This is a genomic window from Streptacidiphilus fuscans (genome assembly GCF_015690355.1).
GTDB classification, from domain to species: Bacteria; Actinomycetota; Actinomycetes; order Streptomycetales; family Streptomycetaceae; genus Streptacidiphilus; species Streptacidiphilus fuscans.
On the sequence record NZ_JADPRT010000003.1, the window covers coordinates 514,192 to 629,534 of the forward strand.

General features: G+C 70.7%; 101 protein-coding genes and 4 tRNA genes (2 of these 105 only partly in view). 68 read left to right on the top strand and 37 right to left on the bottom strand.

The features are described 5' to 3' along the window. On the top strand, positions 1-940 hold the 3' end of the coding sequence (locus tag I2501_RS09515) for a (Fe-S)-binding protein (RefSeq protein ID WP_196193418.1). It extends 1,259 nt beyond the left edge of the window; the window shows 940 of its 2,199 coding nt (coding positions 1,260-2,199); its start codon lies beyond the left edge, outside the window; its stop codon occupies positions 938-940. Between the two features lie 136 nt (positions 941-1,076). Here the strand turns inward: I2501_RS09515 and manB are convergent, their stop codons facing one another. Further along, complete coding sequence (manB, locus tag I2501_RS09520; protein ID WP_196193419.1) at positions 1,077-2,099, bottom strand: mannose-1-phosphate guanylyltransferase; 1,023 nt, start codon at positions 2,097-2,099, stop codon at positions 1,077-1,079. A gap of 356 nt (positions 2,100-2,455) precedes the next feature. On the opposite strand from manB, the gene I2501_RS09525 reads away from it, so the two are divergent. The 3 genes from I2501_RS09525 to I2501_RS09535 all read left to right on the top strand — a co-directional run bounded on the left by I2501_RS09525 (position 2,456) and on the right by I2501_RS09535 (position 5,465). Next, positions 2,456-3,631 (top strand): LamG domain-containing protein, encoded by a 1,176-nt coding sequence (locus tag I2501_RS09525; RefSeq protein WP_196193420.1) that lies wholly within the window; start codon positions 2,456-2,458, stop codon positions 3,629-3,631. Positions 3,632-3,776: 145 nt separating this feature from the next. Continuing rightward, on the top strand, positions 3,777-4,454 hold the full coding sequence (locus I2501_RS09530) for a Yip1 family protein (RefSeq protein ID WP_196193421.1): 678 nt from the start codon (positions 3,777-3,779) through the stop codon (positions 4,452-4,454). A 153-nt stretch (positions 4,455-4,607) separates the two neighbouring features. Continuing rightward, positions 4,608-5,465 carry an alanyl-tRNA editing protein gene (locus tag I2501_RS09535; RefSeq protein WP_196193422.1) on the top strand — a complete coding sequence of 286 codons (858 nt, stop codon included), beginning with the start codon at positions 4,608-4,610 and terminating at the stop codon, positions 5,463-5,465. Positions 5,466-5,509: 44 nt separating this feature from the next. On the opposite strand, the gene I2501_RS09540 is transcribed toward I2501_RS09535, so the two are convergent. After that, a complete protein-coding gene (locus I2501_RS09540; RefSeq protein ID WP_196193423.1) occupies positions 5,510-6,736 on the bottom strand; it encodes a VIT1/CCC1 transporter family protein in 1,227 nt (408 codons plus the stop codon). A gap of 415 nt (positions 6,737-7,151) precedes the next feature. On the opposite strand from I2501_RS09540, the gene I2501_RS09545 reads away from it, so the two are divergent. Genes I2501_RS09545 through I2501_RS09580 form a run of 8 tightly spaced genes read left to right on the top strand, consistent with a single transcriptional unit; the run spans position 7,152 to position 16,728 of the window. After that, positions 7,152-7,889, top strand: coding sequence for a glycosyltransferase family 2 protein (locus I2501_RS09545; protein WP_215909402.1), 738 nt, complete (start codon positions 7,152-7,154; stop codon positions 7,887-7,889). Beyond that, positions 7,886-8,446 (top strand): hypothetical protein, encoded by a 561-nt coding sequence (locus tag I2501_RS09550; protein ID WP_196193425.1) that lies wholly within the window; start codon positions 7,886-7,888, stop codon positions 8,444-8,446. The genes I2501_RS09545 and I2501_RS09550 overlap by 4 nt, the downstream gene beginning before the upstream one ends. Further along, the gene (locus tag I2501_RS09555) at positions 8,443-9,558 is read left to right on the top strand and encodes a glycosyltransferase family 4 protein (protein ID WP_196193426.1); all 1,116 of its coding nucleotides are present in this window, start codon (positions 8,443-8,445) and stop codon (positions 9,556-9,558) included. Before I2501_RS09550 ends, I2501_RS09555 begins: the two co-directional genes overlap by 4 nt. Next, positions 9,555-11,870 carry a DUF2206 domain-containing protein gene (locus tag I2501_RS40550; RefSeq protein ID WP_196193427.1) on the top strand — a complete coding sequence of 772 codons (2,316 nt, stop codon included), beginning with the start codon at positions 9,555-9,557 and terminating at the stop codon, positions 11,868-11,870. The genes I2501_RS09555 and I2501_RS40550 overlap by 4 nt, the downstream gene beginning before the upstream one ends. Beyond that, entirely contained in the window at positions 11,867-13,063 is a 1,197-nt protein-coding gene (locus I2501_RS09565; protein ID WP_196193428.1) for a glycosyltransferase family 4 protein, read from the top strand. The genes I2501_RS40550 and I2501_RS09565 overlap by 4 nt, the downstream gene beginning before the upstream one ends. Continuing rightward, the gene (locus tag I2501_RS09570; protein ID WP_196193429.1) at positions 13,060-14,385 is read left to right on the top strand and encodes a lipopolysaccharide biosynthesis protein; all 1,326 of its coding nucleotides are present in this window, start codon (positions 13,060-13,062) and stop codon (positions 14,383-14,385) included. Before I2501_RS09565 ends, I2501_RS09570 begins: the two co-directional genes overlap by 4 nt. Beyond that, positions 14,382-15,554 carry a glycosyltransferase family 4 protein gene (locus I2501_RS09575; protein ID WP_196193430.1) on the top strand — a complete coding sequence of 391 codons (1,173 nt, stop codon included), beginning with the start codon at positions 14,382-14,384 and terminating at the stop codon, positions 15,552-15,554. Before I2501_RS09570 ends, I2501_RS09575 begins: the two co-directional genes overlap by 4 nt. Positions 15,555-15,564: 10 nt before the next feature. Then, a complete protein-coding gene (locus I2501_RS09580) occupies positions 15,565-16,728 on the top strand; it encodes a glycosyltransferase family 4 protein (protein ID WP_196193431.1) in 1,164 nt (387 codons plus the stop codon). Positions 16,729-16,765: 37 nt separating this feature from the next. On the opposite strand, the gene I2501_RS09585 is transcribed toward I2501_RS09580, so the two are convergent. The 4 genes from I2501_RS09585 to I2501_RS09600 all read right to left on the bottom strand — a co-directional run bounded on the left by I2501_RS09585 (position 16,766) and on the right by I2501_RS09600 (position 20,222). Further along, complete coding sequence (locus tag I2501_RS09585) at positions 16,766-17,977, bottom strand: cellulase family glycosylhydrolase (RefSeq protein ID WP_196193432.1); 1,212 nt, start codon at positions 17,975-17,977, stop codon at positions 16,766-16,768. A 102-nt stretch (positions 17,978-18,079) separates the two neighbouring features. After that, positions 18,080-19,297: a cellulase family glycosylhydrolase gene (locus I2501_RS09590; RefSeq protein WP_196193433.1), complete on the bottom strand. Its 1,218-nt coding sequence runs from the start codon at positions 19,295-19,297 to the stop codon at positions 18,080-18,082. 39 nt (positions 19,298-19,336) lie between these two features. After that, a complete protein-coding gene (gene dcd, locus I2501_RS09595) occupies positions 19,337-19,912 on the bottom strand; it encodes a dCTP deaminase (protein ID WP_196193434.1) in 576 nt (191 codons plus the stop codon). Positions 19,913-20,003: 91 nt separating this feature from the next. Then, positions 20,004-20,222 (bottom strand): hypothetical protein, encoded by a 219-nt coding sequence (locus I2501_RS09600; RefSeq protein ID WP_196193435.1) that lies wholly within the window; start codon positions 20,220-20,222, stop codon positions 20,004-20,006. 203 nt (positions 20,223-20,425) lie between these two features. Between I2501_RS09600 and I2501_RS09605 the strand changes: the two genes are divergently transcribed. Then, a tRNA-Gly gene (locus I2501_RS09605) sits at positions 20,426-20,496 on the top strand. Between the two features lie 57 nt (positions 20,497-20,553). Here the strand turns inward: I2501_RS09605 and I2501_RS09610 are convergent. Then, positions 20,554-21,348 (bottom strand): DUF4232 domain-containing protein, encoded by a 795-nt coding sequence (locus tag I2501_RS09610; protein WP_196193436.1) that lies wholly within the window; start codon positions 21,346-21,348, stop codon positions 20,554-20,556. Positions 21,349-21,528: 180 nt separating this feature from the next. Here I2501_RS09610 and I2501_RS09615 point away from each other — a divergent pair, with 180 nt between their 5' ends. Further along, positions 21,529-22,887 carry a helix-turn-helix domain-containing protein gene (locus I2501_RS09615; protein WP_196193437.1) on the top strand — a complete coding sequence of 453 codons (1,359 nt, stop codon included), beginning with the start codon at positions 21,529-21,531 and terminating at the stop codon, positions 22,885-22,887. Between the two features lie 33 nt (positions 22,888-22,920). Here the strand turns inward: I2501_RS09615 and I2501_RS09620 are convergent, their stop codons facing one another. Next, positions 22,921-23,565 carry an AAA family ATPase gene (locus tag I2501_RS09620; protein WP_196193438.1) on the bottom strand — a complete coding sequence of 215 codons (645 nt, stop codon included), beginning with the start codon at positions 23,563-23,565 and terminating at the stop codon, positions 22,921-22,923. A 160-nt stretch (positions 23,566-23,725) separates the two neighbouring features. On the opposite strand from I2501_RS09620, the gene I2501_RS09625 reads away from it, so the two are divergent. The 4 genes from I2501_RS09625 (at position 23,726) to I2501_RS09640 (ending at position 29,506) form a co-directional block, all read left to right on the top strand. Next, entirely contained in the window at positions 23,726-26,119 is a 2,394-nt protein-coding gene (locus I2501_RS09625; RefSeq protein ID WP_196193439.1) for a GH92 family glycosyl hydrolase, read from the top strand. Between the two features lie 33 nt (positions 26,120-26,152). After that, a complete protein-coding gene (locus tag I2501_RS09630; protein WP_196193440.1) occupies positions 26,153-27,016 on the top strand; it encodes an ABC transporter ATP-binding protein in 864 nt (287 codons plus the stop codon). Then, on the top strand, positions 27,013-27,681 hold the full coding sequence (locus I2501_RS09635) for an ABC transporter (protein WP_196193441.1): 669 nt from the start codon (positions 27,013-27,015) through the stop codon (positions 27,679-27,681). Before I2501_RS09630 ends, I2501_RS09635 begins: the two co-directional genes overlap by 4 nt. A gap of 460 nt (positions 27,682-28,141) precedes the next feature. Beyond that, a complete protein-coding gene (locus I2501_RS09640) occupies positions 28,142-29,506 on the top strand; it encodes a S53 family peptidase (protein WP_196193442.1) in 1,365 nt (454 codons plus the stop codon). Between the two features lie 190 nt (positions 29,507-29,696). Here I2501_RS09640 and I2501_RS09645 read toward each other — a convergent pair whose 3' ends face one another. After that, a complete protein-coding gene (locus I2501_RS09645) occupies positions 29,697-30,584 on the bottom strand; it encodes an NAD-dependent epimerase/dehydratase family protein (RefSeq protein ID WP_196193443.1) in 888 nt (295 codons plus the stop codon). Positions 30,585-30,734: 150 nt separating this feature from the next. On the opposite strand from I2501_RS09645, the gene I2501_RS09650 reads away from it, so the two are divergent. The 5 genes from I2501_RS09650 to I2501_RS09670 all read left to right on the top strand — a co-directional run bounded on the left by I2501_RS09650 (position 30,735) and on the right by I2501_RS09670 (position 36,849). Beyond that, a complete protein-coding gene (locus tag I2501_RS09650) occupies positions 30,735-31,496 on the top strand; it encodes a DedA family protein (protein ID WP_196193444.1) in 762 nt (253 codons plus the stop codon). 55 nt (positions 31,497-31,551) lie between these two features. Further along, entirely contained in the window at positions 31,552-31,857 is a 306-nt protein-coding gene (locus I2501_RS09655) for a hypothetical protein (protein ID WP_196193445.1), read from the top strand. A gap of 163 nt (positions 31,858-32,020) precedes the next feature. Continuing rightward, positions 32,021-33,592 carry a hypothetical protein gene (locus I2501_RS09660; protein WP_196193446.1) on the top strand — a complete coding sequence of 524 codons (1,572 nt, stop codon included), beginning with the start codon at positions 32,021-32,023 and terminating at the stop codon, positions 33,590-33,592. A gap of 121 nt (positions 33,593-33,713) precedes the next feature. Beyond that, entirely contained in the window at positions 33,714-35,468 is a 1,755-nt protein-coding gene (locus I2501_RS09665) for an ABC transporter permease (RefSeq protein ID WP_196193447.1), read from the top strand. A gap of 55 nt (positions 35,469-35,523) precedes the next feature. Continuing rightward, a complete protein-coding gene (locus I2501_RS09670) occupies positions 35,524-36,849 on the top strand; it encodes an ABC transporter ATP-binding protein (protein ID WP_196193448.1) in 1,326 nt (441 codons plus the stop codon). A gap of 12 nt (positions 36,850-36,861) precedes the next feature. On the opposite strand, the gene I2501_RS09675 is transcribed toward I2501_RS09670, so the two are convergent. Next, complete coding sequence (locus I2501_RS09675) at positions 36,862-37,317, bottom strand: hypothetical protein (protein WP_196193449.1); 456 nt, start codon at positions 37,315-37,317, stop codon at positions 36,862-36,864. A gap of 395 nt (positions 37,318-37,712) precedes the next feature. Between I2501_RS09675 and kdpF the strand changes: the two genes are divergently transcribed. From kdpF to I2501_RS09705, 6 genes are all read left to right on the top strand, one after another. Next, the gene (kdpF, locus tag I2501_RS09680; RefSeq protein ID WP_196193450.1) at positions 37,713-37,802 is read left to right on the top strand and encodes a K(+)-transporting ATPase subunit F; all 90 of its coding nucleotides are present in this window, start codon (positions 37,713-37,715) and stop codon (positions 37,800-37,802) included. A gap of 3 nt (positions 37,803-37,805) precedes the next feature. Further along, a complete protein-coding gene (kdpA, locus tag I2501_RS09685) occupies positions 37,806-39,470 on the top strand; it encodes a potassium-transporting ATPase subunit KdpA (protein ID WP_196193451.1) in 1,665 nt (554 codons plus the stop codon). After that, a complete protein-coding gene (kdpB, locus tag I2501_RS09690; protein WP_196193452.1) occupies positions 39,470-41,623 on the top strand; it encodes a potassium-transporting ATPase subunit KdpB in 2,154 nt (717 codons plus the stop codon). Before kdpA ends, kdpB begins: the two co-directional genes overlap by 1 nt. A gap of 21 nt (positions 41,624-41,644) precedes the next feature. Continuing rightward, complete coding sequence (kdpC, locus tag I2501_RS09695; RefSeq protein ID WP_196193453.1) at positions 41,645-42,241, top strand: potassium-transporting ATPase subunit KdpC; 597 nt, start codon at positions 41,645-41,647, stop codon at positions 42,239-42,241. A 79-nt stretch (positions 42,242-42,320) separates the two neighbouring features. After that, the gene (locus tag I2501_RS09700) at positions 42,321-44,963 is read left to right on the top strand and encodes an ATP-binding protein (RefSeq protein ID WP_196193454.1); all 2,643 of its coding nucleotides are present in this window, start codon (positions 42,321-42,323) and stop codon (positions 44,961-44,963) included. Further along, positions 44,960-45,646, top strand: coding sequence for a response regulator (locus tag I2501_RS09705; protein ID WP_196193455.1), 687 nt, complete (start codon positions 44,960-44,962; stop codon positions 45,644-45,646). Before I2501_RS09700 ends, I2501_RS09705 begins: the two co-directional genes overlap by 4 nt. 7 nt (positions 45,647-45,653) lie before the next feature. Here the strand turns inward: I2501_RS09705 and I2501_RS09710 are convergent, their stop codons facing one another. From I2501_RS09710 to I2501_RS09725, 4 genes are all read right to left on the bottom strand, one after another. Continuing rightward, positions 45,654-46,403 carry a class I SAM-dependent methyltransferase gene (locus I2501_RS09710; RefSeq protein ID WP_196193456.1) on the bottom strand — a complete coding sequence of 250 codons (750 nt, stop codon included), beginning with the start codon at positions 46,401-46,403 and terminating at the stop codon, positions 45,654-45,656. A 101-nt stretch (positions 46,404-46,504) separates the two neighbouring features. Next, positions 46,505-46,960, bottom strand: coding sequence for a hypothetical protein (locus tag I2501_RS09715; protein ID WP_196193457.1), 456 nt, complete (start codon positions 46,958-46,960; stop codon positions 46,505-46,507). A gap of 7 nt (positions 46,961-46,967) precedes the next feature. Beyond that, positions 46,968-47,573 (bottom strand): universal stress protein, encoded by a 606-nt coding sequence (locus I2501_RS09720; RefSeq protein WP_196193458.1) that lies wholly within the window; start codon positions 47,571-47,573, stop codon positions 46,968-46,970. Between the two features lie 163 nt (positions 47,574-47,736). Next, a complete protein-coding gene (locus tag I2501_RS09725; protein ID WP_196193459.1) occupies positions 47,737-49,626 on the bottom strand; it encodes an APC family permease in 1,890 nt (629 codons plus the stop codon). Between the two features lie 238 nt (positions 49,627-49,864). On the opposite strand from I2501_RS09725, the gene I2501_RS09730 reads away from it, so the two are divergent. Continuing rightward, positions 49,865-51,871: an APC family permease gene (locus tag I2501_RS09730; RefSeq protein ID WP_196193460.1), complete on the top strand. Its 2,007-nt coding sequence runs from the start codon at positions 49,865-49,867 to the stop codon at positions 51,869-51,871. On the opposite strand, the gene I2501_RS09735 is transcribed toward I2501_RS09730, so the two are convergent. Both I2501_RS09735 and I2501_RS09740 read right to left on the bottom strand, forming a co-directional pair. Next, entirely contained in the window at positions 51,846-52,265 is a 420-nt protein-coding gene (locus I2501_RS09735) for an ArsR/SmtB family transcription factor (RefSeq protein WP_196193461.1), read from the bottom strand. The two genes, I2501_RS09730 and I2501_RS09735, sit on opposite strands and share 26 nt — an antisense overlap. 114 nt (positions 52,266-52,379) lie before the next feature. Beyond that, the gene (locus I2501_RS09740; protein WP_196193462.1) at positions 52,380-52,772 is read right to left on the bottom strand and encodes a VOC family protein; all 393 of its coding nucleotides are present in this window, start codon (positions 52,770-52,772) and stop codon (positions 52,380-52,382) included. 57 nt (positions 52,773-52,829) lie between these two features. On the opposite strand from I2501_RS09740, the gene I2501_RS09745 reads away from it, so the two are divergent. Together I2501_RS09745 and I2501_RS09750 are read left to right on the top strand one after the other, a co-directional pair. Then, on the top strand, positions 52,830-53,855 hold the full coding sequence (locus I2501_RS09745) for a P1 family peptidase (protein ID WP_196193463.1): 1,026 nt from the start codon (positions 52,830-52,832) through the stop codon (positions 53,853-53,855). 58 nt (positions 53,856-53,913) lie between these two features. Beyond that, entirely contained in the window at positions 53,914-54,735 is an 822-nt protein-coding gene (locus I2501_RS09750; RefSeq protein WP_196193464.1) for a protein phosphatase 2C domain-containing protein, read from the top strand. A 19-nt stretch (positions 54,736-54,754) separates the two neighbouring features. On the opposite strand, the gene I2501_RS09755 is transcribed toward I2501_RS09750, so the two are convergent. The 3 genes from I2501_RS09755 to I2501_RS09765 all read right to left on the bottom strand — a co-directional run bounded on the left by I2501_RS09755 (position 54,755) and on the right by I2501_RS09765 (position 57,260). Next, complete coding sequence (locus tag I2501_RS09755) at positions 54,755-55,459, bottom strand: hypothetical protein (RefSeq protein WP_196193465.1); 705 nt, start codon at positions 55,457-55,459, stop codon at positions 54,755-54,757. 226 nt (positions 55,460-55,685) lie between these two features. Then, a complete protein-coding gene (locus I2501_RS09760) occupies positions 55,686-56,645 on the bottom strand; it encodes a pirin family protein (RefSeq protein WP_196193466.1) in 960 nt (319 codons plus the stop codon). Positions 56,646-56,834: 189 nt separating this feature from the next. Continuing rightward, positions 56,835-57,260, bottom strand: coding sequence for an SseB family protein (locus tag I2501_RS09765; RefSeq protein ID WP_196193467.1), 426 nt, complete (start codon positions 57,258-57,260; stop codon positions 56,835-56,837). 232 nt (positions 57,261-57,492) lie between these two features. Here I2501_RS09765 and I2501_RS09770 point away from each other — a divergent pair, with 232 nt between their 5' ends. Both I2501_RS09770 and I2501_RS09775 read left to right on the top strand, forming a co-directional pair. Beyond that, complete coding sequence (locus I2501_RS09770) at positions 57,493-59,322, top strand: acyl-CoA dehydrogenase (RefSeq protein ID WP_196193468.1); 1,830 nt, start codon at positions 57,493-57,495, stop codon at positions 59,320-59,322. Positions 59,323-59,576: 254 nt separating this feature from the next. Next, the gene (locus I2501_RS09775) at positions 59,577-60,884 is read left to right on the top strand and encodes a M18 family aminopeptidase (RefSeq protein WP_236046035.1); all 1,308 of its coding nucleotides are present in this window, start codon (positions 59,577-59,579) and stop codon (positions 60,882-60,884) included. Between the two features lie 105 nt (positions 60,885-60,989). Here the strand turns inward: I2501_RS09775 and I2501_RS09780 are convergent, their stop codons facing one another. Further along, on the bottom strand, positions 60,990-62,822 hold the full coding sequence (locus tag I2501_RS09780; protein ID WP_196193470.1) for an NHL domain-containing thioredoxin family protein: 1,833 nt from the start codon (positions 62,820-62,822) through the stop codon (positions 60,990-60,992). 102 nt (positions 62,823-62,924) lie between these two features. Beyond that, positions 62,925-63,404, bottom strand: coding sequence for an SMI1/KNR4 family protein (locus I2501_RS09785; protein WP_196193471.1), 480 nt, complete (start codon positions 63,402-63,404; stop codon positions 62,925-62,927). 529 nt (positions 63,405-63,933) lie between these two features. Between I2501_RS09785 and I2501_RS09790 the strand changes: the two genes are divergently transcribed. Together I2501_RS09790 and I2501_RS09795 are read left to right on the top strand one after the other, a co-directional pair. Next, entirely contained in the window at positions 63,934-64,992 is a 1,059-nt protein-coding gene (locus I2501_RS09790; RefSeq protein WP_196193472.1) for an acyltransferase family protein, read from the top strand. A 333-nt stretch (positions 64,993-65,325) separates the two neighbouring features. Then, on the top strand, positions 65,326-65,859 hold the full coding sequence (locus tag I2501_RS09795; protein WP_196193473.1) for an NUDIX hydrolase: 534 nt from the start codon (positions 65,326-65,328) through the stop codon (positions 65,857-65,859). Here the strand turns inward: I2501_RS09795 and I2501_RS09800 are convergent, their stop codons facing one another. Continuing rightward, complete coding sequence (locus I2501_RS09800; RefSeq protein WP_196193474.1) at positions 65,860-67,182, bottom strand: hypothetical protein; 1,323 nt, start codon at positions 67,180-67,182, stop codon at positions 65,860-65,862. It abuts the gene before it with no gap. Positions 67,183-67,363: 181 nt separating this feature from the next. On the opposite strand from I2501_RS09800, the gene I2501_RS09805 reads away from it, so the two are divergent. The 3 genes from I2501_RS09805 (at position 67,364) to I2501_RS09815 (ending at position 69,555) form a co-directional block, all read left to right on the top strand. Next, the gene (locus I2501_RS09805) at positions 67,364-67,627 is read left to right on the top strand and encodes a hypothetical protein (RefSeq protein ID WP_196193475.1); all 264 of its coding nucleotides are present in this window, start codon (positions 67,364-67,366) and stop codon (positions 67,625-67,627) included. After that, on the top strand, positions 67,627-67,899 hold the full coding sequence (locus I2501_RS09810; protein ID WP_196193476.1) for a DUF7848 domain-containing protein: 273 nt from the start codon (positions 67,627-67,629) through the stop codon (positions 67,897-67,899). Before I2501_RS09805 ends, I2501_RS09810 begins: the two co-directional genes overlap by 1 nt. A 471-nt stretch (positions 67,900-68,370) precedes the next feature. Then, on the top strand, positions 68,371-69,555 hold the full coding sequence (locus I2501_RS09815; protein ID WP_328806293.1) for a methyltransferase domain-containing protein: 1,185 nt from the start codon (positions 68,371-68,373) through the stop codon (positions 69,553-69,555). Between the two features lie 96 nt (positions 69,556-69,651). On the opposite strand, the gene I2501_RS09820 is transcribed toward I2501_RS09815, so the two are convergent. Continuing rightward, positions 69,652-70,119, bottom strand: a complete 468-nt coding sequence (locus tag I2501_RS09820; protein WP_196193477.1) for an excisionase family DNA-binding protein — start codon at positions 70,117-70,119, stop codon at positions 69,652-69,654. Positions 70,120-70,314: 195 nt separating this feature from the next. Continuing rightward, a complete protein-coding gene (locus tag I2501_RS09825) occupies positions 70,315-70,563 on the bottom strand; it encodes a Smr/MutS family protein (RefSeq protein ID WP_196193478.1) in 249 nt (82 codons plus the stop codon). 279 nt (positions 70,564-70,842) lie between these two features. Here I2501_RS09825 and I2501_RS09830 point away from each other — a divergent pair, with 279 nt between their 5' ends. Further along, the gene (locus tag I2501_RS09830; protein ID WP_196193479.1) at positions 70,843-71,544 is read left to right on the top strand and encodes a hypothetical protein; all 702 of its coding nucleotides are present in this window, start codon (positions 70,843-70,845) and stop codon (positions 71,542-71,544) included. 37 nt (positions 71,545-71,581) lie between these two features. On the opposite strand, the gene I2501_RS09835 is transcribed toward I2501_RS09830, so the two are convergent. After that, positions 71,582-72,319, bottom strand: coding sequence for a TetR/AcrR family transcriptional regulator (locus I2501_RS09835; protein ID WP_196193480.1), 738 nt, complete (start codon positions 72,317-72,319; stop codon positions 71,582-71,584). Between the two features lie 264 nt (positions 72,320-72,583). Here I2501_RS09835 and I2501_RS09840 point away from each other — a divergent pair, with 264 nt between their 5' ends. Then, the gene (locus I2501_RS09840; protein ID WP_196193481.1) at positions 72,584-73,084 is read left to right on the top strand and encodes an LURP-one-related/scramblase family protein; all 501 of its coding nucleotides are present in this window, start codon (positions 72,584-72,586) and stop codon (positions 73,082-73,084) included. A gap of 139 nt (positions 73,085-73,223) precedes the next feature. After that, entirely contained in the window at positions 73,224-75,821 is a 2,598-nt protein-coding gene (gene clpB, locus I2501_RS09845) for an ATP-dependent chaperone ClpB (RefSeq protein ID WP_196193482.1), read from the top strand. 104 nt (positions 75,822-75,925) lie between these two features. On the opposite strand, the gene I2501_RS09850 is transcribed toward clpB, so the two are convergent. Beyond that, the gene (locus tag I2501_RS09850; RefSeq protein ID WP_196193483.1) at positions 75,926-78,703 is read right to left on the bottom strand and encodes an FG-GAP repeat domain-containing protein; all 2,778 of its coding nucleotides are present in this window, start codon (positions 78,701-78,703) and stop codon (positions 75,926-75,928) included. A 209-nt stretch (positions 78,704-78,912) separates the two neighbouring features. On the opposite strand from I2501_RS09850, the gene I2501_RS09855 reads away from it, so the two are divergent. Beyond that, complete coding sequence (locus tag I2501_RS09855; RefSeq protein ID WP_196193484.1) at positions 78,913-79,473, top strand: type III secretion system chaperone family protein; 561 nt, start codon at positions 78,913-78,915, stop codon at positions 79,471-79,473. 116 nt (positions 79,474-79,589) lie between these two features. Then, a complete protein-coding gene (locus tag I2501_RS09860) occupies positions 79,590-80,597 on the top strand; it encodes a L,D-transpeptidase (RefSeq protein ID WP_328806304.1) in 1,008 nt (335 codons plus the stop codon). A gap of 144 nt (positions 80,598-80,741) precedes the next feature. Here the strand turns inward: I2501_RS09860 and I2501_RS09865 are convergent, their stop codons facing one another. Next, positions 80,742-81,719: a zinc-binding dehydrogenase gene (locus tag I2501_RS09865; protein WP_196193485.1), complete on the bottom strand. Its 978-nt coding sequence runs from the start codon at positions 81,717-81,719 to the stop codon at positions 80,742-80,744. A 146-nt stretch (positions 81,720-81,865) separates the two neighbouring features. Between I2501_RS09865 and I2501_RS09870 the strand changes: the two genes are divergently transcribed. Next, complete coding sequence (locus I2501_RS09870; RefSeq protein WP_196193486.1) at positions 81,866-83,035, top strand: pyridoxal phosphate-dependent aminotransferase; 1,170 nt, start codon at positions 81,866-81,868, stop codon at positions 83,033-83,035. 62 nt (positions 83,036-83,097) lie between these two features. On the opposite strand, the gene I2501_RS09875 is transcribed toward I2501_RS09870, so the two are convergent. Beyond that, the gene (locus I2501_RS09875; protein ID WP_196193487.1) at positions 83,098-84,171 is read right to left on the bottom strand and encodes an MFS transporter; all 1,074 of its coding nucleotides are present in this window, start codon (positions 84,169-84,171) and stop codon (positions 83,098-83,100) included. Positions 84,172-84,329: 158 nt separating this feature from the next. Between I2501_RS09875 and I2501_RS09880 the strand changes: the two genes are divergently transcribed. From I2501_RS09880 to pyrE, 6 genes are all read left to right on the top strand, one after another. Further along, on the top strand, positions 84,330-85,439 hold the full coding sequence (locus I2501_RS09880) for an Lrp/AsnC family transcriptional regulator (RefSeq protein ID WP_196193488.1): 1,110 nt from the start codon (positions 84,330-84,332) through the stop codon (positions 85,437-85,439). Between the two features lie 408 nt (positions 85,440-85,847). Next, positions 85,848-86,354 carry a DUF2617 family protein gene (locus I2501_RS09885; RefSeq protein ID WP_196193489.1) on the top strand — a complete coding sequence of 169 codons (507 nt, stop codon included), beginning with the start codon at positions 85,848-85,850 and terminating at the stop codon, positions 86,352-86,354. Positions 86,355-86,527: 173 nt separating this feature from the next. Then, entirely contained in the window at positions 86,528-88,174 is a 1,647-nt protein-coding gene (locus I2501_RS09890) for a spermine/spermidine synthase domain-containing protein (protein ID WP_196193490.1), read from the top strand. 41 nt (positions 88,175-88,215) lie between these two features. Then, positions 88,216-89,220 carry an SRPBCC family protein gene (locus I2501_RS09895; protein ID WP_196193491.1) on the top strand — a complete coding sequence of 335 codons (1,005 nt, stop codon included), beginning with the start codon at positions 88,216-88,218 and terminating at the stop codon, positions 89,218-89,220. A 74-nt stretch (positions 89,221-89,294) separates the two neighbouring features. Continuing rightward, positions 89,295-90,218, top strand: coding sequence for an aldose epimerase family protein (locus tag I2501_RS09900; protein ID WP_196193492.1), 924 nt, complete (start codon positions 89,295-89,297; stop codon positions 90,216-90,218). 38 nt (positions 90,219-90,256) lie between these two features. Beyond that, complete coding sequence (gene pyrE, locus I2501_RS09905) at positions 90,257-90,793, top strand: orotate phosphoribosyltransferase (protein WP_196193493.1); 537 nt, start codon at positions 90,257-90,259, stop codon at positions 90,791-90,793. 103 nt (positions 90,794-90,896) lie between these two features. Here the strand turns inward: pyrE and I2501_RS09910 are convergent, their stop codons facing one another. Beyond that, positions 90,897-91,634 carry a DedA family protein gene (locus I2501_RS09910; RefSeq protein WP_196193494.1) on the bottom strand — a complete coding sequence of 246 codons (738 nt, stop codon included), beginning with the start codon at positions 91,632-91,634 and terminating at the stop codon, positions 90,897-90,899. Between the two features lie 201 nt (positions 91,635-91,835). Between I2501_RS09910 and fbaA the strand changes: the two genes are divergently transcribed. Continuing rightward, positions 91,836-92,864 carry a class II fructose-bisphosphate aldolase gene (gene fbaA / locus I2501_RS09915; RefSeq protein WP_328806305.1) on the top strand — a complete coding sequence of 343 codons (1,029 nt, stop codon included), beginning with the start codon at positions 91,836-91,838 and terminating at the stop codon, positions 92,862-92,864. A gap of 79 nt (positions 92,865-92,943) precedes the next feature. Here fbaA and I2501_RS09920 read toward each other — a convergent pair whose 3' ends face one another. Both I2501_RS09920 and I2501_RS09925 read right to left on the bottom strand, forming a co-directional pair. Then, on the bottom strand, positions 92,944-93,363 hold the full coding sequence (locus I2501_RS09920; RefSeq protein ID WP_196193496.1) for a DUF3151 domain-containing protein: 420 nt from the start codon (positions 93,361-93,363) through the stop codon (positions 92,944-92,946). A gap of 142 nt (positions 93,364-93,505) precedes the next feature. Then, on the bottom strand, positions 93,506-94,333 hold the full coding sequence (locus tag I2501_RS09925; protein WP_196193497.1) for a diacylglycerol kinase: 828 nt from the start codon (positions 94,331-94,333) through the stop codon (positions 93,506-93,508). Between the two features lie 132 nt (positions 94,334-94,465). Between I2501_RS09925 and I2501_RS09930 the strand changes: the two genes are divergently transcribed. The 6 genes from I2501_RS09930 (at position 94,466) to I2501_RS09955 (ending at position 100,212) form a co-directional block, all read left to right on the top strand. Beyond that, positions 94,466-95,749 (top strand): adenylosuccinate synthase, encoded by a 1,284-nt coding sequence (locus I2501_RS09930; protein WP_196193498.1) that lies wholly within the window; start codon positions 94,466-94,468, stop codon positions 95,747-95,749. A gap of 146 nt (positions 95,750-95,895) precedes the next feature. Next, the gene (locus tag I2501_RS09935; protein WP_196193499.1) at positions 95,896-96,492 is read left to right on the top strand and encodes a GNAT family N-acetyltransferase; all 597 of its coding nucleotides are present in this window, start codon (positions 95,896-95,898) and stop codon (positions 96,490-96,492) included. 11 nt (positions 96,493-96,503) lie between these two features. After that, complete coding sequence (locus I2501_RS09940) at positions 96,504-96,968, top strand: GNAT family N-acetyltransferase (RefSeq protein ID WP_196193500.1); 465 nt, start codon at positions 96,504-96,506, stop codon at positions 96,966-96,968. A gap of 146 nt (positions 96,969-97,114) precedes the next feature. After that, positions 97,115-98,488, top strand: a complete 1,374-nt coding sequence (locus tag I2501_RS09945; RefSeq protein WP_196193501.1) for an aspartate aminotransferase family protein — start codon at positions 97,115-97,117, stop codon at positions 98,486-98,488. 228 nt (positions 98,489-98,716) lie between these two features. Next, positions 98,717-99,463 carry a GntR family transcriptional regulator gene (locus tag I2501_RS09950; RefSeq protein WP_196193502.1) on the top strand — a complete coding sequence of 249 codons (747 nt, stop codon included), beginning with the start codon at positions 98,717-98,719 and terminating at the stop codon, positions 99,461-99,463. A gap of 101 nt (positions 99,464-99,564) precedes the next feature. Continuing rightward, a complete protein-coding gene (locus I2501_RS09955; protein ID WP_196193503.1) occupies positions 99,565-100,212 on the top strand; it encodes a hypothetical protein in 648 nt (215 codons plus the stop codon). Between the two features lie 170 nt (positions 100,213-100,382). Here the strand turns inward: I2501_RS09955 and I2501_RS09960 are convergent, their stop codons facing one another. Next, complete coding sequence (locus tag I2501_RS09960) at positions 100,383-101,174, bottom strand: SLATT domain-containing protein (RefSeq protein ID WP_328806294.1); 792 nt, start codon at positions 101,172-101,174, stop codon at positions 100,383-100,385. A 323-nt stretch (positions 101,175-101,497) separates the two neighbouring features. Between I2501_RS09960 and purD the strand changes: the two genes are divergently transcribed. The 4 genes from purD (at position 101,498) to I2501_RS09980 (ending at position 107,523) form a co-directional block, all read left to right on the top strand. Next, positions 101,498-102,754, top strand: coding sequence for a phosphoribosylamine--glycine ligase (purD, locus tag I2501_RS09965; RefSeq protein WP_196193504.1), 1,257 nt, complete (start codon positions 101,498-101,500; stop codon positions 102,752-102,754). Between the two features lie 516 nt (positions 102,755-103,270). Further along, positions 103,271-104,755 carry a M48 family metalloprotease gene (locus tag I2501_RS09970; RefSeq protein ID WP_196193505.1) on the top strand — a complete coding sequence of 495 codons (1,485 nt, stop codon included), beginning with the start codon at positions 103,271-103,273 and terminating at the stop codon, positions 104,753-104,755. Between the two features lie 272 nt (positions 104,756-105,027). Then, positions 105,028-106,524: a N,N-dimethylformamidase beta subunit family domain-containing protein gene (locus I2501_RS09975; protein WP_196193506.1), complete on the top strand. Its 1,497-nt coding sequence runs from the start codon at positions 105,028-105,030 to the stop codon at positions 106,522-106,524. A gap of 93 nt (positions 106,525-106,617) precedes the next feature. Next, complete coding sequence (locus tag I2501_RS09980) at positions 106,618-107,523, top strand: phosphoribosylaminoimidazolesuccinocarboxamide synthase (RefSeq protein WP_196193507.1); 906 nt, start codon at positions 106,618-106,620, stop codon at positions 107,521-107,523. Between the two features lie 131 nt (positions 107,524-107,654). Here I2501_RS09980 and I2501_RS09985 read toward each other — a convergent pair. The 4 genes from I2501_RS09985 to I2501_RS10000 form a co-directional block, all read right to left on the bottom strand. Continuing rightward, positions 107,655-107,730: transfer RNA gene (locus I2501_RS09985), tRNA-Gly, on the bottom strand. A gap of 24 nt (positions 107,731-107,754) precedes the next feature. After that, positions 107,755-107,827: transfer RNA gene (locus I2501_RS09990), tRNA-Gly, on the bottom strand. A 95-nt stretch (positions 107,828-107,922) separates the two neighbouring features. Further along, positions 107,923-107,994, bottom strand: a tRNA-Gly gene (locus I2501_RS09995). Positions 107,995-108,136: 142 nt separating this feature from the next. Continuing rightward, a complete protein-coding gene (locus tag I2501_RS10000; RefSeq protein WP_196193508.1) occupies positions 108,137-108,460 on the bottom strand; it encodes a histone-like nucleoid-structuring protein Lsr2 in 324 nt (107 codons plus the stop codon). 365 nt (positions 108,461-108,825) lie between these two features. Between I2501_RS10000 and purS the strand changes: the two genes are divergently transcribed. From purS to I2501_RS10025, 5 genes are all read left to right on the top strand, one after another. After that, on the top strand, positions 108,826-109,077 hold the full coding sequence (gene purS, locus I2501_RS10005; protein WP_037601097.1) for a phosphoribosylformylglycinamidine synthase subunit PurS: 252 nt from the start codon (positions 108,826-108,828) through the stop codon (positions 109,075-109,077). Next, complete coding sequence (purQ, locus tag I2501_RS10010; RefSeq protein WP_196193509.1) at positions 109,074-109,754, top strand: phosphoribosylformylglycinamidine synthase subunit PurQ; 681 nt, start codon at positions 109,074-109,076, stop codon at positions 109,752-109,754. The genes purS and purQ overlap by 4 nt, the downstream gene beginning before the upstream one ends. Beyond that, positions 109,751-112,006: a phosphoribosylformylglycinamidine synthase subunit PurL gene (purL, locus tag I2501_RS10015; RefSeq protein ID WP_196193510.1), complete on the top strand. Its 2,256-nt coding sequence runs from the start codon at positions 109,751-109,753 to the stop codon at positions 112,004-112,006. The genes purQ and purL overlap by 4 nt, the downstream gene beginning before the upstream one ends. Before the next feature lie 124 nt (positions 112,007-112,130). Beyond that, positions 112,131-112,697, top strand: a complete 567-nt coding sequence (locus I2501_RS10020; RefSeq protein WP_196193511.1) for a carboxymuconolactone decarboxylase family protein — start codon at positions 112,131-112,133, stop codon at positions 112,695-112,697. Beyond that, positions 112,694-113,605, top strand: a complete 912-nt coding sequence (locus I2501_RS10025; protein WP_196193512.1) for an RNA polymerase sigma-70 factor — start codon at positions 112,694-112,696, stop codon at positions 113,603-113,605. Before I2501_RS10020 ends, I2501_RS10025 begins: the two co-directional genes overlap by 4 nt. A 31-nt stretch (positions 113,606-113,636) precedes the next feature. On the opposite strand, the gene I2501_RS40555 is transcribed toward I2501_RS10025, so the two are convergent. Next, the gene (locus I2501_RS40555; protein ID WP_196193513.1) at positions 113,637-114,572 is read right to left on the bottom strand and encodes a DMT family transporter; all 936 of its coding nucleotides are present in this window, start codon (positions 114,570-114,572) and stop codon (positions 113,637-113,639) included. 358 nt (positions 114,573-114,930) lie between these two features. On the opposite strand from I2501_RS40555, the gene I2501_RS10035 reads away from it, so the two are divergent. Then, a protein-coding gene (locus I2501_RS10035; protein ID WP_196193514.1) for a maleylpyruvate isomerase family mycothiol-dependent enzyme crosses the window boundary here: on the top strand, positions 114,931-115,343 show its 5' portion. It continues 397 nt past the right edge of the window; the window shows 413 of its 810 coding nt (coding positions 1-413); it begins with the start codon at positions 114,931-114,933; the stop codon falls past the right edge of the window.

Below are 115,343 nucleotides of genomic sequence, written 5' to 3' on the forward strand. Positions count from 1 at the left end.
GATGCTCAAGAACCTGGAGAACAAGGGCAACCCGTGGGGTCTGGCCACCAAGGCCAGGCTGGACTGGGTCAAGGAGCTCAAGAAGGAGACCGGCATCGAGGTGCCGGTGATCGGTCAGGACATCGAGCCCACCGAGGTCGAGTACCTGTACTGGGTCGGCTGCGCCGGGGCCCTGGAGGACCGGGCCAAGAAGACCACCAAGGCCTTCGCCGAGCTGCTGCACACCGCGGGCGTCAAGTTCGCGATCCTCGGCAAGGAGGAGACCTGCACCGGTGACTCCCCGCGCCGCCTCGGCAACGAGTTCCTCTTCCAGATGCTCGGCGCGCAGAACGTCGAGACGCTGAACGCGGCCCTGGAGGACGCTCCCACCAAGCGGATCGTCGCCACCTGCCCGCACTGCTTCAACACCCTGGCGAACGAGTACCCGCAGCTGGGCGGCCACTTCGAGGTCATCCACCACACCCAGCTGCTGCAGCACCTGATCGACGAGGGCAAGCTGCTGCCGGTCAACCCGGTCGAGGGGCTCATCACCTACCACGACCCGTGCTACCTGGGCCGTCACAACAAGGTCTACACCCCGCCGCGCGAGATCATCGAGAAGGTCCCCGGTCTGCGCAACGAGGAGATGCACCGTCACAAGGAGCGCGGCTTCTGCTGTGGCGCCGGTGGCGCGCGGATGTGGATGGAGGAGCGGATCGGCAAGCGCATCAACACCGAGCGCGTGGACGAGGCGCTGTCGCTCAACCCCGACATCGTCTCCACCGCCTGCCCGTTCTGCCTGGTGATGCTCTCCGACTCGGTCAACGGCAAGAAGAACGACGGCGCGGCCAAGGAGAGCCTGCGCGTCGTGGACGTGGCCCAGCTGCTGCTGGAGTCGGTCAAGGCCGACCCGGCCGAGCCGCAGGCCCCGGCCGAGGAGCCGGAGCCGGTCTCGTCCTGAGCCGCCGCGCGGTGCGAGCCGCGTGATGAACGACTGACGGCCCGTCGGATCGCTGCCTGCGTGGTGCAGGCGACGATCCGGCGGGCCGTCAGCGTTGACGAGGGTCAGCGTTGACGAGGGTCAGCGTTGACGAGGGTCAGCGTGCGAGTTCGGCCGGGACCGCGGAGACGTGGTCGCCGTCCGCGATGACCGCGTCGCGCAGGACCACGCCGTCGGCGACCGTGGCGTTCTCGCCCAGCACGCAGGACTCGATGTCCGCGCCCGCGCCGATCACCACGCCGTCCATGACCACGCTGCCGTGCACGCGCGTGTCCTCGCGGACAACCGCCTTGCGGCCGATGGTCGTTCCGCCGGACAGCGTCGCGCTGTCGGCCACCTCGGCGTCGTCGAGGACCAGGGCCTCGCCCCGGGGGCCCGGCAGGGCGGGGCTGGGGACCAGGCCGCGGACCAGGTCCGTGGAGCCCTTGACGAAGGCCTGCGGCGTGCCGAGGTCGAGCCAGTAGGAGGTGTCGACCACGCCCAGCACCCGGCCGCCGTCGGCCAGCAGCCCGGGGAAGACCTCGCGCTCCACGGAGACCTCGCGCCCGGCCGGGATGCGGTCGATGACCGAGCGGGTGAAGACGTAACACCCCGCGTTGATCTGGTCGGTGACGATCTCCTCCGGCGTGGTCGGCTTCTCGCGGAAGTCGAGCACCCAGTTGTCCTCGTCGGTCGGCACCAGGCCGAACGCGCGCGGGTCGGCGACGCGGGTGAGGTGCAGCGTCACGTCCGCCTTCGCGTCGCGGTGACGCCGCACCAGGTCGGCGATGTCCAGGCCGGAGAGGATGTCGCCGTTGAAGACCAGGACGGGCTCGTCCGGGCCGCTGGTCAGCATCTCGGCGGCGTTGCGGATGGCGCCGCCGGTGCCCAGCGGCGTCTCCTCGGTGATGTAGCAGAGCTCGATCCCGTAGGCCGAGCCGTCGCCGAAGTGCGCGCGGAAGGCGTCCGGCAGGTAGGAGGTGGCCAGCACCAGCCGCGTGACGCCGGCCTCGGCGGCGCGGCGGACCAGGTGCTCCATGATGGGCACGCCACCGGCGGGCACCATCGGCTTCGGGCGCGTGAGCGTCAGCGGGTGGAGCCGGGTGCCCTTTCCGCCGACGAGCAGAAGCGCCTGGGTCATGTGAATCCCCTTGTGCCAAATCGAGTCTCCGCCGGCGTCGTCCCGGACGGACCTTGTTGATACCACGGCAAATCGGCCGTCAGGTTGCCGGGGGGTGGCCGCCCGGATCAGCGGCGACACGGCCGGGAACGGTGTGGAACGCCTGCTGCGTGCCTGTTCAGACGGGCCGTCCGGGGTTCGGAGGATATCGGGCCGGTAGCGATCGACGGGGTGTAAACCAGGTCATAGTGCAATCGACTCTCTTACCCCTGGCTAGCTGCGTGAATACTCACACACAGTCCTCACAGGCAATCCCGGAGCGATTCGGGGCGGGGCCGTTATGGTGTCCGCCGTTGCGTCCTCATACCATCTGACACATGACTGACGGCACGCCCAATCCGCAGGGCTCTTCCGGCCCGTGGCAGAACCAGGGACCGGAGCGGCAAGCCCCGAACTATCCGGACCCGCGCGTGCCGATGCAGCAGCCGGCTCACGACGCCCCGCCCGCGGCTCCGGCTCAGCCGGGCGGCTACGGCTATCCGGCGCCCGGTGGCTACGGCTATCCGCAGCCCGGCCAGCCCGGCCAGCCCGGCCAGCCCGGCCAGCCCGGCCAGCCCGGCCAGCCCGGCCAGCCCGGCCAGCCCGCGGCCCAGCCCATGGCCCAGCCGGACTGGGCCGCGCTGGCCGACCAGCACGAGGCGCAGTCGCGCCGCTCACGCCGCTCCAGGACGATCGGCATCGTCCTGGCCGCGTGCGTGCTGGGTGCCGGGGTCGGCCTGCTCGCGGTCGACGCCCTGCACGGGAAGTCCACGCCGAAGGCCTCCGGCTCGCCGAGCGCCGTCAGCCCCAGCAGCAGTCCTTCCCACAGGCCCAGCGACTCGCCCACCGTCCCCGGGCAGCCTGGCCTGCTCGCGGACCAGTCCGGTCAGGCCGCCCTGGCCATGGGGCCGGACGCCGGCATCGGACCCGTCAGCGGCGGCTACGTGCTGCGGCTGCGCAGCGACGGGAACTCGTACGCCCAGTCCGCGGACCCTCTCGTCGACGTCACCAAGAGCTTCAGCATCTCCGCGTGGGTGTACAACCAGGCGGGGACCGGGACCAGGACCGCGTTCAGCCAGGGGGACGGCACCTCCTTCTCCTTCGACATCGGGTGCGGGGTCACCGGCACCGGCACCAAGTATTGGTTCTTCTCGGTGCAGACGGCGGACGGGGGCGCGGACAGCACCACGCGCCAGGTGGTCTCCCAGCCGACACACACCGTGGGCAAGTGGTCGTTCCTCACCGCCACCTACGACGCGTCCAAGCACACGATCACCCTGTTCGTCGACGGTGCGTCCGTCGGCAGCACCGCGGTGCCCGGCATCTGGAGCGGACCGGGTCCGTTCCAGGTGGGCCGCACCCGCCATCACGGCATGTGGGACGAGTACTGGAACGGCGTGATCGGCCATATGCAGGTCTGGGACTCGGCGCTGAGCGCGACCGACGCCGCCGCACTTGCGGACAACAAGGGCGGGTTGAGCGCCAAGCCGCTCGACTCCTGGTTGGTCGGCTGACCGGGCGGCTGCGGGTTGTCACGGTCGTGCCCCGATTCCGCCACCGGGGCGTTCTTCCCGGTGATCGCGCGCCGGGTCCGGGTACGGTCGCAGTGTGCGTGCCAGAGGATTGCGATTCGGACGGAACAACGGTGACGGACCGGCCGTGGAGCCGGCTGACCAGGACGACCGTCCCGGCGGCACCCGGACGTTCACCGTTCCGGAGATGCCGGCGGCGCCGGGCGGGGAAGAACATGTCACGATCTACCGAGCGGGTCAGCCGCACCCGGAGGTCGGTTCCGCCCGGCTGCCGTGGCGGGAGTTGCTGCGCGGCATCTTCCGACAGCCGACGCGCACCTTCGCGCAGATGCGGCACCACCAGGTGTGGGCCCCCGCGCTGACCGTCTCCGCGCTCTACGGAATGCTGGCCGCCCTCGGGGTCGGCAGCACCAGGGACCAGATCTTCAACTCCACCTTCGGATCGGCCGTCGCCATCCTGCTGCTCAGCGCGGTCGGCTTCGTGCTGGCGGGCTTGATGCTGGGATCGGTCACGTACGGCCTGGCCCGTCGGCTCGGCGGCGACGGCGCCTTTGCCCCCACCGTCGGCCTGTCCTTGCTGGTCTGCTGGACCACGGATGCGCCGAGGCTGCTGCTCGCGCTGTTCCTGCCCGCCGGCAACGCCGTTGTCCAACTACTGGGTTGGGCGACCTGGGGGCTGTGCGCGTGGCTGCTCAGCGCGATGCTGCGGCAACTGCACGACCTGCCCTGGGGCAAGGCCGCCGCAGCGGCGTCCCTGCAGCTGATCGTGCTGCTGGTGCTGATCAAGCTGCCGACTCTGGGCTGAGGGCTGAGGGCTCGGGGGCCCGGGGACCGGGCTGAGGGCCTGGATCCGATCCCCGGCCGTTGCCCGGCGTCGGCGCGTTTTTCGGGGACGAGGCCGTGGTGGGGCAGGATGAGTCGGCACACTCTCGTCCCCGCCTGCACAGGAGCGCCAACGATGTCCCTCCCCACCGCCTCCACCCGGGTCGGCTTCCCCGAAGGAGCCGTGGCCGACCGGTCCGCCGTGCTTGCCTGCGTGGAGCTGCCGGAGGGGCGCTTCGGTGTGGTCACCGGGAGTACCCCGTTCCACCCGCTCGACCACACCTGGCCCGACCAGCCCGCCGACACGGGGACCCTGGGTGGCCTGCCGGTGCTCGACTGCGTCACCGGCGCGGTCGGTCCTGATGGGCAGTTCGCCGTGGGCGCGGACATCCCGGTGCGGCGCGGGGACGAGGCCTGGGCCTGGCTGGTGGTGCACGTCCTCGCGGAACCGGTGGCGGTGGGTACCGAGGTCGACCTGGTGGTGGACGCCGACCGCCGTGCCGCGCTCAGCGCCGCGCACACCGGCTGCCACCTGCTGGCGCTGGCCCTGAACGCCGCGCTGGCCGACCGCTGGCGCAAGGACCCGGGCCGCAGCGACGCCCTGGACCACCCGGACTTCGACGCCCTGGCGATGGACTCCTCCCGGATGGACACCGCCGCCAGCTACGACGTGTACCGGATCGGCAAGTCCCTGAAGAAGAAGGGCTTCGTCGCGGAGGGTCTGGCCGACGAGCTGCCGGTGATCACCGATGCGGTCAACGCCGCACTGGCGCGCTGGGTCGCCGCCGACGCCCCGGTACGGATCGAGGCCCCGGGGCCTGAGCTCACCGCCCGCCGTCAGTGGCACGCGGATCTGCCCGAGGGCCACGCCCACATCGCGTGTGGTGGTACCCACCTGGCACACCTGGGCGAGTTGGCCGCGCTGAGCGCGGAACTGCGGCTGAGCGAGGACGGAACACAGCTCACTGCGGTCACCACGCCGAAGCGCGCCTGACCGGGCTTGCTCAGGGCGGACGGACCGTCAGGGCGGACCGACCGTCAGGGCGCGCCGGGCGAGAGGAAGAAGACGTAGGCGCCGAAGCAGGCGGATCCGACCAGCGCGCACGCCAGCGCGGTGTTGGCGATCACCCGGTTGCCGAGCCGGTTCACCAGCGCGGCGAGTGGCAGCAGCAGCGGGAAGGCCGGCAGCAGGAACCGGGGCCTGGAGGAGAGGTAGGCGGAGTCGCCCAGCGTGATCGCGAGGGTGAGCAGGCCGTAGACCACCAGTGCGGGTGGGTCGCGCCGCACCACGAGGCAGAGCGCCAGCACGACGGCGGCCGCGAGGACGCAGGCCACGATCGGGTAGTAGGTGTTGAGTGACGATCCGCTGGTGAACACCAGCCAGACGTCGTGCAGCGTGCTCGCACCGAAGTCGAAGCGGGAGTGCCACTGGGCCTGGATCTGGAAGTAGGCGGACCAGTTGTGCAGGGCCTGGGCGGTCCAGGCGACGTAGCCGAGCCAGCCCAGCGGGGCCAGCAGTGCGGCAGCGATCGGGCGCACCGGCGACCCGGCAGCGGCGCCGCGTCCGTCCCGGCGACGGCGGTGCAGTTCGACGGCGGCGGCCGCGATCACCGCGGCGGCCAGGGCCACGGCGGTGGGGCGGGTCAGCCCGGCGAGCAGGCAGAGCATCCCGGCCGTGAGCCAGCGGCGGGTCACCACCGCCCACAGCGACCAGGCGGCCAAGGCGGTGAAGAGCGACTCGCTGTAGCCGGCGTTCTCCACCACCGCGGCCGGGACCAGACCCCACATCACCACGGTCAGCGTCGCGGTGCGCCGCCCGTAGCCGGGTGCCAGCGCGGCGAAGATGCCCCAGGCGGCGGCGAGCGAGGCCAGCGTCGCGACGACGGGCCCAACAGCGCTCCAGGGGAGGAAGGGCAGGACCGCGTGCAGGGCCGCCATCAGCGCGGGGAAGAGCGGGAAGAAGGCGAGGTCGCTCATCCCGGCGCCGGCCCGTCCCGGGCTTGTCGCGGGGTTGTAGCCGTAGCGCGCGATGTTCAGGTACTGGTTGGCGTCCCAGTGGGTGCCGAGAAGGTGCAGACTCTCGCCCGGTCCGTGCGGTGAGGCGGCCAGGACCAGAAGCAGGTAGACCAGTCGGACGGCGGCGTAGAGGAGGAGGGCCGGCGCGGCCGCCCGCAGCGCACTGCCGGGACCTGTCCAGCGGGAGCCGACCCGTTTAGAGGAGGACCGTCGGGAGGACCGTGAGCTGGCGCGCGTGGTTGCGGTCACTGTTCCTCACGAAGAAACGGGACGCTCTCGGTTCCGCGGTGCGGACCTCGCGCCGGTCGGGCTCGGCGTGGCTGCGGCCGCGTCGGCTGCGTCCACGCCCGAGTGGGCGATCGTACAAGATTTCGTCGGACCGGAGAATCGAAGGCCGCTGACGCCCTGTCGGTGACTGCGGGCGTCCCTGCAGCGCGGTCCCTATTAGTACTGAATGCCCGTCATGTACATCACCCTTCCGTAACGGAAACACAACGTCATGACGGCCGCCGCGTACCAGTGGTACCGGCTTCACGTAAGGTCTCAGAGCGTTTGGACGCAGCGCGAGTTCTGGGTGATCAGGTCGCGTTCTCGGGGGGTGCGGGGTGGCACCGGTGCGCCCGCCCACAGAGTAGGGGGGCGTGGGTTGAAGACCTTGTCGGTGGTGATTCCGGCACTCAACGAGGCCGGGAACCTGGCAGCGGTGATGGAGACGATCCCGTTCGCCGAACTCTCGCAGGCGGGTTGGGACACCGAGGTGGTGATCGTCGACAACGCCTCCACCGACGGCACCGGGCAGGTGGCCCGCTCGCTCGGGGCCCGGGTGGTGGAGCAGCCGAGGCGCGGATACGGCAACGCCTACCAGGCGGGGTTCGACGCGGTGTCCGGGGATGTGATCGCCACCGGCGACGCCGACCGCACCTATCCCTTCGACGCGCTGCCGCACCTGCTCTCGGCCCTGGACGAGCAGGACGCCGACTTCCTGACCACCAATCGCCTGCTGCGGGAGAACCACGGCGCGATGAAACGCTCGCACACCGTCGCCAACCACGCCCTGAGCGCGGTCAGCCGGATGCTGTTCCGCAACGAGCTGCGCGACTCCCAGTCGGGGATGTGGGTCTTCCGGCGCGAGGTCTGGAAGGGCCTGGACGTCCGTTCCCCGGGCATGGCCTTCTCCCAGGAGATCAAGAACGCGGCAGGCTGCGCGGGTTACCGTGTACTCGAAGTCCCGATCGAGTACCGCCCCCGGGGAGGCGACGTGAAGCTCAACGCCTTCTCCGACGGTTTCGGCAATCTCCGCCAGCTGTTCGAGCACCGCTTCCGCCGCGCCGACGGCGGAAACGACGTGGCGGACCCCGGTACCGGAGTCCTCACGCAGCAGGAGCAGTTCGAAGCGGTATGACATTGCTCGACGATCCCGGTCCACCCCGGGAGCACGACCGCGCCGACACGACCCCGGGCCGTCGCCTCGGGGCCCGACGGGCCCTGCGCCGGCGTGCGGCGGAGGCCGGGCGGTGGCGCGAGGCGGTGGTGCTGGCCGTCGCCGTGCTCGCCCTGGTGGCCGGGCTGGGATCGCTGGCGACCCCCACCGTGGCGTCCTTGCGCACCGTGCTGCTGCAGTCCTTCACCAAACTCCCGACCAGGTACACCGAGCTGTACTTCACCAGCTCCCCGACGGTCGACGGCCCCGCCGTGGACGTGCCGGTGACCGTGGTCGACCACAGCACCGGCATCCGGCTGTACCAGGTGCACGTGGAACTGCGCGACGACCGGGGCAAGGTGCTGGCCGCCACCGAGGCGGGGTTGGTGCCGCGCGACGGCGCCGCCGTACCCCTGGTGCTGCACCTTCCGTTGGTGACCGGCGCCACCACGGTGTGGGTGACCCTGCCCGGCCACCCGCAGACGCTGCACTACCGGATCGCGGGTTCGAACCTGCCGACGACTACGGGGACCCCATGAGCGGCACCCGGCCGGGAACCTCCCCCGTGTTCCAGATCACCCCCTACTACCCGCCCCACCTCGGCGGGTTGGAGCGGGTCGTGCAGCACCTGGCCGAGTGCCTGGGCGAGCGCCGCGAGGTCCGCGTCGTCACCACCGACCTGGGGGCCGCGGGCGCCCGGCGCACCGAGCGGGGCGGTGGCGTGACCGTACGCCGCCACCGCGCGGTCGAGCTGGCGCACACCGCGATCGCCCCCGGGCTGCCGGTGTCCCTGCTCCGGGCGCCGCGTGATGCGGTCCTGCACCTGCACTGCGCGCACGCCCTGCTGCCGGAACTGGTCGCCCTGGTCGCGGCCGTGCGCCGACAGCGGTTCCTGGTCCACTTCCACCTGGACGTGGACGCCTCCGGGCGACTGGGCGGCCTGTTGCCCGCGTACAAGAAGCACGTGTTCGGCCGGGTGCTGCGGGCCGCCGCCGGAGTGATCGTGCTCACCGAGGCGCAGGCGGACTTCGTCCGCACCCGCTACCGGGTGCCCGCCGAGCGGGTGTTCACCGTGCCCAACGGTGTCGGCGACGAGTTCTACATGCCGGTCCGGCAGGCCACGCCGCAGCCGCTGCGGCTGCTCTTCGTCGGCCGGCTGAGCCCGCAGAAGAACGTGGGCCGACTGCTGGACGCGATGAGCCTGGTCCAGCAGCCCGTCCGGCTGCGGGTGGTGGGTGACGGGGAGCTGCGCACGCAGCTGCGGGCCCAGGTCGAACGGCTCGGTCTCACGGACCGCGTCGAGTTCTCCGGCGGGCTGCTCGGCACCGACCTGATCCGCGCCTACGCCGAGGCGGACGCCTTCGTGCTGCCGTCGGACAAGGAGGGCATGCCGCTGGTGGTCCTGGAGGCGATGGCGGCGGCGCTGCCAGTGCTCGCCACCCGGGTGCCGGGCAACACCGAACTGATCGGCGGGACCGGCCTGTTGGCCGATGCGGAGCCGACCGCCCTGGCCGCCGCGATCGACCTGCTGGCCGGAGACCCGGAGCTGCGTGAGCGGTTGTCGGGCCGCGCGGCCGCCGCCGCCGTCGGCTACTCCTGGGAGGCCGTGGCCCGCAGGGTCGAGCAGGTCTACGCGGAGGTCTGTCCGTGATACCGCAGCTGAAGCCCCGTCAGATCGTGCTGCTCGGCATCTCCGCCGCCTGTGTGGTGGAGATGGTGCCGGGTGTTCCGGGCCTGCTCACCACTGCCGCCGGGCTGTGGCTGCTGATCGGGGCGCCCGTGGCGGTCTGGTACGGCACCGCTGCCAGGGCGGTCTCGCGCCGCGACTCGGCGCTGCTGCTCTCGCTCGGCCTGGCCGTGATCACCGACATGGTGGTGGCCCTTGGGGTGAACACGGTGCTGCCCTGGTTCGGCCAGGCGCACCCGTTGACCACGATCGCCCTCGGCGGCGGCGCCGCGCTGGTGCTGATCGCCCTCGGGGCTTTCCTGCCGCAGGCCGGCTGGGACCAGCCGTGGCGCGGCGCGGCCGGAAGACGGCCTCGCGGACTGGCCCCGGTCGGCTCGCTCGGGGCGCTGTGTCTGCTGCTCTCGGTGGCGGGCCCGATCCGGCTCAACAACGGCTTCAGCGGCGCGGTCAGCTGCGCCGCCCTGGTCGCCATCGCCGGTCTGCTGGTGCTGCTGCTGGTCCGGCGCCGTCAGTACCCCGAAGCGGTGCTCCAGACCGGGCTGTACATCGCGGCGGCCGGCCTGCTGCTGTTGAACTCGCTGCGCGGCTGGTTCATCACCGGACACGACATCCAGCGCGAGTACGAGTACTTCCGGCTCACCCTCGGCGGTTCGCTGTGGAACGTGCACGCCTACCCCAACCCGTACAACGCCTGCCTGAGCATCACGCTGTTCCCGGTGGACCTGTACCGGCTGACGGCCATCCCGGACCTGTACGTGTTCAAGGCAGTGCTGCCGCTGCTGTTCGCGGCCACCCCGGTGCTGGTGTACCGCTCCGTCCGGAACGTGGCCCCCCAGCTGGTGGCCCTGCTGTCGGCGATGTTCTTCCTGGCCTTCCCGACCTTCTTCACCGACATGACCTTCCTGGGCCGCCAAGAGATCGCCTTCCTGCTGCTCGGCTGCGCGATGGTGGTGCTGACCGACTCCGGGCGCGCCCTCGGCCGCCGGCGGTTGATGTTCCTCGCCCTGGCTGTGGGCATTGTGCTGTCGCACTACTCCACCGGCTACATGGTGGTGGCCACCCTCGCGGTGGGCTTCGGCGCGGATCTGGTCTGGCGGCTGCTCGCACTGAGAGGGAGGCGACGGCCCCGCAGGCGGACGCGCTCCGACCACGGACCAAGCTTCGTCTCCTGGTGGATGGTCGCGGCGACGGCGGTGCTCGCGCTGGGATGGGCGGGCCCGGTCACGCACACCAGCGGGCAGTTGCGGACCACGCTCAGCGACGCGGTGCAGCAGGTGCTGCACTTCGGCCAGGGCCAGAGCGGTTCCTCGGACACCGCCTACAGTCTGTTCGGCGGCGCCCAAGTCAGCCCGCAGCAACGGATGGACCAGTTCCAGGGCCAGATCGAGCAGCAGACCGCCGCCAAGCGCGCGGCCGGTGACTACCTTCCGCTGCGGGTCGTGCAGCAGTACGCCACCCCGGTGGTGGCTCAGCAGGAGCTGCCGCCGACCTCCCTCGGGCGGCTCCTGGACGCGGTCGGGATCAACGTGTCGACGGTGAACGGGCTGTTGCGCCAAGGCGCCGCCGCTCTGATGCAGATCCTGCTCCTGGTCGGGCTCGTGGTCACGGTGCGGGCCAGGCGCCGGGTTTTCCGCCCCTCCCGCGACCAGGTCACCCTCACGGTGGGCGCAGTCGGCGGACTGGTGCTCGTCACGATCGTGCCCCAGCTGTCCGTGGACTACAGCGTGCTTCGGGCCTTCCAACAGGGCCTGCTGTTCTTCGCACCCTTCCTCGCGGCCGGCACGCTGTGGGCGCTGCGCTGGGCCGGCCGGCGCACCGTGCCGCTGACCTGCGCCCTGATCGCGACGCTCTTCCTGGACCTGACCGGGGTGGTGCCCACGGTGCTGGGCGGATACCCGGCGCAGCTCCAACTCAGCAACTCCGGCCAGTACTACGACCTCTACTACTCGAACGAGAGCGAGCGGGTGGCCGCGTCCCGGCTGATGCAGCAACTGGAGACGACGCGCACACCGAACGGCGGCATGCCCGTGGTGCAGGCCGAGAGCTTCACCTTCAACCGGCTGCAGACCGTGCTCACCGGCCCGGTCGTCGGCAACATCTACCCCACCGTGATCGGGACCGACACGTACGTCTTCCTCGGCGCCACCACCGTGCGCACCGGCCAGGTCTCCGTCTCCTACCAGGGTGACCGGATCACCTACCGTTACCCGGTGGCACTGCTCAACACCTACAAGAACGAGATCTACAGCAGCGAAGGGGCGGAGATCTACCGATGACCGCTCGTCCGCCGCAGCCGCCGGGCCCGTCGCACTCGCCGCAGCCGTCGCGTCCGCTGCGCGTCCTGCTCGTCTCCCACTACTACCCGCCGCACGTGGGCGGGATCGAGATGGTGGTGCGTCAGGAGGCGGTCCGGCTCGCGGCGGCCGGTGTCGAGGTCGTCGTGCTCACCAGCGGGCGGCGCAGTGCCTCGGATGTCGAGGACGGGGTCCGGGTGGTCCGCGTCGCGGCCTGGAACGGCGCGGAGCGCCGGGCCGGGGTGCCCTTTCCGGTGCTGTCGCCGCGTCTGCTCACCCGGGCGCTGCGCTGGGCGCGCTGGGCGGACGTGGTGCACGTCCACGACTGCCTGTACCTGACCTCGTGGGCGGCCGGTCTGGCCGCGGCCGCGACCCGCACACCCCTGGTGCTGCACCAGCACGTCGCGCTGGTGCAGCACCCGTCCGTCTTGGTGCGCCTGGTCCAGCAGGCGGTGTACGCGGTGGCCGGCCGGTTCCTGCTGGGCCGTGCCCGCAGCGTGCACACCCTCAACTCCGCCGTCACCGAGTTCGTGATCCGGCTCGGGGCCCGGCCGGAGCGGGTGCGGCACCTGCCCAACGGGGTGGACACCGGGCTGTTCCGCCCTGCGGCGTCCGAGGAGGAGAGCCGCCGGACGCGCGCCGCGCTGGGGCTGCCCGGACACCGCCCGCTGGTGCTGTTCGTCGGTCGGCTGGTCCCGAAGAAGGGCTACGACCTGCTGCTCGAGGCCGCTGACGGCTCGTTCGACCTGGTCTTCGCCGGTGACGGGGACACGACGGGGTTCGCCGGCCGTGACGATGTGCACCATCTGGGCAGCCTGGCACCGCAGGACCTGGCCCGGGTCTACCGGGCCTGCGACGTGTTCGCTCTGCCGTCGACCGCCGAGGGCTTTCCGCTCACCGTCCAGGAGGCGATGTCCTCCGGCCTGCCCGTGGTGACCACGGACGACCCCGGCTACGCGCCCTACCGGCTGGACGGGTCCCAGGCGGTCCTGGTGCCGCGCCGCGTCCCGGAGCTGCGGGCCGCGCTACGGGAACTGGTCCGCGACCGTGAGCGCCGAGCCGACATGGGCTCCGCCGCGCGGCGGTACGCCGAGACCCGGTTCGCCTGGGACGCGCACGTCGCCGAGCTGCTGGAACACTACCGGGACGCGCAGCCGCACAGGGGCGGCAGATGACCGCCGCCCGCGGGGGCGGCGGCAAGGGCAGGCATCGGCGCCCGGGCGACCAGATCCTGCGCAGCTCCTTCTTCCTGATGGCGTCCACGGTGACCACCGCCGGGCTGGGCTTTCTCTTCTGGGTGCTCGTCGCGCGCTACTACAGCCCCTCCCAGGTCGGCCTGGCCACCTCGCTGATCTCGGCCACCTCGCTGATCTCCTACCTCAGCCTGTTCGGCCTGAACAGCACGCTGATCCGGTTCCCGGCGTCCGACCTCGCCCGCAACGGGCAGATCTCCCAGGCGCTGGCCCTGGTCACCGTCACCTCCTGCGGCGTCGGCGCGGCCTATCTGGCCGGCCTGCCGCTGTACGGGGCCAAGCTGCTGTTCATGCGGGACCACCCGCTGCTGGCGGCGGCCTTCGTGCTCTGCTGCGCCTGCGCCGCGCTGAACCAGCTGACCGACTCGGTCTTCATCAGCGCGCGCCAGCCCGAGTACAACGTGATCGTCGACGGCCTGATCCAGGGGCTGACCAAACTCGCCCTCCCGGTGCTGCTGGTCGGCCTGGGCGCGGTGGGCATCGTGGGCGCGGCGGGCGGCGGCTACGTGGTCGCCGTGCTCGCCTCGCTGCTGCTGATGCACCGCCGGCTCGGCTTCCGCTTCGACTTCCGGGTGCGCGGCACCCGGCTGCGCGAGCAACTGACGTACTCGGTGGCCAACTACATCTCCAGCCTGCTCAACCTCGCGCCGCTGCTGGCGTTCCCGCTGATCGTGCTGCAGTACCTCGGCGCCGCGGCGGCCGGCTACTACTACGTCGCCTTCCAGATCGCCGGGATGCTCAACTCCGTTGCCTACTCCACCGGAGAGGCACTGTTCGCGGAGGCCTCCTACGACCCGTCGCGCTTCGGCGCGCTGCTGCGCCGGTCCGCCGCGATCATCACGGCGATCCAGCTGCCGGCCGCCGCCGCGGTGGTGTTCGGCAGCGGCCTGGTGCTCCGGCTCTTCGGCGGGACCTACGCGAGTCATGCCGGGCCGGCGCTGCAGGTCCTCGCCGTCGGCGCGCTCGGCGTCGCGCTCAACAGCTGGACCAGCTTCGGCCTCAAACTCACCCAGCAGATGCGGGCCCTGGTGTTGAGCAACATCGTCTACGCGGTCGTGGCCATCGCCCTGGCCCTGCTCTGGGCGCACCGCGGCCTGGTCTGGGTCGGCTGGGCGTGGGGCGTCGGCAACGTGGCCTCCGGCCTGGTGGGCCTGATCCCGCTGGTCTTCGTCCGTCACCGCACCCCGGGACGGGGACCGCTCCCGGGGCCGGGTCAGCCCCGCGCCGTGGAGGTACAGGCATGAGGATCCTGCAGGTCGTCAACATCGGCTTCGAGGCCGGCGGGGCGGAGAAGAGCGTCCGGCTGATCTCCCAGGGTCTGGCCGAGCGCGGTCACACCGTGACGGTGGTCGCCACCGACCGCCTCGCGGACGGACGGACGGTCTTCGCCGACCACCTCGTCCCCGCGATCGACGGCGGTCCGCTGCGACGACTGTTCGGCTACTTCTGGTACCGGCGCGGCTACCGCCGGATGCGGCAGATCCTCGCGGAGTTCCGGCCCGACATCGTGCACCTGCACACCATCGGCGAGTTCAGCCCGTCGGTGCTCGCCGCGACCCGGGGGCTGCCCAGGCTGCTCACCGCCCGGGGACCGGAGGACTGGACGCTCGCGCTGCTGCGCTGGAACCTGGCCAGCGCCTCTGACGGCGAGGGACGGCTCAGTCCCGCCGACCGGCTGCGCTACCTCTATCTGCGCTTCCTCCAACGGCCCGCCTACCTGCCCTGGTTGCGCCGACTCGACCGGGTGCTGGCCCTCAGCCAGTACATGGCCGATGCCGTGCGCGCCGATGTCGGCCAGGTCCCGGTCTTCGTCGCACCGAACGGCGGCGAGGAGGGCTTCTCGCCGGAACCTGTCACCGATCCCCTGAGCATCCTGTTCACCGGTCGACTCGAACGGGTCAAGGGCGCCGAGGTCCTGCTGGACGCGTTCCGCCGGGTACTGACGGTCCATCCTCAGGCCCGGCTCACCGTCATCGGGGAGGGCTCCGACCGCGAGCGGCTGGAGCAGAGCGTCGCCGATCTGGTGGCGGACGGCCGGGTGAGCTTCCGCGGCTGGCTGGGACGGGACCAGGTGGCCGAATGCCTGCGGGAGTCGGCGGTCGTGGTGGTCCCCTCCCTGTGGCCCGAGGTCTTCGGCCGGGTGGCGCTGGAGGCGCTGCAGACCGGACGCGCGGTGGTGGCCTCCCGTACCGGCGGCCTCTCCGAACTGGTCGGGCCGGACAACGGGGTGCTGGTCCCGCCGGGCGACGCGGTGGCGCTGGCCGAAGCCCTGTCCGGCCTGCTGGGCGACCAGGAACTGCTGCAGCGCCTGGGCAAGGCCGCGGCCGAACGCGCCGAGCAGTACCGCCTGGAGGCGGTGCTCGACGAGCACGAGCGGCACTACCGCGCGGCGCTCGCGTCGCACCGCCGCTGAGACGGGAACGGTGACGGTGAACGCAAAGGTGATGCCCCAGGTGACGCCGCGCACGGTGGCTGTGGTGGCCCCCTACTACCCGCCCAAGGTCGGTGGCGTGGAGAACTACGCCGCGCAGGTCGCCCGCGCGATCGCGGACGCCCCCGACCTGCGCCCGGTCGTGATCACCACCGGTGCCACGCGCCTGCGCACCCGCGTCGCCACCGAGGACGGCGTGCTGGTGGTCCGGCTCGGTACCTGGCTGCGGCTGTCCAACACGCCGCTCAGTCCGCTCTGGCCGCTGCAACTGCGCCGCTGGCTCCGCCGTACCGGCGCCGAGGTGGTCAACGCGCACGCCCCGGTCCCCGGCCTGCCCGACCTGGCCGTGCTGCTCGCCGGCCGCCGGCCGACAGTGCTCACCTACCACGCCGGCTCCATGCACAAGGGCGAGCCCGGCAGCGGGCTGGCGGACCGGCTCATCGGGCTGTACGAGCGCCGGGTGCTGCCGCGCGTCTTTTCTCGGGCAGCCAGACTGGTCGCCGTCTCCCCGGTGTCACTCGCCAGCGGGCAACCGCACTGCGAGGAGATCAGTCCCGGTGTCGACCTGGCCCGCTTCACACCGGGCGGTCCCGCCTCCGCGCGCCCGCGCAGCGTCGTCTACCTGGGCCGGATGGACCGCTCCTCCGCCTGGAAGGGCGTGGACGTCCTGGTGCGGGCCTTCGCCGAGGTGGCCGCTGAACTCCCCGAGGCCCGGCTGCGACTGGTCGGTGGCGGGGACGCGGTGGCCGACCACGTGGAGCTCGCCAAGCGGCTCGGCGTGGCGGACCGCGTCGAGGCGACCGGCGAACTGACGGGTGATCGGCTCGCCGAGGCGTTGCGCGGCGCGGCAGTGCTGGTGCTCCCGTCGCGCAGCGAGGCAGAGTCCTTCGGCATGGTCCTGGTCGAGGCGATGGCCTGCGGTACCCCGGTGGTCGGCTCTGCGGTCGGAGGCATCCCCTGCGTCGTCACCGACGGCGAGAACGGGCTGCTGGTGCCCGCGGGAGACGTCGCCGCTCTGGCCACGGCCTGCCGCACCGTGCTCACGGACGGGGCCCTGGCCGACCGGCTGGCCGCGCGCGGGCTGGAGGTGGCCCGGAAGCGTTACTCGTGGCCGGTCCTGACGGACCGTTATGTCGAGCTGTTTCGCTCGTCATAGCGCCGAGTCGCTCACAGTGGGGCGGGGCCGCGCCGGGTCACTTGACCCAGGAGCGTCCGGTGAGGGACTCCTCGTAGGTGGTGATCGCGTTCTTCAGTGCGGCGAAGGACGGTTTGGCGGTGCCGTCGATCCGGCGCAGTCCGAAGAACGCGGCGGGGTCTGTCCGGTCGGTTCCCGTGTCCTGGTCCGCGAACCAGAACACGGCGGCGACATGGGGGTTGGCTGCGGCGGCGGGTACGGTGTCGGCTGCGATGGCGGCTTGGAAGGCCTCGGTGACGTGGGTGGTGTCCGGTGGGATGTGCACGCCGTCGGAGGCCGCGCCGGGACCGTTGGTGGGGGCGCCGGTCTCGGTCAGCCAGATCGGCAGGTCCGGGGTTCCGTACTCGGTCAGGACCGAGACCAGGCTGTCGCTCGTGCTGCTGATCTTCTCGAAAGCCGTGCCGAAGGTGGTCCGTGCGCTGGGCAGGTAGGGGTAGGTGTACGGGTGGTAGGCGACGGCATCCACCACCTTGGTGCCTCCCAGCCGGGCGACCGCGGCGAGGAACCGGTCCTGCGGAATCCGGGGGGCCTTGCTGTCGGCAGAGACTGCGGCGAGACCGCCCATCACCACCGTCGCCTGCCCGTCGGCGGACCGCACGGCTGCGGCGGTCAGCTTCAGCAGCCGGGTGTAGCCGACCGGGTCCGGCTTCGGCTTCCAGAAGAGGATGTTCTCCTCGTTCCAGATCTCCCAGGTGTGCACGCCCATGGCGGAGTACCGGGCGGCGGCCTTGTGGGCGAAGGCGGCGAAGGCCGCCGGGTCGGCCGGGGCGCAGGCCTGGTCGTTCCGGCAGGTGGAGGGCCGGGCCCACGGCGGGGTGTAGCCGACGACGGCGAGGATCTGCAGGCCGCGCTTCTGCGCGGCTTCGGCGACCCGGTCGAAGCGCTGCCACTGGTAGCGGTCGGGCGAGTCGGGCTGGATGTCCTCCCAGGACAGGTCCACCCGGACCCACTTGGCCCCCAGGGCCACCGCGTCGTCCAGCGCCGACGCCAGCGCCTGGTCGGAGAGGAACGGCAACGTGTCCCCGTACGCGACGCCGATCTTCAGTCCCGGCTGGGAGGCCGCGACGGTCGGTCTGGAGGCGGGCCAGTCCAAGGGCTTGGCCACGGAGGGCGACTGGGACAGGGCGATGGTGACCGTCACCGCGGCGGCCACCGCGAACGCGACCAGCGCGACCCACCAGTGCCGCCGGAGTTCGGGTTGTATGACCACGCCGACAGCTTAGAGGGCCCGTCAGCAGAGGCCGGCGGTGTCGGGTGCCGCTGACTCCCGCCTCCCTGCTCCCTGCCTTCGGAGAAGGCTCGAAGATCAACCTCATGGAGCCGCGTTGAGGGACTCCTCGTAGGTGGTGATCGCGTTCTTCAGTGCGGCGAAGGACGGTTTGGCGGTGCCGTCGATCCGGCGCAGTCCGAAGAACGCGGCGCGGTTCGTCCGGTCGGTTCCCGTGTCCTGGTCCGCGAACCAGAACACGGCGGCGACATGGGGGTTGGCCGCGGCGGCGGACACGGTGTCGGCGGCGATGGCGGCTTGGAAGGCCTCGGTGACGTGGGTGGTCTCCGGTGGGATGTGCACGCCGTCGGAGACCGCGCCGGGACCGTTGGTGGGGGCGCCGGTCTCGGTGATCCAGATGGGCAGCTTGGCGGACCCGTATGCGGCCAGGATGGACACCAGATTGACCGAGGTGCTGCTGATCTTCTCGAAAGCCGTGCCGAAGGTGGTCCGCGCGCTGGGCAGATAGGGGAACGTGTACGGGTGGTAGGCGATCCCGTCGACCAGGTGCGTCGCACCGAGCTTGGCCACCGCGGTGAGGTAGTCGCTCTGCGACACGTGGTTCTGCGAGGGGTTGGTGGGGACCGCGGCAAGACCGCCCATCAGCAGGGTCGCCTTCGGGTCCGCCGACCTCATGGCCTTGGTGGTCAGCTTCAGCAGCCGGGTGTAGCCGGCTGGGTCCGGCTTCGGTTGCCAGAACTGGATGTTCTCCTCGTTCCAGATCTCCCAGGTGTGCACGCCCATGGCGGAGTAGCGGGCGGCGGCCTTGTGGGCGAAGGCGGCGAAGGTGGCCGGGTCGGCCGGGGCGCAGGCCTGGCTGTGCGCGCAGCTGGAGGGCCGGGCCCAGGGCGGGGTGAAACTGATCACGGCGAGGATGTGCAGGCCGCGCTTCTGGGCGGCTTCGGCGACCCGGTCGAAGCGGTCCCACTGGTAGCGGTCGGGCGAGTCGGGCTGGATGTCCTCCCAGGACAGGTCCGCCCGGACCCACTTGGCTCCCAGGGTCACCGCGTCGTCCAGCGCCGACGCGAGCTTCTGGTCGGACATGAACGGCAACGTGTCCCCGTACGCGACACCGATGTCCAGCGCGCGTGACGTGGTTGCCTGGGGCGAGGCGGTCGAGCCGGCCTGGGCGGAGGGGCGTCCGTGGGGCGAACCGGACTGCGTGAACGCCGCGGAAGCGATCGCCGCGACACTCACGGTGAGTGCTATCAGCACAACCCACCAGTGCTGCTGCCGGTCCGGCCGGTCCGAAGGTGTGACCACGGCGGCCAGCTTAGACGGCGCTACGCGCCGCTTGGGCTGTCAGATCTTGGTCCGGTGGAAGTTCATGTAGGACCGGGACGGCGTCGGGCCGCGCTGGCCGAGGTAGCGGGAGCCGTACTTCTCGGACCCGTACGGGAACTCGGCCGGCGAGGTCAGCCGGAACATGCACAACTGGCCGATCTTCATGCCCGGGTAGAGCTTGATCGGCAGCGTGGCGACGTTCGACAGCTCCAACGTCACGTGGCCGCTGAAGCCGGGGTCGATGAACCCGGCGGTCGAGTGGGTCAGCAGTCCGAGCCGGCCGAGCGAGGACTTGCCCTCCAGCCGCGACGCGATGTCGTCCGGCAGCGTGACCACCTCGTAGGTGGACGCCAGGGCGAACTCACCGGGGTGCAGGATGAACGGGTCGTCCCCGTCCGGCTCGACCAGGCGGGTCAGGTCGGGCTGCTCGACCGCGGGGTCGATGTGCGGGTACCTGTGGTTCTCGAAGACCCGGAAGAACCGGTCGAGGCGCACGTCGATGCTTGACGGCTGGATCATCTCCTGGTCGTAGGGGTCGATGACCACGCGACCGGATTCGATCTCGTTCCGGATGTCCTTGTCTGAGAGCAGCACGCGTCGAGGTTACGTGCATGAACAGACCCCCGCCCAATCGGCGCGGGGGTCTGTGCTGCATTTCCGTATTTCCGTACGTCCGGCTCTGCGGTCAGGCCAGGAACTCCATGGCCTCGCGCCGCAGCGCCTTGCTGATCTGCTCCGTCGAGAGCGCCGCCAGATCTGCGGGAACGGCGCTCCGAAGCCGCGCACACTGCGGGCAGCGCATCAGCCTCCCTGGGCCGATCCGTCCGTCACGCAGATGCTGCATCGGGAAACTCGCGGTGCTGAACAGGTGCCCTTCGGCACAACGGACGACAGTGCGCTCCATTGCTTCCTCTCCCCAACGCCGTAGGCCAGCGGTGCCACATTAGGGGATCTTCCGGACATATCGCCCTCAGGCTCGCCGACTGGGCCTCCGGCCATCCGTGTGCGTCACAGTACGCCCGCGGTGCGCGGGGACACCACCGCTGCACGTGAGGCGTGGGATGGGGTAGAGTGAAGGTGGAGAGGCCGTCACTGACGGCTGATCAGGCGGGCGTAGTTTAATGGTAGAACATAAGCTTCCCAAGCTTAGAGCGCGAGTTCGATTCTCGTCGCCCGCTCAATAATTGAAGGGCCGCGGACCATCTGTCCGCGGCCCTTTCTCGTGCGTCGGGCCTTCAGGACTGGGTGTCGGCCTGGGTCATGGACGCGACCGCGGCGGAGACGGTGTCCTCGTACAGGCCGAGCTTCGGCGCCCGGACCGGAGTCCCGCCGGTGAGCGGGAAGTTGACGGTGTCGGCGTCGGGCATGTGGTTCCCGTCCGCCAGGACGTTGAGCTCGTTGACGCCCGGAGCGCCGCTGGTCGCACCGCTGGGGTCGAGGTCGATGACCGCGTACGCGGTCTCGCCGACGTGGACCGGGTAGGCGGGAGCGCCGCCGAGGCCGCTCGGGACCAGCGGCTTGACGGCGTGGCTCTGGTCGGCGGAGGCCGAGTTGTCCAGGTAGACCAGCGGGAAGTAGCTCAACCCGCAGGCGTGCGAGCCGTTGTTGCGCACCTCGATCACGCGTCGGCTCGCGGTGTTCCCGCCGATCACGTGCACCGAGAGCTGGGACGCGTCGCAGGGGTGGGTCCAGGCGTAGCTGTCGCTGTTGCTCCCGGAGCCGCTGCCGCCGGTGCTGCCGCCGCTCCCGCCGGTCGAGCTGGACGAACCTCCGGACGAGCCCGAGGTGCTACCGGTTGAGCTGGAGCCGCCGGTGCTGCCCCCGGTCGAGCCGGACGTGCCCGTCGGTGCGGCGATGGGCGCGGCGGTGGTTCCGGTGGACGCCTGGGACGTGCTGGTCCCGCTCGCCGCGGCGGTGCCGGACCCCTGGCAGGCGGTGAGGGCGAGCGCGCCGAGCGCCAGCACGGCGGCGGTGGAGAGGGAGCGCTTGAAGGACGGGCGGCGGACGGACGTCGAGGAGGTGCTGGTCATGGTGATCGGCCTCTGCTGTGATCGGGATCGACTGGACGGCATCACCGTCGCCCCCGTCCTGTCCCGAATGCCACAGTCTCGCCACAGCTGGGGACGCTGGAACGATTCCACCCCCTCTGACCTGCAATGATGAAGCCTCCTGGAACGCCGCTCCGGGACACGGGGGAGGGTGCGACGACCATGCACGTCAACGAATTCGCCGCGCAGCTGCGGGAGCTCAAGGACCGGTCCGGTCGGAGCTACGGCATGCTCGCCAAGCGACTGCACGTCAGCACGTCCACACTGCACCGCTACTGCAACGGCGCCGCCGTGCCCGCCGACTACGCCCCGGTCGAGCGGTTCGCCCGCGTCTGCGGCGCGACGCCGGAGGAGCTGGTCGAGCTGCACCGGCGCTGGCTCCTGGCGGACGCGGAACGCCGCCGCGAGCCCGCCCGCGCGGCGGGCCGGGAGCCGGCGGCGGTCGAGGACCAGGAGGCCGCGGAGCCAGAGGCGGTAGAGGCGGTGCCGTCTCCCGTGCCGGGGCCTGCGCTCGCGCCCGCGCCGGACGAACCGGTGGTGGCCGCTGCCTCCCCGGAGCTGCCGCTCCCGGGCCGCCCGCGTCGCCCAAGGCGGCTGCGGGGGACGCGGGCGCTGTGGGCGGCCTTGGCGGTGCTGGCCATCGCGGTGCCGGTGGGGTTGGTCACGGCGCAGCACGACAGTGACACCGCCGCGTCGGTCACCGCGCCGGGCGGGGGCGCTGCTTCGCACTCCGGCGCTGCGGTTCCTGCCACGCCCCGGGCATCCGGCTCGTCATCCCCCACGTCCCTCTCCTCCTCGTCGTCCTCGTCACCGTCCGACCTGCCGCCGTCCGGCTCGTCGTCGTCGCTGTCGCTCCCGGCGTCCCCGTCCGGACCGGCCGGGCCCATGGAGGACTCGACCACCGCGCCCTTCCAGGTCAGCGTCATGTCGGACAACTGGGACACCCAGTGCGACCAGTGGTTCCTGACGTCGCAGGCACCGTCGAACGTCCCCACCCCGCCGGCGATCGAGGGGACGGCCCGTTGGGCGTCCCGGCTCGGCGCCGTCCCGGCCGCGCATCTGCGGCTGCAGCTGACCGCGCAGGGCGACTCGGCGCAGTCCGTGGTCCTGCACGCCCTCTACGTCCATGTGGTCAGCAGTCGACCGGCGCCGAAGGGGAACGGCTACACCGCAGGGTCGGGCTGCGGGGGTGGCCTCACACCCGCGTCCTTCGCCGTCGACCTCGACTCGCCCGACCCGCACGCCCGTGCCGTCCCCGGCTACCAGGGGAACATCCCGACACCGGTCATGGACTTCCCGTTCCAGACCTCGGCGAGCGACCCGCAGGTCCTGGACGTCGACGCGCACACCGCCGACCAGGACGTCAGCTGGTACCTCGACCTGCTCTGGAGCTCCGGCGACCGCCAGGGCGTGCTGCGTGTCGACGACCACGGGCAGCCGTTCCGTACGGTCGGTCTCGCCGGGGATCCGACGTACTTCTACAACGGCAGCACCTGGGCGACCACCGCACCGCCGAGCTGACTGCACCGCCGAGCTGACAGGGCGTCGGTCCGCTCAGTCGAACCGGATGTGCCGCAGCCCGATCGCGCTTCGGCGCAGCAGCCCACGCACGGCGGAGTCGTGGTCGGGCGTGAGGGTCAGACCTGCCGACGCGGCGATGCGGTCGGCGACCTGGTGGACCGTCAGGTCGTCGGTCTCGATCCGCTCCGCCGGGACGACGAACTCCGTGCCGCGCAGGCGGTCCAGGCAGAGGTCGAGCTGCGCCACCGCGAAGCTCTCCCGGCGCAGCGGAGCGTCCTTGCCCGCGACGAACTGAACGACGTGGCCGAAGCCGCGCTCGCGCAGCCGGCGCAGCACCGTCTCCCGCCGCGCGAGCAGCGCGAAGTGCCGGACGTCGTGGCCGTGTTCGTCGCGCAGTCGGCCGAGGATCCCGGCGACGTAGGCCGGCTCGACGACCGTCATCGGGGCGATGACGACGCCGTCCTGCCTGCTCAGGGCCAGGTCGAGCACCTCGACGACGCCCTCGCGCCAGGCGGCCAGGTCCTGGAAGTTGCCGCGCAGCGCGGGCGGGGTCATCCGGCGCAGGCCGAAGCCGACGTGCTCCGGGTCGCAGACGACGCTGCCGGGCAGGCGGCGGGCCAGCTCGTACGCGGTCTGCGTCTTGCCGCCGCCGAAGGGCCCGTTGATCCACAGGAGCATGCGCCGAGCCTACGCGCGCGTGCGTCGGTGGACCTGGCTCGGCCGGACGGGCGACGCGCGGGATCGCAGGCGGTGCGGTGGGGCGGCCGGGCCCCGGCGGCGACGTAACCTGCGGGAACTTCGCCCCGGAGGCGGGCGCCTGAGGGTCGGTGAGGTGCCGGTGAGCAGGCTCGGACTGAGGGCGTGGCGGGCGGGGCGAGCCGTGGCCCTGCTGGGCACCGTGGTCGCGGTGCTGATCGGGACCGGGACCGGCGCCGGTAGCGGAGCCGGGGCGGCCACGGGCGGAGGGCCGGGCAGGAGCGTGTCCGCCGACATCGCCTCTGCCCGCTCCGCTGAGACCGCCCGCACCGCTCGGACCGCCCGCGCCGCCGACGCGCTCGCGTGGGGGGATCCGGCGGGCCTGGTGGACCCCTTCGTCGGGACGGGGAACGGCGGGCGGTGGGTCGGGCGGGTGGACACCTTCCCCGGGCCCAGCCTGCCCTTCGGGATGCTGCAGTGGAGCCCGGACACGACCTCGCGCCCGGACGGCGGCGGGTACGCCTACGCGGACAGCGCGCTCACCGGGTTCAGCCTCACCCACCTCTCCGGCCCCGGCTGCCGGGTCGCCGGGGACGTGCCGTTCCTGCCGCTGGCGGCCGGGGAAACCGGCAGGTCGGTGCCGTTCAGCCACGACGGCGAGGTGGCCCGGCCCGGCTACTACGCGGTGACCGCGGGCGGCGTCCGGACCGAGCTCAGCACCACGCTCCGCACCGGCGTCGCCGACTTCACCTTCCCGCCCGACGGCCCGGCGACCGGCACGCTGCTGGTCAGGGCCGAGCGCAGCCAGACGGCCACCACCGACACGAGCGTCAGCGTCCTTGGCGACCGCGAGATCGTCGGCCAGGTGAGCAGCGGGCGCTTCTGCTCCAGTCACAACCACTACACCCTCTACTTCGCCGCCCGCTTCGACCGGCCGTTCACCATCGCACAGGTGTGGGCCGCCGACGCGCACGGATCCGCGCCCGGCGCGACCCTGGGCTTCGACCTCGGACCCGACCACCGGCTCGGCGCCCAGGTCGCCGTCTCGTACGTCGACCCCGCCGGTGCCGAGGCCAACCTGGCCGCCGAGGGCCAGAGTTGGAACGTCGGCCAGGTCGCCGCCCGCGCCTACGACGTGTGGTCACGGCAGTTGGGATCGATCACCGTCGCGGGCGGCAGCCAGGAGCAGCGGGCGATCTTCTACACCGCGCTCTACCACTCGCTGCTGCACCCCAGCGTCTTCAGCGACGCCGACGGTCGCTACCGCGGCTTCGACGACCAGGTGCACCGGATCGTGCCCGGCCATCCGCACTACGCGGACTTCTCCGGCTGGGACATCTACCGCTGCCAGGTCCCGCTGGTGGCGCTGATCGCGCCGGGGAGCGCCGACGACATGGCCACCTCGCTGCTCGACGACGCCGACCAGAGCGGCGGCTGGCTCCCCAAGTGGCCGGTGGCCGCCGGGGACACCGACGTGATGAACGGCGATCCGGCGGACCCGATCCTGGCCGACGTCTATGCCTTCGGGGACCACGGCTTCGACGTCGCACGGGCGTTGCGGTTGGCGGTGCACGGCGCGGAGGACAGTCCCAGCGAGACCGATCCGCCCGCGCAGGGCTGGTACGTCGAACGCCCGTGGCTGGCCGAGTACCTGAGCCACGGCTACGTGCCCAACGCCCATCACGACTCCACCGCCCATGTGAACAACGGCGCTTCGGAGACGCTGGAGTACGGCGTGGCCGACTTCGCCGTCTCCCGGCTGGCGGCGGCGCTGGGGCAGGACGACGTGGCGAGCCGGTTCCGGGCGCGGTCGCACGGGTGGCAGCACCTCTTCGACCCGGCCACCGGCTATCTCCGACCGCGCGAGGCGGACGGGACGTTCCCGCCCGGACCGCCGGGGGCGGTGCGGGACGGCAGCGACCAGGACGGCTTCCAGGAGGGCAACGCGGCGCAGTACACGTGGATGGTGCCGCAGGACCTGCCTGCGCTGGTCTCCACGCTCGGCGGCCCGGACGCGGTCAACCCGCGGCTGGACCGCTTCTTCACCGAGCTCAACGCCGGACCGGGCGCACCGTACGACTGGCAGGGCAACGAGCCGTCCTTCGACGTCCCGTGGCTCTACGACAGCACCGGCCGCCCGGACAGGACCGAGGCCGTGGTCCGGTCCATCGTCGACCAGCTCTACGGGCTGAGCCCGGGCGGGGAACCGGGCAACGACGACCTCGGCGCGATGAGCTCCTGGTACGTGTGGGCCGCGCTGGGGCTCTACCCGGAGACCCCGGGCACGCCCGTCCTGGCGCTGGGCAGTCCGCTCTTCCCCTACGCGGCCGTGCACCGGCCGTCGGGCCACGACCTCACCATCACCGCGGCCGGGACCGGGCCTTACGTCCGGGCGCTGCTCCGCGACGGCGTTCCGTCCTCCGCGACCTGGGTCGACGGGACGGACGGGACCGCCTCCCGGCTCGCCTTCTACCTGTCCCCGACGCCGACGACCTGGGGGACCGCCTCGTCGGACGCGCCACCGGCGTTCCCCTGAGCCGGTGTTGGGGCCGCGACTACCCTGGTTCGGGTGCGACTCGACGGAGTGGGGAAGCGGTACGGGCTGCGCGGGCCCTGGGTGGTCCGTGACGTCGGCGTGGAGCTGCCCGAAGGGGCCCTGATCCGGGCCGTCGGCGGCAACGGCAGCGGGAAGTCGACCCTGCTGCGGATCGTCGTGGGCGCCGCCCGGCCCACCCGGGGACGCGTGGTCGACGCGCCCGAGCGCCGCGCCTACGTGCCGGAACGGTTCGCCGCGGAGCTGCCCTTCACCGCGCGCGGCTACCTGGAGCACCTGGGACGCCTGCACGGCCTGCGCGGCCCCGAACCGGCCCGTCGGGCCTCGCAGTTGCTGGAGCGCCTCGGCGCGGGAGGTTTCGCCGACCGGCCGGTGGAGGAGCTGTCGAAGGGCAGCTGCCAGAAGGTCGCGGTCGCGCAGGCGTTCCTCGGCGACCCCGGACTGCTGGTGCTGGACGAGGCATGGACGGGCCTGGACCAGGCCGCGCGGGCCACCTTGGACACGTTGGTCGAGGAGCGGTCGGCCGCCGGGACCACGGTGGTCTTCGTCGACCACGACCCGGTCCGGCTGGCCGGACGGGCGGACGCCCACTGGACCTTCACCGACGGCCGGGTGGTGGACGAGCGCCTCGGCCGGACGCGTCGGCGGCAGGTCCGGATCACCGTGCGCGGCCGGGCGGCGGGCGCGAAGGGCCTGACCGAGCTCCCCGGCGTCCAGGAGGCGCGGGAACGCGAGGCCGGGCACGAGGGCGGAGGCGGCGCAGGCGGCGGAGCCGGTGGAGACGTCGTGGTGACGGTCGATCAGGACGCGTCCGACGACGTGCTGCGGTCGCTGCTCGGCGAGCCCAGCGTCCATGTCGAGGAGGTGCGGCCGGTATGAGCGCGGTGCTGGTGAGCGGCGTGCTGCCGCTGCTGCGGTACCAACTCTCCTTCCTGCTCCGCTCGCAGCGCTGGCTGCCGCCGGTGCTGCTCTACGCGTTCCTGCTGGTCACCGGGTGGTTCGGCGGGCAGCAGTACGGCGACTCGCTCGGCTGGTGCGCGGGCATGCTGGTGCCGACCTGCGGCTGGCTGACCCGCACGACGCTCGCCGTGGAGCCCGGCTCCGCACGCGCCGTGGCGGCAGCCGCCACCGCAGGGGGCGTGCGAAGGGTGCGGGCGACGGCCCTCGCGGTCGCGCTCGGAAGCGGGCTGGTGCTGGGCGCGCTGGGCGGGCTCTTCGAGGTGGTGACCAGTTCCGCGCCGACGGGACCGCACGCGCCGTTGGCGTCGATCGTCGCGGACGGACTGGTCGCGGTGCTGGTGGGCGTACTGGCGGGGACGGCCGTCGGCGCGCTGCCCGTCCCGGGCCGGGCAGCGGGCACGCTGACGCTGACCGCGACCTCGCTGCTGCTCCTGGTCCTCCCCGTCTCACCGGTCAACGCGGCGATCCGACAGACCTTCACCTCCGACAGCGCCTACGCAGCGGCCTCGCTTCCGTGGCTCCCGTTGCTCGGGTCACTCGTCCTGCTCGCTCTCTGCTCCTTGCTCGCCGTGCGCGAGGAGTAGTCCACGGAAACTGCCACGGGAAATGCGACACCACGGCAACGGGAAGATCAACGTCAACTCACAGCCCAAAGGCTCACTCTCTGGGGTGTGCATCGATGGAGGGACCGCGTCGCGTTTGTGGTGGTATTCGCCGGTCTGACGGGTAGACAGAAAAACGTCCTCCGGATATCGACGGAAACGCCGACTCTGTCCTGTGATCGCCACCCCGATCAGGGGTGCTGCACCTCCGGTTGGGGGTAGCGAAACCTGTGCGTCATACGCGAGCATCATCGACACCTGTTGCGGTCCTGGCGATGCCGCGTCGCGCGGGACCCGGGGGTCGGGGGGACAGCTCAGCCATGCCCAGCCGCACCCTTTCTGCGGGTTCTCCGCGTGTGCGCGCCGACAGACGACCGCACGGCCGAAGTCTTCCGTCCGTCAGTCCGTGCGCGCCCGCGCATGCATGAGCATGAGGAGAACCATGGGTCGCTCCCTCGCCCGTTCCCGCTCCGTCAAGGCTGCGGCCACGGTGACCGCAGGCGCCGCAGCGCTGCTGGCCTTCTCGGCCGGCGCCCCGGCGACCGCCACCGCCTCCGCGCTGCCCGCGCCCGTGCCCGCGATCACCGGCCACGTCATGGCCTCGGGCATGCACTCGGTGCTGCCGACCAGCCAGTGCCTCACCCAGATGAAGATCCGCTGCTACACCCCGCTCCAGTACCAGAAGGCGTACAACCTGGCCCCGCTCTACAAGAGCGGCGTCACCGGCAAGGGCCGCACGATCGTGATCGTCGACTCCTTCGGATCGCCGACCATCCAGAGCGACCTGAACACCTTCGACAAGCAGTTCGGCCTGCCGGACACCCACGTCAACGTGGTCAGGTGGGGCAACGTCCCGAAGTTCAACAACACCGACCCGACGCAGCTCAGCTGGGCCGGTGAGACCACCCTCGACGTCGAGTACGCGCACTCCATCGCGCCCGGCGCCCGGATCGTCCTGATCGAGACCGGCGTCGCCGAGACCGAGGGCACCACCGGCTTCCCGCAGATGGTCGCCGCCGAGAAGTACGCGGTCGACCACAACTGGGGCGACGTCATCTCCCAGAGCTTCGGCGCGACCGAGCAGACCTTCCCTGGCTACGGCAAGGGCGACACCGCGTCGGTGCAGCAGCTGCGCTACGCCTACGCCGACGCGTACTGGAAGCGCGTCACCGTGCTCGCCGCCGCCGGTGACAACGGCGCGACCGACTCCGAGGCGACCGGCACCGCCACCTACCCGTACAAGGTGGACTCCTGGCCGTCCACCGACCCGCTGGTCACCTCGATCGGTGGCACCCAGCTGACCCTGAACAACCAGGGCGTCCGCACCGCTCCCGACCAGGTCTGGAACGACGGTTACGGCGCGGGCGGCGGCGGTATCTCCGGCATCTTCGCCCGCCCCGGCTACCAGCAGGGCGTCGCGAACGTCACCGGCGCCCACCGCGGCACCCCGGACATCTCGATGACCGCCGCGGTCAACGGCGCCGCCTGGGTCTACTCCACCTTCGACTCCAACCCGAAGAACAACGGCTGGGGCCTGGTGGGCGGCACCAGCGAGGCCACCCCGATCTTCTCCGGCATAGTCGCGCTCGCCGACCAGAAGGCGGGCCACCGCATCGGCTTCCTCAACAACAAGCTGTACGCCCTGGCCGAGCACGACGCGACCGCCCACGGCATCGTCGACGTGACCAAGGGAAACAACTCGTTCGGGGGCGTCACCGGCTACAACGCCACCAAGGGCTACGACCTGGCCTCCGGCTGGGGCACCATCAACGGCACGCTCTTCGTGGATGCGCTCGCCGGTCGGTGAAACACACCGTGCAGCACGGATATTGATGCACAGTCAGAAATGAACAGTCAGAGATGTCCGCTGCACCGCTGAACTGACGGGGCGCGAGGGTGAGACGGTACCCCTCGCGCCCTGTCGCTTTTCCTCGGCCTTTCCTCGGGCCTGCCTCGGGCTTGCCCGGCTTTCCTTGGGCGACTGCGGCCCGGTCGGATCAGCCCAGCTGGTCGCCGAAGCCGGTCCGCCAGGACGCGTGCGCCGGACGCCAGCCACGGCTGCGGGCGAGGGCGTTGGACGCCCCGCGCTCCCACGTCGCGGGCTCCGAGCCCGAGGCCTGCGGCGTCGCGTCCACACCGAGGGCGGACGCCAGCACCGGAAGCCACTGGGCCGCAGCCGCCGGCTCGTCGTCGACGATGTTGACCGGCCCGGCGGGCCAGTCCAGGGCCGCGATCACCGCCCTGGCAGCGTCGTCCACGTGGACGAAGGAGCTCACGCCCGCGCTCGTTGTCAGCGTTCCGAGGAAGGGCCCGGCCTGGTCACCCGCCAGTGCCGCGGCGATCGGGCCGCCCGGCGCGTACCAGGTGCCGGGGCCGTAGAAGAGGCCGTTGCGCAGCACGACCGAGTCCTGGAGCTCGGCCGCGATCCGCTCCAGCTCGGCGACCGCGCCGACCATGCCGCCGCGCGGCAGCGGCGCGTCCAGGTCCAGCGGCACGCTCTCGTCCGCCGAGCCCTCCCCGCCCGCGTAGGCCCAGCAGATCGACTGGGCGACGATCCGGGTGACCCCGGCGGCCTTCGCCGCGTCCACCAGATTGCGGGTCCCCTCCCGGCGCAGCCGGCTGTTGGCCGCGCCGTCGGCACCGGAGAGGTCGGTCAGCTGGTGCAGCACCGCGTCCGGCGCGGCGTCGACCACGGCGTCCCGCAGCGCCCCGGCGTCCATGACGTCCACCCGCACCGCCCGCACGGCGTCCCCGCCGACCGCCCGCAGCCGGGCGACGCCCTCCTCGCTGCGCGAGGCGCCCACCACCTGGTGTCCGGCGTCCACCAGCAGCGGCACCAGCCGCCGTCCCAGCGCCCCGGTCGCCCCCGCAAGAAACACACGCACCGTCTTGCCCCCCGATCATCCGCCGACGAATATCGATCATGCCGAGCCTAGGGCCCGCCTGGTCTGCCGTGCCTCCGGGCGGGGGAGACGCCGGGCACGCAGACTGGTCGGACGCGGTGCGTGCGAACGGACGAAGGGAGAGACCTCGGGATGGGAGCGATCGTCGACTGGCTGGGCGGCCTGTCCGGCCCGCTGGTCTACGCGGTGGTCGGCGCCCTGGTCTTCTGCGAGGACGCGCTCTTCGTCGGCTTCGTCCTGCCCGGCGAGACGGCGGTGGTGCTGGCGGGCGTGCTGGCGAACCAGGGCCACGTCTCCGTCTGGGGCGTGATGGCCGTGGTGGTCTTCGCGGCGATCCTCGGTGACAGCGTCGGGTACCTGATCGGCGACCACTTCGGCGACCGGATTCTCGACGTCCGGCCGCTGCGCAGGCACCAGGAGAACCTCGGCAAGGCCAAGGACATGATCCGGGAGCGCGGCGCCGCCGCCGTCTTCTTCGGACGGTTCATCGCCTTCTTCCGTGCCGTGATGCCCGCCCTGGCCGGGATCTCGCACATGCGCTACCGCACGTTCCTGCTGTTCAACGCGTTGGGCGGGCTGGTCTGGGGGGTCGGCTACACGCTGCTCGGCTACTTCGCCGGGCAGGCGTACAAGCGGGTCGAGGCGCAGGCGGGCAAGTGGGTGGCGATCGCGATCGCGGTGATCGTGGTGGCCGTGATCGGGGTCTTCGCCTGGCGCCGCCACCGCCGCGAGCGCGAGACCGAGCGCGAGAGCGAGAGCGAGGGCGAGGGCGAGGGCGAAGGCCCCCAGCGCGAAGGCGAAAGCGAAAGCGAAGGCGAAGCCCGAGACCACGCCGGCCGCGAGGGCGACGCGGGCGACGGCCCCGAGCGCGACGGCCGCGAGCACGACGGCTGAGGCAGCCGCGCGACTATGGTGGATAGCTGAGGGGGGACGCCCTCCGGAGGTCCGCATGGCCACTCGGCACCACTACCACCTCGACATCGACGGCCACTCCGTCTCGCTCGACCTGCGCACCGGCTACACCTGGCGCACCGAGGACATCCTCCTCCTGGTCGACGGCAAGGAGCTCGGCTACCGCCACGAGCGCCACCCGGCCACCACGGTCCTGGAGGCCGAGCTCTCGGGCGAACCGCCGACGCCGATCAGCGTCCGGATCGACCACCCGCACCACGGCGGCCACCGTCCGCACACGCCCATCTGCACCCTGCTGATCGAGGGCCGCCGGCTGCCGATGCCGGAGAGCGTGCCTGCCTGATCCGGGGACCGCCCGCCAGCCCCGGTCAGGGGCGTCAACAACCCGTCAAGAACACCTGTCCGAGCGTCAAAAGCGCGTCAGGACAGCCGCTTCCGTGCGCCGCCCCGCAGGAGAGTGAGGCCCGAGGTCGAGAGGCCGAATCGGGAAGAAGGCTCAGGCGGGGATGACTACGGTCGGGGAACGGGCTCCGGAGGCCGCATCCAGCGGCGCGACAAGCGCCGGGGGGACGGGGGGATCGGGGGAACCAGGGGGATCGCCGGGACCGGGGGGACCCGCGACGCCCGGAGCGGCCGGCCGAGCCGCCCGGCTGTCCCGACGCGGGCGCGGCGGTCAGGGCGGAGGTGGCAGGCAGCTGACGGTCCCGGCGCGTCTGCGCTGGGCCGCCGCAGGCTGCGCGACGCTGGCCGTCCTGCTCGGCGCGGTGCTGCTCGGGTCGGTCTCCGGCGCGGCGAGCACCTGGAGCGACATCACCGGCCACGAGGCGCCGCAGGTCACCGACGCGGGCGGGCTCTACCAGGCGCTGACCGACATGGACGCCCAGGCGGCCAACCAGCTGGCGTTCGGCAACGACCCGCAGCTGTCAAAGAACCTGGTCACCGCCCGAACCGGGTACGCCCAGGACCGGGTCACCGCCGACCACGACCTCCAGGCCGCCACCCTCGACGCGGCGGGCAACGCCGCCGCGCAGAAGGCGCTCAGCCAGGTCCTCGACAACATGGGCAACTACCAGGACCTGGCAGCCCGCGCGCTGGCCCTCAACGCCCACGCCGACGCCCCGGCCGGCCACCCGGACCCGGCGGCGCTCACCGAGTACCGCCAGGCCACCGACCTGATGCGGACTCAGCTGATGCCTGCGGCGGAGCAGCTGATCCAGGCCAACGACAGCGGGTTCGAGCAGAGTTACCGCTCCGAGAGCTCCGCGCTCGGCACGGCCGGACTGTGGCTGGTGCTGCTCGGCGGAGCGCTGCTGGTGGCCATGCTGGCCACCCAGATCTGGCTGACCCGCAGCTTCCGCCGGGTCGTCAACGTGGCCATGGCGGCGGCGACGGTCCTGACCGCGGTGCTGCTGGGCCTGGCCGGTTCGCTCTTCTCGACCGAGCGGAACGACCTGACCACCGCCCGGATCTCCGCGTACGACTCGGTCGTCGCCCTCACCCACGCCCGCGCGGTCATCTACGACGCGAACGCCGACGAGAGCCGCTACCTGCTGGACCAGGGCCGGGCCGCCCAGTACCAGCAGGCCTTCCAGCAGGACTCGGACGACATAGCCGATGTCGGCAACGCCGGGATCTTCCAGTACGACGGGGCGCTGGCGTCCGCGATCAGCGCGTACCAGCAGAACAACGCGAACGTCGGGTTCACCGGGTACTTCGGCGACGAGTTCCGCAACATCACCTTCCCCGGCGAGCGGGCGGCGGCGGAGAAGACGCTGCTCGCGTACCAGGCGTACGAACGTGACGACCGCAAGATCCGCGCTCTGGTCCAGTCCGGCCACCTGGAACAGGCCATCGCCTACGGCACGAGCCTGGCCCCCGGCGGCTCCAACGCGGACTTCAACGCGCAGGACGCCGCGCTGCAGGCGTTGATCGGGATCAACGAGAACGCGTACGAGTCCGCCGCGGCGACGGGCGCGAACAGCGCGGGCGGGGACGAGTGGGTGCTGGTCGGGGGGATGGCGGTGGTGGTACTCCTGCTCGGCGCAGGCGCTTGGCCCCGCCTGAAGGAATTCCGCTGAGGTGTTGCCACGGACCGTCACCAGGTTTTGGTCACCCGTTCGTCTTGTCCCGGCTGCGCTTCCTGGACCCGCCTGTTTGAGTGGCTAGGGGAACGGGGCACGCGCTCAAGGGAGACACGCGGTGGCGGGTCAGGGAGGGTTCCCGTCGAACGGGGAGGAGCCCGGGTCCGGTTCGTGGTGGCGGGTGGGGGACCGGTGGGTGGACCTGGTCGTCGCCGCCGCGATCGTCGCCCTGCTCTACGGCCTGCTGCGCCTCGCGCCCGGTCTCAACGCGCCGTTCCTGCCGAGCACCGCTCCCACGCAGGTGTCGACCGATCCCGCGAACCTCCCCTACTACGCGGTGCGTTCGCTGCTGCGGATGTTCATCGCGCTGATCCTCTCGGTGCTCTTCACCTTCGTCTACGCCACCGCCGCAGCGCGGATGCGCCGGGTCGAGAAGGTGCTGCTGCCGATCCTGGACATCCTCCAGTCCGTGCCCGTCCTGGGCTTCCTCTCGGTCACCGTGACCGCGTTCATCAACCTCTTCCCGGGCTCCGAGCTCGGCCTCGAATGCGCGTCGATCTTCGCGATCTTCACCGCGATGGCCTGGAACATGACCTTCGCCTTCTACTACGCCCTCGTCTCCCAGCCCCGCGAGCTGGACGAGGCCGCGCGCGTGATGCGGCTGACCAAGTGGCAGCGGTTCTGGCGGCTGGACGTGCCGTCGGGGATGATCCCGCTGATCTGGAACGGGATGATGAGCTTCGGCGGCGCCTGGTTCTTCCTGGCCGCCTCCGAGTCGATCAGCGTGCTCAACCACCACTACGCACTGCCGGGGATCGGCTCCTACGCCGCCGCCGCGATCGCCAACGGGAACCTGAGCCAGGTCTGCATCGCCATCGCCGTGATGGTCGTGATGGTGATCGGCGTCAACGCCTTCTTCTGGCGGCCGATGACCGCCTGGTCGGAGCGGTTCCGGGTGGAGGAGTCGGGCGCGGCGGAGCGGCCCCGGAGCCTGATGCTGGACCTGCTGCGTCGCAGCAGCGTGCCGGAGCTGGTCGGGAGGCCGCTCAAGCCGGTCGGGCGGGCGCTCGACCGGGCCGCCCGGCCCTTCGGCCTGGCCGAGCACCCGCTGGCGCGGCCCGTCGCCCGGGAGCGGACCGGTGACGTCTTCTTCGCGGGGGCGGTCACCGCGCTGGTCGCCTGGGGCGCGTGGCAGGCGCTCAGCTACGTGAACTCGACGGTCGGGCTCGCGGAGTTCTGGCACGCGTTCTGGCTGGGCGCGGCGACCTTCGGGCGCGTCGTGGTGCTGCTGGTGTTCGCCACGCTGATCTGGGTGCCGATCGGCGTGTGGATCGGGATGAACCCCAAGGTCATCCGGTTCGCGCAGCCGGTCGTGCAGGTGCTGGCCAGCTTTCCGGCGAACTTCCTCTTCCCGTTCGCGACCGCCGCGTTCGTCGCCCTCGGGATCTCCCTCAACATCGGGTCGATCCTGCTGATGGCGCTGGGCGCGCAGTGGTACATCCTCTTCAACGTGATCGCCGGGGCGTCCGCGATCCCGTCCGACCTGCGCGAGGCGATGACCGGCTTCGGGGTCCACGGCTGGCTGCGCTGGAGCAGGTTCATCCTGCCGGCGATCTTCCCCTACTACGTGACCGGCGGGATCACCGCGGCGGGCGGGGCGTGGAACGCGTCGATCGTCGCGGAGGTCGTCGACTACGGCAACCACCACCTGGAGGCCACCGGCCTCGGCGCGTACATCGCGCAGGCGACGGGCGACGGGGACTTCCCCAAGATCCTGGTGGGTATCTGCGTGATGAGCATCTACGTCGTCGGCGTCAACCGGCTGTTCTGGCGGCGGATGTACCGCCTGGCCGAGACCCGCTACGCGCTGTGAGAGCCGGGAAACGTGAGACCTGGGAAACCGTGAGAGCCGGGAAAGGAGACAGGCGATGACCCCCACCGGCACGCGCCCCGTCATCGTCGAGGCGGAGGACGTCACCAAGACCTTCACCACGCCCGACGGCCGTGCCCTGCCGGTGCTGGAGGGCGTCGGGCTGACCCTGGTCGAGGGCGAGATCGTGGCGCTGCTCGGGAAGTCCGGCTCGGGCAAGTCGACGCTGCTGCGCTGCCTGGCGGGGCTGATCGCGCCGTCGCAGGGGACCGTCCGCTACCGGGGCGAGCTGCTCAACGGCGCCAATCCCGGTGTGGCCATGGTGTTCCAGTCCTTCGCGCTGCTGCCCTGGCTGACGGTGCAGCAGAACGTCGAGCTCAGCCTGCAGGCGCGCGGCGTCCCGGAGGAGGAGCGCGCCGACCGGGCGCTCAAGGCGATCGACCTGATCGGCCTGGACGGCTTCGAGGGGGCGTACCCGAAGGAGCTCAGTGGCGGCATGCGCCAGCGCGTCGGCTTTGCCCGCGCGCTGGTGGTCGAGCCGGACGCGCTCTTCATGGACGAGCCGTTCTCCGCGCTGGACGTGCTGACGGCGGAGAACCTGCGCGGCGAGCTGGTCGGGCTGTGGGTCGGGCGTGAGGCGCCGGTCAAGGCGATCCTCATCGTCACCCACAACATCGAGGAGGCGGTGCTGCTGGCCGACCGCATCCTGGTGCTCTCCTCCAACCCCGGCCGGATCAAGGCCGAGCTGCACGTCGACCTGGCGCGTCCGCGCGACCGGCAGACCGCCGGGTTCGAGGAGCTGGTCGACACCGTCTACGGCATCCTCACCGGCCGGGACGAACCCCCGGCCACGCCGTCGACGTCGGAGCGCCCGGCCCCCACGCCGACGCCGGTCACCGCCCCGCTGCCGGACGTGAGCGTCGGAGGGATGGCCGGTCTGCTCGAGATCCTGATCGCGCGCGGCGGCGAGGACGGTCTGGCCGAGATCGCCGACGAGCTGACCTTCGAGGTCGACGACCTGCTCCCGCTGGTCGACGCGGCGACGATGCTGGGCCTGGCCCGCACCATCGGCCCGCGGATCGCGGTCACCGACGCGGGCCGTGAGTTCACCGCGGCGGACATCCTCACCAGCAAGCAGCTCTTCGCCCGCTACGCGGAGGAGAACGCACCGCTGGTCCGCACCATCGTCACCGCGCTGGGCCGCACCGACGACCACACCCTGCGCGAGGGCTTCTTCCTCGACCTGCTCCGCCGCGGCTTCTCCGCGGAGGACGCGCGCAGCCAGCTGGAGACGGCGATCGACTGGGGCCGCTACGGCGAGCTCTACGAGTACGACCGCGACGACGGCCGCTTCACGCTGGAAACGGCCGACGGGCGGAACTGACCCGGGGCGGTCTCAGAGCGCCAGGGCGACGCCGCGACCGCGGTCGTGGCGGTACATCCCGAGGCGGGTGAGGACGCCCGCGCGGGCCGGGGCGGTGAAGACCTCGTCGTGCGCGCCGGTGGCGATCGCGGCCACGGCGTCGGCCAGGCTCTCGGCGCGGACGGTGACCGGGGTGACGCTGACCGGCAGCTGCTCGTCGGCGACGGACTCGCCGGTCAGGGTCTGCGCCACGACGTCGTCCAGCTTGGCGCAGGCGCGCTGCTCCCACTCGCGGGCCAGCTCGGGGCAGGGGCGCGTGCGGTAGAGGTGCTCGCCGCCCGCCGGGGACCAGGCGAGGACCGGGACCAGGACCGCCTGCTGCCGACGGGCCTCCGCGGCGGCGCGGCGCAGCTGCGCGCGTCCCTTGGCGGAGTCGCGGACACCGACGATGACGCGGGCGGTCACTGCTGCGGCGGCGGTCTCGGACATGGCGTATCGGTTCTTTCCGTGAATCACAGGCCCTGGCGGCCTGTCTGCCTTCAGATTACCTGATCAATATCGCCCACTGGTTCGTTTTTAACGGGATCCATGCGCTGTTCACCTAAGGATCGACGGACGTAACAGTCGAGTGGGTCGAAGGTCACGAAGCGGACGCCTGGGCGTAAAGAAGCCGTATGGGAAGCGCTGACGGCCGCAAGGGAGGCATTAAGGCTCGCTGACACCGCACATACGTGCGCTTACCTGGGTCGGGTCGCCGGGTCATCCGACCGGCGGAACAGATCTCGCGTCAGAAGGTGCATCCACATGTCCGACGTGCTCTTCGTAGGGCTGACGGTCGCGGTGTTCGTGATCCTCGCCCTGATCGTCAAGGGGGTCGAGCGGCTGTGAACGCCGACAACATCATCGGGCTGGTCGTGTCGATCGCCCTTGTCGCCTACCTTGTCGCGGCCCTGATCCGTCCGGAGAAGTTCTAACCGATGAACCCGACCCTCGCCGGCTTCCTGCAAGCCCTCGCGCTCGTCGCCGCGCTCGCCCTCTCCTACCGGCCGCTCGGCGACTACCTGGCCTACGTGCTCACCACCCGCAAGCATCTGCGGATCGAGCGCGGCATCTACAAGCTGATCGGCGTCGACGGCGACGCGGAGCAGACCTGGGCGTCCTACCTGCGCTCGGTGCTCGCGTTCTCCGCCGTCTCCGTCCTCTTCCTCTACGCGTTCCAGCGGCTGCAGGAGCACCTGTGGCTGTCGCTCGGCTTCCCCGCGGTCTCGCCGGCGATGGCCTGGAACACCGCGATCTCCTTCGTCACCAACACCAACTGGCAGTCGTACTCGGGTGAGTCGACCATGGGCCACCTGGTGCAGATGGGCGGCCTCGCGGTCCAGAACTTCCTCTCCGCCGCAGTCGGCATCGCCGTCGTGGCCGCGCTGATCCGGGGCTTCACTCGCCAGAAGACCGACCTGCTGGGCAACTTCTGGGTCGACCTGACCCGCATCGTGCTCCGCGTGCTGCTCCCCATCTCCATCGTCTTCGCGATCGTGCTGGTCGCGAGCGGCGTGGTGGAGAACCTGCACGCCGCGCAGATCGTGCACACGCTGAACGGCACCGCGCAGTCGATCCCCGGTGGTCCGGTGGCCTCGCAGGAGGTCATCAAGGAGCTGGGCACCAACGGTGGCGGCTTCTACAACGCCAACTCGGCGCACCCGTTCGAGAACCCGAACCCCTTCACCAACCTGTTGGAGATCTACCTCCTGCTGGTGATCTCGTTCGCGCTGTGCCGCACCTTCGGCACGATGGTCAAGTCGCAGAAGCAGGGCTACGCGATCGTCTCGGTGATGGGCCTGTACTGGGCCGCGTCCGCCGCGCTGATCACGTTCTTCGAGAACCAGCACTCGGGCATCGCCGCGCACATCGCCGGTGCGGCGATGGAGGGCAAGGAAGTTCGCTTCGGTATCCCGGGCAGCTCCCTGTTCGCTGCTTCGACCACGCTCACCTCGACCGGTGCGGTCAACGCCGCGCACGACTCGCTGACTCCGCTCGGCGGCGGCGTGACGATCCTGAACATGATGTTCGGTGAGATCGCGCCCGGCGGTACGGGTTCGGGCCTCTACGGCATCCTGATGCTCGCGATCGTCACCGTCTTCGTGGCCGGTCTGATGGTCGGCCGCACGCCGGAGTACCTGGGCAAGAAGCTCGGCGCCCGCGAGATGAAGTTCGCCTCGCTCTACATCCTGGCGACCCCGGCCATCGTCCTGGTCGGCACCGGCCTTGCGATGTCGCTGAAGGCCGGTCACAGCGGCGGCATGAACAACACCGGGCCGCACGGCTTCTCCGAGGTCCTCTACGCGTTCACCTCGGCCGCCAACAACAACGGCTCGGCCTTTGCCGGACTGACCGTCACCAGCACGCACTGGCAGGAGGCGCTGGGCCTCGCCATGGTCTTCGGCCGGTTCCTGCCGATGGTGTTCGTCCTGGCGCTCGCCGGTTCGCTGGCCAAGCAGCAGCACGTGCCGGAGTCGACCGGCACCCTCAAGACCCACAGCCCGCTCTTCGTCGGCATGTTGTCCGGCGTGATCCTCATCGTCGTCGGGCTCACCTACTTCCCGGCCCTGGCGCTCGGGCCGCTCGCGGAAGGCCTCCACTGATGTCCACTCCCACTACCCAGGAAGAGATCCAGCCCGTGGCTGCGGCCGACGAGACCGCCGCACCGGCCGCGGAGACCGAACGCCGCATAGGCGGAGGCCTGCTCGACCCCAAGCAGCTGCTCAAGTCCTTCCCGGACGCCTGTAAGAAGCTCGACCCCCGGGTGATGTTCAAGAACCCGGTCATGTTCGTGGTCGAGGTCGGCTCGCTGCTCACCACGCTGTCCGCGATCGAGAAGCCCAGCGTCTTCGCGTGGGTGATCACCGTCTGGCTGTGGCTGACCGTCGTCTTCGCCAACCTGGCCGAGGCCGTGGCCGAGGGCCGCGGCAAGGCGCAGGCCGACACCCTGCGCAAGACCAAGACCGACACGGTCGCCCGCCGCGTCGTCGGCGACTGGACGCCGGGCATGCCCGCCTCCGAGGTGCGCGAGGAGGAGGTCGCGGCCACCGAACTGCGCCTCGGCGACCACGTGTTGGTCGAGGCCGGTCAGGTCATCCCCGGTGACGGCGACGTCGTCGAGGGCGTTGCGAGCGTGGACGAGTCGGCGATCACCGGTGAGTCCGCGCCCGTGATCCGTGAGTCGGGTGGTGACCGCAGCGCGGTGACCGGTGGCACGAAGGTGCTGTCGGACCGGGTCGTCGTGAAGATCACGTCCGAGCCGGGCAAGACCTTCATCGACCGCATGATCGCGCTGGTCGAGGGTGCCGCTCGGCAGAAGACGCCGAACGAGATCGCGCTCAACATCCTGCTGGCGTCCCTCACCATCGTCTTCCTGCTGGCAGTTGTCACGCTGCAGCCGATGGCGAAGTACGCCGGTGCGCCGCAGACGATCGTCGTTCTGGTGTCCCTGCTGGTGGCACTGATCCCGACCACGATCGGCGCGCTGCTCTCCGCGATCGGCATCGCCGGCATGGACCGGCTGGTGCAGCGCAACGTGCTCGCGATGTCGGGCCGCGCGGTCGAGGCCGCCGGTGACGTCTCCACGCTGCTGCTCGACAAGACCGGCACCATCACCTTCGGCAACCGCCAGGCCGCCGAGTTCGTGACCGTCGGCGACGTGGACCAGCAGGCGCTGGCCAACGCCGCGCAGCTCTCGTCCCTGGCGGACGAGACCCCCGAGGGCCGTTCCATCGTGGTGCTGGCCAAGGAGAAGTACGGTCTGCGCGAGCGTGCGCAGGGCGAGTTGTCTGTGCTTGCGGGGGCCGAGTGGATCGAGTTCACCGCCCAGACCCGCATGTCCGGCGTCGACGTCGACGGCGAGTCGGTCCGCAAGGGCGCGGCGGCTTCCGTCGCCTCCTGGGTGGTCGAGAACGGCGGCCGGACCAGCAACGAGCTGGACGTCGCGGTCGAGCGCATCTCCAACCTCGGTGGCACGCCGCTGGTGGTGGCGGAGAAGCAGGGCTCGGAGCCCGCTCGGGTCTTGGGTGTCATCTACCTGAAGGACGTCGTCAAGCCCGGTATCAAGGAGCGCTTCGCGGAGATGCGCGCCATGGGCATCAAGACGGTCATGATCACGGGTGACAACCCGCTGACGGCCGCCGCGATCGCCGAGGAGGCGGGCGTGGACGACTTCCTCGCGGAGGCGACTCCCGAGGACAAGATGGCCCTGATCAAGAAGGAGCAGGAGGGCGGCCGCCTGGTCGCCATGACCGGTGACGGCACCAACGACGCCCCGGCCCTGGCCCAGGCTGATGTCGGCGTGGCCATGAACACCGGTACCTCGGCCGCCAAGGAGGCCGGGAACATGGTGGATCTCGACTCCAACCCGACCAAGCTGATCGAGATCGTCGAGATCGGCAAGCAGCTCCTGATCACTCGCGGTGCGCTGACCACCTTCTCCATCGCCAACGACGTCGCGAAGTACTTCGCGATCATCCCGGCCATGTTCGCGGTGGTCTACCCGGGGCTGAACAAGCTCAACATCATGCACCTGCACAGCCCGATGTCGGCGATCACCTCGGCGATCATCTTCAACGCGCTGATCATCATCGGCCTGATCCCGCTGGCGCTGCGCGGCGTGACGTACAAGCCGTCCTCGTCCCAGTCGCTGCTCCGCCGCAACCTGGGCATCTACGGCGTCGGCGGACTGATCCTGCCGTTCGTCGGCATCAAGGCGATCGACCTGGTCGTCCAGTTCATCCCCGGCCTGCACTGACCAGAAGTGGCGTGAATCATCATGGCTAAGCCCCTCCCCACCTCGGTGCGGAACCACCTCACCGGCCTGCGGATCCTGCTCCTGTTCACCGTGCTCTGCGGCCTGCTCTACCCCCTGGTGATCACCGGGATCTCGCAGACCGCGTTCAGCAGCCAGGCCAACGGCTCGATGGTCAAGAACACCAAGGGCCAGGTCGTCGGCTCCTCGCTGATCGGCCAGGACTTCGGCAACAACCCGAAGTACCTCCAGTCCCGGCCCTCCGCCGCAGGCAAGGGCTACGACCCGACCGCTTCCGGCGCCACCAACAAGGGCACCAACGACGCCGGTCTGGCCGCGACCTACACCGCGCTCAAGGCCCAGATCGCGAAGTTCGACGGCGTTCCGGAGAGCGCGGTCCCGGCGGACGCGGTCACCTCGTCCGGCTCCGGTCTGGACCCGGACATCAGCCCGGCCTACGCGGCCATCCAGGTCAACCGTGTCGCCAAGGCGCGCGGAGTCTCGGCCTCCCAGGTCGAGGCGCTCGTCAAGAAGTACACCCAGGACCGTACGCTGGGCTTCCTGGGTGAGCCCCGCGTCGACGTCCTCCAGCTCAACCTGGCCCTGAACCAGCTCGGTTGATCCATCGATCCGCTGACCGACCGCGCTGCGGTCGGTCAGCGGCAGTCGTCGAGCGGGCGGCGAAGGAGGCACGGCGACAATGGCGGCAACCACCGGCACCGGTAGGGGAAGGCTGAAGGTCTTCCTCGGGTCGGCGCCAGGCGTGGGCAAGACCTACAAGATGCTGGACGAGGCCCATCGCCGTTTCCAGCGTGGCCAGGACGTGGTCGTGGCGTTCGTCGAGTGCCACAAACGGCCGCACACCGAGACCCTGCTGGAGGGTCTCGACGTCATGCCGCGGCTCGAACGCGAGTACCGCGGCGGCCGGTTCACCGAGCTCGACACCGACGCCGTGATCGCCCGCCGCCCGCAGGTGGCGCTGGTGGACGAGCTCGCCCACTCCAACATCCCCGGCGGTAGGCACGCCAAGCGCTGGCAGGACGTCCAGGAGCTGCTGGACGCCGGTATCGACGTGCTGACCACGGTCAACGTGCAGCATCTCGAATCGCTGAACGACGTGGTGCAGAAGATCACGGGCGTGCCGCAGCGCGAGACCGTCCCGGACGAGGTGGTGCGCCGGGCGGACCAGATCGAGCTGGTCGACATGGCCCCCGAGGGCCTGCGCCGCCGGATGGCTCACGGCAACGTCTACACCGCAGAGAAGGTCGACGCCGCCCTCTCCAACTACTTCCGCGTCGGCAACCTCACCGCCCTGCGCGAACTGGCCCTGCTCTGGCTGGCCGGACGCGTCGACGAGGGCATGCAGCGCTACCGCGCCGAGCACGAGATCAGCAAGGTCTGGGAGACCCGCGAACGCGTCGTCGTCGCCCTGACCGGCGGATCCGAGGGCGAGACCCTGATCCGCCGCGCCGCCCGCATCGCCGACCGCGCGGGCAGCGGCGCCCTGCTCGCCGTCCACGTCGCCCGCAGCGACGGCCTCGCCGACGCCAACCCCGCCGCCCTCGCCACCCAACGCCACCTGGTCGAATCCCTCGGCGGCAGCTTCCACTCCGTCGTCGGCGACAACATCCCCCAGGCACTCCTGGACTTCGCCCGCGCCTCCAACGCCACCCAACTCGTCCTCGGCACCAGCCGCCGCGGCACCCTGCGCCGGGCGCTCACCGCCGGACGCGGCATCGGCGAGACCACCGTCGAACTCTCCGGCGACATCGACGTCCACATGGTCACCCACGAGGAGGCCGGGCGCGGACGCCACATGCCCGCCGCACCCGGACGCCGCGTGGCGCGGTCGACCGCCCGCCGCTGGGCGGGGATCGCCTGCGGGCTGGTGCTGCCGCCGCTGCTCACCCTGATCCTGTGTCAGACCCGGCACGCCATCAACCTGACCAGCGACACCCTGCTCTTCCTGGCCGTGGTGGTCGGCATCTCCTGCCTCGGCGGGATCGTCTCCGCGCTGGTCGCCTCGGTGGTGGCGTCGCTGCTGCTCAACTACTACTTCATCCCGCCGGTCCACTCGCTGACCATCGCCGAGCCCAACAACGTGCTGGCGCTGGCCGTCTTCGCGCTGGTCGGCATCGTGGTGGCCGGGATCGTCGACACCGCGACCAAACTCTCCGGCCGCGCCGCCCGCGCCACGGCCGAGGCCGAGACGCTCTCCGGCCTCGCCGGAAGCGTGCTCCGCGGCGACCAGGCGGTGCCCGCGCTGCTGGACCGGCTGCGCGAGACCTTCGCCATGGACAGCGTCGAGCTGGTCGAACGCGTCGTCGAGCCGGACGAGTTGGCGGCCGTGCCGGGCACGGAGGCGGTCCCGGTCGGCACCGGCGCCTCGCTGGTGCTGCGCGGCCGTCCGCTGCCCGCCTCCGACCGCCGCGTCCTCGCCGCCTTCGCCGCGCACGTCGCCGTCGCCCTGGAACGGACCCGGCTGGCGGAGGCCGCGGCCGAGGTCGAACCCGTCAAGGCCGCCGACCGGCTCCGCACGGCGCTGCTCGCCGCCGTCAGCCACGACCTGCGCACGCCGCTGGCCGTCGCGTTGGCCTCGGTGTCGGGGGGGGGGGGCGCCGCCGTCGAGGTCACGCCCGAGGACCCGCGGGAGCGGCGCGCCACCGCCGAGGTCTCGCTGGAGAAGCTGACCCGGTTGGTGGAGAACCTGCTCGACATGAGCCGCCTCCAAGCCGGCGCGCTCTCGCTGCAACTGCATCCGACGCCGCTGGAGGACGTGGTGTCGCTGGCCCTGGACTCGCTCACCTCCATGACCAGCTCCATGGCCGACGTCGCGGTCGACACCCAGGGCCTGACCGAGACCCCGGCCGTCGTCGTCGACGGCCCGCTGCTGGAACGCGTGGTGGCCAACCTGGTCGGCAACGCGCTGCGTCACGCCGACGGCAAGCCGGTGCTGCTGAGCGCGAGCAGCCTGGGCGACCGGGTCGAACTGCGCGTCGTGGACCGCGGCGTGGGCCTGCCCGAGGAGGACCGGGACCGGATCTTCCAGCCGTTCCAGCGCCTCGGCGACAACGACAACGAGACCGGCGTCGGCCTGGGCCTGGCGCTGGCCCGCGGCCTCACCGAGGCCATGGGCGGCACGCTGACCCCTGAGGACACCCCCGGCGGCGGCCTGACCATGGTCCTCTCCATCCCGGCGGACACCACCGAGCACGACCACGACGAGCACGACCACGAGCTCGACGGCCACGAACTCGACCACCACGACCAGCACCACCACGACGATCCCGAACCGGACGCCGAAGCACACCACGTCACCGAACAGGGGGAACTGTCGGCATGACCCGAGTCCTCGTCGTCGACGACGAGCCCCAGATGCTGAAGGCCCTGCAGATCAATCTCCAGGCCCGCCGCTACACGGTCGCCACCGCGACCGACGGGCGCCGCGCGCTGACGGAGGCGACCCGCAACCCGCCGGACGCGATCATCCTCGACCTCGGCCTGCCGGAGATCGACGGCATCCAGGTCATCCACGCGCTGCGCGCCTGGAGCGCGGTCCCGGTGATCGTGCTCTCCGGCCGCGCGGACTCCACCGAGAAGGTCAGCGCGCTGGACGCGGGCGCGGACGACTACGTCACCAAGCCCTTCGCCATGAACGAGCTGCTGGCCCGGCTGCGCGCCGCGCTGCGCCGCCCGACCAGCGAGGACATGGTCACCGCACCGATCCGGCTGGGCGACTACGTGATCGACCTGGACAGCTGCGTGGTCCGCCCGGCGAGCGGCGACGGCTCGCCGGTCCGGCTGACGCCGACCGAGTGGCGGATCCTGTCCGTCCTGGTGCAGAACCCGGGACGGCTGGTCACCGGCCGGACCATCCTCCAGCGCGTCTGGGGGCCTGGCCGGGACGACAAGACCAACTACCTGCGCGTCTACTTCGCAGGCCTGCGACGCAAGTTGGAGCCGGACCCGGCCCACCCCCGGTACCTGCTCACCGAGCCGGGGATGGGCTACCGCTTCGAGCCGTGAGAGCTTCTTACTCCGCCGGCTTCTCGTAGACGGAGATGTGGTTGCGGCTGGCGGCGGTGAACGGCGTGCGCTGCCACGACTCGTAGCGGTCGCGCAGCCGCAGTCCGGCCAGACGGGCCATCAGGTCCAGCTCGCTGGGCCAGCAGTACCGCATGCGCAGCGGACGGAGCTTGGTGCGGCCGTCCGCGTCGACGGCGATCCGCTGGTAGGTGACGGTCTGCTCGACCGGGTCGTGCAGTTGGAACTCGAGGTAGACCGAGTCCTCGGTGATCGCCTGGGTCTGGGTGCGCTGGCCGCGGTCGAACTCGCTGACGTCCTGGACGTAGCACTCGATGACGAACAGGCCGCCCGGCTCCAGCAGCCCGGCCACGTCGCGGAAGCAGTCGAGCTGCCGCTCCTGGCTGGGCAGGTTGAAGAGGGTGTTGTAGACGAGGTAGGCCAGCGGGAAGGGGCCCTTCACCACGTCGGCGGCGTCGGCCATGTCGCCGACGGCGGCCGGGATCGCGGCGCCGCCGGGCTTGGCGTGCAGACGCTCCACCATCGCGGCGGAGCCTTCGACGCCCTCCACGGCCAGGCCGCGCGCGGCCAGCGGAATCGCCACGCGGCCGGTCCCGACGGCCAGTTCGAGGACGCGGGAGTCGGCCGGGACGAGGTCGGCGAGGAAGTCGACGGCGGGGGTGGGGTCGAGGGGGTGTCGTGCGTCGTACTCGTGGGCGTAGTGGTCACCGAAGAAGGACGGGTCTGCGAATCCACTCATGGCGGACCATCAGATACCTTGGCCGCCGCCCTGACAAAGGAATTTCGCGGGTGCCGGATTTTCCCTGGTCCGGACTCAGTGGTGACTCGCGTGCCGCCGGGTCAGTTCCAGGCGGACGGGTCCTGGCGGCTCGGCATCTCCGGCTCGAACCATTCCAGCGAGGCGCGCCGGAACCGCGACCGTGCCGTCCACAGCCCTACCGCCCCGCGGACCAGCGCGGGCAGAGCGGCCATCGCGACGAGCGCGGCCAGCCGCCAGGCGTCCGTCCAGCCCGCCCAGCCGAGCGTCCCGTCGTGGTGCTCCACGAAGCCGTCGAAGAAGAGCCAGAAGACGGGGACCACCACCAGCGCGGCCCGGAGCCCGGTGCCGCGTCGGGTCACCCCTGCGGCGGCCAGTCCGACCATGACCAGCCCGACCACCGCGTGCTTCGGCGAGGTCACCGCTCCGGCGAACAGCGCCACCACGGCCGCGACGCCGAAGGCGAGCACGAAAAGGAGCGGCGTCGGCAGCGGGGTGGAGAGGGCGGCCGAGACGTCGGGCGGGGAATCCTGGAACACCTGCCCATCAGAACCGGGCCGGACGGTCGTGCCGGTCAGTCTTGACGCGTTCCATACGCGCGGGCGGCGCATCCATACGGGTTCTTGTCGCCACCTGATGCCGCTGCCAGGCGGGCAACGCGGTGAGCAGCGCGGGCGGCGGCACGGCCAGCACCCGGCAGCCAGCCCGCTTGACGCAGTAGCGGGACACCGTGCCGTGCAGCCACCGCGCCGGCCAGCCGCGCTCGCCCGCGCCCAGCACCAGCAGGTCGTCCGGCCGGTCGGCCAGCTCCACCAGGGCCCGACCGGGCTCACCGCGCACCACCAGCCGGGTCAGGCCGCCGGTCAGCGGCGGCATCGCCGCGAGCCCGCCGAAGGCGTCGTCGAAGGTGTCCTCCAACCGGCCCACGGCGTCGCGCTCCCAGAGCTTCAGCAGGTCGGGCACGGGCATCCGGCGGTAGCCGAGCTCGCCGCCCGGCGGCGTCCAGGCCAGCACCACCAGGAGCTCGCGCCCGGTCCGGCGCGCCTCCTCGGTGCCGACCCGCAGTGCTTCGAGGCTGCTGATCGTTCCGCTGACGCCGACGACGACCCGTCCGCCGCGCGGGGCGTCGTCCCGCTCGTCCACCGTGTCCATGGCCCTGCACTGCCTTCTCTGAGGGAAGTCTCTCTTCTGCTTCGCCTCGATTGGACACCCGCTCGGAGCACGGGACGGTGGGCCCTGACTGCCTCCATACGCCAGGGCCGCCGGTATTGACGCACCCTTACCGGCCGGGTGATCGGCCTCACTCGGTGCTGCTTCAACGCGCCTCGCTGAGCCGCAGGCGCAGTCGGCAGACCGTCGCGTCAGTGCGGCGTCGCACCGCGCGGGAGATCAGCGCGCCGCGCTGGTTGTGCAGCGGCCAGGTCCACCAGTGCTCCGGCTCGACCTCAGGGACCAGCACGGTGACGCGGTCGTAGGCGTGCTCGGCGCGGAGCGTCCGCAGGTAGCCGACCAGCGGCCGGGCCAACTCGCGGCGCGCGGCCGGGATCTCGACCAGCGGGACGCCCGGCTGCCACTGCTCCCAGTCACGGCGCAGGTTCTCGGCCGCGGCCCGCTCCTCCGCGTCGGCCTCGGCGGGGACGACGGTGACCGCGACCACCTCGTCGCCGAGCGAGATCGCCGCCGACAGCGCCTCCCTGGTCAGCCGCGACAGCGTGCCGACGGGCACGACGACTAGCGAGTGCCGGGGCTCCGGCGCGGCCGGGACCACGCCGAGCTCCAGCTTGTCGCCGATGTTCCGGTAGCCGCGCCGCACCGCGGTGAAGAGCAGGACCAGCAGCGGCAGCAGCACCACGACGACCCAGGCGCCCTCGGTGAACTTGGTCAGCGTCTCGACGACGGTCGCGCAGGCGGTCAGCACCGCGCCGAACCCGTTGATCAGCGCCTTGCCCTTCCACCCCGGGCAGCGCACCAGCCACCAGTGCCGCACCATGCCCACCTGGCAGATGGTGAAGCCGACGAAGACCCCGATGGCGAAGAGCGGCACCAGGCTGTCCACGTCCCCGCCGGAGGCGACGAGCAGCACCGCCGACGCGCCCGCCAGCGCCAGCACGCCGTGCCGGTACACCTGGTGGTCGGCGCGGAGCGCGAAGACGTGCGGCAGGTGGTGGTCCCGGGCCAGCAGCCGCAGCAGCACCGGCAGTCCGCCGAAGGAGGTGTTGGCGGCCAGCGCGAGCAGCACCATGGTGGCGAACTGGACCAGGTAGAAGAGGAACCCGTGCCCGAACGACGCGTCGGTCAGCTGCGCCAGCACGGTCACGCCCTCGACCGGCTGCAGGTGGAACCGCCCGATCAGCACCGCCAGCCCGATCAGCATGATCCCGAGCAGCGCGCCCAGCGCGATCTCGGTGTGCTGGGCCCGCTTGACGCGCGGCGTCCGGAACGACGGCACGGCGTTGGCGATCGCCTCCACGCCGGTCAGCGCGGAACAGCCCGACGCGAACGCCTTGAGCAGGAGCAGCACCCCGACCGAGCTCGCGTTCGCGGCCACGTCGGACGCGTGCCCGGTGGCGAGCAGCGCGACCGGGTGGCTGCGCAGCAGACCGACGACGACCACGCCGAGGATCGACGCGATGAAGACGATGGTGGGGATCATGAACGCGCGCGCCGACTCGGCGATCCCGCGCAGGTTGACCCCGGTCACCAGCGCCAGCACGGCGAGGCAGATCCACACCCGGTCCCCGTAGAGCCCGGGGAACGCGGAGGTCAGCGCGGCGACTCCGGCGGTCACCGAGACGGCGACGTTCAGCACGTAGTCGATGACCAGCGAGGCGGCCGCGACCAGCGCGGTCCGGTGCCCGAGGTGCGCCTTGGCCACGGCGTAGGAACCGCCGCCGTCCGGGAACGCGGCGATGACCTGCCGGTAGGAGAAGGTCAGGAACCCCAGCAGCGCGGCGATCGCGAGAGTGACGGGAAGCGTGTACCCGAGCCCGTGCGCACCGGCCGCGGCCAGCACCAGCACGATGGCCTCCGGCCCGTACGCGACGGAGGCCATCGCGTCCAGCGAGAGGGCGGCGAGGCCGCCCATGGCCGAGAGCCGGTGCTTCTCGCTCTCCTCCGACTCCTCCTCCGACTCCTTCGGGAGGACGTCACCGGCCTCGGGTATCGGATGCGACGCGGACTCGTCGGTGGCTGCGGGTGCCGACATTTCCCCTCCCGGGGCGTGGTGCGGTTCGTCTGAGTGCGTCCCCATGCTGGCCGCGGCAGGCACGGAAACCGCGCCATCCTGACGCGCTCGTAACGCGCTTTGACGCGGTCCATACGCGGTCGATACGGCAGACGAGGGGTTGCACCGTCGCACGCCCGCAGAGTGGGCCGTCCGCGCGGCGAGATCAGTAGAAATATCCGTTTCAACCTAGTCTCGACCTGTGGTGAACATCCCTCAGATGCTGAAGCGCTTGGTCATCGGCCGGGCCATGCGCAGCGAAGAGCTCGGCGAGACGCTCCTTCCGAAGCGTGTCGCACTGCCGATCTTCGCCTCCGACCCGCTCTCCTCCGTGGCCTACGCCACGCAGGAGATCCTGTTGGTGCTCACCATCGGCGGGACCGCCTTCCTCTACCTCACGCCCTGGATCGGCCTCGCCGTCGTCGTGCTGATGGCCGTCGTGGTGACGTCGTACCGGCAGGTCGTCTACGCCTACCCCAGCGGCGGCGGGTCCTTCGAGGTCGTCACCACCAACCTCGGCCCCAACGCCGGTCTCGTCGTCGCGGCCTCACTGCTCGTCGACTACGTGATGACCGTCGCCGTCTCCGTCGCGTCCGGCGTGGACAACATCATCTCCGCGTTCAACGGCCTGGCCGGCTACCGCGTCCTGATGGCGGTCCTCTTCGTCGCGCTGCTGGCCGCGATCAACCTGCGCGGGGTGCGCGAGTCGGGGAAGGCCTTCGCCGCGCCGACGTACCTCTTCATCGCGGGCATCGTGCTGATGGTGGTCACCGGGTTCGTCAAGATGGCGTTCGGGCACGGGCCGGTCGCCGAGAGCGCCAAGTACCCGATCACGCCGGAGGACCACCAGAACACGCTGGCCGGCTTCGCCCTGGTGATGCTCGCGCTGCGCGCCTTCGCCTCCGGCTGCACCGCGTTGACCGGAGTCGAGGCGATCTCCAACGGCGTGCCCGCCTTCCGCAAGCCCAAGAGCAGGAACGCCGCCCAGACCATGGTGGCGATGGGTACCACGGCCGTGGTGATGTTCTCCGGCATCACCATCCTGGCGATGACGTCGAAGATCCACCTCACCAACGACGGCTGCCAGCTCGTCGGCTTCGCCAACTGCAGCACCGCGCCGCAGGAGACCGTCATCGCGCAGCTCGCGGCGGCGATCTTCGGCGGCGAGCACAGCGTGCTCTTCTACTACATCCAGGCCGTCACCGCGCTGGTCCTGGTGCTGGCGGCGAACACCGCCTTCAACGGCTTCCCGCTGCTCGCCTCGATCCTGGCCCAGCACCGTTATGTGCCACGCCAGTTCCACACCCGGGGCGACCGGCTCGCCTTCTCCAACGGCATTCTGGCGCTGGCCCTGGTCAACATCGCGCTGCTGGTGGCGTACAAGGCCAACGTCACCAACCTGATCCACCTCTACATCCTGGGCGTCTTCACCTCCTTCACGCTCTCCCAGATCGGCATGGTCCGGCACTGGAACGAGCTGTTGCGCAATCCCGGGGCCGAGGCGAAGGCCAGGGCGGCGGCCAGACGTTCGCGGGTGATCAACGCCTTCGGCGCGGTGACCACCGGGCTGGTGCTGGTGATCGTGATGATCACCAAGTTCACCCAGGGCGCCTGGCTGGCCGTGGTCGCGGCGGTCTTCCTCTTCGTCAACATGAAGGCGATCCGCCGCCACTACGACGACGTCGCCGAGGAACTGGAGGTGACCGACCCGGTCGAGGAGCTGTCCCGTCCGGCCAAGGTGCACGGCGTGGTGCTGGTTTCCAAGCTCCACAAGGCCACCCTGCGCGCCATCGGCTACGCGGAGGCGCTGCGCCCGGACACGCTTGAGGCGGTCACCGTCTCCGTCGAGCGCGGCGAGGCGGGCGAGTTGGAGCGGGACTGGCGCGAGTACGACCTCGACATCCCGCTCAAGGTGCTGGACTCGCCGTACCGGGAGATCACCCGGCCGGTCATCGCCTACGTGCGCGGGCTGCGGAAGTCCGCGCCGAGGGACGCGGTCGCGGTCTTCATCCCGGAGTACGTGGTCGGGCACTGGTGGGAGCAGCCACTGCACAACCAGTCGGCGCTCTGGCTCAAGAGCCGCCTGCTGTTCATGCCGGGCGTGATGGTGATCAGCGTCCCGTGGCAGCTGGACTCGTCCCGGGCGGCGATGCGCCCGTCGCGCCGCGCCCCGGGCGCGGTCCGACGCGGGTTGCCGCCGGTCACTCCTCGGCAGTTGCGGAAGTGACCCGCAGGTGCGCGACGTGGTAGACGGCCTGGTCCAGCAGCGCGGAGACGTGCTCGTCGTAGAGCGCGTACTCGACGGAGCGGCCCTGCCGGGCCCTGGCCACCAGCCCGAGGTTGCGCAGCAGCCGTAGCTGGTGGGAGCAGGACGACTGTTCCATGCCGATGTCGGCGGCCAGCTCCTTCGGCGTGCAGGGCCCCTGCCGCAGCCGGGAGAGGATCAGCAGCCGGGACGGCGTGGCCAGCGCCTGCAGCGTCGCGGCGACCCGCTCGGCCGCGGCGGCGTCCAACGCGGTGGCGGCAGGCGGCGCGTCGGCGGCGTGCGCCGCGTGGGGCGGCTGGGCCGCCTGGGGCGCGGCGTCAGCCGGAGACGCGGCGTCGACTGCTCTGGGGACCATGGTTTTCATCGTACTCAGCCCGCGCACGCCGGGGCACAGGGCGCGGGCTCGCCACCTGGGTCCGAACGGTCGGCGCGGCCGGTGTGGGCGGTGCGGTCAGAGCCCTCAGCGCCGTCAGCGCGGCGTGAGCCACTCCTGCAGCTCGACCACGTTGCCCTCCGGGTCCCGCACGTACGCGACGTTCAGCCGGTCACCCATGGGAGCGGGCCCCGCGTCGACCGTGCCGCCGCGCTGACGGATCCCGGCCACGGCCTTGTCCAGGTCGTCGACCCGCAGCGCGACCAGCGCGCGCACCTCCGTCGCGGGCCCCTGCGCGACGTCCGGCAGCAGCACCGCGACCTGCTCGCGCGCCTGCAGCGCGATCGCGGCTGCGCCGCGCGCGGGACTGAGCTTGGCGTAGGGGCCCTCCTCGTTGTCGAACTGCGGCGTGAGCCCGAGGACGTCCCGGTAGAACCGGTAGACGGCGGGAAAGTCGGTGACCAGCAGGCGTATCTGCGTCAGCTCCATGACCGTGACCCTAGGCGTTCCGCTCGTCCCTTCGGCGGGGAATGCAAGACTGACGGTGTGACAGACAACGTCCTCACCAACACCCTCACCGACGTCCCCGGCTTCCGCGTCGGGCACGCGCAGCGCGTCGGGGGCGGGTGGCTGACCGGCGTCACCGTCGTGCTCGCGCCCGAGGGCGGCGCGGTCGCGGGCGTGGATGTGCGCGGTGGCGGGCCCGGGACGCGGGAGACGGACGCACTGGATCCGCGCAACCTCGTCCAGCGCGTCGACGCGGTCACGCTGACCGGCGGTTCCGCGTTCGGGCTGGACGCGGCGGGCGGGGTGGTCGCGTGGCTGGAGGAGCAGGGGCGCGGGTTCCGGGTCGGGCCGGAGGCGTCGCAGGTCGTGCCCGTGGTGCCGGCCGCCGCGCTGTTCGACCTCGGGCGCGGTGGCGACTGGAAGGCGCGTCCGGACGCGGCGTTGGGCCGCGAGGCCGCTGCCGCCTGCCACGACGGGCCGGTCGCGCAGGGCAATGTCGGTGCGGGGACGGGCGCCGTCGCCGGAGGGCTCAAGGGCGGGATCGGGTCGGCGTCGGTGCGGCTGCCGTCCGGGGCCACCGTGGCCGCGCTGGTCGCGGTGAACGCCGTCGGCTCGCCGGTGGACCCGTCGACGGGCGAGCTCTACGCGGCCCGGTTCGGCGAGCCCGGCGAGTTCCCGGCCCTGCGCGCGGAGCCCACCCAGGCGCCGGACGCCCGTCCGCTCAACACCACCCTCGCCGTCGTCGCCACCGACGTCACGCTCACCAAGGCGCAGGCCGCCAAGTTCGCGGGTACCGCGCACGACGGCCTGGCCCGGGCGCTGCGCCCGGTGCACCTGCTCTCGGACGGGGACACCGTCTTCGCCCTCGCCTCCGGCACGCGTCCGCTGCCGGTGCCCGAGGGGGATCCCGCCTTCGCCGTCCACACGGAGGCCGCCGCGCTCAACGAACTCTTCGCGGCGGGCGCGGACGCGGTCACCCGGGCGATCGGCCACGCGATGCTGGCGGCCGAGACGGTAGGGGAGTTCGAGGCTTATCGGGACAGGTGTGCGAACCGGCCGGAATGAGAGTGATCGTCCGGCAAAGTCCTGCCAACCTCGCACAGCGCGCCGCACACTGGCAGGCATGCGTGTGGAGATAGCGGGGGAACCGCAGCGAGGAGATCGGCCCACCGAGGACTTTGTCGCGTCGTCAGGCGACGCCTTCGTGCTGCTCGACGGATGCAGCGCACCCGTGGCGATGGAGAACGGCTGCGAGCACGGCACGGCCTGGTACGTGCGCCGGCTCGGCGTCCACCTGCTGGCCCGCCTGGTCGACCGGCCGGACCGGACGATGGCGCAGTGTCTGAGCGACGCCATCGCCGAGACGGCCTCGCTGCACGGCGCGCGGTGCGACCTGTCGCACCCCAACACCCCTGCCGCGATGGTGGTCGCGGCGCGCGGGCACGGGTCGGCGCTGCAGTACCTCGTGCTGGGGGACTCGCAGTTGGTGCTGGACCGGGACGGCAGCTTCGCCGTCATCGGCGACAACCAGCCGTTCCCGGCCGGTGAGCCGTTGCGGCGTCAGGTCCACGCGGCCACCCACGGCAGCCCGGAGCGCGCCTCGCTGCACATGCGCTACGCGCTGGCGGTGCGCGCCGCACGCAACACCGGCCACGGCCCGTGGGTCGCGGCGGCGTTGCCGCGTGCGGCCGAGCACGCGGAGACCGGCTCCGCCCCGCTCGGTGAGCTCCGCGCGTTCGCGGCACTCACCGACGGGGCGGCCCGGTTCGTCGACCGCTTCGACCTCGGCGGCTGGCCCGACGCGATGCGCCTGATGGACCAGCGCGGCGCGGCCGAGGTGATACGCCGGGTCCGTGAGGCCGAGGGCCAGGACCCGACGTGTGCCCGCTGGCCGCGCAGCAAGGGCCGTGACGACGCCACGGTCCTCTACGCGCGGCTGCGCTGAGCGGCGTCGCCGCTACGGCTCAGTTGACGACCTTGACGTACTGCCAGGTCCAGTTGGACGCGGAGTTGGTCGAGTCGCCGCCGAAGGTGATCGCCTCGCGGAGCGTGGTGCCGGCCGGAACGCCCGTCAGGTAGACCGCGACGGCGCTGGGCGAGACCAGCTTGAACCAGGTCGTGCCGAGCGAGACGTTCTGCCACGAGCTGCCCGTCCACACCTGGACGTGCATCGCCACCCACTCGCCGGTCTTGTTCGGCGAGACCTGGGCGGCGATGGTCGGGTTCTGGGTGTGGTGGTAGTACGTGTAGCCGCCGGAGGTGTAGGCGCCCTGGACCATCCTGCTGGAGACCTGGGCCGCGTCCTGGACGGACACGCGGCGGCTGGCGGCGGTGTCGCGCGAGTCGCCCGCGAACTTCGCGGTGAAGGTGGCGTCGTGGGTGAGCTTGGCCCAGGCGGTCAGGTTGCCGTTGCGGTCGACCGTGCCCTTCTTGAGGACCGAGCCGCCCAGGTCGATCTCGACCGTGCGGTTGCTGGCGGTGCGGCCCAGGTGGGCGTTGACCTCGACCCACTGGTTGTAGCTCGCGTGGGTGGTGTTCGCGCTGATGCTCAGCGCGGTGTTCGCCAGGGTGGCCGGAGCGGCGGTGGCCGCGGTGGCGGGAGCCGCGCCGAGGGCGAGGACGGCGGCGGCGGTGGCCACAGCGGTGGCCACGGTGGTGCGGAGCTTCATGTTGCAACTACCCCCAGAGAAAGGCGTGTTTCTGGGCACGCCTGACAAACCCCCTGCACACGGGCGCGGCGCTGCAGTCGCCCTGCCATGTGTGCAGGAAATGTGAATGGTGTGAACGGTAGTGCATGGGTGTGACAGATACGACGGAGCCCCGTCCACCACATCGGTGGACGGGGCTCCGTCATGTCTCGCGCGCCTACGCGCGCTCCCGCGCGCGACGGCGTGCTCAGGCGTGCGACGGCGGGATCACGCCGAAACGACCGGAGTTGAAGTCCTCGATCGCCTGCTGCAGCTCCTGGTGACTGTTCATCACGAACGGCCCGTAGTGTGCCACCGGCTCCTTGATCGGCTGGCCGCCGAGGATGACGACGTCCATGTTGGGGGAGCGGGACTCCTGCATCGCCGATGCCTGGATGGCGATGCTGTCGCCCTCTCCGAAGACGGTCGCCTGACCCATGTGGATCGGACGGTTCTCCTCGCCGACCGTGCCCTCGCCGTTGAGCACGTAGGCCAGCGCGTTGAAGTCGCGCCGCCACGGCAGGGTGATCCGCGCGCCCGGGCTGATGGTGGCGTGGATCATGGTGATCGGGGTGAAGGTCGAGCCAGGTCCCTGGTGGCCGTCGATCTCGCCGGCGATCAGCCGGAGGATCGCGCCGCCGTCGGGCGTGGTCAGCAGCTTGACCTCGCCGCCGTGGATGTCCTGGTACTTCGGCGTGATCATCTTGTCCGAGGCGGGCAGGTTCACCCACAGCTGGAGGCCGTGGAACAGGCCGCCGCTGGCCACCAGCGACTCCGGCGGGGTCTCGATGTGGAGGATGCCGGAGCCGGCCGTCATCCACTGGGTGTCGCCGCCGCTCAGGTAGCCGCCGCCGCCGGTGGAGTCCTGGTGGATGAACTCACCGTCGATCATGTAGGTGACGGTCTCGAAGCCACGGTGCGGGTGCCAGGGGGTGCCCTTGGGCTCGCCCGCTCCGTACTCCACCTCGCCCATCTGGTCCATCATGATGAACGGGTCCAGGTACTTGGTGTTGATCTTCGCGAAGGCGCGGCGGACCGGGAAGCCCTCGCCCTCGAAGCCCTCCGGTGCGGTCACCACGGTCAGGACCGGGCGCGCCTGCGTCGTAGCCGGGTCCGGTGTCTGCACCCGCGGCAGGACCAACGGGTTCTCAACGGTCACAGCGGGCATGGCAGCCTCCTCGACTTCTTGCCTCTCGACACGTCCAAGGTAGTTGAACGTTGAACCTCTTAGCAAGTTGAAGCGTCAACTAATTCCCGCCCCGGTGTTCAGTTGTCCTGAGGGCCGCCGCCTGAGGCCTGCCGCCGGCCTGAGGCCCACCCCCGGCCTGAGCCCGCCGCCTCAGTCGATGGTCCGCCCTCAGCCGTACATCCGCCGCATGGTGAAGTCGACCATCTGTTCGACCGCCTTGGCGTCGAAGACCATCCGGTGCTCCCCCTCCATGTCCATCGCGAAGCCGTAGCCCGTCGGCAGCAGGTCCAGGACCTCCGCGCCGGTCACGGTGAAGTACTTGGAGTCCTTGCCGGCGTAGCGGCGCAGCTCCTTGAGGGAGCTGAACATCGGGATCACCGGCTGCGGGGTGTTGTGCAGGGCCAGGAAGCCGGGCCGTTCCCCGCGCGGGCAGTAGACCTTGGAGGTGATGAAGATCGACTGGAAGTCCTCGACCGACATCCCGCCCGAGGTGAACATCCGGATCGCGTCCGCCAGCGAGGGCGGAGTGGGCTCCGGATAGGGCTGTTGGTAGCCGGGGTTCGGCCCTTGCTGGGGCTGCTCATAGCCGTACACGGGTCCAGGCTAGCGAGACTTCGGCGCCTGGTGTGACGCAGATCCCGCCCGATATCCGCCTGAGATCGGCAGCTGATCCGCCGGGAGGGGTTGATCTAAGTTACCCTTGGGTAGCATCATGGAGGCTACTTGCTGGTAGTCGGTAGATCGCGCTGGTGGATGCCGGATCCCCCCTGGATCCTGCAGGATCTCCCCGGTGGATCGCGTCGATCGAGTATGAGGGTTCACGACTATGGGTCACTACAAGTCCAATCTCCGCGACCTGGAGTTCAACCTCTTCGAGGTGCTCGGTCGTGACGAGGTCTACGGCACCGGTCCGTTCGCCGACATGGATGTCGACACGGCGAAGTCGATCCTGGCCGAGATCTCCCGCCTCGCCGAGAACGAGCTGGCCGCCTCCTTCACGGACGCGGACCGCAACCCGCCGGTCTTCGACCCGGAGACCAACACCGCGCCGATACCCGAGACCTTCAAGAAGAGCTACCAGGCGTACATGGACGCCGAGTGGTGGCGTCTGGGCATCCCGGAGGCCATCGGCGGCACGCCCACCCCGAACTCCCTGATCTGGTCCTACGCCGAGATGGTGCTGGGCGCCAACCCGGCCATCTGGATGTACTCCTCCGGCCCGGCCTTCGCCGGCGTCGTCTTCGAGGAGGGCACCGAGGAGCAGCACAAGATCGCCAAGCTCATGGCCGACAAGGGCTGGGGCGCCACCATGGTGCTGACCGAGCCCGACGCGGGCTCCGACGTCGGCGCCGGCCGCACCAAGGCGATCCAGCAGGCCGACGGCAGCTGGCACATCGAGGGCGTGAAGCGCTTCATCACCTCGGGCGAGCACGACATGTCCGAGAACATCATCCACCTGGTGCTGGCCCGCCCCGAGGGCGCCGGCCCCGGCACCAAGGGCCTCTCGCTCTTCATCGTGCCGAAGTACGACTTCGACTGGGAGACCGGCGAGCTGGGCGAGCGCAACGGCGCCTACGCCACCAACGTCGAGCACAAGATGGGCCTGAAGGCTTCCAACACGTGCGAGATGACCTTCGGTGCCAAGCACCCCGCCAAGGGCTGGCTGGTCGGCGAGAAGCACGACGGCATCCGCCAGATGTTCCGCATCATCGAGTTCGCCCGCATGATGGTCGGCACGAAGGCGATCGCCACCCTCTCCACCGGCTACCTGAACGCGCTGGAGTACGCCAAGGAGCGCGTGCAGGGCCCGGACCTGGCCGAGTTCCTGGACAAGGCCGCGCCGCGCGTCACCATCACGCACCACCCGGACGTGCGCCGCTCGCTGCTGACCCAGAAGGCGTACGCCGAGGGCATGCGCGCGCTGGTGCTCTACACCGCGACCGTCCAGGACGAGGTGCAGCTGCTCAAGGCCCGCGGCGAGGACGCCTCGGCCGCCGAGCGCCTGAACGACCTGCTGCTGCCGATCGTCAAGGGCTACGGCTCGGAGAAGTCCTACGAGCAGCTGGCCCAGTCGCTGCAGACCTTCGGCGGCTCCGGCTTCCTGCAGGAGTACCCGATCGAGCAGTACATCCGGGACGCCAAGATCGACACCCTCTACGAGGGCACCACCGCCATCCAGGGCCAGGACTTCTTCTTCCGGAAGATCGTCAAGGACCAGGGCCAGGCGCTGACCGCGCTCTCCGAGCAGATCTCCAAGGCGATCGCGGGCGGCATCGGCGGCGAGGAGCTGGCCGCCGAGCGCGACCTGCTGGCCGCCGCCGCGGGCGACCTGGAGGCCATCGTCGGCACCATGCTGGCCCAGCTCGGCTCGGTCGAGCAGGACACCCGCAACATGTACAAGGTCGGCCAGAACACCACCCGCCTGCTGCTCGCCTCCGGCGACGTGGTCGTCGGCTGGCTGCTCATGCGCCAGGCCTCGGTGGCCCAGGCCAAGCTGGCGGCGGGCGCCTCCGAGAAGGACGTGCCGTTCTACCAGGGCAAGATCGCCGCGGCGCGCTTCTTCACCCGCAACGTCCTGCCGGGCGTCCACACCCAGCGGCAGATCGCCGAGGGCATCGACAACGCGATCATGGACCTCCCGGAGGAGGCGTTCTGATCGTCGGCTGACGGTCGGCCGATCGTCGTCCGACCGTCGTCCGATCACCGGTCGGCCGGAGCGAGCCCGGAACAGGCCCGGACCCTTTGGGTCCGGGCCTTTCCTGTTCCCGGCCTATGCTCGACCCGAGACCGAAAGACCCGAGAGACCACGACCGAGAACCGTGTCACGTCGTCCGGTGGCTCCCCACGAGCCGCCGCCCTGCTCGTACCCCGAGCGCCCAACCCTCAGCACCCAGCACTTCTGGAGCAGCTTTGACCCCCGCCGCAGCAGTCGGTGCCCATGGCTTCGACCGAGGCCACACCGACGACCTCATCGCCTACCTGCAGTCCAGCCCCTCCCCTTTCCACGCGGTGGCGAGCGCGGCGACCCGGCTGGAGAAGGCCGGGTTCCGGCAGGTCGACGAGACCGCAGCCTGGGACGACGCGCCCGGCGGCCGGTACCTGATCCGCGGTGGCGCGCTCGTCGCCTGGTACGTCCCGGAGGGTGCGACTCCGGACACCCCGTTCCGGATCGTCGGCGCGCACACGGACTCGCCCAACCTCCGCGTCAAGCCGATCCCGGACACCGGCACCCACGGCTGGCGTCAGGTCGCCGTCGAGATCTACGGCGGCGTCCCGCTGAACACCTGGCTCGACCGCGACCTCGGCCTCTCCGGCCGCCTCGCGCTGCGCGACGGCAGCGTCGTCCTGGTCCAGCTGGACGAGCCGCTGCTGCGCGTCCCGCAGCTCGCCATCCACCTGGACCGCAGCGTCAACGACTCGATGACGCTGGACCGGCAGCGGCACCTCACCCCGATCTGGGGCCTCGGCGAGGTCGACGAGGGCTCGCTGATCGCCTACGTCGCGGCGGCGGCCGGGGTCGCGGCGGACGACGTGGTCGGCTGGGACCTGATGGTCCACGACGTGCAGCCGCCCTCCTACCTGGGCCGCGACCGCGAGCTGCTGGCCGCGCCGCGCCTGGACAACCTGCTCTCCGTCCACGCCGGCACCGCCGCGCTCGCCGCTGCCGTCGCGGAGGGCGAGAACCTGCCCCACATCCCGGTGCTGGCCGCGTTCGACCACGAGGAGACCGGCAGCGAGTCCGACACCGGCGCACAGGGCCCGCTGCTCGGCACCGTGCTGGAGCGGCTCGTCTTCTCCCGTGGCGGCAGCGTCGAGGACCGCGCCCGCGCGCTGGCCGGCACTGTCTGCCTCTCCTCGGACATGGGCCACGCCGTCCATCCCAACTACAGCGAGCGCCACGAGCCGGGTCACCACCCGATGCCCAACAAGGGCCCGATCCTCAAGGTCAACGTCAACAACCGCTACGCCACCAACGCGGTCGGCCGTCAGGTCTTCGCCGCCGCGTGCGAGAAGGCGGGCGTGCCGTGGCAGACCTTCGTCTCCAACAACGCCGTGGCCTGCGGGACGACCATCGGCCCGATCACGGCCGCCCGGCTGGGCATCTCGACCGTCGACTGCGGCATCGCGGCGCTGTCCATGCACTCCGCCCGTGAGCTCTGCGGCGCGGACGACCCGTTCCTGCTGGCGGCGGCGCTCCGGGCGTTCCTGGAGAGCTGAGCCCGCACGTGCAGGCGCCGACGGCGCCGCCGCGCGCGGAAGGGGCCGGGCAGCACCTGCCCGGCCCCTTCTCGTGCGACAAGCCCTATTGCTTGTCCATTCCGGCTAGTCGTCCATCCCGGCGAGCACCAGCGCGAGGCGCGCGGTCCCTGCTTCGGTGACCTTGACCGGCACGCCCCAGTCCTGCTGGTGCACGTGGCAGGTCGGGAACTCGATCGCCGGGTCCGCGTCGCACGACGCCGCCATCGCCGAGACGTGCAGCACGCCCTTGGTGACTTCGGGGTCGAGCGTCAGCTCGCGGCGCAGCCCTGTATCCGCGCCCGCACCTGTGCTGATCAGCTCCGGGGGAGTGGAACTGACGAGCAGTCGGGTGGCCGGGCCGTAGGTCTCGTCCAGCTTCTGGCCGGTCGGCGGCGTGAAGACGACGTCCAGCGTCAGCGTCCCGGGCGCGACCTCCGTGGCTGGGCGCTGCGTCCGGTGCGCGGCGGCCTCGACCCGGACCGCCTCCTCGGGTAGCCGCAGCCGGGTCAGCCGGTGCCGGGCCGACTCGATCACCACGATCTCGTCCCCGTCCACGACCGTGCCCGACGGCTCGCGCAGGTCGGTCGCGAGCGTGCTGACCTGGCCGGACTCGGGGTCGAAGCGGCGCAGCGCGTGGTTGTACGTGTCGGCGACGGCGACTGAGCCGTCGGGCAGCACGGTCACCCCCAGCGGGTGCTGCAGCAGCGCCTGGTCGGCGGCCCCGTCCCGGTGCCCGAAGTCGAACAGGCCGGTGCCGACGGCAGTGTGCACCTCGTGCGTCCCCGCGTCGACCCAGCGCACGGCGGAGGTCTCCGAGTCCGCGACCCAGAGCCGGCTCCCGTCCGCCGCCACGGCCAACCCGGACGGCTGCGCGAACCACGCCTCGGCGGCGGGGCCGTCGACCAGCCCCTCGTTGGTGGTCCCTGCCTCGACCTGGACGGTGTCGGCGGCGGGGTCGTAGCTCCACAGCTGGTGCGTGCCCGCCATCGCGATCCACACCCGGCTGTCGAACAAGGCCACGTCCCACGGCGAGGAGAGATCCACCTCACGTGCGGGACCGCTGGTCGCGGAGTTCTGCCACCACTGTCGCCCGGTCCCGGCGAGCGTGCTGACCTCACCGGTGGTGAGGTTCACGCCGCGCAGCGCGTGGTTGACCGTGTCGGCCACCACGACGTCGTAGGACCGGCCCTCGACCCCGCCCTCCACCAGGGCGAGCCCCTGCGGCTCGCTGAACCGCGCGTCCTCCGCCTTCCCGTCGACGAAGCCGCGCTCCCCGCTGCCGATCCGCCGGACGACGGTCTCCCCGTCCTCGGCGAACTCGACCAGCGAGTGGTGCCCGGAGTCCGCCACCAGGAACCCGCCTCCGGGCAGCCGCACGGCCTTCCCGGGGAACTTCAGCGCCCCGGCCACCGGCTCGGGCGCGACGTACGGTCCGTCCCCGCGCCGCAGCGTCCCCTTCGCCTCGTGCTCCGCCTCCAGCTCGGCGACCAGCGCGCCGATGGCGTGCGCGTGCCCCTCCCCGGCATGCTGCGCGACGACGTACCCCTCGGGATCGATCACCACCAGCGTCGGCCACGCCCGCACGGCGTACTGCTTCCACGTCGCCAGCTCGGGATCGTCCAGCACGGGGTGCTCCACCTCGTACCGCGCCACAGCGTCGACGACGGCCTGATGCTCGGCCTCGTGCACGAACTTCGGCGAGTGCACCCCGACGATGACCAGCGTGTCCCGGTGTGCCTCCTCCAACTCCCGCAGCTCGTCGAGGACGTGGAGGCAGTTGATACAGCAGAAGGTCCAGAAGTCTACGATGACGCACTTACCTCGCAGGTCCGCGAGGGTGAGGTCCTTGCCACCGGTGTTGATCCATCCGCCCTTGCCGACCAGCTCGGGGGCGCGTACGCGTGCACGTGAAGCCATACCTGCATCCAACCGCATCGGGGTGCGGACGCATTCCGACAGGTGTCGCGCAATGGCCCGATCATCGAGTGACCTGGTCGCCTCGCCAGTCGGGGCGGCAGGCTATTCGAGATCGAAGTTGCCATCCCAGGCGGGAAGCCACTCAGCAGCGACCTCCTCGGCCAGGGCACCGCGCAGCCACTCGACGCAGGTCAGCTCATAGTCGATCCACTCGGCGTGACTGAGCACCCATGCGGAGACTGTCCACCTACCGTCCGGCCGGGGCACGAGAAACAGCTGGTCGGAGTAGGGAGTGTGGCCCCAATGCAGCATGCCCCCATCGCTGGGGAGGATGGGGTGGGGGATGTATCGCGACTGCTCAAGGCTGTCTCGCATGCTCTCGGGGTGACCGTCGCGGTAGAGCTCCGGGCCGAAAATCGTGAGGTAGCCAGCAATTGACTGGTCCCCGTAGGCGAGGGTGAGGTCCTTGAAGTCTTCGGGCAGTCGCAGCCCCCACTTTCTTTCCAACTCGTCGTAAGAGTCGAGGGCATCTGCGGGAGCTGGCTGCCCTAGGAAAGCCGCAATCGATGACAGGTCGGTCATGAACTGCTCCCTTGCTTCGCTGTCTGCTTCGCGCGCAGCGTAAAGGCTGGCCCTGACACCCGCCGGATTGGTGCTCGGGACACTGTGGGTGACTGGCTGCCCTGCTATCCCGTCTCGATCCGGCCTTCCGGCCGAGGCCGCGCCGCGCCCATAGACCATCCTTATGCAAGGAAATCAGCACTCAATAGATACACCGGGCAAATCAACGCTAAGTGGCCTTTCTGGCAATTTCGCCACAGATCAGGGGCGAATTGACAGTCTCTGCAGCAACAGGCAAGCTGCCCCTGTCATAATTCCGCTCCGTACAAAAAGGATGCCGCGCAACGAGTTGCTCGCGCGTTCCGGAGGCCCACGGCCGTGCCTGGGGAGGGGCGGAAGCGCCCGAGCAAGCGGTCCAGGGGGAGACTTGTCCAACCACATAGCTGAGGCTCTGTCGCCGGTCGAAGCACCCGGCCCGACGCCTGCTCAGGACACCCCTAACCCTCTGACTACCCGCCAGCGCGCGCCCCGCCTCGCAGTGGTGGACGGCATGCGGCTGATTGCCGCCCTTGCGGTCGCCGGCTACCACTACCTCGGGATCAAGACCCCGGCCCAATGGGGCGTTTCTCCCTTGGATTTCGCTTATCCGCTGCATCACGCGCTGATGTACGGGTGGCTCGGAGTCGAGGCATTCTTCGTAATCAGTGGATTCGTAATCTGCATGAGCAGTTGGGGTCGCACTCCGGGGCAATTCGCTGTCTCCCGGATATCCCGGCTCTATCCGGCGTACTGGTGCGCAATTGTGCTGATCGTGGCCCGGATCGCGCTGATCCCCATGCAGACGCACAACATCGCGTCCGTGATCCACCCGCGGATCGTGCTGGCGAACCTCACCATGTTCCCAGGCTCCCTGCACATCAACCTGCTCGACGGGGTCGCTTGGACGCTGAATGTGGAGGCGCACTTCTACCTGCTGATGGCCGCCGTGCTCGCCTTCGGCACCACCTACCAGCGCATGATGGGCTTCTGTGCCGTCTGGCTCGTCGCCGGTTATGTCGTCCAGGAGACCCACAGTACCTTCCTCGACGACTTCGTCCTCAGCGACTACACCGGGCTCTTCGTCGCGGGCATGGCCGTCTACCTGATGTACCGCTTCGGCCAGAACCTGATGCTGTGGACGCTGCTTGGCTCAGCCTGGGCCTACGAGTTGGTCATGTTGCAGGACCGGCTCAACGGGCACCCTGCTGACTGGGGCACCAACGTGCTCTGCTCGTGGACCGTCGCCGCCGCGCTGCTGACCGGCTTCCTCGTCCTGCTGATGCTGGCCACCATCGGCCCCCTCGCGCGGGTCCAGTGGCGCTGGCTCGTCACCGCCGGGGCGCTCACGTACCCGTTCTACCTCGTCCACCAGGCCATCGGTGTCCCCATGGGCGAGGAACTCACCCTGCACGTCGGCTGGCTCGGCGTCTGGGGCCGGATCTTGGTCACCGTCGGTTCGATGCTGCTGCTCTCCTACCTGATCCACCGACTCGTCGAGAAGCCCCTCGGTCGCTACTTGCGCCAGCGACTCGCCCGCGCACTCAAAGCTCCCACCGAAGTGGCCCGGTAGCGGCGCCCGCGAGATCAGCACATTGCTTCGCGGGAGATACCACCAGCTTGACCCGCGGCGTACCGATCAGCCCAGGACACTCAAGCTGCAACCGAGTCGGTCCCATCCGGTCGCCGTCGCCTCGTCCATGACAGGGGAATGACCGCCAGACTGCTATGGCGGTACTCAATGCCTGGCGGGCTCTAGTGTGGCGGAGCACATCGCTGACTGGTTCGAGTCATCTAGCCCACCCACCCGCTGGCATTCGTCACTCTGACGCGAATTCATCTGGTGGCGACGGGGTGGGCCCTTGGGTCTGACATGCTGAGGGTCCAGTGAGAGGGGTCGCTAGCGATGCAGTGGAAGATCCACGGGGAACGTCCGATCTACGAGAACCCTTGGGTGAACGTGTGGTTGGTCGACGTCGAGCAGCCGGACGGGCACCGGTGGGAGCACCACGTGCTGAAGCTGCGCCACCTGGCGGTGGCTGCCGTGGTGAATGACCGGCGTGAGGTGCTGATGATGTGGCGGCACCGGTTCATCACCGACTCGTGGGCCTGGGAGCTTCCCATGGGCTTGATCGAGGCGGACGAGAGCCCGGCCGAGGCCGCGGCCCGCGAGGTCCTGGAGGAGACGGGTTGGCGGACCGCTGAGGTCAAGCCCCTGATCTACGCGCAGCCCGCGAACGGGATCACCGACTCAGAGCACTTCGTCTTCCGGGCTGACGCCGCTGAATACGTCGGGCCGCCGAGCGAGAAGAACGAGTCGGACCGGATCGAGTGGATTCCCTTGTCCGCGTTGCGCGGGATGATCGACCGCCGAGAGATCGTCAGCAGTGGATCGCTCGTCGGCGTGCTGTACCTCCTGCTCGATGAGGCTGGGCTGTAGTCAACGGACGATGTCTCGGATGCGCGCCGAGAGCTCGGCGACCGGCTGAGCTGATCGGTAAGGCGCGAGCGACTGGCGGAACTCCTGGAGGTGGGCGAACACTCGGGGAGAGGCGGCTTCTGCGGCTAGGTCCAGCGCCGCCCCCGCCGTGGTGCATGCGAGCTCAAGTTCCTGGGCTTGCAGCTGTGTTCGCGCGAGCCAGAAGGAGTGGAACGCGCGCCCTCGTAGGTTCGTGACCGGTTCGCTTCGTAGCGCCTGCTCGATCAGAGGTTGCGCCGCTGTCGCGTCGCCCAGCTGACTCAGAGCGATGCCGGTGTCTACCGTGAGCTTCGTCTGATCGAAGTACTGGACCCAGGCAGGATCGTCGTCCCCGGGGTTGATCCTGCTGAAGTGGTGATGGGCGTCCTCAATGGCCAGGTGGGTGGCCGCCTGGTCCCGGGCGCTGGCGTGGCCGAACGCCTCGCGCATGGACAGCATCGCCATCAGCCTCGGAGTGCCGCCGTAGAGTCGCGCGCTGTCCTGTGCTGCCTGGGCAAGGGTGATGGCGTCCTGGTCCTTGTCCTCGTAAGTGGCTTGGAGGCTGAGGCAGGAGAGCACGTTGGCAATGAACGGCCGATCGTTGATCTCACGCGCAAGACGAAGAGCATCGGTGAAGTAGCCCCGTGCCGCGCTGTACTGCCGAGCATCGAAGTAGGTCCAGCCCGCGAGGCGAGCAAGCTCGGCCGCGATGCCGTGCAGGCTCCGCCGGAAGTTGGGATCTGTGGCGTCGCGAAGTATCTCCAGCACGTAGCCCAGTTGCCCGAGCACGGCCGGACGGAGAGCTTCTCCGCCGTGCTCATCGTCGCGACGCCAGTAGTCCTCGATGGAGGATTGAAGGGACCGGAGCACCGCTGGTGTAGCACGAGTGCCGGCCGCAATGGCGAGGATGTCATCCAGCTCTCGGCTGGGCGGCGTGGGATCCGTGGCCGCCACTACCGTGGCCGCCACTACCGTGGTTGGAGTGCTCGACTCGGTGGCCCGGCTGGGGGTGGGCTGCTCCCAGTCTCGCGGCGTGAGGCCGACCATGTGGCCGGGGATACGGAGACCGTCCGCGATCCGCTCGATGACGGTCATATTGGTGATCTTCCGGGAGCCCGCGATGACCTCCCCGACGCGGCTTGGGGTCAGCTCGCAGAGTCGGGCAATCCGTGAAGGGTAGAAACCGGCCTTGACCTTGGCCAATCGGAAGATGTCCGCGAAGTCCCGAACCTTGCACGCGGCGATCATCTCGGGATCGGCCAGCAGTCGACTCGGCAGGCCCGGCGTAGGCATGGATTCGGTCATGTCCGGTACCCCCAGCACCAGCACAGTAGTAACGCGGTGTCACATAGCCTAACCGACCGCGAGTTTACCCATGGTGGGTATACATGTGGCCCTTAGCCCGCCACCTCCCTGCCAGCAATCCTGGGGTTACTCCGAGGACAGGCCCGGAGGAACCCGGCGGATTCGGAGGGCGGTCATCCCGATGACTCGCAGCAACACAGCCGCACTCCCGGCGCACGAGTGGTCGGAGCCGCCACAGGCGGGCGCGCTGCTTTATGACGCGGTCAAGGACAAGGTCGGCGAGTTCCGGTCGATGACGCAACATGACGATCGCTACTGGCTTCGGCCCGTTGGTGGCGGGCACGAGTGGAGCGCCCGGCTCGAAAGCCTCCACCCGGCCGAGCGCTACGAGGAGCTAAGAGCCAGGGTCCAGGCGGCCAACCGACAGAGCCGCTGGGGGCTGTGATGGGCGCGACCACACGTCTGCGCTTCCGGGAATACACCGTGCCCGTCCCCGGCGCTCAAACACTCACTCAGGGTGAAGAGTTGAGCGCGACGATCTCCAGTGCAGAGTGCGTCACCGGGGCCGAGGCGGACTGCGGTGCCGCTTCCGGTGATGTGCTCAGCACTGACGAACTGGTCCGGTGGATCGCCACACATCAGGCCCGGACGGGTCACGAGATCTTCGAGCAGATCACACGCAGGGTGATCCGGTCAGAGGCAGGGATGTGGTTGTGACCTCGGACCACTCCAGACAACGACGCCTTCAACTCTGGAGTCGGGCGGAACGAATGCGCATCGGCGTCATGACGGCGCGACGCAGCAGGGAAGCGCTCCAACTCGTTCGAGCTGAGGCCAAGCGTCAGCTCCCAGCGGAAGCTCTGTCATGGTTCGACCCCGCCAGCACCTGGAGTTCATCCAGCCCGCGCCCGCGTCCTCCTCGCACTGCGCCTGACACCGCCCCGCACCTCCTCACCGCCGAACCACCCCCTGACTCCCGCGACGGCCGCTAAGTCCCCCACAGCGGACCGAAGCGGGTTGCAAGACCCGGCTCACGCTCGTGAGTCTGGGAACCATCAGATGCCCTGGAGGGCTTATGGCCGACAACGGAGGGCACGGGGGTAACCCCGCGCCGATCACACCGCCCCCGCCACCCCCGCCGCCGTCCCCTGACGGCAGCTCGCCGCCTGGCGATGGAGGCCACCGCAAGTGACGCACGACCGTAAGTCGGAGAGCCGCCCCGGTGACGCACTGGGGCGGTTCCTCCTCAACGCCGGCGTTCTGACAGAGGACTGGAGCGACATCTTTCAAGCCGTGCCCCGTGCCCTGTTCCTGCCCCCGCTGTTTTGGTCACACGACATGGCGACCGGCCAGAGCACCGCCGTGGACCGCGTCAAGGACCCCAACGCCTGGATGCGGGAGGCCCACGCGAACGTGCCGCTGGTAACGCAGTGGGACGACGGTAAGCACCGCGGAATGAAAGCCGGGTCAGTTCCCACCAGCTCGGCGTCAATGCCCTCGGTGGTGGCCTCGATGCTGCGAGACCTGAACGTCGAATCCGGGATGAGGGTCTTGGAGATCGGCACCGGCACCGGCTGGAACGCCGCGCTCCTGTGCCAGCGTCTAGGCAGCGCGAATGTAGTGTCCGTCGAGATTGACCCCGGCGTGGCCACCGCTGCACGACTCGCCCTGTCTGCGGCCGGATACGACCCAGAACTCATCTGCGCCGACGGCCGCGACGGCTGGGTCAGCGGTGCCCCCTACGACCGCATCATCGCGACCGCGGGAGTACGCCAGATCCCGCCAACGTGGCTCGACCAAACCCGGACAGGAGGAATCATCCTCGCGCCTTGGGGCACCGACTACGCGCCCCAAGACGCGGTTCTGCGTCTCGTCAAGGCGGAGGACGGCAGCGCATCGGGTCGTTTCACCGACTTCGTGGAGTTCATGAAGATCCGCGCCCAGCGTCTCGCCTGGCCCCGGCACGAGGAGTACGTGCCCAACTTCCCCGGAGACGCTGAGAGGTCAACGACACCGTTGTCTGTCGCTGAGCTCGGAGGGAAGTTCGACACCGCCCAGTTCGTCACCGGCCTGTGCATCCCGAACTGCACCCACCTCGTCCATCGGCAGGACGACGGGACCACGGTGGCGTGGTTCTACTCGCTCAACGACCACTCGTGGGCGGCCACCGTCTTCCGATCCGACGCGGCAACCGGTGAGGTCTACCAGTCCGGGAACCGTCGTCTGTGGAACGAAGTGGAGCACGCCCTGAGTTGGTGGCACAGCCTCGGTACGCCTGAGGTGTCCCGCTTCGGTGTGACCGTTGACCACACTGGCCAGCAAGTCTGGTTCGACGCACCCGAGAACAGCCTGAGGGCTGCCCTTTTAGCCTGACGGGCCCATACGACCCCGGCACTCCGCTCCCCGTGGCGGAACTGCCGGGGCACTCGCATGCGCTCACCAGCGGCGCCAACGACGAAGGCCATGGTCTCAGTCCAGCCCCAGCTCCTGGCCGAGCTGGGCCAGGGCGTTCGCTGCGTCGTGACGGCGTTGGTCGTCCACACGCTTGTAGCTCATGAGGTCCTCGAACCGGATGCGGCGGTGCCGTCCGACCCGGCGGTAGGGGATCTGGCCCTCGTCCAGGAGCCCGATGAGGTATGGCCGTGAGACGTTGAGCAGCTCTGCGGCCTGCTGAGTCGTCAGCTCGGCGTCCACGGGCAGGACCTGTACGCCCTTGCCGCTCGCCAGCGACGCCAGCATCGCGGCGAACATCTCGGCGACGGGTCGCGGCAGCACCAGGGTTTCGTCCTGCGCGCCGACCTCAAGGTGTACGCGGATGTCGTCGTCGCTGCCTTCGGTGCAGGCGAGGTAATCGTTGACCCGGCGCAGCGCGCGCTCGGCGTCCTGCGTGTTGATGACGCCGGGTTCCAGCTTCCGGCTCTGTGCGGTGGTGGCCATAACGTTCACTCCCCCCAGTCACCCAACTGAATTATTCGCAACAAACGCAGTAAATGCAACAGCGAAACGCGACGAGCCTCAGCTGGGAGGCTCACGCGAGCGATTCACTGGAGGAGTTGCTGCGCTGGGTGCAGGTGCGGACGGTCGCGCCTGTGGGGAGCAGACCGGTCGAAGGGGGAGCGATCGGACGACCCCTCAGTCCCGGAAGTGGACGAGGATCCGGCCCGGGTTCTTCGGGTCGGGCTCGTGGCGGGCGTAGAGCTTGCGGATGTGCTTCTGGTCGAGGAAGGCCAGGACGCGGCGCTTGAGCTGGCCGGAGCCCTTGCCCGGGATGATCTCGGCGACCGGGTCGCCGGACTGGGCGGCGGAGAAGAGGAACTGACGGAGCATCAGTTCGATGTCGCGGTTGTTGCGGAAGATCGGGTGCAGGTCGAGGCTGCGCATGGGTGAGGTCGGTCCTTTCCGCTCCGGCTCCGGGTCGGCACAGGGTTGAACGTACTCCCGGGTGGCGGACGGGGCGACGTGGCAGGTGAGGGCTGGTGGGGGCAGGTGTCGGAACAGTCGCCGACTGCTCTCGGTTCCGTTGCGAAAGGGTGTGAAGGACGGGGATCCCGAGGTCAGCGGCGTGCGGTCGACCATGATGGCCCGCGGATCGACCTGATCGACCTGATCGACCTGATCGGCCTGATCAACGATCGACCGACTTCGTCCGTGGGGGGCCTCATGAACAGCAGCCGTCTTCTCCGTGCCGTCGCCGGCCTCGCGCTGGTGGGCTCGTTGACGGGATGCGGCGTGATCAGCGTGGGCGCCGGCAGCACCGCAACGCCCACCACGTCCGCGACCGGCAACACCACGGGCGGAGCTTCTGTGACCTCGTCGACCACCTCCTCGACCTCCTCGTCCTCCTCGGCCTCCGGGACCGCGGACGCGCAGGCGCTGCTCGGCGAGATGGTCCCCTACCCCGCCGGAGCGCGGCCGTGGGCGCAGAGCAAGACCGGCGCGTTCGGCCTGAGCGACTTCATCAACAACTTCTACGTGCCGGATGCCCGGGCGCAGGAGACCCCGAGCGTGCAGCGCCGTGGCTTCACCGGCGCGGCCCGGCACGGTTGGTTCACCGCGGACGGCTCCCAGGACGAGGTGTGGCTGGTCGACTTCGCCACCGACACCGGCGCGCAGAGCATGCTCCTGGAGCTGAGCAACAGTTGGAAGGAAGAGACCTCGTCCGGGGCCGGCTACCAGGACCCCGGGGTGAACGGGATGGGCATGACCAACCCGACGCTGGACGCCCAGGGCAACGCCTGGGCCAAGGAGGCCGCCCGGGTCGGCCGAACGCTCGTCTACGTCATCACCTTCGCGCCTGCCACGCCGGACAAGGCGGCGGCTGAGGCGCTGATCAAGCAGCAGGTCGGCCGGGTCTCCGGCTGACCCCCGGCCCCGTCGCCTCCTCAGCAGCGGGCCCAGCTCACGCCAGCAGCCCCGGCAGCACCCGCCGCAGCATCCTGCGGAAGAGCGCGTCGCGCTCGGCCGGGCCGTCGACAGGGCCGTCGGCGAGGCTGTCGACGGGAGGCGGGCCGGCCGCCGTCAGGGCGGCGAGCAGGTGCGGGTGGCGGCCCTCCGCCGCGACGGAGGCGAGGTAGGCGCCCTGCGCCGGCGGCGCAGGAGCCGCGCCGGAGCCCGGGGAGGCGGCGAGGAGTTCCTGCCGGGCGAAGAGTGAGGCGAGGCCGCCGACCAGGCCGATCGCCTCCAGCTTGGCGCGGCCGTCGCCGGGTGCGGGGGCGAGGACGGCCAACGCGTGGTCCAGGTAGTCGATCGCGCGCGGGCCGAGGACCGGGCCCCGCTGGGCAGCCAGGTCGAGCATCCAGGGATGCCGCAGGTAGGCGGCCTTGGACTGGACGGCGAGCCCGCTCAGATCCTCGATCCAGTCGCCGGTCGGCGCGACGGAGAGGTCGATCTCACCGGCGACCGTGTCGGCCATCAGGTCCAGCAGGTCGTCGCGGCTCGCGACGTAGCGGTAGAGCGAGGCCGGGCCGGTGCCCAGGCGCTGGGCGACGGCGCGCATCGAGACCGCGGCGAGACCCTCGGCGTCGGCCAACTCCACGGCCTCGGCGGTGATCTGGGGGCGGCTGCGCTCGGGGGCGGGGCCGCGTGCGCCGCGTTCGGGACGTTGCCAGACGGCCGGGCGGGCGGGCTTGTCCGACATCAGGTTGTCCTCCTCCGCGCCATCATGACCCCTGTCCCCACAACCATGACTCCGTCTCCCCGCCGCCATGGCTCGGTCTGCGCGCCGTCATGGCTCTGTGTGGTCGCCTTGCATTCTATTACTGCGATCGTCGATCGCAGATTCATGCTGGGCGCGTCGTTTGCGGACGGATGGAAGCATGGGCGCTGACGCCCGGTCGGCCGGGACGCCGGTCGGATTGCCGACCGGGACGCCGATCTGAGTACCAGTGAGGGGAAACGCACCATGAAGTTCCTGATGCGCGAGCGGATCTTCGGCTTCGGCGACGACCACTGGATCACCACCGAGCACGGCGAGAAGGCCTTCCTCGTCGACGGGAAGGCGCTCCGCGTCCGCGAGACCTTCGAGCTGAAGGACCATCACACGGGTGAGGTGGTGGCCGTGATCAAGAAGAAGCTGCTCTCGGTCCGCGACGCCATGGTCGTCGAGCAGCACCACGGCGGGCACCTCGCCACGGTGAAGAAGAAGCTGATCACCGTCTTCCACGACAAGTACCTCGCCGAGCTGGACGGCTCGGTCGGCGGCGGCGAGATCGAGATCGTCGGCAACTTCACCGACCACGAGTTCCACCTGGAGCGGGACGGCCGCCGGATCGCGGTCGTCAGCAAGAGCTGGTTCAGCGTTCGCGACCACTACGCGATCGACGTCGCCGACGGCGAGGACGTCCCGCTGCTGCTCAGCATCGCGGTCTGCGTCGAGCACCTGGACGCCGAGGAGCACCACTGAAGGCGGCATCGTCCCAGCGGAGACAACTGGCAGCAGCTGACAGCATCGCCTTCCATAACCTTGAGTGGAATAGACTCAACTTATGTCATGCTTGAGTGAGCAGACATGAGGTGAAGGCTCGGAGGAGGACCGAACACACGTGGACGCCAGCAAGCTCACCACCAAGGCCCAGGAGGCACTCTCCGCGGCGATCCGGCAGGCGTCGGGCGCGGGCAATCCGGACGTGATGCCCGTCCACGTCCTGCTGGCCCTGCTGGAGCAGCCGGAAGGCATCGCCCGCCCGCTGCTGGAGGCCGTCGGGGCCGACCCGGTGCGGCTGCGCGCGGCGACCGAGCGGCTCGTGCAGGCGCTGCCCAGCGCCCAGGGGTCGACGGTCGCCGCGCCGCAGCTCGGCCGGCCGACGGTCGCGGTGCTCAACGACGCCGCGGCCCGCGCCGCCGAGCTGGACGACCAGTACGTCTCGACCGAGCACCTGATGGTCGGCCTCGCCGCCGAGGGTGGCCCGGCCGCCGACGCGCTCAAGGCCGAGGGCGCGACCGCCAAGGCGCTGCTGGAGGCGTTCAAGGAGGTCCGCGGCAGTGCCCGGGTCACCTCCGCGGACCCGGAGGGCAGCTACAAGGCGCTGGAGAAGTACGGCACCGACCTCACCCAGGCCGCCCGTGACGGCAAGCTGGACCCGGTCATCGGCCGGGACCAGGAGATCCGCCGCGTCGTCCAGGTGCTGTCCCGCCGGACCAAGAACAACCCGGTGCTGATCGGCGAGCCCGGCGTCGGCAAGACCGCCGTCGTCGAGGGGCTGGCCCAGCGCATCGTCGCGGGCGACGTGCCCGAGTCGCTGCGCGGCAAGCGCCTGGTCTCGCTCGACCTGGGTGCGATGGTCGCCGGCGCCAAGTACCGCGGTGAGTTCGAGGAGCGGCTCAAGGCCGTCCTGAACGACATCAAGGCCAGCGAGGGCCAGGTCATCACCTTCATCGACGAGTTGCACACGCTCGTCGGCGCGGGCGCCGGCGGCGACTCCGCGATGGACGCGGGCAACATGCTCAAGCCGATGCTGGCCCGCGGCGAGCTGCGCATGGTCGGCGCGACCACGCTGGACGAGTACCGCGAGCGGATCGAGAAGGACGCCGCGCTGGAGCGCCGGTTCCAGCAGGTGCTGGTCGGCGAGCCGAGCGTGGAGGACACCATCGCGATCCTCCGCGGGCTCAAGGGCCGCTACGAGGCGCACCACAAGGTGCAGATCGCGGACGCGGCCCTGGTCGCCGCCGCGTCGCTGTCCAACCGCTACATCACCTCCCGCTTCCTGCCGGACAAGGCCATCGACCTGGTCGACGAGGCCGCGTCCCGGCTGCGGATGGAGATCGACTCGTCCCCGGTCGAGATCGACGAACTCCAGCGCGCCGTCGACCGGTTGCGGATGGAGGAGATGGCGCTCTCCAAGGAGTCCGACGCCGCCTCCGTCACCCGGCTGGAGCGACTGCGCCGCGATCTCGCGGACAAGCAGGAGCAGTTGGGCGCGCTGACCGCCCGCTGGCAGCAGGAGAAGGGCAGCCTCAACAAGGTCGGCGAGCTCAAGGAGCGCCTCGACGGCCTGCGCGGCCAGGCCGAACGCGCCCAGCGTGACGGCGACTTCACGACGGCCTCCCGGCTGATGTACGCGGACATCCCGGCCGCCGAGCAGGAGCTGGCCGAGGCGCAGGACGCCGCGCGCACCGAGTCCACCACCTCGTCCATGGTCAAGGAGGAGGTCGGCCAGGACGACGTCGCCGACGTCGTGGCGTCCTGGACGGGCATCCCGGCCGGACGGCTGCTGGAGGGCGAGACGGCGAAGCTGCTGCGGATGGAGGACGAGCTCGGCCGACGGCTGGTCGGCCAGTCCGCCGCCGTCCGGGCGGTCTCCGACGCGGTCCGGCGCTCCCGCTCCGGCATCGCCGACCCGGACCGGCCCACCGGCTCTTTCCTCTTCCTCGGCCCGACCGGCGTCGGCAAGACCGAACTGGCCAAGGCGCTCGCCGACTTCCTCTTCGACGACGAGCGGGCCATGGTCCGCATCGACATGAGCGAGTACAGCGAGAAGCACAGCGTCGCCCGCCTGGTCGGCGCGCCTCCCGGCTACGTCGGCTACGAGGAGGGCGGCCAGCTCACCGAGGCGGTCCGCCGCCGTCCGTACGCGGTGGTGCTGCTGGACGAGGTCGAGAAGGCCCACCCCGAGGTCTTCGACATCCTCCTCCAGGTGCTGGACGACGGACGTCTGACGGACGGTCAGGGACGGACGGTGGACTTCCGCAACACCATCCTGATCCTGACCTCCAACCTCGGTTCGCAGTACCTGGTCGACCCGTCGCTCGACGACGCGGCCAAGAAGGACCGGGTGCTGGAGACGGTGCGGACCGCGTTCAAGCCGGAGTTCCTCAACCGGCTCGACGACATCGTGGTCTTCGACCCGCTCTCCACCGAGGAGTTGGGCCGGATCGTCGCCCTCCAGGTCGCGGCGCTCAGCCGCCGTCTGGAGGAGCGCAGGCTCACGCTCGACGTCTCCGCCGCCGCCCGCGACTGGCTGGCGGTCACCGGCTACGACCCGGCCTACGGCGCCCGCCCGCTGCGCCGCCTGGTCCAGTCGGCGATCGGCGACAAGCTGGCCCGCGCGATCCTCTCGGGCGACGTCCGCGACGGTGACACCGTCCTGGTCGACGCCGCCGAGGACGCGGACCAGCTGACGGTCACCCGCAAGGCCGACTGACGTCCCCGCCTGTCGTCCCCGACCGACGACGAGGGCCCGCACACATCCTGTGTGCGGGCCCTCTGGCATCAGCCCGTCAGCGCTGCTGGATCAGCGCTGGTGGATCAGAACAGACCCCAGTAGCCGCCGAAGCCGGTGCCGATCTCCTTGCGCGCCGCGAACGTGCCATGGCCGGTGCCGTCGTAGAACCACAGGACGCCCTTGGTGTCCCGCGCCAGCAGGTCGTAGGTGCCGTTCTGGTCCCAGTCGCCGATGGAGACCACGGCGTTGTACGAGCCGAAGCCGGAGCCGAGGTACACCGCCGATTTCAGGCCGCCGTGCCCGTTGCCGTCGTAGCGCCACATCCGCCCGTAGCGGTCGATTCCGAGCAGGCTGCCGCTTCCCGAGCCCGTGAGGTCACCGGCGCCGATCAGGTGGGTGAACATGTTCCATCCGGTTCCGAGGCGCACCCTCGGACGGAACTTGCCGCCGCCCGAGCCCGCAAAGAACCAGAGCGTCCCGCTCGCGTCCCGCGCCACCAGGTCGTCGTGGCCGTCGCCGTTCAGGTCGCCGGGGGAGGTGATGCTGGTGTACTGGCCCCAGCCGGTGCCGACAAGCGTGGCTGCGTCCTTCTCCGGGCAGTCCACCGTGGACTGGATCTCCGAGTAGAGGTACAGGCCTCCCTGCGCCCCGACAGCGAGGAGGTCGTTGCCCCAGTTGGCCGTCTGATGGGTGATCGGGATGATCGTCCGGTACGGCAGGTCAGCGTTCGTCCGCCCGGGGATCCCGCAGAAGGCGGTCTTCTCGCGGTACATCCGGCCGTTGTACGTGGTCCACCACACGCTGCCGCCCGACGAGTTGGCCATCGCCAGCAGGTCGGGGCCGGCACCGTCGTTGTACACGTGCCTGTCGACGGTCGCGTCGTAGACGGTGACCGGGAGCGTCCCCACGGGTTGGTAGGTGGAACTCCCGAGCGGCAGCACACTCACCGACCACGTGTACGCGCCGTTGTAGGCGATCTGACCGTTCGACAGGCGGCCGTTCCAGGTGCCGGTGAACGACGTGTGCGCCCCTCCGCCGCTGAGGCGGGCGACAGTCTGGCCGGTGGCCTTCCGCACCAGCGAGGCCTGCCAGCCCCCGATCGGCTCCGAGAGGGCGCCGTCCAGCGTCAGCGCGGCTTGGGTGCTTCCGGAGGAGCCGGTGAGCGACACGGTCACCGGGCTGTGCGGGATCCCCGGATCGACCACGTGGATCGTGCGGTCGGACGCTCCTTCGTAGGCGAGGTAGCCGGTGGTCGGGTCGACGGTCCAGCTGGCGCCCGGGGCGGGGGTGCCGTACGCGAGCCGCGCCGTGCCGACGACGACCGGCGCTGCGGCCGTTCCGGTGTGGAAGTCCGTGAGCAGCAGGTTGCCGGTGCTCGGATCCTGGTTCAGCAGGTAGCCGTCGCCGACCCGGGAGAGGCCGGGAGCGCCGGACGGCAGCGGGATGCTGTGCCCGGTGTTCAGGTCGTAGACCCCGGACGCGGCGTTCGTGCCGCAATCCCAGTAGAGCCAGTGCTGTGCGAGCTGGAAGTCCGCGGGGACGCAGTCGCCGCCGGTGTTGATCGTCCGGAGGGTGTGGCCGAAACGGTCGACCTGGACCAGCGATCCGGCGGGCAGCCCGGACGTGGCGGAGGGCACCTCCCAGTTCGGGGCCAGGGAGGCGGGAGCGGTGACGAAGGCACTGCCTGGGCCGGGCGTCACGGGGACGTTCGTGGTGGAGTAGTACGACTGCCAGTCGCGGCTGTAGCCGAGCACGCCGCTCTGCATCCACATCACCGAGATGTGCGACTGGGGGATCGCGGGAGCGTAGACCTGACTGCTCGTCAGGCTGCCGTCGGCAGCCTGGGTCCAGCGACGCACGACGTAGTGGTTCTGGGTCGGGTCGTTCGGCGCGGGGTCGGTCGTCAGCAGCGAGACAGAGTCGCCGTACGACCAGGCACCGGCGTGGCTGTCCAGCACGACCGGTGCCCCGCCGTTGAGCGGGACGTCCGTCAGCTGCTGGTAGTTGAGGTAGACCAGGTGGTCGCCCACCGCCCGGAAGTTCACGATGTACGGGAACACCGCACTCGGGCTCTGCGGGACGACGGTGGCACCCGAGAGCACTTGGTCAGCGGGGTAGACGTAGGCCTTCATCCCGGTGGACTTGGGAGCCGGGTTCGGCGCGAGGACGATGACGTCGTTGCCGACGATCTCGACGGCGGTGTTCCACCCGTTCGCAGCCGAGCGGAGCTCGTGGTACGTGGCCGTGGCCCAGTCCATCACGCCCCAATGCGTGATGCCGTCGGGCGTGACGAAGCCGCTGACGATCCCGGCGGGGCCGCCGTACATGTACACGGCGGTCGTACCCGTCGGCAGCACCGGCAGCGGGATCGCTGTCGCGGTGCCGTTCGCGTCGAACGAGTACAGGTTGTAGGCCCCGGTGGCAGGCGTCAGGGTCAACACCTCGGATCCGTGCACCGAGACGGGTGCGGTGCCAGCGGGGAGCGTCCACGAGGTCCAGGGCCCCGTGACGGGGTTGCCCACGTGCACCGCCGTGCCGTCCCAGACCGCGACCTGGTCGCCGTCCACCGGGAAGACGTCGTCCTGACTCGCCGGAGTCGGCATCCCCGTCACCGGAGTCACCGCCCCGGAGGCGTAGTCCAGCCAGCTGTAGCCGGACTGCCCGGACACGGAGAAAAGCGTGCCGGTCGCTCCGGCCGCGAATCCCTGCGTGCCGACGGACGGCGCGCCGTCCACAGGTGCGATGTCCATCAGGTCCTTGACCGTCGCCGACGGTGGAGGCGCACTGTCCGCCGACGCGCTGACGGTCCCCGACAACGACGTCGCCGTCGTCAGCGCCGCCACAGCGATCGCGAGGCTCAAACGCCGTCTTCCGGGCATACGCATAAAGATCCCCACCCTCCCCTGCTCCGGCGGGTTCTCCCTGTGTCCGCGCACGGAGCAACGGGAGCATAGCGGCAGCGTCAACCCCGTTCCGGCCCCTTCCGAGGGGGTGGTGACACTGGGCGATGCACCCCTGGGTGAGGCAGGATGAAGACCGGCAAGCCGTAATCCCGAAGGGAACCTCTCTCGTGAGCATCGACCCGTCCGCCATCCCCAACTTCGGCGGGCCGAACCCGCAGCCGCAGCCGCAGCAGGGGCCGCCGCCGGTCGTCGTCCCCGACGCCGAGCTGGTCAAGCAGCTGCTGAACCAGATGGAGCTCAAGCACGGCGTGGACGGCGAGGGCGACGTCGTCGCCCCCTGGGAGGAGTTCCAGGTCTACTTCATGTTCCGCGGCGAGCAGAAGGAGCTCTTCGCGGTCCGTGCGTTCTACAACCACGCCCACGACCTCGGCGCCAAGCCGGAGCTGCTGGAGGCGCTGGACGAGTGGAACCGCGAGACGCTGTGGCCGAAGGTCTACACGGCCACCCAGGACGACGGTGTGCTCCGCGTGGTCGGCGAGGCGCAGATGATCGTCGGCATGGGCGTGAACATCAACTACTTCGCGGCCATGGTCGTCAACTGGGTCCAGGCCTCGGTCACCTTCAACCAGTGGATCAGCGAGCGCCTGGGTCTGGTCAAGGAGGTCGACGGGGACGGCGCCGACGGTGACCAGCCCGGCGATGACGATGGAAACAGCACCGAGTCCTAATCTTGACCTTTGCTTTACATGCTGCCTGCAACCGCTTGCGTAGGGTTCGAAGTCTGTAGACGTGTCGGGACGTCTGGTGACGATGTGGCGTGAGCGGAGCAGGTGGCGTGGGACGCGTGGGGCGGATCAAGAACACCATAGGGATGGCGCTGCTGGCCGGCGCTGTGCTGGCCGGGGCGAGCGGCTGCGGGGGCAACGCCTCCGCCGCGGCGTCCAAGGGGACGTCGGCCTCGCCGGTGGCCGGCGCGAGTGCGAGTGCGAGCCAGCCGGCCAAGCCGACTGCCAGCCCCTCGCCGACGCATCCGGCCGGTCCGCCGCTCGAACTGGATTCCATATCCCCGGTGGACGGGGCCCAGGTCGGCGTCGCGATGCCGATATCCGTGGTCTTCTCCAATCCGGTCGCCAGCTCCGCCCGCAAGGCCGTCGAGCAGGCGCTGAAGGTGACCTCGTCGACGCCGGTCGTCGGCGCCTGGCACTGGTACAGCGACACCCGCGTGGACTTCCGGCCGCAGAGCTACTGGCCGTCGGGCACCAAGGTCTCGATCAACGCCAATCTCGACAACGTCGGTGACGGCAACGGTCGTTGGGGCACCCACAACTACCACCACAGCTTCACCATCGGCCCGGACACCGAGACCCAGGTCAGCGTTCCCGGCCACTCGATGAAGGTCTACCGCAACGGTCAGCTGGTGAAGACCATGCCGATCGACGCGGGCAGCCCGGACTTCCCGTCCTGGGACGGCACCATGGCCGTGATCGACAAGCAGCCCGAGGTCCGGATGACCTCCTGCAGCGTCGGCATCACGTGCGACAAGAGCAACCCGAACTTCTACGACCTGACGCTGCCCTGGGACGTCCACCTGACGTTCTCCGGCACCTACGTCCACTACTCGACGGGCGACCCGTACCCGGGCCACAGCTACGGCTCGCACGGCTGCGTCCACCTGTCGCTGAGCGACGCCGAGTGGTACTACAACTACGTCGAGGTCGGCGACCCGGTCACCATCTCCGGCTCCCCGCGCGGCAAGGCCGCCGGCGACAACGGCTACGCGGCGTTCAACCTCAGCTGGAGCGACTGGCTGTCGGGCAGCGCGGCCGGTCAGGTCACCACGACCACGAGCTGAACACGAGAACAGCTGAACAGCTGAGGGTTGATCCACGGAGACGGCCGGTGCGCTTGACGCACCGGCCCTACAACAGCTTAACTGTTGGGGTTTGATCCCGGTCCCCGGCGGGGGGGTTTCCCCCCCCGCCCGTCTCCTTTTTGTTCAGGGCAGCAGCACGGTCTTGCCGACGGTCTCCCGGCGTTCGATCGCCGCATGGGCGGCTGCCGCGTCCCGCAGCGGGAAGGTCTGGCCGACCAGCGTCCGGATGCGTCCGGCCGCGACGGCGGCGAGCAGGTCGCGGGTCTGGCGGAACTGGACCTCCGGGCTGCGTGCGCCGGTCGGCGGGCCCCAGTAGGCGAGGCTGGTGACGCCGCGCTGCTCGGCCTCGCCCGGCGCGATCGCCGTGCCCACGCCGCTGCTGAACCCGAAGGCGACGAACCGGCCTCCGGGACGCAGCAGTTCGAACGCCTCCCGGCCGATGGCGCCCCCAACGCCGTCGAAGACCACGCTGACTCCCGCCTCGTGCAGCGCGGACGACCAGCCGGGCTCGGCGTAGTCCAGGACGGTGTCCGCGCCGAACTCCTCGGCCAGCGCCAACTTCCGCTCGCCGCGGGCCAGTCCGACCACCTGGCGGACGCTGGCCTGCCGGGCCAGCTGCAGCAGCAGCGTGCCGACGGCGCTCGCGGCCGACTCCACCAGCACCACGTCGTCCGGGCCCAGCTCGGCCAGTTCGGTCAGGCCGACCGCCGTCCGCCCGGTGCCGAGCAGGGAGACGGCCGCGGCCGCGCCGAGCGACTCCGGGATCCGATGAATGTCCTGCTCGCGCAGGAGCGCCGACTCGGCGTAGCCGCCGCCCTGTTGGGTCCGTCCGGCGACCCGTGCGCCGACCAGCGACGGATCGACGCCCTCGCCGGTCGCCGCCACCGTCCCCGCGACCTCGTTTCCCGGCACCCAGGGCAGCACGGGCGGCGCGAGCGGCGTCCCGGCCATCAGGCCCGCCCGCACCTGCGTCTCCACGAACTGCACCCCGGCCGCCTCGACCCGCACCAGCAGCTCGCCCGGCCCCGGGACGAGGTCCGGCACGCTCTCCAGCCGCAGTTGCTCCGGCCCGCCGTACTCCCGCACCACGCTCGCCAGCATCGCGCCGTCCCTTCGTCCCGTCGAACTTCCGTCGCTTCGGACGCTACGCGCCCAGGACGGTGACGGCCTCGGTCGTCGGACCGATCTCGGCTGGGACCTTTCGCCGGGGCCGCCCAGCAGTCACAGGCAGGCCCTATGCTGCGCTCATGAGCAACAGGCCGCTGTTGAACCGCCGTCTGGCGGGCATGGGGACGACGATCTTCGCCGAGATGTCGGCGCTGGCCACCGCGACCGGCTCGATCAACCTCGGGCAGGGCTTCCCGGACACCGACGGTCCGGAGGAGGTCCGCGAGGCGGCGGTCCGCGCGCTGCGGGAGGGCCGGGGCAACCAGTACCCGCCCGGCCCCGGCGTCCCCGAGCTGCGGCAGGCGATCGTCGAGCACCAGCAGCGGTTCTACGGCCTCGGCTACGACCCGGACACGGAGGTCCTGGTCACCGCCGGTGCCACGGAGGCGATCGCCGCCTCGCTGCTGGCCCTGCTGGAGCCGGGCGACGAGGTCATCGCCTTCGAGCCGTTCTACGACTCCTACGCGGCGTGCATCGCCATGGCCGGTGCCACCCGTGTCCCGCTCACGCTGCGCGCGCCCGACTTCCGCCCGGACCTGGACGAGCTCAGCGCGCTGATCACCCCGCGCACCCGCCTGCTGCTGCTCAACACCCCGCACAACCCGACCGGCACCGTCCTCACCGCGGACGAGCTCTCCGCGATCGCGGCCCTCGCCGTCGAGCACGACCTGCTGGTCGTCACCGACGAGGTCTACGAGCACCTGGTCTTCGGCGCGTCCGTTCACCGCCCGATCGCCGCGCTCCCGGGCATGCGCGAGCGCACGGTCTCGATCTCCTCGGCCGGGAAGACCTTCTCCTTCACCGGCTGGAAGGTCGGCTGGGTCACCGCCGCACCGGAACTGGTCGCGGCGGTCCGCACCGCCAAGCAGTACCTGACGTACGTCTCCGCAGGCCCGTTCCAGTACGCGGTCGCCGAGGCCCTGCGGCTGCCCGACACGTACTTCGCCACCTTCCGCTCCGAGTTGGAGCGCAAGCGCGACCTGCTGGACGCGGGCCTGCGCACGGCCGGGTTCGAGGTCTACGAGCCGCAGGGCACGTACTTCATCACCACCGACGTCGCGTCGTTCGGCGAGAAGGACGCGTACGCGTTCTGCCGCGCCCTGCCGGAACGTTGCGGCGTCGTCGCGATCCCCAACTCGGTCTTCTACGACGACAAGGAGGCGGGCCGCAGCCAGGTCCGCTTCACCTTCTGCAAGCAGGACTCCGTCCTGGAGGACGCGGCGGAGCGGTTGCAGCGCCTGCGCGCCTGACTTTGCCCACCAAGGGGCGTTGCACTGCCTCAGAGCCCCGCGCCCCTGCAACTGGCTGTCTGTCAGACCTGCACGGCCTGCTCCTCCGAGCGGGGCTCGGGGAGGTGCACAGCTGCCGCGCCGGAGGCGACGTGGCGGCGGACCAGGGCGAGGACCAGGAGGCCGGCGACGATGCCGGTGCCGCCCGCCGTCAGGTAGACCAGGTCGAGGCCCGAGGCGTACGACGCGCGCAGCGAGGACCCGTGGAAGTGGCCCTGGAAGATCGTGCCCAGCACGGCGATGCCGAGCGCGTAGCCCAGCTGCCGCGCCGTGTTGAGCGCGCCGCTGGCCATGCCCGCGCGGGCCGGCGGGACCGCCGCCAGCGCCGTCGACATCAGCGTCGGTGTGGAGAGGCCGACGCCGACGCCGGTGATCAGCAGTCCGGGAAGCAGCGCGGTCCAGCCGGAGGACGCGGTGACCGCGGCCAGCATCATCGTTCCGCCGCCGATCAGCAGCAGCCCGATGCCGATGGGCAGTTGCGGCGTGACCTTGTGCAGCGCCTTGCCGCTGACCAGGGCGACCACGAAGGCGGAGAGCGCCATCGGCGACACCGCGAGACCCGCCGAGAGCGGGCTCAGTCGCAGCGCCTCCTGCAACCACAGGGAGGTGTAGGTCAGTTCGGCGAAGGCGGCGGCCGAGAGCAGCAGCCCGCCCAGGACCGGACCGACGGCCGCAGCCGCGCCGTTGACCGCGCCCCAGACGCCGAACGCGGTGCCGCGGTCCCGGCCGTGGTAGGCGGAGGCGAGCAGCGCGGTGGTCGAGGTCATCATCGCCGCGCCGCCGATGCCCTGCACGGCACGTGCGGTGATCAGCGTGGCCGCGTTCGGCGCCAGCCCGCACGCGAGCGAGGCGGCGGCGAAGACGACGAGGCCGGTGAGGTAGAGGCGGCGGTGGCCGACACGGTCGCCGAGCGAGCCGAGCGCCATCAGCAGGGCGGCCAGCGTCAGGGCGTAGATGTCCACGACCCACTGCAGCGAGGTGAACGAGGAGTTGAGGTCGGCCGCCATCTTCGGCAGGGCGACGTTCACGATGCTGACGTCGACCAGCAGCATGAACGCGCCGAGGCAGACGGCAGCCAGGGGTATCCACTTACGCATGGAGGACTCCGGGACGGACAGGAGGGACGAAGGACAGGACGGGCGAAGGACAGGGTGATCGGGCGATGTCGCGTGTTCCAGTGTCGGCGCCGTGCTGCCCGACCTCCACGCCGATCCGTCTCTGCTGACAGATTCCGACATCGTCGTACGCTGGCAGCATGGAAACCGACATCTCCGCACGTGCCGCCGCCCGGGCCGCCGAGGACGGCTACGACGAGCTGGACCGGCAGCTGGTGCAGGCGCTGCAGCTCGACTCCCGCGCCCCGTTCAGCCGGATCGCTGAGGTGCTCGGCGTCTCGGACCAGACCGTCGCCCGTCGGTACGCGCGGCTGCGTGACCGGGGCAGCGTCCGCGTGCTCGGCCTGAGCGAGGCGACCGCGCTCGGTGAGGTGCGCTGGCACGTTCGGGTGCAGTGCATCCCGGGTGCGGCGCCCGCCGTGGCCGACGCGCTGGCCAGGCGGGAGGACACCACCTGGGTCAGCCTCGGTTCGGGCGGCGCGGAGATCAACTGCACCACACGGGCCCATCCGGACGCGCAGCACGACAACCTGCTGCTGCAACGGCTGCCGCGCACGCCGAGCGTCGTCGGGGTGAGCGCGCACTGCGTGATGCACACGTACTTCGGCGGCGCGCACAGCATCGCCCTCAAGTCCGGTGCGCTCAGCCCGGAACAGGTCGCGAAGCTGAGCCCGGGCGGCTTCCCGCCGCCCACCGGCTCGGCGGCCGGTCCGGGGACGGGTCGGGGGACGGGTTCGGGGACGGGTTCGGCGACCGGCCCGGTGAGCGTCGACGACGCGGACCGGCGGCTCTTCGAGGTCCTGGCCGTGGACGGGCGGGCCGGGCTGACCGAACTCGCCGCCGCCACCGGCTGGTCGGCGAGCACCGTGCGCCGTCGGATGGCCGAGCTGGAGGCGGCCGGCGTGCTCTACTTCGACCTCGACATGGACTGGCGGATCTTCGGCATCCGCAACGCCACGCTGCTCTGGCTCTCCGTCGCCCCCGCCGAACTGGACGTCACCGGCGCCGCGTTGGCCGAGCACTACGAGGTCGCCTACGCCTGCGCGACCACCGGTCCGACCAACCTGCACGCAGTGGTGCTGACCTCGGACGTCCAGGGCTTCTACACCTACCTGACCACCCGGATCGCCGCGTTGCCGGCGGTCCGTCAGGTCGAGACCGCCCCGGTCATGCGCAACGTCAAGGGCCCCGGACCCGTCCCGCTGCCACTGCGCGGCGCCCACCGCCCGCTGCGGCGGGCTGGGAGTTGACCCTGGGCGACGCCCAGGCCCCGCCAGGCACCGCGCCGCGCTCACGCGTACGGGTGAATGCCGGGCGTGCGGATGACGGCGGAACGCCCCGTTCGGGTGGCACACGGAAGGGTGAAGACGGCGGGCGTAGATATGGATGTATATGCCGTGGGAATGGGCGGCACGCACATGTCCGGAACTCTTCCTCGGATCATGGCACGTCACGGGCACAGACCGGTCACAGACGAGAATCTACGGACTGGTGATGGGGGCGCGGCGAAAATGGGTAAATCCCCTACGGACACGGAGTATTCGTGCTTCGCTGCTTCCTGAGTCCCCCGAATGTCCCTCCGTCGCGGCAGCATCGTGCCCACAGGCCGCAAGGGCTGTCACGGCGTCATCGAAGGACCCGAGTACGCGGAGCCGAGAATGCTCACCACCCTCCACACCCACTACACCGACACCCGTGCTGGTGACCTGGCCTGGTGCCTGGGCAGCAGCCTGCTTCCGGCACTTGCCGTATTGGACCTGGACCTCGGCCCGAACAGCATCCAACTCCGCCTGCTCGGCGCATCGCACCAGGTCATCCTGGGTGCGGGGGAGGAGGAGTGCGTGGAGACGGTGGCTTGTCTGCCGGGCCGCCGCACCCCCTTGCCCGCCCGGGTGGCCGAGCGCGTCCGGGGCTGGGAGTACGAATTCGCGGCCCGGGTCGAAACCCTCTCCTCGCACGAGTTCGCAGGCCGGGCGCAGGAGTTGCTTGCCCTGGTGGAGAACCATCCGCACGGCCTTGCCGGGGTGTTCCCCGGCGACCCGAATGCGTTCACCGCATTGCTGGCCGGCGGTGACGAGAGTGGCATCCTGTGGCGCACCTGGCATGCATATCCGCAGGAGGGTCAATTGGTGTGTACTCGGTCAACATTGCGCGCATTCGGCTGACAATCCATCAAATACGGCTGTAGGAACTGGAAGAAAGTGCTAGCGACCTGCTCGAAGGCCGTGGCTGAGCAGGCGAGTTGTGTGAACAGGCGTGCGAGACGTCAAGGCGACACGATGAACCGCCACTCCCGTGGGCGACGTGGTTGCCCGCTCCCGTCGCCTAGCGTTTCTGCGTGATCAACCCTTCCCCCCGCGCCGCCCGGCTGCTGGTGCTGCTCGCAGCCTTCGTCTGCGCCGCATGCGGGTTGGTCTACGAGCTGGACCTGGTCGCCCTCGGCAGCTACCTGTTGGGCGACTCCGTCACCCAGGCGTCCGTCGTCCTGTCCGTGATGGTCTGCGCGATGGGCGCCGGGTCACTGCTGGCGAAGCGGTTCACCAGACGTCCGGCGTCCTCGTTCGCACTGGTCGAGAGCGCGTTGGCGCTGATCGGCGGGCTTTCGGTGCTCGCGCTCTACGGCTGCTTCGTCTGGTTCGGCCACTACCAGGTCGCGTTGGTCGCGGTCGCCTCGCTGATCGGCCTGCTGATCGGCGCGGAGATCCCGCTGCTGATGACGCTGATGCAGCGGGTCCGCCGCCAGGAGGCCGGGCGGGCCGTCGCTGACCTGTTCGCGGCCGACTACGTGGGCGCGCTGATAGGCGGGTTGGCCTTCCCCTTCCTGCTGCTGCCGACCCTCGGCCAGCTCACCGGCGCGCTGGTGACCGGCGTGGTCAACACCGTTGCGGGCGGCCTGATCGCGCTCTGGATCTTCCGTAGGGAGCCCGCGCCCCGGGCCAGGCTGCTGCTCTGGCTGCTCAGCGGCGCGGTGGTCGCGATCCTGCTGCTGGCGTGGGCGGGCAGCGGCGCGTTCGAGCGGGCGGCCCAACGGCGGCTCTACGGCGGCCCGGTACGGGTCAGCGAACAGAGCCGGTACCAGCAGATCGTGGTCACCGGGCAGCTGGGGTCGGGCGGCTCGTCCGGACAGGCCGGGGCCTACGGCCCGGACGCGCAGGACGCGCAGGCAGTGCCGGGCGGTGCCGCTCGGCAGTCCGACATCGCGGCAGCCGGCGCGCTCGGCGGTCCCGGCCGGCTGGTGGACGCCGCCGCGCTGACCTCCGTCCGCGTCTACCTCGACTCCCGGATCGCCGTCTGCGGCCGGGACCAGGCCGCCTACCACGCGGCGCTGACCGGACCCGCGCTGGTCGGCCCACACGCCCGGGTGCTCGTCCTCGGCGGCGGCGACGGGCTGGCGGCCCGTCAGGTGCTGGACACCCCCGGCGTCCGCAAGGTGACCCTGGTCGAGCAGGACCCCGACCTGCTCCAGCTGGCCCGGACCGATCCGGTCCTCTCCACCCTCAACCGGCACGTCCTGGACGACCCCCGCGTGGACACCGTCACCGCCGACGCCTTCGGCTGGCTGCGCACCGCGCCGCGCCAGGAACACCCCTACGACGTGATCGTCGCCGACCTGCCAGGCCCCCAGCTCGACGACGCCGACAAGCTCTACACCAGCGAGTTCTACGGCCTGGTCCGCCGGATGCTGGCGCCCGGCGGACGGCTGGTGGTGCACGCGGGCAGCCGCCTCTGGTCGGTGGCCGACACCGTCCGCTCGGTCGGCCTCTCGGTCCTCGCCTACGACGCCGACGGCCGTGGCGGCTGCGGTCCGGTCGCCACACCCACCTGGAGTTTCGTCCTGGCGGCGGCCGCTCCGGCGCACGGCGGACAGCCCCTCGCCCTGCCGTACGGCCCGTCCCACGACCTGCAGGGAGTGCCCTCGCTCCACGTCCTCACCGAGCCGCGCGGGCACGCCGACCGGGTCACCACGCTGCTCGATCCGCGCTGAACCGGCTCTTCCCGCGCGACGGGTGGGTAGGCTCACCAGGCATGGAGCATGAGGTTCTGGTACCACTGTCGCCGCGGGCCCTCCAGCGATCCCTGGGCCGATCCGAGCTGCTCGCGGTCTGCCTGCCGGGATTCACCCCGGACCAGCCCGCCACCGACGGCGCCGTGCCCGAAGTGCCGGCCCAGGGCGACGGCTCCGACGCCGCGCACGCCTCGGGGACTCCGCTGCTGGCCGGACGGCTCAAGCTGCGCGTCGGCTCCTCCTCCATCACCTACCGCGGGCGACTGCGACGTCTCGACGACAACGACGCCGACAGCGCAGGTGGCCAAGCATTCGAAGTCGACGGCGAGCAGTCGGTCGGCAGTGGCAGCATCACCGGCACGGTCCGGGTGCGGCTGGAGCCGCTGGCGGAGGACGCGTTCACGACCCGGGTGGTCTTCCTGACGACGCTTCAGGGCAAGGGCCGGATCGAGGAATTCTCGTCCTCGACACTGGCGACGGCGGGACGCCGTCTGCTGGACCGATTCTGTGCCGAACTGTCCACGCGTGCGGAGCGGATGGAGGACCTGGCGGCGGAGGCAGACGAAGCTGACGCCCCTGACGAGGCCGACGCAACCGACGAAACTGACGCCGCAGAAACGTCCGATCCGCTGGAGGAAGGGTTCGACGACGACGCCGAACTCTTCCTGGTCCAGGGCTTCGGCGAGTTGAACGACCTGAGCGACCTCGGGGACCTGAGCGAGCTGGGTGACCTCGGCGAACTCGGTGAGCCCGCCACGGTCGAGTCGGCACGCCGCAGCATGGTCGGCCGCTCGGCCGAGGAGGTCGACCACGCGCCGCCGCGCGGACGGTACGCCCCGGTCCTGGCGCCCCGCAGCGCCCGCTCCCGCGCGTCCGCGCGCTGGGGCACCACGGAGCGCCGGATGGGCGAGCCCCCGGTCGCCGAGCTGGAGCGGCCGCGCACACCCTGGCTGGTCGGCGGCGGCGTCGCCCTGCTCGGCGGCGCGTTCGTCCTGGTCCGCGCCCTCCGCCGCCACTCGCGCTGACCGACTGCCGCGCCGCACGTCCGGAACGCCGGCTCGCCGCAGCGGCAAACCCACCGATCCGAAGGGAACCACCCGTGCACCACCCCGCCCCCGTCCTGCTCGCCGTGGGCGACGTCGCTGTGACCGTGCTGCCCGGCGACGGCTGCCGGGTGGGCAGCCTGCGGCTAGGCGACGTCGAACTGCTGCGCACCGCGCCGGAACCGGCGACAGAGAAGGCGGAGAAGGCGGAGCAAGGGAAGCACGGCGAGCAAGCGGAGGCGTGGGAAGCCTTCGGCCACGGTTCGTTCCCGATGGCTCCCTATGCGGGTCGGGTGGACCGGGGGCTCTTCAACAACGGGCCGATCCGGCACCACCTTCCGCTCGACCTGCCCCCGCACGCCGCCCACGGCACCGTGGTCCGCCGTGCCTGGCGCGCCGTCGGGCCTGTCGTCACCGGTGCGGACGGCACGGAGTTCTCCGGCCGGGAGATCCCCGAGGGCACCGTGTCCGCCGCCTTTGTCTGCGACCTCACCGACCCGTGGCCCTACCCGGGCCGGGTCTCCCAGCTGTTCGAACTGACCCAGGACCAACTGCGCATCACCCTGTCCGTCGAGGCGCTGCGGGACTCGTTCCCGGCGCAGGCCGGGTGGCACCCCTGGTTCCGCAAGCAGCTGCGGGCGGACGGACCGTCCGCCGTCCTCGACTTCTCCCCGGCGTGGCAGGAGGAACGCGGCGCCGACCACCTCCCGACCGGGCGGCGGATCGACCCCCTCCCGGGTCCGTGGGACGACTGCTTCGCCCTGCCGGACGGCGTCCGCGCCTCGCTGCGCTGGGGTGACGAGCTGACGCTGGCCGTGGAGAGCGACTGCACCTGGCTGGTCGTCTTCGACGAGCAGGACGACGCCGTGGCGGTCGAACCGCAGTCCGGCCCGCCGAACGGCCTCAACACCGCGCCGCACCTGGTCACCCCGATCGAGCCGCTCGAAGTGACCACCACCTGGAGCTGGCAGCGCGGCTGAGCGGGAAGGGCACCGGACAGGCCCTAAGCTGGAGCCTCATGAGTACCTCGCGTGACGCGCTTCTCGAAGAGATCAAGAACAAGGCCGTTGTCCACGGCAAGGTGACCCTGTCCTCCGGGCTGGAGTCCGACTACTACATCGACCTTCGCCGCATCACGCTGGACGGCACCGCCGCACCGCTCGTCGGCCAGGTCATGCTGGACCTCACCAAGGACCTCGACTTCGACGCGGTCGGCGGGCTCACGCTCGGCGCCGACCCGGTCGCGACCTCGATGCTGCACGCGTCCGCCGCGCGAGGCGAGCGCCTGGACGCCTTCGTGGTCCGCAAGGCCCAGAAGGCGCACGGCATGCAGCGCCGGATCGAGGGCACCGAGGTCAAGGGCCGCCGGGTCCTGGTCGTCGAGGACACCTCCACCACCGGCGGCTCGCCGCTGACGGCTGTCGAGGCCGTCCGCGAGGCGGGTGGCGAGGTCGTCGCCGTCGCCGTGATCGTCGAGCGCGGCGCCGCCCCGGCCATCGCCGAGGCCGGCCTGCCCTACCTGGCCGCGTACCAGCTGGCCGACCTGGGCCTCTGAGTCGGCTCGTCCCGGCAGAACGACTACGGCTGCGGCCCCCGGACCTGGTCCGGGGGCCGCAGCCGTAGTCGTTGTCGTATTCGGTGTCGACGTCGTCAGGCGGTCACCGCTTGCGGTGGCGACCGCCGCTGGTGACCGGCACCCGCGCGGAATCCGCGCTCTCCTCGGCCCCCGCGCCCGACGCCGTTGCCGCCGGAGCGCCCCCGCCCCGCCGGCCCTTCAGCACCTCGATCAGGATCGGCGTCAGCGACAGCAGCACGATCACCAGCACCGCCGGAACCAGGTACTTGTCGATCACCGGCGCCATCGAGTCGCCGAACTTGTAGCCGATCAGCAGCATGACCTCGGTCCACACCACGCCGCCGAGCGCGTTCCAGACGAAGAACGTCCGCGCGGGCATCTCCAGCGTTCCGGCGACCGGGTTGAGGAAGGTCCGCACCACGGGGATGAAGCGGGCCATCACCACCGCCTTGGCCGGGCCGAAGCGGTTGAAGTACTCCTCGGCCTTGTCCACGTGCGACCGCTTGAAGAGCCGCGAGTTCGGCCGGTCGAACATCCGGGTGCCGATCTTCGCGCCGAGCAGGTGGCCGAGCTGCGCCCCGGCGATCGCGCACAGCGGTGCGGCGATCAGCAGCGTCCCGACGGACATCTGGGTACCGAGCAGCGCCTTGCCCGCCCCCGACGCGGCCACGCCCGCCAGGATCAGCAGCGAGTCGCCGGGCAGGAAGAAGCCGATGAGCAGGCCCGTCTCGGCGAAGATGATCGCGAGCAGTCCCACCGTGCCGACCTGGGCGATGAGCGCCTTGGCGTCGAGCAGGTTGAGCGCGAGATTCTGGGTCACCCGCGCAGAGTATCGGGCGAGGGTGTCCGTACGCTGTGCCGCCGGGTCACGCAAGGTGTCGCACCTGCTGCAGGTCACCCTGTGACCTGCCCTCGGGCGGGATGAACCCCTTGCGCCGGGGTGCGAGAATGGCGCCGGTGCCCGGTCGACGACGTCCGGCGTGCGCCCTTCCCCCGCGTAGACGCCCACCGACAGGAGCGGATCCGAATGCCTATCGCAACGCCCGAGGTCTACAACGAGATGCTGGACCGGGCCAAGGCAGGCAAGTTCGCCTACCCGGCGATCAACGTCACCTCCTCGCAGACCCTCAACGCGGCCCTGCGTGGCTTCGCCGAGGCGGAGAGCGACGGCATCATCCAGATCTCCACCGGTGGGGCGGAGTTCCTGGGCGGCCAGTACAGCAAGGACATGGTGACCGGCGCGGTCGCCCTGGCCGAGTACGCGCACATCATCGCCAAGAAGTACCCGGTCACGGTCGCGCTGCACACCGACCACTGCCCCAAGGACAAGCTGGACGGCTACGTCCGCCCGCTGCTGGCGATCTCCGCCGAGCGCGTGGCCCGTGGCGAGAACCCGCTCTTCCAGTCGCACATGTGGGACGGCTCCGCCGAGACCCTGGGCGACAATCTGGCCATCGCCGAGGAACTGCTGGCCCAGGCCCGCGCCGCCAAGATCATCCTTGAGGTCGAGATCACCCCGACCGGCGGCGAGGAGGACGGCGTCTCCCACGAGATCAACGACTCCCTCTACACCACGGTCAACGACGCGGTGCGCACCGCCGAGGCCCTGGGTCTGGGCGAGAAGGGCCGCTACCTGCTGGCCGCCTCCTTCGGCAACGTCCACGGCGTCTACAAGCCGGGCAACGTCGTGCTCAAGCCGGAGCTGCTGCGCGAGCTGCAGGACGCGATCGGCAAGCAGTACGGCAAGACCGACCCGTTCGACTTCGTCTTCCACGGCGGCTCCGGCTCCTCCGCCGAGGAGATCGAGACCGCGCTGGAGAACGGCGTCGTCAAGATGAACCTCGACACCGACACCCAGTACGCCTTCACCCGCCCCGTCGTGGACCACATGTTCCGGAACTACGACGGTGTGCTGAAGGTCGACGGCGAGGTCGGCAAGAAGTCCGCCTACGACCCGCGCACCTGGGGCAAGCTCGCCGAGGCGGGCATGGCCGCCCGCGTCGGCGAGGCTGCCAACCAGCTGCGTTCGGCGGGCAACAAGCTCAAGTAGGGCTTGGTCCGCAAGCTGTGCAGAAGGCCCCGGAACCTGGTGGTTCCGGGGCCTTCGCGCGGTCTCTGTTCCTACGGGCCTACTGCTTGAGCTCGGCGTACGCCTCGGCGCTGCTGTCCTCGAGGAACTTCCAGCAGCGGGCGGCCTCGTCGGTCTCGCCGATGGAGTCGGCGGCGCGGGCCAGCGCGGCCAGGCAGCGCAGGAAGCCGCGGTTGGCGCGGTGCTCCCACGGGACCGGCCCGTGGCCCTTCCAGCCGGCACGGCGCAGCTGGTCGAGGCCGCGGTGGTAGCCGGTGCGGGCGTAGGCGTAGGACTCGACCACTCGGCCGGCCGCGAAGGACTCGTCCGCCAGCTGCGCCCAGGCCAGGGAGAAGGTGGGGAACGCCGCCGCGATCTGCGCGGGCGAGGCGGACTCTTCGGCCATCTGCTTGTAGGGCTGCTCGTCCTCGGGCAGGAGGGTCGGCTCAGGTCCGCCGAGCAGGTTCTCGTGAATGGTCATGGCAGTCAGTCTGCCACTCCGCCTTGGGCCCCAAGCCCCGTCGTTCGCATCGATCCGGTGCATCGTGCCCGGTCCATCGTGCACGGCCGATCGGGCCGACGCGTCGGGCTCACGCGTCAGGCCTGCGCGCACAGCCGACGCGTCAGGCCGGGACGCGCAGCGTCCAGGCTGACGGCTCGACGGTCCAGGTGCGCTCGTGGACCGGCGGGCTCAGCGCGTGGTCGGCCTCGTAGGTGAAGAGTCCGCCCGCGCCACCGGCCACCGTGACCTGCCGGGCCTGGACGGTGAGGGGTATCGCGCCGCGGCCGTTCCGGGCGCTGATCCGCACCTCCGCGCTGCCCTCACTGCTGCGCAGGGCGAGACCGCGCATCGGGTGGGCCGGGTCGGCCAGCAGCCTGCCGTCGGCCTCGACGCGCAGCGGCGGCTCGGCGGGCTCCCGCGCGGAGGGCGATGCCAGGGCCTGGACCACCCTGCGACCCACAGTTGTCCACCAGGCGGACGCTACCGTGTTCGCCCTGGGCGAACAGGCCCCCGGGATCCGGACTGCGTCCAACACCACGCCGCCGTGCTCGTCGACCAGCAGGTCGAGCGACCGGTCCGCGCCGCCCACCACGGCCCGCGCGGCCCGGACCGGATGCGTCGCCGCGCCCAGCGCTCGCGCCACCTCGACCCGGTGCCCTCGGCCCACCGGGATCACCCCGACCGGGGCCGCGCCCAGCGTCGCCTGCTGGTGGAGGAGTTGGACGACCTGCTGGAGGTAGCGGTCGTCGCCGATCACCACCGGTCGCCGCCGACCCCGTCTGGCCAGCACTCGCTCAAGATCGAGCAGGCTCTCCGGCACCACCGCCTTCATCGGCAGCGCCGCGCCCAGCACGTCCCTGGCAACCCGCACCGACTCGCCGTCGTGCGACAGCGCCGCCGGTGAGACCAGGACCAACACGGGCTCACCCACCGAACGCTCAGCCGACACCGCGGTCCTTCCTCGGGTAATCTCTCGGTGTAAGAGCCCCTTGCGCTTTTGCGCCAGGGGCTTGGTCTATCCGGGGCCAGTGCGGCGACCTTTCGCCGTGAGTTGTGCCCCGCCCGAAAGGGGTGTACGCCTGTGCCCGCACTCGTGCTGGTCGGCGCTCAGTGGGGAGACGAGGGCAAGGGGAAGGCAACCGACCTTCTCGGCGGCTCTGTCGACTATGTGGTCCGCTATCAGGGCGGCAACAACGCCGGTCACACGGTGGTCGTAGGCGATCAGAAGTACGCACTGCATCTCCTCCCGTCCGGCATCCTCAGCCCGAACTGCGTCCCGGTCATCGGGAACGGCGTCGTCATCGACCCGGCGGTGCTGCTCTCCGAGCTGGCCGGCCTGCAGGACCGCGGTGTGGACACCTCGAAGCTGCTGATCTCCGGCAACGCCCACCTGATCACCCCGTACCACCGGACCATGGACAAGGTCTCCGAGCGGTTCCTGGGCAAGCGGAAGATCGGCACCACCGGGCGCGGCATCGGCCCCTCCTACGCCGACAAGATCAACCGCATCGGCATCCGGGTGCAGGACCTCTTCGACGAGAGCATCCTGCGCCAGAAGGTCGAGGCGGCACTCAGCGACAAGAACCAGATCCTGGTCAAGCTTTACAACCGCCGCGCCATGCCGGCCGACCTGGTCGTCGAGGAGTACCTCGGCTACGCGGACAAGCTCCGCCCGTTCGTCGCCGACACCGCGCTGCTCCTCAACCAGGCGCTGGAGGACGGCAAGGTCGTCCTGATGGAGGGCGGCCAGGGCACCCTGCTCGACGTGGACCACGGGACGTACCCCTTCGTCACCTCGTCCAACCCGACCTCGGGCGGCGCCTGCACCGGCACCGGCATCGGTCCGACCAAGATCGACCGCGTGATCGGCATCCTCAAGGCCTACACCACCCGCGTCGGCTCCGGCCCGTTCCCGACCGAGCTCTTCGACGAGGACGGCGAGGCGCTGCGCCGGATCGGCGGCGAGCGTGGCGTGACCACCGGCCGTGACCGCCGCTGCGGTTGGTTCGACGCGCCGATCGCCCGCTACGCGACCCGGATCAACGGTCTGACCGACATCTTCCTGACCAAGCTCGACGTGCTGACCGGTTGGGAGCAGATCCCGGTCTGCGTCGCGTACGACATCGACGGCCAGCGCTTCGACGAGGTGCCCTACTCGCAGACCGACTTCCACCACGCGAAGCCGATCTACGAGATGCTGCCGGGCTGGTCCGAGGACATCACCAAGGCGAAGACCTTCGACGACCTGCCGAAGAACGCCCAGGACTACGTCAAGGCGCTGGAGGAGCTCTCCCGCTGCCGCATCTCCGCCATCGGCGTCGGCCCCGGCCGCACCGAGACGATCCAGGTGCACTCGCTGCTGTAGCAGCAGCCGATCCGGCTGATCAGGCCCCCGCCCCTTCGGGCGGGGGCCTTTTCGCGCCCACCCGCAACCCCACGACCCACCTCCCTTTGTTTGCACTAATGCAGATACTGATTGCATCTAGTTCAAATGGGCATTATGTTTCGAGCATGACCGCGAAGACGCCCCTTCCCGTCGCGCTGACCGGCCGGCACATCCGCCTTGAGCCGCTCACCGTCGACCACGCCCCCGCCCTCTGGGAGTCGCTGCGCCCGTCGGTGGACGACGTGTTCCGTTGGCTCCGGGCGACCCCGCGCAGCGGCGAGGAGCTGGCCGAGGTCATCGAAGCGCTGCTGAACGGCCCGGACCGCTGCCTCGGCTTCGCCGTCGTCGACCTGACGACTGGGCGGCCCGTGGGTTGGACCACCTATCTGGACATCCAGGAGCAGCACGAACGCCTGGAGATCGGCTGGACCTGGTACGCCCGCTCGCACTGGCGCACCGCCACCAACACCGAGGCCAAGCTGCTGCTGCTCACCCACGCCTTCGAGGATCTCGGCTACGGCCGGGTCCAGTGGAAGACCGACATCCGCAACGAGCGCTCCCAGAACGCCATCGCCCGCCTCGGAGCGCAGCGCGAGGGAGTGCTGCGGCGCCAGGTGCAGCGCGCGGACGGGACCTGGCGCGACAGCGTCTACTTCGGCATGAACATCGACGAGTGGCCGGCGGCCAAGGCCAGGCTCACCGAACGACTCGCAAAGGGCTGAATCTCATCATCATGGCTGACACGACCATCAGCGCCCCGACCGTCTCCGCCCCCACCGCCGAGGACTACCCGCGCTGGCGCGAGCTCTTCATCGGCTATGCCACGTTCTACCACGTCGAACTGACGGAGGAACGGCTCGCGGAGTCCTGGGCCTGGATCCACGACGTAAACCACCCCGTCGAGTGCCTGCTGGCGCGCGACGCTGACGGAACCGCGATCGGGCTGGCGCACTTCGCCCCCGACCACTCCCCGCTGCGCGGCACCCGCGGCTTCCTGCACGACCTCTTCGTGGACCCGGCCCGACGCGGCAGCGGTGCCGTGGACGCCCTCCTCGGCGAGCTGCGCCGGATCGCCCGCGAGCGGGGCTGGTACCAGATCCGCTGGAACACCGCCGACGACAACTACCGCGCCCGCGCGGTCTACGACCGGCATGGCGAGAAGACCCCGTTCCTGCTCTACGTGATGCCCGCCGAGTGAGGCGGTTCGGCTGAGGCCCGCGGGGCCGCATGCCGCATCACCCCTGGTGGCTTGGAGGATCGGCTGACAGCTTGTCGCCCTGCCCCCGGATCATCAGACAGGATGTCGGTACCGGGGGCGGTAAGGCGAAAAATACGCTGGTGGGCATGACGATCTCCCCAGGCCCCTCTGTTGACGCAGACCCGGCGCTCGGCCAGGCGGTCAAGGCTGCCGACCGTGCCCACGTCTTCCACTCGTGGTCCGCGCAGTCCGTGATCGACCCCCTCGCCGTGGCCGGGGCCGAGGGCTCGTACTTCTGGGACTTCGAGGGAAAGCGCTACCTCGACTTCTCCTCCCAGCTGGTCAACACCAACATCGGCCACCAGCACCCGAAGGTCGTCGCCGCGATCCAGGAGCAGGCCGCCAAGCTCTGCACCTTCGCGCCGGCCTTCGCGATCGAGGCCCGCTCCGAGGCGGCTCGGCTGATCGCCGAGCGCACCCCGGGCGACCTCGACAAGATCTTCTTCACCAACGGCGGCGCCGAGGCCAACGAGAACGCCATCCGCATGGCGCGCCTGCACACCGGCCGCCAGAAGGTGCTCTCCACCTACCGCTCGTACCACGGCGCCACGGCCAACGCGATCGCCCTGACCGGCGACCCGCGTCGCTGGCAGAACGAGATCGGCGTCTCGGGCGTCGTGCACTTCTGGGGTCCGTACCCGTACCGCTCCAACTTCCACGCCGGGAACGAGGCGCAGGAGTGCGAGCGCGCGCTTGCGCACCTGGAGCAGGTCATCGCGTTCGAGGGTCCGCAGACCGTCGCCGCGATCATCCTGGAGACCGTCGTCGGCACCGCCGGCATCCTTATCCCCCCGGCGGGCTACCTCGCGGGCGTCCGTGAGATCTGCGACCGCTACGGGATCGTCTTCATCCTGGACGAGGTCATGGCCGGCTTCGGCCGCACCGGCGAGTGGTTCGCCGCCGACCACTGGGGCGTCACCCCCGACCTGCTGACCTTCGCCAAGGGCGTCAACTCCGGTTACGTCCCGCTGGGCGGCGTCGCGATCAGCGGCGAGATCGCCGCGACCTTCGCCGAGCGCCCGTTCCCCGGCGGCCTGACCTACTCGGGCCACCCGCTGGCCTGCGCCTCCGCTGTGGCGACGATCAACGCCATGGCCGAGGAGGGCATCGTCGAGAACGCCAAGCACATCGGCGAGACCGTCATCGGCCCCGAGCTCCGGGCCATGGCCGAGCGTCACCCGTCCGTGGGCGAGGTCCGCGGCCTGGGCGTCTTCTGGGCGGTCGAGCTGGTGAAGAACCGCGAGACCCGCGAGCCGATCACCCCCTACAACGCGGCGGGCGCCGCCAACGCGCCGATCGCCGAGCTGGCGGCGGAGTGCAAGAAGCGCGGGCTGTGGCCGTTCACCAACATGAACCGCTTCCACGTCGTGCCGCCGTGCAACGTCAGCGAGTCCGAGGTCAAGGAGGGTCTCGCGATCCTCGACGAGGTCCTCACGCTGACCGACGCGCACACGGTCTGAGTCCGGGCACTGTCGACGTGTACATGCCCTGACCTGCAGGTTTATTGGTCGGATGACTTCACCAGGTCGTGACTTCTCCTGAATCACATTGGCCCCGCAACCCCTCCGAACGGGGGATGCGGGGCCTTACCATTGGGAGGCCTGGACCGGCAGTATGCGGATGACAGGGGACCAACCAGGTGGAAGCGGGCAAGTAGATCAGTCGGGAAGAAGGCGGAGGCAACGGTCATGCCGAGTGGCAGAGCCCCCGAGCGCCCTTTCCCGGCCGTGGTCCAGCGCAGTTCACTGCGCGAGCAGGTCGCCGGGGCGCTCCGTGAGGAGCTGATGGCCGGTCGCCTCGCCGCCGGCCGCCACTTCACCGTCAAGGAGATCGCCGAGCTCTACGGCGTCTCCGCCACCCCGGTCCGCGAGGCCCTCGTCGACCTGGCGGCCCAGGGCCTGCTTGTGGTCGAGCAGGGCCGCGGGTTCGCCGTGCCGCGCTACACCTGGGACGACTTCATCGACATCGTCGAGGCCAGGTCGCTGGTGATCGACGGCATCTTCCGCCGCGGGCGCCCACGCATGGCCTTTCTCGACGGCACGGCCGTCCCGTCCCTGCGCCGTCGCGCGGACGCGGCGGTCCGGGCGGCGCGCACCGGACAGCTGGACGTCCTGGTCGGCTGCGACCGCCGCTTCTGGGCGGAGCTCGGCAGGTTCGCCGGGAACCGGCGCATCAGCGACTACCTGGACCAGCTCCGGGTCCAGTACTGGATCTTCGCCTCCGCGTACCTGCGGGGCCGCGAGGACCTGGCCGCGTTCTGCTGGTCCCGCCATCTGGAGCTGGTCGAGCGGATCGAGGCCCGCGACATCCCCGGCGTCCACCGGATGCTGGTCGACTACAACGACGAGTCCCTCCGCCAGATGTCCATGCTCTGCGGCGAGCCGCTCCCGCAGGTCCCGGGGCAGCGCGCGCCCGTCCCCGAACCGGGTCCGTGACCGCGGGCAACGCAGTAGGGTGGACAGCCCCGGATCGCCGCTGCGATCGGCAGTCTGTGATCGTTGTCCGAGAACCCCGTCGACACCGTCAGGAGAGCGTGTTGGCCTGTGACGTCTGGCTCGTCCCACTGGTCGACCTGCTGGTGCTCAGCCCTGACAACCCGTTCGCCGAGGACCTGGAGATCTACAACGGGTCCCTGACGGCCGCCGGGCTGCCGCAGGTGCCGGTCTTCCAGTACATGCCGGGCCTGAGCGGCGACGTCGAGCCGGTCGCGGCGTTCGACTACGACTCGCTGCACTTCCTGCGCCGCGCGTACCTGCTCCAGCTGACCGGCCTCGACGTCACGCCGGTGGACGAGCTGGGCGGCGACTACGAGCAGTTGCTGGAGATGTTCGAGTCGACGGCCGAGCAGAGTCACCTGGTCTGGCACTTCGACCACGCCGGGGCGTACGTCCCGCTGGACTTCGACCTCCCGGTCGTCGACGACGCGCTGCTCGCCACCGGCGGCCCGCTGGGTTCGGTGCAGCGGCTCCTCAAGGAGCTGGAGGCAGTGGCCCCGCACATCGGGATCGACCCGGCGCTCCCGCCCGTCCCGGTCCGCCCGGTCGCGCCGACGACGCTCGAAGGCCCCGCGTTTCCCCCTCCGGGGCAGGACGGCCCCTACTCCCGCGAACGCCACGCCTGGACCGGCCTCCACGCCGCGGCGACGCGCGCCCTCGCGCAGGGGTCGATGATCGTCTTCGCCTGAGGGAGCCCTTTCGCTCTCGCAGGTAGTTGCAGCACACAAGGGGCGGGGGGAACTGCGCGAAAGCCACCCTGCGAGGTAGAGCCCCGAACGTTGAGGCCATCCGCACGGGGTGGTTGTTCGCGCAGTTCGCCGCGCCCCTGAGCAGAGTGCAACGTCCCCTCTGCGGAAGGTCAACGCAGCGGGGACTCCGGGGGCCGCTGCCGGGGCATCGTGGGGCGGTTGCCGATCGTGGGGAGGACGCGGACCTGCGCGTTCGCGCCCTCGACGCGGCCGCCCCAGGTACCCGCCGTCTGCGTCGGCAGCTGGGTCATGGAGGCGCGGAACTCCAGCATCCACTCCGAGGTCTCGGCGCGGACCATGTCCGACACGTCCTCACAGAACCGGCGCAGCACGCCGAGACACCGCTCCGCGGCCTCGCTCGCGGTGCCCTCGGTCGGGCCGAGCACCTCGCGGACGCACTCCGACGCCCAGTCGAACTGGAACGCCTCCAGCCGTCGCTGCAGCGCATGCGCGGTGCTGACGTCCCGCATCCAGCCGCTGGTCAGACCGAAGACGCGGTCGGCCAGCAGGCTGCACCCCGCGAGCAGGAGCAGCACGTAGCCCCAGTCCTGGCCCGGCCGCCAGACGCCCGTCAGGGCGATCATCGGCATGACCGCGCCGCCCACGGCGAGCAGCGCCGCCATCCCGCGCAGCAGCCGCGCGCCGCCGCGCTTCCAGCGGCGGTCGCGGTGGTACCAGTCGATCGCCTCGACCGCGCGCTCCTCCGACCAGCGGTACAGCTCCTCCAGACGCTCCGCGGGCTCGCCCCAGTCGCCCAGGGGGAACTGGCGCACGCTCAGGTCACGTCCACCACCTGCCGAGCGCGGCGCGGGCACGGCTGGAGCCGCCGTGGCTGACGTGTCCTCAGCCCCGGCCTCCTTGCCCCAGGAGGACTCCTCGGGCTGCATCTCCGGCTGGCTCACCGTGGAACTCCCTGTCCTTCGGCCTGCTCGGCTTCCAAGAGCTACTTCTTACCGCCAAATGGCTGACCGTGGTGGCGGTTCAGGTCGGATTGTTGTGCGAAATCGTGCAGGTTTCGCATGGTCGGCGCAGGGATCCGGCTCTCTGCGGCCCGTGCATATCTCACCCCTACGAGTGGGTGTTTCGTTGGCACGGATCTGACCGGTTGCCGGATTGTTGCGAATTGTCTCTTTGGTTGTGATGAAGCGGAGATGGACGAGGCGCGCGGCGTGCCCGGCACCCGGCCGGAACCCGGCCCTCCTGCTAGGCACTAGGCTCTGGGGGTGTGAAGGTCCTTGTCATCGGCGGCGGCGCCCGCGAACACGCCCTGTGCCGCGCGCTCTCGCTCGATCCCGAAGTCACCTCCCTGCACTGCGCGCCCGGCAACGCCGGCATCGCCCAGGTCGCCCAGGTCCACGCCGTGGACCAGATGGACGGCCGGGCGGTAGCCGACCTCGCCGTCGAGCTCGGCGCCGAGTTCGTCGTCGTCGGCCCGGAGGCCCCGCTGGTCGCGGGCGTCGCCGACGCCGTCCGCGAGCGCGGCATCCCCGTCTTCGGCCCCAGCGGCGAGGCCGCGCAGCTGGAGGGGAGCAAGGCGTTCGCCAAGGACGTCATGGCCGCCGCCAACGTTCCCACCGCGCGCTCCTACGTCTGCACGACCGCCGAGGAGGTCGCCGAGGCGCTGGACGCCTTCGGCGCGCCCTACGTGGTCAAGGACGACGGCCTGGCCGCCGGCAAGGGCGTCGTGGTCACGGACGACCTCCAGGTCGCCAAGGACCACGCCGCGGGCTGCGACCGGGTGGTCATCGAGGAGTTCCTCGACGGCCCCGAGGTCTCCCTCTTCGCCGTCACCGACGGCACCACCGTCGTCCCGCTCCAGCCCGCACAGGACTTCAAGCGCGTGGGCGACGGCGACGCGGGTCCCAACACCGGCGGCATGGGCGCGTACTCGCCGCTGCCGTGGGCGGACCCGAAGCTGGTCGAGGAGGTCCAGGAGACCGTCCTCCAGCCCACCGTCGACGAGCTGCGCCGCCGGGGCACGCCCTTCTCCGGCCTGCTCTACGCCGGCCTGGCGATCACGTCGCGCGGCGTGCGGGTGATCGAGTTCAACGCGCGCTTCGGCGACCCGGAGACGCAAGTCGTGCTGGCGCGGCTGAAGACGCCGCTCTGCGGGCTGCTGTACGCGGCGGCGACGGGCCACCTGGCCGACTTCCCCGAGCTGCGGTGGCGTGACGGCGCGGCGGTGACGGTCGTGGTCGCGTCCGAGGGCTACCCGGCGTCCCCGCGCAGCGGCGACCCGATCGGCGGCCTCGCCGAGGCCGAGACCGAGGACGGCACGGCCTACGTCCTGCACGCGGGCACGCGGCTGGCTGAGGACGGCGAGACGGTGCTGAGCGCGGGCGGCCGCGTCCTCTCGGTGACCGCGATGGGCAAGGACCTCACCGAGGCCCGCGCCCGTGCGTACGACTCCGTCGCGAAGATCACCCTCCAGGGCAGCCACCACCGCTCCGACATCGCGGCCAAGGCCGCGGCGGGGGAGTAGCAGCACCTTTCTGCTCCCGCAGGCAGTTGCACTACCAGGGGCGCGGGGCTCTGCCGATGTGCGGAGCCCCGCGCCCCTTGGCAGTGCAACTCCCTGCGGGAGCGATAGGTCGCCGCCCGCAGGGCTTGCGCTCCCTGTTTGGGGCAACGCTTCCGACCGAAGCAGAAAAAATCTCCGCGCGAGGCGATTAGCCCACGCGAACATTCCTTCGGGTGATGGGAAGCGCATACGCCGGACGTACGGCCGCCCCCGGCCGTATCGTGCCCAGGGCCGGCGACACCGCGACCACGCGCTCCGGGGCTGCGCGGGTACACCATCCCGGCCGGGGGGAAGCTGCGGTCCACAGGGAATCACTGATCCGAGTGGTTCGGGACCGCTTCAGGAACACCGGGCGGGGCTCGTGCGTCGGATCGGACAGGGGCGTATGACGTGCGAAAGCCAGAACGCCCGTCGACTCCCGTGGGCTCCTGTCAGGAGTCGACGGTCGGCGGCAGGCGGTAGGGGGTGAACCGAGCCATGGGTGTCAGCGCGAATGGGGCCACCGCCCGGGCGGCAGCGATCCTGCGGTTGCGCGGGCTCGCGGTCGCTCTCGCCGCAATGCCTGCCGCGCTTGCGGCCGTGCTTGTGGCAGGGCGGTTCACGGGTCATCTGGGCGCGCCCGGCAGCGCGGATGTCACTGCGTGGGACGCGGCGCGGTACGCCGTGGTCGCGGTGGCGCTGCTGACGCTGGGCTGGGCGGCGGCCTTCGCCGTCGCGCTGCGGCGGGCCCGGCCGCACCGGACGCCGTCCGTGCGGCTCACCGAGCGCGAGGCTCCGGAGCTGCACCGGCTGGTGCGCGAGCTGGCCGAGCGGATGGAGGTGCCCGCGCCCGGAGCGATCGCGCTGACGCCCGACTGCGACAGCTGGCTGGAGGACGAGACCGCCCCCGGCGGGCGCAGTCCGGCGCCGCCGACGCTGGTCGTCGGCTCGCCGTTCCTGTGGTGGATGCGGGTGGCCGAGCTGCGGGCGCTGCTCGCGCCGGTGGTCGCCGGAGCGGCCTGCGCGCTTGATCCGGAGATCGCCGCCGCCCGCCGGTTCACCCACGGGCTGGACGCGCTGCTCGGCGCGCACCACGGCCGTGGCGGCTTCTGGGCCTCCATACCCGCGCGCTCGCTGCTGCGACGCTCGCGCGTCCACGCGGCGGAGATGGAGCGGGCCGTCGCGGGGTGGGCGTCGGAGCAGGCCCGCCAGGTCGACTACGGAATGCGCATCGCCGCCCAGGAGCAGGTCGGCCTCGCCTATGCGGGCTGGGACCGGCTGCTGACCCGGGTCGCGCTGCCCGCCTGGCGGCTCGGGCGGTGTCCGACGCGGCTCAACGCGGGGGTGGTGTCCGCCCTGACCGAGCTGTCCCGTCGGGACCGGCTGGCCGAGGGCTTCGAGAGCCGTCTGGGGGAGCGCCCGGCCTGCGATCTGCTGGAGGAGCCGGGCCGGATCGACGAGGCCACCTCGCTGCTGGCCGCGAGTCTCTTCTACGTCGGGCCGAACGCGCTGCCAGCGCCCGGTAGCGGCGAGTCCCGGCTGGACTGGGCGGACTACCCGCGCGAGGTCGTGCTGCGGCAGTGGGGCAACCAGTCCGCGTCGCTGCTGGCGGCGCTGGGAGCGGAGATAGCCTCGCCCGCAGGGGCGCTGGCGACGGCGTTGCGCGCCCTGCGCGCCGGGACGGGGGAGCAGTTGGCGGCGCAGCTGGAGGCCCAGCGCAACGGGCTGCCGGCGTCGCGCAGCGGCCGGGACGCGGTCTCCGACGGCCTCTACGCGCTGGTCTGCCGGGCGGCGGTGGACGCGGGGCGGGCGGTGCCGGGGATGGACTGGCTGGACGGCCCGGTGCTGCTGGTCGACGGCCGTCGCTGCGCCGACCTCGGCGCTCCGATCGCGCTGGCGGTGGAGCACGGTGACGACGAGCCGCTGCGGGTCTGGTTGGAGGGGGCGGGCATATCCATGGACCGTCCGGCGAGGCTGCGTTGAACGCCGGCCGCACCCTGCTGTGGTGACGGTCCGTCACCGGGTGGCAATGACGGAGCGTCAACTCTGGCAGCGCCCCTGCTCAGATGTCGTCTCTGTGATTAGGATGGATGTACTGCCGGTGAGACGTCGGCAGCGCACGGTAACAACGGAGTTCCTCTAACAGTTCGTCAAAGTCCGGTCGCGCAGGCCCGACAGGACCGCGAGGCCCGGTGGGCGACACCGGTCCGGCAAGAGTGCCGGAGCCGGCAGGGCGCAGGAGGGGGTCGGGGGCAGTGGGTGCAGAGCAGACCCGCCGCTGGGAGTCCGGGGCGCTCGCGCACGGGGTGACCGACCCGTTCGGCCAGGGCCCGCTCCCGTGGCTGCGCGGCGCGGACCAGTACTTCGACGACACCGGCCTGATGGTCCCCTGGTACGTGGATCCGGCGCTGCTGCCCGCCGCGCGGCGGTCGCCCGACTACGACCCCAAGCCCGCGCTCGGCAGACCGCGCACCTCGGACGACGTCGGCGGGCAGATCAAGGGCTTCGCCGCGGGGGCGACGGACCTCGGCGGCTCGCTCGACCTGCGCGTCAGCGTCAACCCGCCGCAGGAGTTCACCGTCGACGTCTACCGGATCGGCCACTACGGCGGAGCGGGGGCGCGTCATATGGCGGCCAGCCCGCGCGTCTCCGGCCTGGTGCAGCCCGCGCCGCTGGTGGCCGGGCGGACGGTCTCCTGCCACCACTGGTGGATGTCCTGGCGGCTCCAGGTGCCGCTGCACTGGACGCCCGGTGCTTACGTCGCGGTGCTGACCACGGCCGACCACCGGCACCGCAGCCACATCCCGTTCACCGTCCGCGCCGGGCGGGCCGCCGACCTGCTGCTGCTCCTGCCCGATGTCACCTGGCAGGCGTACAACCTCTTCCCCGAGGACGGCCGGACCGGGGCGAGCCTCTACCACGCGTGGAACGAGAAGGGCGAGCTGCTGGGCGAGCCGGCGGCGGCGACCACGGTCTCCTTCGACCGCCCCTACGCCGGTGCCGGGCTGCCGCTGCACATCGGCCACGCCTACGACTTCATCCGCTGGGCCGAGCGCTACGGCTACGACCTCGCCTACGCCAACGCGACCGACCTGCACGCCGGGCGCGTCGATCCGACCCGCTACCGGGGGCTGATCTTCCCCGGTCACGACGAGTACTGGTCCGCGCCGATGCGGCGTGCCGTGGAGCGGGCCAGGGACGGCGGCACCTCGCTGGTCTTCCTCTCCGCCAACACCATGTACTGGCAGGTCCAACTGCACCAGGGCCCGGCGGGCGAGCCGGACCGGCTGCTGACCTGCAGCAAGCGCCAGGCGGAGACGCCGCCCAGCGTGCTCTGGCGTGATCTGGGCGAGCCGGAACAGCAGCTGCTGGGCATCCAGTACTCCGGCCGCGTCCCGGAGCCGGTCCCGATGGTCGTCCACAACACCGACCACTGGGTGTGGGAGGGCACCGGCCTGCACGACGGTGACGAGATCCCGGCGCTGGTCGCCGGGGAGTCGGACCGGTACTTCCCGCGCGTCCCGTTGCCGGAGTCGACGGAACGGGTGCTGCTGGCGCACTCGCCCTACAAGGACGTCCGAGGGGTCGGCCGCCATCAGGAGACCTCGCTCTACCGGGCGGCGAGCGGCGCCCACGTCTTTGCCAGCGGCACCTTCGCCTGGTCACCCGCGCTGGACCGTCCCGGACACACCGACGAACGCGTTCAGCGGGCCACCGCAAACCTGCTGGATCGTATCTGCAAGGTGCACTGAGCCCGATTTCGCGGCGTGAAAGTGCCGCATGAAAGACTGAGGACCGGCCACCCACCCAGCAGACCCATGTCTTGAAGTCCCGAGGGGACCACCTTGAGCGGATTCGTCGAGAAGCCCGAGCCGGTGCAGGTGCCCGGCTTGATCCACCTCCACACGGGAAAGGTCCGCGACCTCTACCGTAATGAAGCCGGACAACTGGTGATGGTCGCCAGTGACCGTCAGTCCGCCTTCGACTGGGTGCTTCCCTCGCTGATTCCCGACAAGGGACGGATCCTGACCCAGCTCTCGCTGTGGTGGTTCGAGCGACTTCAGGACCTGGTCCCCAACCACGTGATCCAGGCCGAGGTCCCGGCCGGCGCGCCCGCCGACTGGGAGGGCCGGACGCTGATCTGCCGCAGCCTGGACATGCTGCCGGTGGAGTGCGTCGCCCGCGGCTACCTGACCGGCTCCGGCCTGGTCGAGTACAAGGAGTCCCGCACGGTGTGCGGGATCACGCTGCCCGAGGGCCTGGTCGACGGCTCCGAGCTGCCCGCGCCGATCTTCACCCCGGCGCTCAAGGCCGAGGTGGGCGAGCACGACGAGAACGTCCCCTACGAGGAGGTCGCCCGTCGCGTCGGCGCGGACGTCGCGGCGCAGCTGCGGCAGGCCACCGTCGCGATCTACAGCCGCGCCCGGGACATCGCGCGTGAGCGCGGGATCATCCTGGCGGACACCAAGTTCGAGTTCGGCCTGGACGAGGACGGCGAGTCCCTGGTCCTCGCCGACGAGGTGCTGACGCCGGACTCGTCGCGTTTCTGGCCTGCCGACCAGTGGGAGCCGGGCCGGTCGCAGCCCTCCTTCGACAAGCAGTTCATCCGCGACTGGCTCTCCTCGCCCGCCTCGGGCTGGAACCCTCGTGGGGAGGAAGCGCCGCCGGTGCTGCCGGAGGAGGTCGTGGCGCAGAGCCGCGCCCGTTACGTCGAGGCCTACGAGCGCATCACCGGCCTGGCCTGGAGCTGATCTCCCTGCCCGCGTTGCGGACGGTCGTCATCGAGCGGCCGTCCGCACGCGGGTGCTCCGGGTGCCAGGATCTGGATGCCGGCATGAATGCCGGAGATGCGAAAGGGCGCCTCCGAAGAGGCGCCCTTTGCTGGAGCGGACGACGAGATTCGAACTCGCGACCCTCACCTTGGCAAGGTGATGCTCTACCAACTGAGCCACGTCCGCACGATATGGGGTTATGAGATTGAGAGCGGACGACGAGATTCGAACTCGCGACCCTCACCTTGGCAAGGTGATGCTCTACCAACTGAGCCACGTCCGCAGTACTCCGGGACCCGTAGGCCTCGGCGTGCCCTCCACTCTACCCCATCCCAGAGGGAGCTTTCGCCACCCTAATGATGAGGTCGAGCGGATGAGAGCAGGTGACAGGGATCGCACACTGTGCCTTCCCTCTGGAAGAGGGACGCTCTACTACTGAGCTACACCTGCGAGAGCCGCCCCGCCGACCTGGCCTTTCGGCCGTTGTCTGCGGTGCGTTCCGCTGAGAAGAACATTAGCCCATCTCGCGGGCCGTGATCACCACGGCGGGGCGGTATGTCCGTATTGTCTAGAAAGTCCGACGGGCGACTTCTCAGCTCGCCTGTGCGAAGGCCTCATAGACGTGCTTCGGAAGTCGGCCACGGGCCGGCAGGTCGATGCCGCGGGACTGTGCCCAGGCCCGGACCGTCGCCGGATCGGGGGCGACCTCGGTCCGCCGGGGGGTCTTGGCCGCTGCTGCGCGGCCCTGCTTCCGGCCTGCCTGTACATACGGCGCAAGCGCGGAACGGAGTTTTTCCGCGTTCTTGGTGGACAGGTCGATCTCGTACGACTTTCCGTCGAGTCCGAACTGAACCGTTTCTTCGGCAACCCCTCCGTCCAGGTCGTCGGAGAGCGTGACCACAACGCGCTGAGCCATGGAAGCCAATCCTCTCGGGCTTTGCCGTGCGACCGCAGGTGCTGGCCGCGACCGGCGATGCCATTCTGCCCCCAATGACCCCAGAAATCGAAGAGGCAGGATTTTTCCGCGTTATTTTCGTGTCGTTTCGGTACCGCGCCGATACCGGTGCGAAACCTCTGGTACCGGCAATTTTGGTAGCCGAGGCGCGCTGTTCGCTGCGGGCGTCAAGACAGCCGGGAGGGAGCCCGGCGCCGCGGCGTGCTTTGTGTGAACCTCCGCGCGATTGGGCGTTCTACGCGCGTCGCACTGGATGAGTCTCCAAGATCGCATTTTCACCCCGGTAGGCTGGGAAGTCCCCGCACCACTCATCACCGGGAGTACCTGTGGCACGCGTCGTTGTCGACGTCATGCTGAAGCCGGAGATCCTCGACCCGCAGGGCCAGGCGGTGCAGCGCGCGCTGCCGCGCCTGGGCTTCGAGGGGATCGCCGACGTCCGCCAGGGCAAGCGCTTCGAGCTGGAGGTGGAGGGCCCGGTCGACGACGCCGCGCTGGCCCGCATCCACCAGGCAGCCGAGACCTTCCTCGCCAACACCGTCATCGAGGACTTCACCGTCCGCGTCGAGGAGGGGCAGTGACCACGCGGATCGGCGTAGTCACCTTCCCCGGGAGCCTCGACGACCGCGACGCGCTGCGCGCGGTCAAGCTGGCCGGCGCCGAGCCGGTCGCGCTCTGGCACCGTGAGAAGGACCTGCACCAGGTCGACGCCGTGGTCCTGCCGGGCGGCTTCTCCTACGGCGACTACCTGCGCGCCGGCGCCATCTCGCGGTTCTCGCCGGTGATGGAGACGATCATCGAGCAGGCCAAGGGCGGCATGCCGGTCCTCGGCATCTGCAACGGCTTCCAGGTGCTGACCGAGTCGCACCTGCTGCCGGGGGCCATGCTCCGCAACAACCACCTGCACTTCGTCTGCAAGGACCAGAAGCTGCGGGTCGAGAACAACACGACCGCCTGGACCAGCGACTACGCGCAGGACCAGGAGATCATGATCCCGCTCAAGAACATGGACGGACGGTTCACCGCGGACCGCCGCACCATCGACGAGCTGGAGGCCGAGGGACGGGTCGTCTTCCGCTACCTGGACGGCAACCCGAACGGCTCGATCGACGACATCGCCGGCATCACCAACGCCGCGGGCAACGTCGTCGGCCTGATGCCGCACCCGGAGCACGCGGTCGAGCCGATCGTCGGTACCGGCGGCACGGACGGCACCGGCTTCTTCACCTCGATCATCAAGCGGCTGGTGAACGCATGACCCTCGACACCGTCAAGAACGCGAGCGAGACGCCCGACGTCGAGCTTCCCTGGGCCGCGCTGGGTCTCAAGGAGGACGAGTACCTCAAGGTCCGCGAGATCCTGGGCCGTCGTCCCACCGGCGCCGAGCTGGCCATGTACTCGGTGATGTGGTCCGAGCACTGCTCCTACAAGTCGAGCAAGGTGCACCTGCGCCAGTTCGGCGAGAAGGCCCCGCAGTCCGACGCGATGCTCGTCGGCATCGGCGAGAACGCCGGCGTCGTCGACGTGGGCCAGGGCTACGCGGTCACCTTCAAGATCGAGTCGCACAACCACCCGTCGTACGTCGAGCCCTACCAGGGCGCGGCCACCGGCGTCGGCGGCATCGTGCGCGACATCATCTCCATGGGCGCCCGCCCGGTCGCCGTGATGGACCCGCTGCGCTTCGGCGCGCCGGACCACCCGGACACCAAGCGCGTGCTGCCCGGCGTCGTCGCCGGCATCGGCGGCTACGGCAACTGCCTGGGCCTGCCGAACATCGGTGGCGAGGTCGTCTTCGACGCCTGCTACCAGGGCAACCCGCTGGTCAACGCGCTGGCCGTGGGCGTCATGAAGCACGAGGACATCCACCTGGCCAAGGCGTCCGGCGCGGGCAACAAGGTCGTCCTCTACGGCGCCCGCACCGGCGGCGACGGCATCGGCGGCGCCTCGATCCTGGCCTCGGAGACCTTCGACGGCACCAAGCCGTCCAAGCGCCCCGCGGTCCAGGTCGGCGACCCGTTCCAGGAGAAGCTGCTGATCGAGTGCACCCTGGAGGCCTTCCGGGCGCAGCTCGTCGTCGGCATCCAGGACCTCGGCGCGGCCGGTCTCTCCTGCGCGACCAGCGAGCTGGCGTCCAACGGCTCCGGCGGCATGCGCTGCGACCTGGACGACGTCCCGCTGCGCGACAACACGCTCACTCCCGAGGAGATCCTCATGAGTGAGTCGCAGGAGCGCATGTGCGCCGTCGTCGAGCCGGAGAAGATCGACGCCTTCCTCGCCATCTGCGAGAAGTGGGACGTCACGGCGACCGTCATCGGTGAGGTCACCGACGGCGACCGCCTGGAGATCTTCTGGCACGGCGAGAAGATCGTCGACGTGGACCCGCGCACCGTCGCCCACGACGGCCCGGTCTACGAGCGCCCGTACCACCGCCCGAGCTGGCAGGACGCCCTGCAGGCCGACGCCCCGACCGCCGAGCGCCTGGCGCGTCCGGCCAACGGCGACGAGCTGCGCGCGGCCGTGCTGCAGCTGGTCGGCTCGGCCAACCAGGCCGACAAGAGCTGGATCACCTCGCAGTACGACCGGTTCGTGCTCGGCAACACCGTGCTGGCGCAGCCGGAGGACTCCGGCATGATCCGCGTCGACGAGTCGACCAACCTCGGCGTCGCGATCGCCACGGACGGCAACGGCCGCTACACCAAGCTCGACCCGTACATCGGCTCGCAGCTGGCGCTGGCCGAGGCCTACCGCAACGTCGCCGCGACCGGCGCCAAGCCGCTGGCCGTCTCCGACTGCCTCAACTTCGGCTCCCCGGAGGACCCGGAGGTCATGTGGCAGTTCGCCGAGGCCACCCGTGGCCTGGCGGACGGCTGCCTCACCCTCGGCACCCCGGTGACCGGCGGCAACGTCTCGCTCTACAACCAGACGGGCACCGAGGCGATCCACCCGACGCCGGTCGTGGCCGTGCTGGGCGTGATCGACGACGTGACCCGCCGTACGCCGATGGCGTTCGCGGAGGAGGGCCAGCTGGTCTACCTCCTCGGCGACACCCGTGACGAGCTGGGCGGTTCGGCGTGGGCGCAGGTGGCCCACGGTCACCTCGGCGGCCTGCCGCCGAAGTTGGACCTCGACCGCGAGAAGCTGCTCGCAGAGATCCTGATCGCCGCCTCGCGCGACGGCATGGTCGACGCGGCGCACGACCTCTCCGACGGCGGCCTGATCCAGGCCCTGGTCGAGAGCGCGCTCAAGGGCGACCAGGGCGTCCGGCTGATCGTCCCGGAGGGGCTGGACCCGTTCGTCTTCCTCTTCTCGGAGTCGGCCGGTCGCGCGATCGTCGCCGTCCCGCGCAGCGAGGAGCTCCGCTTCACCGAGATGTGCGGCGTCCGGGGCCTCCCGGCCACCCGCATCGGCGTCGTCGACGGCGACACGGTCGAGCTCCAGGGCCAGTTCACCCTCCCGCTCGCCGAGCTCCGCGAGGCGAACACGGGCGTGATCGAGGCGCTGCTCGCGTAGTACCCGCAGTCCCCGGCACGGGCCCGACCGCACTGCGCGGTCGGGCCCGTGTCACGTTTGCGGTCGCCCGCCTGTCTTCTCTCCGGAAGCCTGGAAGCCGGGACTCAGGAAGGCGGCAACGACCATGGCCCGCATCTCGCTCACCCCTCCCCGCACGCTCGTCTACCGGATCGCGGAGTGGTACTCCAAGCGCGTCTACGGCGACGTGCTGGACCCCGGGAAGGTCTACGGGCACAACACCAAGGTGCTGCTGGCCTACGCCGGGTTCGAGCGGAAGGTCGCCAAGTGGAACGCCCTCGACCAGCGGCTCGGCAGGCTGGCCGTGATGGCCTCGGCCGCGCGGATCGGCTGCTCGTGGTGCATGGACTTCGGGTACTGGGAGGCGCACACCTCGGGCATTCCGCAGGAGAAGTTGCGGGCCGTACCGATGTGGCGCGAGCGGAGGGAACTGTTCTCGCCGCTGGAGCTCTCCGTGCTGGAGTACGCCGAGGCGATGACCGAGACCGAGCCGACCGTCACCGACGAGATGGTCGCCGGATTGCTCAAGCAGCTCGGGGAGCCGGCGTTCGTCGAGCTGACCGCGCTCGTCGCCGTGGAGAACCTCCGATCCCGCGTCAACTCCGCCGTGGGGCTCGTCGGACAGGGTTTCAAGGACCGCTGCGAGGTGCGCGGGGTAACGTCGAAGATGTGACCGACAGCGCCGTTCTGACGACCTTCGAGGAGCACCGTTCCACGCTCTTCGGCATCGCCTACCGCATGCTGAGCAGCGTGGCCGACGCCGAGGACATCGTGCAGGACGCCTGGCTGAAGTGGAGCGCGCTCGACGTCGACCGGATCACCCAGCCGCGTGCGTACCTCGCCCGGACGGTCACCAACCTGTCGCTGAACAAGCTTCAGTCCGCCACGGCCCAGCGCGAGTCCTATGTCGGACCGTGGCTGCCCGAGCCGTTGGTGACCGCGCCGGACGCGCCGGTGGCAGCCGACGCCGGCGACGTCGTGGAGCAGGCGGAGAGCGTCTCGCTGGCCATGCTGGTGGTCCTGGAGACGCTCTCGCCGCTGGAGCGGGCGGTCTTCCTGCTCAAGGAGGTCTTCGGGTTCTCCTTCGCCGAGATCGGCGGCATGCTGGACCGCTCCGAGGCGGCGGTCCGTCAGGTCGGCAGCCGCGCCCGCTCCCACGTGCAGGCGCGGCGTCCCCGCTACGACGCCCCGGCGGAGACGCGGCGGGCGGCGACGGAGGAGTTCCTCGCCGCGTGCCTCGGCGGGGACATGAACCGGATGATGGAGCTGCTCGCCCCCGACGTCACCGTCTGGTCCGACGGCGGCGGCAAGATCCGCGCGGCGCTGCGTCCGCTGCACGGTCCGGACAACGTGGTCCGCTGGACGCTGGGCGTGCTGGCGCGCTACCTCCCGGGGCAGCTCGGGGTCCACCCGGTCAACGTCAACGGCAAGTTCGGCGTCCTGATCACCGCCGACGGGGTCGCCGACGACGTGCTGACCGCCGAGCTGGACGAGAACGGCCTGATCTCGGAGGTCCGGCTGATCCGTAACCCGGACAAGCTCCGGCACGTCACCGTGCCGGAGGCGCCTACCGGCGAGTGAACTGCCTGCTGGCTAACTACCTGCTGGCGAACTACCGGCTGGTGAACCGGGCGACGGCCACACCGCCGAGGCAGAGCACGCCGCCGCCGACGGCGACCCAGGTGGGCGTCTCGCCCAGCATCAGCCAGCCGAGCAGGATCGAGATCGGCGGGACCAGGTAGGTGGTGGCGCCGAGCTTGCCCGCCTTCGTGCGGGCCAGGGCGTAGCCCCAGGTGGTGAAGGCGACAGCGGTCGGCATCAGGCCCAGGTAGACGGTCCAGACGATCGCGGAGGTGTGCGCCTTGGGCAGCTCGTCGACCAGCTGCGGGCCGAACGGCAGGCACACGACCAGGCCGACGCAGCAGGCGAGGAAGGTCAGCGGCAGCGGGGCGACCCGGCTGAGCAGGGGCTTCTGCAGGATCACCGACACCGCGTAGACCACGGCGGAGCCGACGCAGAAGGCCGCGCCGAGCCAGTCCGTGCGCCCGTGCTGTGCCGAGCCGAACCCGATGACCAGCACGCCGGAGAAGGAGACGGCGACGCCGAGCAGCAGTGACTTCGGCAGACCCTCCTTGAGCGCGATCCCCGCGATCACGGCGATCAGGATCGGACTCACGTTGACCAGCATCGACGCCGTCCCGGCGTCGACCCGCTGCTCGGCGGTGTTGAGCATCAGGTTGTAGGCGCCGAACCACAGCACGCCGATGAGCAGGATGCGCGGCAGATCCCGCCGCGACGGCCACGCTTCGCGCCGGACCAACGTCATCGCACCCAGCGCGGCGGCCCCGACCGCGAGCCGGAGCAGCGCGAGCGGCCCCGCGGCCAGGTCGTGCCCGGCGGACCGGATCCCGACGAAGGCGGACGCCCACAGCACCACGGTCACGCCTGCGGCGAGCGCGGCGAGGCGCGCCGTTCGGCGCGGGGAGTCGGGGGAGGCGGCGGGGTCGGATTCGGGGAGGAGAGGTGCGGTGGTGCTTTCCGTGGTCACGCCTCAAGGGTTCCGACGTGCGGAGGACGCTGCAAGCGGTATACGGACACGGCACTACTGACATCCCGCCAAGCTCCGCTTTGGGCAAACGGGACGTTGCACTCCAGGGGCGCGGGGCTCTGCTGATGTGCGGCTTCGCCGCGTGGGCGCGATCAACCATCCTGTGCGGATGGCCCTGCGCGTTCGGGGCTTTGCCTGCGTGGGTGGCTTGTCGCGCAGTTCCCCGCGCCCCTGGGGGTTGCAACTACCTGCGGGAGCGAGAGCCTGCTGCGCCGACGCGGCGTAGCCGCAGGCCGTCAGAGCCCCGCGCCCCTGGTGGTGCCACCGTGCGCCGCAGCGAACGTTTAGAGTGCCGAGCATGTCGCCCGCCTCGCGTCCCCGTGCGCGTACCTACGACCGCCTCAAGTCCCGTGCCGCGCTTCGCGCGCAGGCGGAGGCGTTGTGGGGGGTCGTCGAAGGGCTCGACGAGGCGCGGTTGGAGCTGCCCACCCGACTCGGCAGCTGGCGCGTGCGCGAGCTGCTCGCGCATCTGGCCACCGCCTTCGACGCGCTGCCGCGCTTTCTCGCCGCGCCCGACGACGGGGCGCAGGCCGCCGGCACCCTCGCCGACTGGGCCGCGGGCACCCGGACCTCCGCCGCGGCGATCGCGGACGCCGCCGCGGAGGGCGCGGCGAAGGCCGACGACGTGCGGGCCGCGCTCCGTACGGCGATCGACGGCGCGCTCGTCGAGCTCGATCCCGAGCGGCACGGGCCGGAGACGCGGGTCGTCCA

Bases quoted from the DNA above. Each gene is read 5' to 3' on its own strand.
- I2501_RS09615 (WP_196193437.1), top strand. From the start codon at position 21,529: ATGCACGTCAACGAATTCGCCGCGCAGCTGCGGGAGCTCAAGGACCGG.
- I2501_RS09640 (WP_196193442.1), top strand. From the start codon at position 28,142: ATGGGTCGCTCCCTCGCCCGTTCCCGCTCCGTCAAGGCTGCGGCCACG.
- I2501_RS09570 (WP_196193429.1), top strand. From the start codon at position 13,060: ATGACCGCCGCCCGCGGGGGCGGCGGCAAGGGCAGGCATCGGCGCCCG.
- I2501_RS09880 (WP_196193488.1), top strand. From the start codon at position 84,330: ATGGAAACCGACATCTCCGCACGTGCCGCCGCCCGGGCCGCCGAGGAC.
- I2501_RS09725 (WP_196193459.1), bottom strand. From the start codon at position 49,626: ATGTCGGCACCCGCAGCCACCGACGAGTCCGCGTCGCATCCGATACCC.
- kdpC (WP_196193453.1), top strand. From the start codon at position 41,645: ATGGCTAAGCCCCTCCCCACCTCGGTGCGGAACCACCTCACCGGCCTG.
- I2501_RS09885 (WP_196193489.1), top strand. From the start codon at position 85,848: ATGCTCACCACCCTCCACACCCACTACACCGACACCCGTGCTGGTGAC.
- I2501_RS09755 (WP_196193465.1), bottom strand. From the start codon at position 55,459: ATGAAGCTCCGCACCACCGTGGCCACCGCTGTGGCCACCGCCGCCGCC.
- I2501_RS09945 (WP_196193501.1), top strand. From the start codon at position 97,115: ATGACGATCTCCCCAGGCCCCTCTGTTGACGCAGACCCGGCGCTCGGC.
- I2501_RS09740 (WP_196193462.1), bottom strand. From the start codon at position 52,772: ATGGAGCTGACGCAGATACGCCTGCTGGTCACCGACTTTCCCGCCGTC.
- I2501_RS09710 (WP_196193456.1), bottom strand. From the start codon at position 46,403: ATGAGTGGATTCGCAGACCCGTCCTTCTTCGGTGACCACTACGCCCAC.
- I2501_RS09970 (WP_196193505.1), top strand. From the start codon at position 103,271: ATGGGTGTCAGCGCGAATGGGGCCACCGCCCGGGCGGCAGCGATCCTG.
- I2501_RS10000 (WP_196193508.1), bottom strand. From the start codon at position 108,460: ATGGCTCAGCGCGTTGTGGTCACGCTCTCCGACGACCTGGACGGAGGG.
- I2501_RS09950 (WP_196193502.1), top strand. From the start codon at position 98,717: ATGCCGAGTGGCAGAGCCCCCGAGCGCCCTTTCCCGGCCGTGGTCCAG.
- I2501_RS09700 (WP_196193454.1), top strand. From the start codon at position 42,321: ATGGCGGCAACCACCGGCACCGGTAGGGGAAGGCTGAAGGTCTTCCTC.
- I2501_RS09660 (WP_196193446.1), top strand. From the start codon at position 32,021: ATGACTACGGTCGGGGAACGGGCTCCGGAGGCCGCATCCAGCGGCGCG.
- kdpB (WP_196193452.1), top strand. From the start codon at position 39,470: ATGTCCACTCCCACTACCCAGGAAGAGATCCAGCCCGTGGCTGCGGCC.
- I2501_RS09840 (WP_196193481.1), top strand. From the start codon at position 72,584: ATGAAGTTCCTGATGCGCGAGCGGATCTTCGGCTTCGGCGACGACCAC.
- I2501_RS09655 (WP_196193445.1), top strand. From the start codon at position 31,552: ATGGCCACTCGGCACCACTACCACCTCGACATCGACGGCCACTCCGTC.
- I2501_RS09805 (WP_196193475.1), top strand. From the start codon at position 67,364: ATGACTCGCAGCAACACAGCCGCACTCCCGGCGCACGAGTGGTCGGAG.
- I2501_RS09525 (WP_196193420.1), top strand. From the start codon at position 2,456: ATGACTGACGGCACGCCCAATCCGCAGGGCTCTTCCGGCCCGTGGCAG.
- I2501_RS10020 (WP_196193511.1), top strand. From the start codon at position 112,131: ATGGCCCGCATCTCGCTCACCCCTCCCCGCACGCTCGTCTACCGGATC.
- I2501_RS09810 (WP_196193476.1), top strand. From the start codon at position 67,627: ATGGGCGCGACCACACGTCTGCGCTTCCGGGAATACACCGTGCCCGTC.
- I2501_RS09550 (WP_196193425.1), top strand. From the start codon at position 7,886: ATGACATTGCTCGACGATCCCGGTCCACCCCGGGAGCACGACCGCGCC.
- I2501_RS09795 (WP_196193473.1), top strand. From the start codon at position 65,326: ATGCAGTGGAAGATCCACGGGGAACGTCCGATCTACGAGAACCCTTGG.
- I2501_RS09800 (WP_196193474.1), bottom strand. From the start codon at position 67,182: ATGACCGAATCCATGCCTACGCCGGGCCTGCCGAGTCGACTGCTGGCC.
- I2501_RS09610 (WP_196193436.1), bottom strand. From the start codon at position 21,348: ATGACCAGCACCTCCTCGACGTCCGTCCGCCGCCCGTCCTTCAAGCGC.
- I2501_RS09750 (WP_196193464.1), top strand. From the start codon at position 53,914: ATGCGTGTGGAGATAGCGGGGGAACCGCAGCGAGGAGATCGGCCCACC.
- purL (WP_196193510.1), top strand. From the start codon at position 109,751: ATGACCCTCGACACCGTCAAGAACGCGAGCGAGACGCCCGACGTCGAG.
- pyrE (WP_196193493.1), top strand. From the start codon at position 90,257: ATGAGTACCTCGCGTGACGCGCTTCTCGAAGAGATCAAGAACAAGGCC.
- I2501_RS09825 (WP_196193478.1), bottom strand. From the start codon at position 70,563: ATGCGCAGCCTCGACCTGCACCCGATCTTCCGCAACAACCGCGACATC.
- I2501_RS09730 (WP_196193460.1), top strand. From the start codon at position 49,865: ATGCTGAAGCGCTTGGTCATCGGCCGGGCCATGCGCAGCGAAGAGCTC.
- I2501_RS09600 (WP_196193435.1), bottom strand. From the start codon at position 20,222: ATGGAGCGCACTGTCGTCCGTTGTGCCGAAGGGCACCTGTTCAGCACC.
- I2501_RS09940 (WP_196193500.1), top strand. From the start codon at position 96,504: ATGGCTGACACGACCATCAGCGCCCCGACCGTCTCCGCCCCCACCGCC.
- I2501_RS09565 (WP_196193428.1), top strand. From the start codon at position 11,867: ATGACCGCTCGTCCGCCGCAGCCGCCGGGCCCGTCGCACTCGCCGCAG.
- I2501_RS09920 (WP_196193496.1), bottom strand. From the start codon at position 93,363: ATGACCATTCACGAGAACCTGCTCGGCGGACCTGAGCCGACCCTCCTG.
- I2501_RS09870 (WP_196193486.1), top strand. From the start codon at position 81,866: ATGAGCAACAGGCCGCTGTTGAACCGCCGTCTGGCGGGCATGGGGACG.
- I2501_RS09865 (WP_196193485.1), bottom strand. From the start codon at position 81,719: ATGCTGGCGAGCGTGGTGCGGGAGTACGGCGGGCCGGAGCAACTGCGG.
- I2501_RS09670 (WP_196193448.1), top strand. From the start codon at position 35,524: ATGACCCCCACCGGCACGCGCCCCGTCATCGTCGAGGCGGAGGACGTC.
- kdpA (WP_196193451.1), top strand. From the start codon at position 37,806: ATGAACCCGACCCTCGCCGGCTTCCTGCAAGCCCTCGCGCTCGTCGCC.
- I2501_RS09620 (WP_196193438.1), bottom strand. From the start codon at position 23,565: ATGCTCCTGTGGATCAACGGGCCCTTCGGCGGCGGCAAGACGCAGACC.
- I2501_RS09790 (WP_196193472.1), top strand. From the start codon at position 63,934: ATGCGGCTGATTGCCGCCCTTGCGGTCGCCGGCTACCACTACCTCGGG.
- I2501_RS09760 (WP_196193466.1), bottom strand. From the start codon at position 56,645: ATGCCCGCTGTGACCGTTGAGAACCCGTTGGTCCTGCCGCGGGTGCAG.
- I2501_RS09650 (WP_196193444.1), top strand. From the start codon at position 30,735: ATGGGAGCGATCGTCGACTGGCTGGGCGGCCTGTCCGGCCCGCTGGTC.
- I2501_RS09820 (WP_196193477.1), bottom strand. From the start codon at position 70,119: ATGGCCACCACCGCACAGAGCCGGAAGCTGGAACCCGGCGTCATCAAC.
- I2501_RS09675 (WP_196193449.1), bottom strand. From the start codon at position 37,317: ATGTCCGAGACCGCCGCCGCAGCAGTGACCGCCCGCGTCATCGTCGGT.
- I2501_RS09875 (WP_196193487.1), bottom strand. From the start codon at position 84,171: ATGCGTAAGTGGATACCCCTGGCTGCCGTCTGCCTCGGCGCGTTCATG.
- I2501_RS09720 (WP_196193458.1), bottom strand. From the start codon at position 47,573: ATGGACACGGTGGACGAGCGGGACGACGCCCCGCGCGGCGGACGGGTC.
- I2501_RS09635 (WP_196193441.1), top strand. From the start codon at position 27,013: ATGAGCGCGGTGCTGGTGAGCGGCGTGCTGCCGCTGCTGCGGTACCAA.
- I2501_RS09835 (WP_196193480.1), bottom strand. From the start codon at position 72,319: ATGTCGGACAAGCCCGCCCGCCCGGCCGTCTGGCAACGTCCCGAACGC.
- I2501_RS09770 (WP_196193468.1), top strand. From the start codon at position 57,493: ATGGGTCACTACAAGTCCAATCTCCGCGACCTGGAGTTCAACCTCTTC.
- I2501_RS09935 (WP_196193499.1), top strand. From the start codon at position 95,896: ATGACCGCGAAGACGCCCCTTCCCGTCGCGCTGACCGGCCGGCACATC.
- manB (WP_196193419.1), bottom strand. From the start codon at position 2,099: ATGACCCAGGCGCTTCTGCTCGTCGGCGGAAAGGGCACCCGGCTCCAC.
- I2501_RS09735 (WP_196193461.1), bottom strand. From the start codon at position 52,265: ATGGTCCCCAGAGCAGTCGACGCCGCGTCTCCGGCTGACGCCGCGCCC.
- I2501_RS09780 (WP_196193470.1), bottom strand. From the start codon at position 62,822: ATGGCTTCACGTGCACGCGTACGCGCCCCCGAGCTGGTCGGCAAGGGC.
- I2501_RS09705 (WP_196193455.1), top strand. From the start codon at position 44,960: ATGACCCGAGTCCTCGTCGTCGACGACGAGCCCCAGATGCTGAAGGCC.
- I2501_RS09895 (WP_196193491.1), top strand. From the start codon at position 88,216: ATGGAGCATGAGGTTCTGGTACCACTGTCGCCGCGGGCCCTCCAGCGA.
- I2501_RS09785 (WP_196193471.1), bottom strand. From the start codon at position 63,404: ATGACCGACCTGTCATCGATTGCGGCTTTCCTAGGGCAGCCAGCTCCC.
- I2501_RS09555 (WP_196193426.1), top strand. From the start codon at position 8,443: ATGAGCGGCACCCGGCCGGGAACCTCCCCCGTGTTCCAGATCACCCCC.
- I2501_RS09575 (WP_196193430.1), top strand. From the start codon at position 14,382: ATGAGGATCCTGCAGGTCGTCAACATCGGCTTCGAGGCCGGCGGGGCG.
- I2501_RS09535 (WP_196193422.1), top strand. From the start codon at position 4,608: ATGTCCCTCCCCACCGCCTCCACCCGGGTCGGCTTCCCCGAAGGAGCC.
- I2501_RS09830 (WP_196193479.1), top strand. From the start codon at position 70,843: ATGAACAGCAGCCGTCTTCTCCGTGCCGTCGCCGGCCTCGCGCTGGTG.